This is a genomic window from Rhizobium sp. P43 (assembly GCF_056730705.1).
The window spans coordinates 3,575,082-3,689,479 of sequence record NZ_CM161539.1; the positions used below are offsets into that span (position 1 = coordinate 3,575,082).

Annotated in this window: 107 protein-coding genes and 2 pseudogenes (1 of these 109 only partly in view); 39 read left to right on the top strand and 70 right to left on the bottom strand. The window is 59.4% G+C overall.

From position 1 onward, the window contains the following. Positions 1-119 precede the first annotated feature (119 nt). Positions 120-1,121 carry a bile acid:sodium symporter family protein gene (locus AC1PUL_RS17900; protein ID WP_480465433.1) on the bottom strand — a complete coding sequence of 334 codons (1,002 nt, stop codon included), beginning with the start codon at positions 1,119-1,121 and terminating at the stop codon, positions 120-122. An 89-nt stretch (positions 1,122-1,210) separates the two neighbouring features. Between AC1PUL_RS17900 and AC1PUL_RS17905 the strand changes: the two genes are divergently transcribed. The 8 genes from AC1PUL_RS17905 (at position 1,211) to AC1PUL_RS17940 (ending at position 9,068) form a co-directional block, all read left to right on the top strand. Continuing rightward, complete coding sequence (locus AC1PUL_RS17905; protein ID WP_480465434.1) at positions 1,211-2,071, top strand: LysR family transcriptional regulator; 861 nt, start codon at positions 1,211-1,213, stop codon at positions 2,069-2,071. A gap of 88 nt (positions 2,072-2,159) precedes the next feature. Beyond that, the gene (locus AC1PUL_RS17910; protein ID WP_166599084.1) at positions 2,160-2,834 is read left to right on the top strand and encodes a GntR family transcriptional regulator; all 675 of its coding nucleotides are present in this window, start codon (positions 2,160-2,162) and stop codon (positions 2,832-2,834) included. A gap of 94 nt (positions 2,835-2,928) precedes the next feature. Further along, on the top strand, positions 2,929-3,780 hold the full coding sequence (locus AC1PUL_RS17915; RefSeq protein ID WP_480465435.1) for a transporter substrate-binding domain-containing protein: 852 nt from the start codon (positions 2,929-2,931) through the stop codon (positions 3,778-3,780). A 72-nt stretch (positions 3,781-3,852) separates the two neighbouring features. Beyond that, positions 3,853-4,566: an ABC transporter permease gene (locus AC1PUL_RS17920; RefSeq protein WP_480465436.1), complete on the top strand. Its 714-nt coding sequence runs from the start codon at positions 3,853-3,855 to the stop codon at positions 4,564-4,566. After that, the gene (locus tag AC1PUL_RS17925; RefSeq protein WP_166599087.1) at positions 4,563-5,255 is read left to right on the top strand and encodes an ABC transporter permease; all 693 of its coding nucleotides are present in this window, start codon (positions 4,563-4,565) and stop codon (positions 5,253-5,255) included. Before AC1PUL_RS17920 ends, AC1PUL_RS17925 begins: the two co-directional genes overlap by 4 nt. Before the next feature lie 37 nt (positions 5,256-5,292). After that, positions 5,293-6,888, top strand: coding sequence for a gamma-glutamyltransferase (ggt, locus tag AC1PUL_RS17930; protein ID WP_480465437.1), 1,596 nt, complete (start codon positions 5,293-5,295; stop codon positions 6,886-6,888). A gap of 116 nt (positions 6,889-7,004) precedes the next feature. After that, positions 7,005-8,051: a helix-turn-helix domain-containing protein gene (locus tag AC1PUL_RS17935; RefSeq protein ID WP_480465438.1), complete on the top strand. Its 1,047-nt coding sequence runs from the start codon at positions 7,005-7,007 to the stop codon at positions 8,049-8,051. 99 nt (positions 8,052-8,150) lie between these two features. Then, positions 8,151-9,068, top strand: a complete 918-nt coding sequence (locus tag AC1PUL_RS17940) for a SphA family protein (protein WP_480465439.1) — start codon at positions 8,151-8,153, stop codon at positions 9,066-9,068. 158 nt (positions 9,069-9,226) lie between these two features. Here AC1PUL_RS17940 and AC1PUL_RS17945 read toward each other — a convergent pair whose 3' ends face one another. From AC1PUL_RS17945 to AC1PUL_RS17990, 10 genes are all read right to left on the bottom strand, one after another. Next, the gene (locus tag AC1PUL_RS17945) at positions 9,227-10,216 is read right to left on the bottom strand and encodes a LysR family transcriptional regulator (RefSeq protein WP_480465440.1); all 990 of its coding nucleotides are present in this window, start codon (positions 10,214-10,216) and stop codon (positions 9,227-9,229) included. 14 nt (positions 10,217-10,230) lie between these two features. Continuing rightward, the gene (locus AC1PUL_RS17950) at positions 10,231-10,692 is read right to left on the bottom strand and encodes a DUF3237 domain-containing protein (RefSeq protein WP_480465441.1); all 462 of its coding nucleotides are present in this window, start codon (positions 10,690-10,692) and stop codon (positions 10,231-10,233) included. Positions 10,693-10,699: 7 nt separating this feature from the next. Continuing rightward, entirely contained in the window at positions 10,700-12,370 is a 1,671-nt protein-coding gene (locus AC1PUL_RS17955) for an amidohydrolase (RefSeq protein ID WP_480465442.1), read from the bottom strand. Between the two features lie 57 nt (positions 12,371-12,427). Next, positions 12,428-12,778, bottom strand: a complete 351-nt coding sequence (locus AC1PUL_RS17960) for a cupin domain-containing protein (protein ID WP_166599094.1) — start codon at positions 12,776-12,778, stop codon at positions 12,428-12,430. Between the two features lie 28 nt (positions 12,779-12,806). Beyond that, positions 12,807-14,294, bottom strand: a complete 1,488-nt coding sequence (locus AC1PUL_RS17965; protein WP_480465443.1) for an aldehyde dehydrogenase family protein — start codon at positions 14,292-14,294, stop codon at positions 12,807-12,809. After that, positions 14,294-15,682: an NAD(P)/FAD-dependent oxidoreductase gene (locus AC1PUL_RS17970; protein WP_480465444.1), complete on the bottom strand. Its 1,389-nt coding sequence runs from the start codon at positions 15,680-15,682 to the stop codon at positions 14,294-14,296. Before AC1PUL_RS17970 ends, AC1PUL_RS17965 begins: the two co-directional genes overlap by 1 nt. Then, positions 15,679-16,422: an ABC transporter permease gene (locus AC1PUL_RS17975; protein ID WP_480468624.1), complete on the bottom strand. Its 744-nt coding sequence runs from the start codon at positions 16,420-16,422 to the stop codon at positions 15,679-15,681. The genes AC1PUL_RS17970 and AC1PUL_RS17975 overlap by 4 nt, the downstream gene beginning before the upstream one ends. A gap of 47 nt (positions 16,423-16,469) precedes the next feature. Then, on the bottom strand, positions 16,470-17,324 hold the full coding sequence (locus tag AC1PUL_RS17980) for an ABC transporter permease (protein WP_480465445.1): 855 nt from the start codon (positions 17,322-17,324) through the stop codon (positions 16,470-16,472). Between the two features lie 3 nt (positions 17,325-17,327). Further along, positions 17,328-18,368: an ABC transporter ATP-binding protein gene (locus AC1PUL_RS17985; protein ID WP_480465446.1), complete on the bottom strand. Its 1,041-nt coding sequence runs from the start codon at positions 18,366-18,368 to the stop codon at positions 17,328-17,330. An 80-nt stretch (positions 18,369-18,448) separates the two neighbouring features. Beyond that, positions 18,449-19,555, bottom strand: coding sequence for an ABC transporter substrate-binding protein (locus tag AC1PUL_RS17990; RefSeq protein WP_480465447.1), 1,107 nt, complete (start codon positions 19,553-19,555; stop codon positions 18,449-18,451). Positions 19,556-19,719: 164 nt separating this feature from the next. On the opposite strand from AC1PUL_RS17990, the gene speB reads away from it, so the two are divergent. Both speB and AC1PUL_RS18000 read left to right on the top strand, forming a co-directional pair. Next, entirely contained in the window at positions 19,720-20,760 is a 1,041-nt protein-coding gene (gene speB / locus AC1PUL_RS17995) for an agmatinase (RefSeq protein WP_480465448.1), read from the top strand. Between the two features lie 111 nt (positions 20,761-20,871). Continuing rightward, complete coding sequence (locus tag AC1PUL_RS18000; RefSeq protein WP_480465449.1) at positions 20,872-21,426, top strand: cysteine hydrolase family protein; 555 nt, start codon at positions 20,872-20,874, stop codon at positions 21,424-21,426. Between the two features lie 51 nt (positions 21,427-21,477). On the opposite strand, the gene AC1PUL_RS18005 is transcribed toward AC1PUL_RS18000, so the two are convergent. The 5 genes from AC1PUL_RS18005 to AC1PUL_RS18025 all read right to left on the bottom strand — a co-directional run bounded on the left by AC1PUL_RS18005 (position 21,478) and on the right by AC1PUL_RS18025 (position 27,221). Then, positions 21,478-22,563 carry an ABC transporter ATP-binding protein gene (locus AC1PUL_RS18005; RefSeq protein ID WP_480465450.1) on the bottom strand — a complete coding sequence of 362 codons (1,086 nt, stop codon included), beginning with the start codon at positions 22,561-22,563 and terminating at the stop codon, positions 21,478-21,480. A gap of 61 nt (positions 22,564-22,624) precedes the next feature. Beyond that, the gene (melA, locus tag AC1PUL_RS18010; RefSeq protein WP_480465451.1) at positions 22,625-23,932 is read right to left on the bottom strand and encodes an alpha-galactosidase; all 1,308 of its coding nucleotides are present in this window, start codon (positions 23,930-23,932) and stop codon (positions 22,625-22,627) included. A 110-nt stretch (positions 23,933-24,042) separates the two neighbouring features. Further along, positions 24,043-25,356, bottom strand: a complete 1,314-nt coding sequence (locus tag AC1PUL_RS18015) for an ABC transporter substrate-binding protein (protein ID WP_480465452.1) — start codon at positions 25,354-25,356, stop codon at positions 24,043-24,045. A gap of 37 nt (positions 25,357-25,393) precedes the next feature. Then, the gene (locus AC1PUL_RS18020; protein WP_480465453.1) at positions 25,394-26,266 is read right to left on the bottom strand and encodes a carbohydrate ABC transporter permease; all 873 of its coding nucleotides are present in this window, start codon (positions 26,264-26,266) and stop codon (positions 25,394-25,396) included. Between the two features lie 10 nt (positions 26,267-26,276). Continuing rightward, positions 26,277-27,221 (bottom strand): carbohydrate ABC transporter permease, encoded by a 945-nt coding sequence (locus AC1PUL_RS18025; protein WP_480465454.1) that lies wholly within the window; start codon positions 27,219-27,221, stop codon positions 26,277-26,279. A gap of 164 nt (positions 27,222-27,385) precedes the next feature. On the opposite strand from AC1PUL_RS18025, the gene AC1PUL_RS18030 reads away from it, so the two are divergent. Beyond that, on the top strand, positions 27,386-28,420 hold the full coding sequence (locus AC1PUL_RS18030; RefSeq protein WP_480465455.1) for a LacI family DNA-binding transcriptional regulator: 1,035 nt from the start codon (positions 27,386-27,388) through the stop codon (positions 28,418-28,420). Positions 28,421-28,863: 443 nt separating this feature from the next. Here AC1PUL_RS18030 and AC1PUL_RS18035 read toward each other — a convergent pair whose 3' ends face one another. The 7 genes from AC1PUL_RS18035 to AC1PUL_RS18065 are packed head-to-tail and all read right to left on the bottom strand — an operon-like array spanning position 28,864 to position 37,509. Further along, positions 28,864-29,775, bottom strand: a complete 912-nt coding sequence (locus tag AC1PUL_RS18035; RefSeq protein WP_054149284.1) for an FAD:protein FMN transferase — start codon at positions 29,773-29,775, stop codon at positions 28,864-28,866. Between the two features lie 3 nt (positions 29,776-29,778). Continuing rightward, positions 29,779-30,378 (bottom strand): nitrous oxide reductase accessory protein NosL, encoded by a 600-nt coding sequence (locus tag AC1PUL_RS18040; protein WP_480465456.1) that lies wholly within the window; start codon positions 30,376-30,378, stop codon positions 29,779-29,781. Further along, complete coding sequence (locus AC1PUL_RS18045) at positions 30,375-31,196, bottom strand: ABC transporter permease (RefSeq protein WP_054149282.1); 822 nt, start codon at positions 31,194-31,196, stop codon at positions 30,375-30,377. The genes AC1PUL_RS18040 and AC1PUL_RS18045 overlap by 4 nt, the downstream gene beginning before the upstream one ends. Continuing rightward, complete coding sequence (locus tag AC1PUL_RS18050; protein ID WP_409748217.1) at positions 31,193-32,092, bottom strand: ABC transporter ATP-binding protein; 900 nt, start codon at positions 32,090-32,092, stop codon at positions 31,193-31,195. The genes AC1PUL_RS18045 and AC1PUL_RS18050 overlap by 4 nt, the downstream gene beginning before the upstream one ends. Beyond that, a complete protein-coding gene (locus AC1PUL_RS18055; RefSeq protein ID WP_054149280.1) occupies positions 32,058-33,386 on the bottom strand; it encodes a nitrous oxide reductase family maturation protein NosD in 1,329 nt (442 codons plus the stop codon). The genes AC1PUL_RS18050 and AC1PUL_RS18055 overlap by 35 nt, the downstream gene beginning before the upstream one ends. Before the next feature lie 3 nt (positions 33,387-33,389). Then, complete coding sequence (gene nosZ, locus AC1PUL_RS18060; protein ID WP_480465457.1) at positions 33,390-35,318, bottom strand: TAT-dependent nitrous-oxide reductase; 1,929 nt, start codon at positions 35,316-35,318, stop codon at positions 33,390-33,392. 19 nt (positions 35,319-35,337) lie between these two features. Then, positions 35,338-37,509, bottom strand: coding sequence for a 4Fe-4S binding protein (locus tag AC1PUL_RS18065; RefSeq protein ID WP_480465458.1), 2,172 nt, complete (start codon positions 37,507-37,509; stop codon positions 35,338-35,340). Between the two features lie 265 nt (positions 37,510-37,774). On the opposite strand from AC1PUL_RS18065, the gene AC1PUL_RS18070 reads away from it, so the two are divergent. After that, complete coding sequence (locus tag AC1PUL_RS18070) at positions 37,775-38,698, top strand: DMT family transporter (RefSeq protein ID WP_054149277.1); 924 nt, start codon at positions 37,775-37,777, stop codon at positions 38,696-38,698. Here AC1PUL_RS18070 and AC1PUL_RS18075 read toward each other — a convergent pair. The 4 genes from AC1PUL_RS18075 to AC1PUL_RS18090 all read right to left on the bottom strand — a co-directional run bounded on the left by AC1PUL_RS18075 (position 38,688) and on the right by AC1PUL_RS18090 (position 42,423). Then, positions 38,688-39,476, bottom strand: coding sequence for an ABC transporter ATP-binding protein (locus AC1PUL_RS18075; RefSeq protein ID WP_054149276.1), 789 nt, complete (start codon positions 39,474-39,476; stop codon positions 38,688-38,690). The two genes, AC1PUL_RS18070 and AC1PUL_RS18075, sit on opposite strands and share 11 nt — an antisense overlap. Next, complete coding sequence (locus AC1PUL_RS18080; RefSeq protein WP_480465459.1) at positions 39,473-40,540, bottom strand: FecCD family ABC transporter permease; 1,068 nt, start codon at positions 40,538-40,540, stop codon at positions 39,473-39,475. Before AC1PUL_RS18080 ends, AC1PUL_RS18075 begins: the two co-directional genes overlap by 4 nt. After that, on the bottom strand, positions 40,537-41,637 hold the full coding sequence (locus AC1PUL_RS18085) for an ABC transporter substrate-binding protein (protein WP_480465460.1): 1,101 nt from the start codon (positions 41,635-41,637) through the stop codon (positions 40,537-40,539). Before AC1PUL_RS18085 ends, AC1PUL_RS18080 begins: the two co-directional genes overlap by 4 nt. A 78-nt stretch (positions 41,638-41,715) precedes the next feature. Beyond that, positions 41,716-42,423, bottom strand: a complete 708-nt coding sequence (locus tag AC1PUL_RS18090; protein WP_480465461.1) for a Crp/Fnr family transcriptional regulator — start codon at positions 42,421-42,423, stop codon at positions 41,716-41,718. Positions 42,424-44,041: 1,618 nt separating this feature from the next. Here AC1PUL_RS18090 and AC1PUL_RS18095 point away from each other — a divergent pair. Together AC1PUL_RS18095 and AC1PUL_RS18100 are read left to right on the top strand one after the other, a co-directional pair. After that, on the top strand, positions 44,042-44,185 hold the full coding sequence (locus AC1PUL_RS18095; protein WP_480465462.1) for a hypothetical protein: 144 nt from the start codon (positions 44,042-44,044) through the stop codon (positions 44,183-44,185). After that, a complete protein-coding gene (locus AC1PUL_RS18100) occupies positions 44,182-44,577 on the top strand; it encodes a hypothetical protein (protein ID WP_480465463.1) in 396 nt (131 codons plus the stop codon). Before AC1PUL_RS18095 ends, AC1PUL_RS18100 begins: the two co-directional genes overlap by 4 nt. Before the next feature lie 76 nt (positions 44,578-44,653). Here AC1PUL_RS18100 and AC1PUL_RS18105 read toward each other — a convergent pair whose 3' ends face one another. After that, positions 44,654-46,486, bottom strand: a complete 1,833-nt coding sequence (locus AC1PUL_RS18105; RefSeq protein ID WP_480465464.1) for an FTR1 family iron permease — start codon at positions 46,484-46,486, stop codon at positions 44,654-44,656. Positions 46,487-46,543: 57 nt separating this feature from the next. Between AC1PUL_RS18105 and AC1PUL_RS18110 the strand changes: the two genes are divergently transcribed. After that, entirely contained in the window at positions 46,544-46,747 is a 204-nt protein-coding gene (locus tag AC1PUL_RS18110; protein ID WP_480465465.1) for a hypothetical protein, read from the top strand. A gap of 9 nt (positions 46,748-46,756) precedes the next feature. Here AC1PUL_RS18110 and AC1PUL_RS18115 read toward each other — a convergent pair whose 3' ends face one another. Genes AC1PUL_RS18115 through AC1PUL_RS18135 form a run of 5 tightly spaced genes read right to left on the bottom strand, consistent with a single transcriptional unit; the run spans position 46,757 to position 50,147 of the window. Next, entirely contained in the window at positions 46,757-46,963 is a 207-nt protein-coding gene (locus AC1PUL_RS18115) for a hypothetical protein (protein WP_480465466.1), read from the bottom strand. After that, complete coding sequence (locus AC1PUL_RS18120) at positions 46,960-48,465, bottom strand: multiheme c-type cytochrome (protein WP_480465467.1); 1,506 nt, start codon at positions 48,463-48,465, stop codon at positions 46,960-46,962. Before AC1PUL_RS18120 ends, AC1PUL_RS18115 begins: the two co-directional genes overlap by 4 nt. Positions 48,466-48,506: 41 nt before the next feature. Then, positions 48,507-49,034, bottom strand: a complete 528-nt coding sequence (locus tag AC1PUL_RS18125) for a DUF4405 domain-containing protein (protein WP_480465468.1) — start codon at positions 49,032-49,034, stop codon at positions 48,507-48,509. Positions 49,035-49,092: 58 nt separating this feature from the next. Beyond that, positions 49,093-49,338: a hypothetical protein gene (locus tag AC1PUL_RS18130; RefSeq protein ID WP_480465469.1), complete on the bottom strand. Its 246-nt coding sequence runs from the start codon at positions 49,336-49,338 to the stop codon at positions 49,093-49,095. A gap of 35 nt (positions 49,339-49,373) precedes the next feature. After that, positions 49,374-50,147, bottom strand: coding sequence for a hypothetical protein (locus tag AC1PUL_RS18135; RefSeq protein ID WP_480465470.1), 774 nt, complete (start codon positions 50,145-50,147; stop codon positions 49,374-49,376). Positions 50,148-50,983: 836 nt separating this feature from the next. Here AC1PUL_RS18135 and AC1PUL_RS18140 point away from each other — a divergent pair. The 4 genes from AC1PUL_RS18140 to AC1PUL_RS18155 all read left to right on the top strand — a co-directional run bounded on the left by AC1PUL_RS18140 (position 50,984) and on the right by AC1PUL_RS18155 (position 54,124). Beyond that, the gene (locus AC1PUL_RS18140; RefSeq protein WP_480465471.1) at positions 50,984-52,360 is read left to right on the top strand and encodes a PAS domain-containing sensor histidine kinase; all 1,377 of its coding nucleotides are present in this window, start codon (positions 50,984-50,986) and stop codon (positions 52,358-52,360) included. After that, complete coding sequence (gene fixJ / locus AC1PUL_RS18145) at positions 52,350-52,961, top strand: response regulator FixJ (RefSeq protein WP_480465472.1); 612 nt, start codon at positions 52,350-52,352, stop codon at positions 52,959-52,961. Before AC1PUL_RS18140 ends, fixJ begins: the two co-directional genes overlap by 11 nt. Positions 52,962-53,073: 112 nt before the next feature. Beyond that, a complete protein-coding gene (locus AC1PUL_RS18150; RefSeq protein WP_480465473.1) occupies positions 53,074-53,421 on the top strand; it encodes a hypothetical protein in 348 nt (115 codons plus the stop codon). A gap of 67 nt (positions 53,422-53,488) precedes the next feature. Continuing rightward, the gene (locus AC1PUL_RS18155; RefSeq protein ID WP_480465474.1) at positions 53,489-54,124 is read left to right on the top strand and encodes a helix-turn-helix domain-containing protein; all 636 of its coding nucleotides are present in this window, start codon (positions 53,489-53,491) and stop codon (positions 54,122-54,124) included. 136 nt (positions 54,125-54,260) lie between these two features. Here AC1PUL_RS18155 and mog read toward each other — a convergent pair whose 3' ends face one another. From mog to AC1PUL_RS18205, 10 genes and pseudogenes are all read right to left on the bottom strand, one after another. Next, on the bottom strand, positions 54,261-54,785 hold the full coding sequence (gene mog / locus AC1PUL_RS18160) for a molybdopterin adenylyltransferase (protein ID WP_480465475.1): 525 nt from the start codon (positions 54,783-54,785) through the stop codon (positions 54,261-54,263). Positions 54,786-54,909: 124 nt separating this feature from the next. Next, a complete protein-coding gene (locus tag AC1PUL_RS18165; RefSeq protein WP_480465476.1) occupies positions 54,910-55,440 on the bottom strand; it encodes a DUF2478 domain-containing protein in 531 nt (176 codons plus the stop codon). A gap of 11 nt (positions 55,441-55,451) precedes the next feature. Continuing rightward, the gene (locus tag AC1PUL_RS18170; RefSeq protein WP_480465477.1) at positions 55,452-56,732 is read right to left on the bottom strand and encodes a molybdopterin molybdotransferase MoeA; all 1,281 of its coding nucleotides are present in this window, start codon (positions 56,730-56,732) and stop codon (positions 55,452-55,454) included. 2 nt (positions 56,733-56,734) lie between these two features. Next, entirely contained in the window at positions 56,735-57,346 is a 612-nt protein-coding gene (locus AC1PUL_RS18175; RefSeq protein ID WP_480465478.1) for a carbonic anhydrase, read from the bottom strand. A 117-nt stretch (positions 57,347-57,463) separates the two neighbouring features. Next, on the bottom strand, positions 57,464-58,228 hold the full coding sequence (locus AC1PUL_RS18180) for a peptidylprolyl isomerase (RefSeq protein ID WP_480465479.1): 765 nt from the start codon (positions 58,226-58,228) through the stop codon (positions 57,464-57,466). Between the two features lie 98 nt (positions 58,229-58,326). Beyond that, on the bottom strand, positions 58,327-59,112 hold the full coding sequence (narI, locus tag AC1PUL_RS18185; protein ID WP_480465480.1) for a respiratory nitrate reductase subunit gamma: 786 nt from the start codon (positions 59,110-59,112) through the stop codon (positions 58,327-58,329). A gap of 1 nt (position 59,113) precedes the next feature. After that, positions 59,114-59,830, bottom strand: a complete 717-nt coding sequence (gene narJ / locus AC1PUL_RS18190) for a nitrate reductase molybdenum cofactor assembly chaperone (RefSeq protein ID WP_480465481.1) — start codon at positions 59,828-59,830, stop codon at positions 59,114-59,116. Continuing rightward, positions 59,830-61,356 (bottom strand): nitrate reductase subunit beta, encoded by a 1,527-nt coding sequence (narH, locus tag AC1PUL_RS18195; protein ID WP_480465482.1) that lies wholly within the window; start codon positions 61,354-61,356, stop codon positions 59,830-59,832. Before narH ends, narJ begins: the two co-directional genes overlap by 1 nt. Beyond that, a pseudogene (locus tag AC1PUL_RS18200) lies at positions 61,353-65,097 on the bottom strand (nitrate reductase subunit alpha). Before AC1PUL_RS18200 ends, narH begins: the two are co-directional and overlap by 4 nt. A 63-nt stretch (positions 65,098-65,160) precedes the next feature. Next, positions 65,161-67,884, bottom strand: a complete 2,724-nt coding sequence (locus AC1PUL_RS18205; RefSeq protein ID WP_480465483.1) for a nitrate/nitrite transporter — start codon at positions 67,882-67,884, stop codon at positions 65,161-65,163. 252 nt (positions 67,885-68,136) lie between these two features. Between AC1PUL_RS18205 and AC1PUL_RS18210 the strand changes: the two genes are divergently transcribed. Together AC1PUL_RS18210 and AC1PUL_RS18215 are read left to right on the top strand one after the other, a co-directional pair. Then, entirely contained in the window at positions 68,137-68,835 is a 699-nt protein-coding gene (locus tag AC1PUL_RS18210) for a cyclic nucleotide-binding domain-containing protein (RefSeq protein WP_480465484.1), read from the top strand. Positions 68,836-68,846: 11 nt separating this feature from the next. Next, complete coding sequence (locus tag AC1PUL_RS18215; RefSeq protein WP_480465485.1) at positions 68,847-69,191, top strand: carboxymuconolactone decarboxylase family protein; 345 nt, start codon at positions 68,847-68,849, stop codon at positions 69,189-69,191. 134 nt (positions 69,192-69,325) lie between these two features. On the opposite strand, the gene AC1PUL_RS18220 is transcribed toward AC1PUL_RS18215, so the two are convergent. The 4 genes and pseudogenes from AC1PUL_RS18220 to nirK all read right to left on the bottom strand — a co-directional run bounded on the left by AC1PUL_RS18220 (position 69,326) and on the right by nirK (position 72,776). Beyond that, the gene (locus tag AC1PUL_RS18220; RefSeq protein ID WP_370691535.1) at positions 69,326-69,766 is read right to left on the bottom strand and encodes a pseudoazurin; all 441 of its coding nucleotides are present in this window, start codon (positions 69,764-69,766) and stop codon (positions 69,326-69,328) included. 104 nt (positions 69,767-69,870) lie between these two features. After that, positions 69,871-70,572 (bottom strand): Crp/Fnr family transcriptional regulator, encoded by a 702-nt coding sequence (locus AC1PUL_RS18225; RefSeq protein WP_054149264.1) that lies wholly within the window; start codon positions 70,570-70,572, stop codon positions 69,871-69,873. A 97-nt stretch (positions 70,573-70,669) separates the two neighbouring features. Continuing rightward, positions 70,670-71,566 (bottom strand): SUMF1/EgtB/PvdO family nonheme iron enzyme, encoded by an 897-nt coding sequence (locus tag AC1PUL_RS18230; protein ID WP_480468625.1) that lies wholly within the window; start codon positions 71,564-71,566, stop codon positions 70,670-70,672. Between the two features lie 69 nt (positions 71,567-71,635). After that, positions 71,636-72,776, bottom strand: a pseudogene (gene nirK, locus AC1PUL_RS18235) (copper-containing nitrite reductase). A 229-nt stretch (positions 72,777-73,005) separates the two neighbouring features. Here nirK and AC1PUL_RS18240 point away from each other — a divergent pair. After that, entirely contained in the window at positions 73,006-74,250 is a 1,245-nt protein-coding gene (locus tag AC1PUL_RS18240; protein ID WP_480465486.1) for an NnrS family protein, read from the top strand. On the opposite strand, the gene AC1PUL_RS18245 is transcribed toward AC1PUL_RS18240, so the two are convergent. Both AC1PUL_RS18245 and AC1PUL_RS18250 read right to left on the bottom strand, forming a co-directional pair. After that, positions 74,214-74,738: a DUF2249 domain-containing protein gene (locus tag AC1PUL_RS18245; RefSeq protein WP_054149261.1), complete on the bottom strand. Its 525-nt coding sequence runs from the start codon at positions 74,736-74,738 to the stop codon at positions 74,214-74,216. The two genes, AC1PUL_RS18240 and AC1PUL_RS18245, sit on opposite strands and share 37 nt — an antisense overlap. An 87-nt stretch (positions 74,739-74,825) precedes the next feature. Further along, entirely contained in the window at positions 74,826-75,107 is a 282-nt protein-coding gene (locus AC1PUL_RS18250; protein WP_054149260.1) for a DUF2249 domain-containing protein, read from the bottom strand. Between the two features lie 195 nt (positions 75,108-75,302). Here AC1PUL_RS18250 and hemN point away from each other — a divergent pair, with 195 nt between their 5' ends. After that, positions 75,303-76,655: an oxygen-independent coproporphyrinogen III oxidase gene (gene hemN / locus AC1PUL_RS18255; RefSeq protein WP_480468626.1), complete on the top strand. Its 1,353-nt coding sequence runs from the start codon at positions 75,303-75,305 to the stop codon at positions 76,653-76,655. A gap of 73 nt (positions 76,656-76,728) precedes the next feature. Here hemN and AC1PUL_RS18260 read toward each other — a convergent pair whose 3' ends face one another. The 6 genes from AC1PUL_RS18260 to AC1PUL_RS18285 all read right to left on the bottom strand — a co-directional run bounded on the left by AC1PUL_RS18260 (position 76,729) and on the right by AC1PUL_RS18285 (position 82,313). Next, on the bottom strand, positions 76,729-78,627 hold the full coding sequence (locus AC1PUL_RS18260; RefSeq protein WP_480465487.1) for a nitric oxide reductase activation protein NorD: 1,899 nt from the start codon (positions 78,625-78,627) through the stop codon (positions 76,729-76,731). Between the two features lie 9 nt (positions 78,628-78,636). Beyond that, positions 78,637-79,440: an AAA family ATPase gene (locus tag AC1PUL_RS18265; RefSeq protein ID WP_480465488.1), complete on the bottom strand. Its 804-nt coding sequence runs from the start codon at positions 79,438-79,440 to the stop codon at positions 78,637-78,639. A gap of 61 nt (positions 79,441-79,501) precedes the next feature. Then, a complete protein-coding gene (locus tag AC1PUL_RS18270) occupies positions 79,502-80,848 on the bottom strand; it encodes a cbb3-type cytochrome c oxidase subunit I (protein ID WP_480465489.1) in 1,347 nt (448 codons plus the stop codon). Positions 80,849-80,875: 27 nt separating this feature from the next. Next, positions 80,876-81,328, bottom strand: coding sequence for a c-type cytochrome (locus AC1PUL_RS18275; RefSeq protein ID WP_480465490.1), 453 nt, complete (start codon positions 81,326-81,328; stop codon positions 80,876-80,878). A gap of 155 nt (positions 81,329-81,483) precedes the next feature. Next, positions 81,484-81,759, bottom strand: coding sequence for a cytochrome C oxidase subunit IV family protein (locus AC1PUL_RS18280; RefSeq protein ID WP_069041045.1), 276 nt, complete (start codon positions 81,757-81,759; stop codon positions 81,484-81,486). An 8-nt stretch (positions 81,760-81,767) separates the two neighbouring features. Further along, a complete protein-coding gene (locus AC1PUL_RS18285; RefSeq protein ID WP_480465491.1) occupies positions 81,768-82,313 on the bottom strand; it encodes a cytochrome c oxidase subunit 3 in 546 nt (181 codons plus the stop codon). Positions 82,314-82,437: 124 nt separating this feature from the next. On the opposite strand from AC1PUL_RS18285, the gene AC1PUL_RS18290 reads away from it, so the two are divergent. From AC1PUL_RS18290 to AC1PUL_RS18325, 8 genes are all read left to right on the top strand, one after another. Beyond that, complete coding sequence (locus tag AC1PUL_RS18290; RefSeq protein WP_480465492.1) at positions 82,438-82,593, top strand: hypothetical protein; 156 nt, start codon at positions 82,438-82,440, stop codon at positions 82,591-82,593. A 10-nt stretch (positions 82,594-82,603) separates the two neighbouring features. Next, positions 82,604-83,080, top strand: coding sequence for a hemerythrin domain-containing protein (locus tag AC1PUL_RS18295; RefSeq protein ID WP_480465493.1), 477 nt, complete (start codon positions 82,604-82,606; stop codon positions 83,078-83,080). Beyond that, positions 83,077-83,760: an NnrU family protein gene (locus tag AC1PUL_RS18300; RefSeq protein ID WP_112241177.1), complete on the top strand. Its 684-nt coding sequence runs from the start codon at positions 83,077-83,079 to the stop codon at positions 83,758-83,760. Before AC1PUL_RS18295 ends, AC1PUL_RS18300 begins: the two co-directional genes overlap by 4 nt. A 103-nt stretch (positions 83,761-83,863) precedes the next feature. Beyond that, positions 83,864-84,901: an ABC transporter substrate-binding protein gene (locus AC1PUL_RS18305; RefSeq protein ID WP_480465494.1), complete on the top strand. Its 1,038-nt coding sequence runs from the start codon at positions 83,864-83,866 to the stop codon at positions 84,899-84,901. 12 nt (positions 84,902-84,913) lie between these two features. Then, a complete protein-coding gene (locus tag AC1PUL_RS18310) occupies positions 84,914-85,720 on the top strand; it encodes an ABC transporter permease (RefSeq protein ID WP_480465495.1) in 807 nt (268 codons plus the stop codon). Beyond that, entirely contained in the window at positions 85,717-86,466 is a 750-nt protein-coding gene (locus AC1PUL_RS18315) for an ABC transporter ATP-binding protein (RefSeq protein ID WP_480465496.1), read from the top strand. The genes AC1PUL_RS18310 and AC1PUL_RS18315 overlap by 4 nt, the downstream gene beginning before the upstream one ends. Next, positions 86,463-87,683: an NnrS family protein gene (locus AC1PUL_RS18320; RefSeq protein WP_480465497.1), complete on the top strand. Its 1,221-nt coding sequence runs from the start codon at positions 86,463-86,465 to the stop codon at positions 87,681-87,683. Before AC1PUL_RS18315 ends, AC1PUL_RS18320 begins: the two co-directional genes overlap by 4 nt. 1 nt (position 87,684) lies before the next feature. Next, on the top strand, positions 87,685-88,875 hold the full coding sequence (locus AC1PUL_RS18325) for an NnrS family protein (protein ID WP_480465498.1): 1,191 nt from the start codon (positions 87,685-87,687) through the stop codon (positions 88,873-88,875). Positions 88,876-88,894: 19 nt separating this feature from the next. On the opposite strand, the gene AC1PUL_RS18330 is transcribed toward AC1PUL_RS18325, so the two are convergent. Next, positions 88,895-89,464: a UbiX family flavin prenyltransferase gene (locus AC1PUL_RS18330; RefSeq protein WP_156322792.1), complete on the bottom strand. Its 570-nt coding sequence runs from the start codon at positions 89,462-89,464 to the stop codon at positions 88,895-88,897. Further along, positions 89,461-90,984, bottom strand: a complete 1,524-nt coding sequence (locus AC1PUL_RS18335) for a UbiD family decarboxylase (RefSeq protein ID WP_480465499.1) — start codon at positions 90,982-90,984, stop codon at positions 89,461-89,463. The genes AC1PUL_RS18330 and AC1PUL_RS18335 overlap by 4 nt, the downstream gene beginning before the upstream one ends. Before the next feature lie 108 nt (positions 90,985-91,092). Between AC1PUL_RS18335 and ubiT the strand changes: the two genes are divergently transcribed. The 5 genes from ubiT (at position 91,093) to AC1PUL_RS18360 (ending at position 96,959) form a co-directional block, all read left to right on the top strand. Next, positions 91,093-91,596 carry a ubiquinone anaerobic biosynthesis accessory factor UbiT gene (gene ubiT, locus AC1PUL_RS18340; RefSeq protein WP_054149246.1) on the top strand — a complete coding sequence of 168 codons (504 nt, stop codon included), beginning with the start codon at positions 91,093-91,095 and terminating at the stop codon, positions 91,594-91,596. Then, positions 91,596-92,573: a ubiquinone anaerobic biosynthesis protein UbiU gene (gene ubiU / locus AC1PUL_RS18345; protein ID WP_480465500.1), complete on the top strand. Its 978-nt coding sequence runs from the start codon at positions 91,596-91,598 to the stop codon at positions 92,571-92,573. The genes ubiT and ubiU overlap by 1 nt, the downstream gene beginning before the upstream one ends. Beyond that, entirely contained in the window at positions 92,570-93,493 is a 924-nt protein-coding gene (gene ubiV, locus AC1PUL_RS18350) for a ubiquinone anaerobic biosynthesis protein UbiV (protein ID WP_480465501.1), read from the top strand. The genes ubiU and ubiV overlap by 4 nt, the downstream gene beginning before the upstream one ends. Before the next feature lie 108 nt (positions 93,494-93,601). Further along, positions 93,602-94,273: an iron-sulfur cluster repair di-iron protein gene (gene ric, locus AC1PUL_RS18355; protein WP_480465502.1), complete on the top strand. Its 672-nt coding sequence runs from the start codon at positions 93,602-93,604 to the stop codon at positions 94,271-94,273. A 493-nt stretch (positions 94,274-94,766) separates the two neighbouring features. Then, positions 94,767-96,959 (top strand): methyl-accepting chemotaxis protein, encoded by a 2,193-nt coding sequence (locus AC1PUL_RS18360; protein ID WP_480465503.1) that lies wholly within the window; start codon positions 94,767-94,769, stop codon positions 96,957-96,959. 108 nt (positions 96,960-97,067) lie between these two features. Here AC1PUL_RS18360 and AC1PUL_RS18365 read toward each other — a convergent pair whose 3' ends face one another. From AC1PUL_RS18365 to AC1PUL_RS18420, 12 genes are all read right to left on the bottom strand, one after another. Continuing rightward, positions 97,068-98,225, bottom strand: a complete 1,158-nt coding sequence (locus AC1PUL_RS18365; protein ID WP_480465504.1) for an HPP family protein — start codon at positions 98,223-98,225, stop codon at positions 97,068-97,070. Between the two features lie 354 nt (positions 98,226-98,579). Then, positions 98,580-99,278, bottom strand: a complete 699-nt coding sequence (locus AC1PUL_RS18370) for an ATP-binding cassette domain-containing protein (RefSeq protein ID WP_480465505.1) — start codon at positions 99,276-99,278, stop codon at positions 98,580-98,582. Positions 99,279-99,287: 9 nt separating this feature from the next. Further along, positions 99,288-100,460, bottom strand: a complete 1,173-nt coding sequence (locus tag AC1PUL_RS18375) for an FtsX-like permease family protein (protein ID WP_480465506.1) — start codon at positions 100,458-100,460, stop codon at positions 99,288-99,290. After that, positions 100,457-101,671 carry an HlyD family efflux transporter periplasmic adaptor subunit gene (locus AC1PUL_RS18380; RefSeq protein ID WP_166599159.1) on the bottom strand — a complete coding sequence of 405 codons (1,215 nt, stop codon included), beginning with the start codon at positions 101,669-101,671 and terminating at the stop codon, positions 100,457-100,459. The genes AC1PUL_RS18375 and AC1PUL_RS18380 overlap by 4 nt, the downstream gene beginning before the upstream one ends. Before the next feature lie 632 nt (positions 101,672-102,303). Further along, positions 102,304-102,948, bottom strand: a complete 645-nt coding sequence (locus AC1PUL_RS18385; protein ID WP_480465507.1) for a class I SAM-dependent methyltransferase — start codon at positions 102,946-102,948, stop codon at positions 102,304-102,306. Positions 102,949-103,432: 484 nt separating this feature from the next. Further along, positions 103,433-104,626, bottom strand: a complete 1,194-nt coding sequence (locus tag AC1PUL_RS18390) for an IS91 family transposase (protein ID WP_480465508.1) — start codon at positions 104,624-104,626, stop codon at positions 103,433-103,435. A 3-nt stretch (positions 104,627-104,629) separates the two neighbouring features. Continuing rightward, entirely contained in the window at positions 104,630-105,532 is a 903-nt protein-coding gene (locus AC1PUL_RS18395; RefSeq protein ID WP_298469940.1) for a site-specific integrase, read from the bottom strand. Between the two features lie 152 nt (positions 105,533-105,684). Beyond that, complete coding sequence (locus AC1PUL_RS18400; protein WP_480465509.1) at positions 105,685-106,431, bottom strand: ATP-dependent metallopeptidase FtsH/Yme1/Tma family protein; 747 nt, start codon at positions 106,429-106,431, stop codon at positions 105,685-105,687. Continuing rightward, the gene (locus AC1PUL_RS18405) at positions 106,428-108,332 is read right to left on the bottom strand and encodes an ATP-binding protein (RefSeq protein ID WP_480465510.1); all 1,905 of its coding nucleotides are present in this window, start codon (positions 108,330-108,332) and stop codon (positions 106,428-106,430) included. Before AC1PUL_RS18405 ends, AC1PUL_RS18400 begins: the two co-directional genes overlap by 4 nt. After that, on the bottom strand, positions 108,325-108,789 hold the full coding sequence (locus AC1PUL_RS18410; RefSeq protein ID WP_480465511.1) for a hypothetical protein: 465 nt from the start codon (positions 108,787-108,789) through the stop codon (positions 108,325-108,327). The genes AC1PUL_RS18405 and AC1PUL_RS18410 overlap by 8 nt, the downstream gene beginning before the upstream one ends. 121 nt (positions 108,790-108,910) lie before the next feature. Next, on the bottom strand, positions 108,911-110,038 hold the full coding sequence (locus tag AC1PUL_RS18415; RefSeq protein ID WP_480465512.1) for a hypothetical protein: 1,128 nt from the start codon (positions 110,036-110,038) through the stop codon (positions 108,911-108,913). A gap of 333 nt (positions 110,039-110,371) precedes the next feature. Then, a complete protein-coding gene (locus tag AC1PUL_RS18420; RefSeq protein ID WP_480465513.1) occupies positions 110,372-111,427 on the bottom strand; it encodes a hypothetical protein in 1,056 nt (351 codons plus the stop codon). 730 nt (positions 111,428-112,157) lie between these two features. On the opposite strand from AC1PUL_RS18420, the gene AC1PUL_RS18425 reads away from it, so the two are divergent. Continuing rightward, positions 112,158-112,982 (top strand): hypothetical protein, encoded by an 825-nt coding sequence (locus AC1PUL_RS18425; protein WP_480465514.1) that lies wholly within the window; start codon positions 112,158-112,160, stop codon positions 112,980-112,982. Positions 112,983-113,317: 335 nt separating this feature from the next. Further along, the gene (locus tag AC1PUL_RS18430) at positions 113,318-113,653 is read left to right on the top strand and encodes a hypothetical protein (protein WP_480465515.1); all 336 of its coding nucleotides are present in this window, start codon (positions 113,318-113,320) and stop codon (positions 113,651-113,653) included. Positions 113,654-113,902: 249 nt separating this feature from the next. Here the strand turns inward: AC1PUL_RS18430 and AC1PUL_RS18435 are convergent, their stop codons facing one another. Further along, the gene (locus AC1PUL_RS18435; RefSeq protein WP_480465516.1) at positions 113,903-114,178 is read right to left on the bottom strand and encodes a hypothetical protein; all 276 of its coding nucleotides are present in this window, start codon (positions 114,176-114,178) and stop codon (positions 113,903-113,905) included. Positions 114,179-114,308: 130 nt separating this feature from the next. Between AC1PUL_RS18435 and AC1PUL_RS18440 the strand changes: the two genes are divergently transcribed. After that, positions 114,309-114,398 carry the beginning of a hypothetical protein gene (locus AC1PUL_RS18440; RefSeq protein ID WP_480465517.1) on the top strand. Its footprint extends 150 nt past the window's final position, so only the first 90 of its 240 coding nucleotides appear in the window; the start codon lies at positions 114,309-114,311; its stop codon lies beyond the right edge, outside the window.

Below are 114,398 nucleotides of genomic sequence, written 5' to 3' on the forward strand. Positions count from 1 at the left end.
TCCAGCTCGAAGCCGCATTGAACTCAACTTGCAAACGCTCCTGTAGGCCTATGCCGAGGAGCTTTGACGCAATTTGGCGGAGTGCGAGAATGCATGTGTCCTTGGTTGCGGCATCAGAATCATGGAGCCTTTGTCTTTGTTTCGAGATGTGAGGCCGCCACGTCAGCCGCTCGTATGGCGTATTGGCGCGCAAGCCAGGCGCAAAGCATCAGCTGAATCTGATGGAAGAGCATCAACGGCAGCACGATTGCACCGACTGACTGGCCGGCAAAGATGACGCCGGCCATCGGCACACCGCTCGCCAGGCTCTTCTTCGACCCACAGAAGATCGCCGTGATCTGGTCCTCACGGCTGAAACCGAAGAGCTTTGATCCGAACGCCGTCATCAACAGCACCACGACAAGCAGGGCGATGTCGAGACCGATCACCAGGGCGAGGTCTGCGGTGGAGAATTTCGACCAGATCCCCTCGATGACGGCATTGGAAAAGGCAAGGTATACCACCATCAGGATCGAGCCGCGATCGACGGGCGCGAGCAGGGACTTGCGGGCCCGGATCCAGTTGCCGATGAAGGGCTGCAGAACCTGCCCAAGCACGAAGGGCAGGAAAAGCTGCAGCAGGATCTTCCAGATCATGTCCAGCGACACCCCGACATGACCGCCCGCCGAAAACAGGACTGCAACAAGCGCCGGCGTCAGGAACATGCCGAGAATGTTGGATGCAGAGGCCGCACAGATGGCGGCCGGCACATTTCCCCCGGCAATCGAGGTGAAGGCGATTGACGACTGTACCGTCGACGGCAGCACGCAAACATAGAGCAGACCAAGATAAAGCGCCGGCGGAATGAGCCACGGCGAAAGAAGGCCAATAAGCAGACCGAGCAGGGGAAAGACCACGAAGGTCACCGCGAGAATGAAGCTCTGCAGGCGCCAGTGCAGGAAACCGGCCACCACGACATCCGTCGAAAGGCGTGCGCCATGCAGGAAGAACAGCAGCGCAACCGCGAGGTTCGTCGCCAGCCCGAACCATTCCGCTGGCTCGCCGGAAATCGGCAGGAAGGTCGCAAGCACGACCATGGCCACGAGCAGCGTTGTGAAGGTGTCGGGAAGAAAGCGTTTCATCTGAGGGTTCCGGCAGCATCTGGACAGAATCTCGACACTAGTTATCGTAAAATCCGATGCAAGAAATAACAGTCATCGGAAACCGTGATATGCTCGATCTCGTTCACCTGCGCAGTTTCGTGTCGATTGCCCAGCTCAGCAGCTTCACCCTCGCCAGTCAGAAACTCGGTTTGCGACAGTCGACCGTCAGCCAGCACCTGCAGCGCCTCGAAGAGGTACTCGGGCGTCGGCTGCTTGACCGCGACACCCACGGCGTCCGCTTGACGGCTGACGGCGAAGCCCTTCTTCCGCATGCCCGCCAGCTTCTGTCACTGGAACGACAGACGGCCTCCCTTTTCGAGGCTGCCCAGCCTCGCGGCCGGTTGCGGCTCGGCATCTCGGAAGATCTGGTTTCGGGCCAGCTTCCGGCACTCCTGCAGGACTTCATCGCCGATTATCCCGCCGTCGAGCTCCACCTGACGGTGGCACTCTCCAGGGATCTGGCTGACATGCAGGACAAGGGCGACCTTGATCTGGTCTTTGCAAAGCGCCGCCTCGGCGATCGCCGGGGCGAGGCGATCCTGCGCGAACCACTGGTCTGGCTGGCCGCCGATCCGGACGCAGTTCTCGCAACACCAATCCTGCCGCTGATCGTCTTTCCGCCACCGAGCCTGACGAGAACACTGCTCATGGAAGCGCTGGAGCGCGCCGGAAACCCATGGCGGATCGTCTGTTCCTGCCAGAGCCTGAGCGGCCTAACCGCAGCGGCAAGAGCAGGCATGGGCGTCCTTGTCCAGCCGCGCAACCTCGCACCAGCAGGGCTTCGGGAACTGCCTCCTTCAGCCCTTCCGACGATCGAAGATGTCGAATTCATCCTCGTAGCATCGCCCGGCGCGGATCGGAACACGATCGCCGCCTTCACCCATCTCGTTCGGGAAAGGCTGGCAAACGGCCTCCGCCCTGTCCGCTGACACCCCACGCCGCGTTCGATCAAAAAGCGCTTGACGGCTCTCAAGCACGATGTTTGGATGAGTGGATACAAAAATCCAGTGAGCCAAAATGTCGATCTCGACCACCGCCACGGCGCATCTTGCCTCCACGGCCGAACAGGAGGCCTATCTCCACCTGCAGCGTGCCCTGCGGGTTGGCCGCTACAAGCCGGGTGAGCGGTTGATCCCGGAAGAAATCGCAGCCGAAATCGGCATGAGCCGCATGCCGGTCCGCGAAGCGTTCCGCAGGCTCGCGGCAGATGGGCTGGTGACGCTGCGTCCCAATCGCGGCTGCGTCGTCGCGGGCCTCACACTCGACGAGATCCATGAGACCTTCGAGATCCGTTCGGTGCTCGAGGGTCTGGCTGTCCGCCTCGCCACGCCGCAGATGAATTCTGAGACCTTCGAGGAACTAGAGCGGCTGCTGGAACGCATGGAACGCGCCGGACAATCGGGCAGCAGCGACTGGGTCATCCGCCACCAGGAGTTCCACGCCTTCATCTTTGGCCTGAGCAACCGCCCGAAGCTGATCCGACAGATCACGGCGCTGCATGTGGTGATCGAGCCCTACATGCGCATCTGGTTCGACTATGTCGACAAGCCGCTCTCTGCCCGCGAAGAGCATCAGAAACTGATTGACGTATTGAGGTCTGGTGATGCCCGCCAAGCCGAGGCCGTAATGCAGGAACACATCATCGAAACGGCATCCATGATTGCCGACTACGCCAGTCCCGAGCGCCCCTGAAGCTCGGTCTGATCATTTGTCCTGAACCGGGGATACATCCGGCATGGACGGGGAACCGCCGTCATCCACGGCACAACAAAGAAGAGGAAAAGTCATGACGATCAATCGCATGGCCGCGCTCGCGGCTGTCTTCACCACACTTGCATGCACCCAGCCGGTTCTGGCCCAGGATGCACCGAAGTCCATCAAGATCGCGACCGAAGGCGCCTATGCGCCCTGGAATTTCACCACGGCGGACGGCAAGCTCGACGGCCTCGAAATCGAGTTGGCAAATGATCTCTGCGCCCGCATGAAGGTCACCTGCGAAATCGTATCCCAGGATTGGGACGGCTTGATCCCCTCGCTCACCGTCGGCAAGTTCGACGTCATCATGGCGAGCATGTTCATCACCCCGAAGCGCTTGGAAACCATCGACTTCACCCAGCCTTACGCCGTCGACCCCTCCGGCTTCGCGGTCGCCAAGGACAGCGAGCTCGGCAAGCTCGGCATGTCCGTCGAGAAGTTCAAGCTGGAGGATGAAGCAGCCGCAGCTGCGGCGATCGACAAGTTGAAGCCGCTCCTTCAGGGCAAGATCGTCGGCGTACAGGCCGCGACCACCAACCTCGACTTCGTCAAGAAATACTTCGGCGACACCGTCGAGATCCGCGAATACAAGACCACCGAACAGCACGATCTTGACCTCGCCGCCGGCCGCATCGACGCACTCTTTGCCCAGCAGACGGCGCTTGCAGCCACACTCGCCAAGCCGGAATTCGCCGACTACACGATCGCAGGCCCGGGCTTTGTCGGTGGCGTCTTCGGCCTCGGCACGGGGGCTGGCCTGCGCAAGGAAGATACCAAACTCAAGGACATGCTGAACGCGGCGATCGACTCAGCCATCGCGGATGGCACGATCAAGCGCATTTCCGAAAAATGGGTCGGCACCGACGTCACCCCGGTCAAGTAACATCGGCGAACCATCTGCAGCCGGGATTCTCGCAATTCCGGCTGCAGGAATGCCACAAAGGGGTTCGCCCGCATGCTTGAAAAACTGCATCTGCTGGGTTTTGCCGAAGGCGGCTGGGGCATGGCCCTTCTCGGCGCAGCAGCCATGACTTTACTACTGTCTGTCCTGGGCTTCCTGCTCGGCGCAGTCTTCGGTGCCCTGGGCGCAAGCGGCGCCTTGTCGTCGAAACGTCTCCCCAGATCCCTCGCCTCAGCCTACGGCACCGTCTTTCGCGGCGTGCCGGACCTTTTGACCATCTACCTCTTCTACTATGGCGGCTCCGTCGCCCTCACCGCCATCTCCAAGAGCTTTGGTTCGGAGGGTTTCGTCGGTCTGCCATCGCTGGCAACAGGCGTCATCGCGCTTGGCATCATCTCCGGCGCCTACCAGGCCGAAGTCTATCGCGGCGCCTATCTCGCGGTCGAGCGCGGACAGTTCGACGCGGCGAAAGCCTTGGCCCTGTCGCGCCTGCAAATGCTGCGCCTCGTCATCATTCCCCAGCTGATGCGCCATGCAATCCCGGGTCTCAGCAATGTCTGGCAGCTGGTGCTGAAGGACTCCGCCCTGATCTCCGTGATCGGCCTCGTCGAATTGATGCGCCAGGCACAGATCGGTGCAGGCTCCACCCGCGAACCCTTCCTCTTTTACCTCGCTGCTGCGGGTCTCTATTTCGTCATCGCCGGCATCACCGGACAGGTCTTCCGCGTTGCCGAAACCCGCACATCCCGGGGGATCATGCATCGATGATCGACATCGGCTTCTTTCTCGAAATCATACCGAAGCTTCTATCCGGCGTGCCTTTGACGCTGCAATTGGCCGGCACCTCCATCCTGCTAGGTTTCGTCATCGCGCTCCTGCTGGCGCTCGCGCAGCAGGGCGAGCACAGGCTTGTCGTGTGGCCCATCAGAACCTTCGTCGCTGTCTTTCGCGGCACGCCCCTGCTCGTGCAGATCTTCCTGATCTATTACGGCCTTGGCCAGTTCCGCCCCTCCCTTCAGGCGATTGGCCTCTGGGGGCTGTTTCGCGAACCCTATTGGTGCGCGATCCTTGCACTGACCCTGAACACAGCCGCCTATGGCAGCGAGATCCTGCGGGGCGCGATCAAGAACGTCCCGCATGGCTTGGGTGAAGCAGCGAAGGCGCTCGGCATGTCCCGCGTCCTGACCCTTCGCCTCGTCATCCTGCCGATCGCCCTGCGCCAGGCGATCCCCTCCTATGGCAACGAGATCATCCTGATGGTGAAGGGCACCTCGCTGGCCTCGATCATCACCCTGATGGAGGTGACCGGCATCGCCCAGGGCCTCATTTCCCAGAGTTACCGGGCGATCGAAGTCTTCATCGCGGCGGGTGCAATCTATCTGTTCATCAACTTTCTGATCGTCCGGGCACTCGCCTACCTGGAGATCCGTATGACACCTTACAGATCCCATGGCTGACGCCGTGGCAAAAGAGAATACGAGGAGACTGACAAGGATGCGCAATTTCGAGAAGCCGACGCGCTCGGTGGCCGTGTCGGCCAAGGCCATGGCCGCGACCTCCCACCCCTATGCCACGCTGACGGCGATCAATATCCTGCAGGCCGGTGGCAATGCCATGGATGCAGCGATCGCCGCCTGCGCCGTGCAATGCGTCGTGGAACCGGGCTCGACGGGCATCGGCGGCGACTGCTTCGCACTCTATGCACCGAAGGGCGGCTCCGAAGTCATCGCCTATAACGGTTCGGGCCGCACGCCAAAGGCCTTGACGATCGAGTGGTTCGAAGAGCGCGGCCTGACCGAAGTCCCGCGCCAGTCTCCATCCGCCGTTACCATTCCCGGCGCCATCGACGCCTGGACCCGCCTGCATGCCGACCACGGGCGCCTGCCTTTGGTCGAGGTGCTCGCACCCGCCATTCGCTATGCCGAGGAAGGCTATGCCATCTCGCCGCGCGTCCACCGCGACTGGAAGAAGGAGGAGGAACTTCTCGCCGCAGACAAGGCGGCCGCCGACATCTTCCTGCCCGACGGTCGCGCACCGCGCATCGGCGAAACGCACCGCCAGCCGAAGCTTGCCGCAACGCTGCGCAAGATTGCCGCCGAAGGCCGCGACGGCTTCTACAAGGGGTCCGTCGCCGAAGACATGGTGGCGCATCTCAACGCCCATGGCGGTCTCCATACACTGGAGGATTTTGCAGAAGCGCAAGGCGAATACGTCACCCCGGTCACCACCGACTTCCGTGGCTACACCGTCCACGAATGCCCTCCCAACGGCCAGGGCATCATCGCGCTGCTGATCCTCAACATCCTCTCCAACTTCGACAACACGCTCGAACCGCAGTCTCCCGATCGCCTGCATCTGGAGATCGAGGCCACCCGCCTCGCCTATGCCGCCCGCGACGCCTGGGTTGCCGATCCGGCCAAGGCAAATGTTCCGATCGACGAGTTGTTATCCCCCGACTTCGCGCGGGGATTGGCCGAGAAGATCGACCTGACCCGTGCACTGACCGAACTGCCGGATTTCGAGATGCCGCTGCATCGTGACACGGTCTACATCTCCGTTGTCGACGAGGACCGAAACGCGGTGAGCTTCATCAACTCGATCTTCGACAGTTTCGGCACCGGTCTGGTCGCACCAAACTCGGGTGTGATCCTGCACAATCGCGGCCAGAGTTTCTCGCTGAAGCGCGGACACCCCAACATGATCGCGCCGGAAAAGCGCCCACTGCACACCATCATCCCCGGCATGGTCACCCGCAACGGCCGCACGGAAATGTCCTTCGGTGTCATGGGCGGCTATTACCAGGCCATGGGCCATGCGCATCTCATCTCCAAGGTCGTCGACTACGACATGGACATGCAGGATGCGATCGATCTGCCGCGCCTGATCCCCGTCGGGGGCAAGGCCCCGCGCGTCGAAGCCGAACATACGGTCCCGGTGGAAACCCTCGCTGAACTGACCCGCCGCGGCTTCGAGATCGTGCCTGCGGGAGACCCGATCGGTGGTGCGCAGGTGATCCGTATTGACTGGGAAAACGGCACGCTGACGGGCGCATCTGAATCGCGGAAGGATGGGATTGCATTTGGCTATTGAAGTGCGCGAGACCCAAGCCGGATGAAATGCAAGGACAGAAAAAGGGAGGGCCCGGAACGCATCCGGGCTTTCGCACCGACCACTTCCAACAGCGTTACCACGGTTGATTAACGTGAATGACCGGTATGCTAGGCTTGCTATCAGTACCATACAGAGAAGCGGCGACGCGTTACACGCACACGAGGCTGCGCGGCGCCTGTGAGTTTGGAGCATCTGTGCCCGAATGGCCACAGGAGCATATCCAGCTCTCTTCCGGTCTCTTCATCGGAGAGTGTGAAACAATCAGCCTGGACAACCTGCTGCTGATAAGGGAAGTCACCAACCAATCCCTGATCAAGAGCGGGTCTTGCTGGCCGGGCTCCGTGGTGCTGAGCCTACCCTTGCAGGCCTCTGGAAATGCCTGGACGGGTGGCCACAGGATTGACGCACCGTGCGGCTTGCTGTCGAGCGGGGCCAACCTCCCGGAAATTATCACACCGACCGCCCTTGATCTCATATCCGTTGTCTTCGACCAACACTGGTTCGCGCATTGCGCCCTGATGGCCGGACACCACGAACTCGGTCAACGGATATGGCGGCACGAGAGCATGGTGCTGGCACCCGCGCCACTCCTGAAGCTTCAACACATCTTCAAACGATCCTTCTGCACGATCGGAACCGCCCCCGGCATTCTCGACGATGGCCATGTTCGCACACAAATCGAACACGAGATTACCAGCGCCTTGATCGAGGCGTTTCAGAGCGCGAAAACAGTCGAACCGATGCGCGACACTCCACACAAGGCGACGGCAGACGCGGCCCGCAGTCTTATTCTGTCGTCTCAAGCCGCACAGATGGATATCGAAGAGATCTGCAAGGTTCTGCGCGTGAGCAGACGGCATCTGCAAAACTGTTTTCAGCGTTCATATGGCCAAAGCGCGATCCAGTTCGCAAAGGCCATCCGTCTGAACCGTGTGCGCAAGAGCATCATCAGCTTGGCCCGCCAAGACCCTTCCTGTACAATCGGAGACATCGCATCCGACCATGGCTTCTGGCACCTGAGCCGGTTTGCCGGCGAATATGCAAAACACTTTGGCGAACTCCCCTCCCAAACACTGATGAAGATTGCACCTCGGCAGGCGACGAGGGTCAATACAAAGGGTCGCGATCATAGGAACCCATAGTATCGACACTTGGTATAAGGCCGTGCCGAAATCGGATAACGGCTAGTGGACGGCTTCACTACGATCCCCCCGAACTCATCGTTTAGGGGGACAAACTCGATGAAAAACCTGAGTATTCTCAGACATGCTGCGGCTGCTTGCTGCTCTCTCCTACTTGTTTCAAATTCGGCACTCGCCGACGAACTCGGAATCACGATCACGCCGTTCGGCGTCGGTGACTTCGGAGCGGGACAGCTTCCGCCGCCGACACCGGTCGGGACCGTTGCCATCTCCACGTCCTACTACTCAGCCAGGGTGAACAAGAACGGAAACGGCGACGACGCAGGTGACAACTACCGGAACGATGTGAAGTCGGTTGCGCTCGCCTATATCCGGATGACGGAAACTGAGTTCCTGAATGCCAATTACGGCTTCGGTATCGTGATCCCCTTCATTGACATCAAGGGCTCCATCACTCCGGTTGGCGCCGGCACGACGCTGAGCAACGGCATGTCTGGCATCGGTGACGTGCAGTTTGTTCCGATCATCCTGCAATGGAATGTCAGCGAACAGTTCCAGATGAATGCGTCGCTGCAGGTCCAGGCTCCGACAGGGGAATACAACACGACCGACGCCTTCACGGTTGGCGTCAATCACTGGGCAATCGCACCGGTCGTCGCAGCAACCTACATTACCGAGACCGGGCTGGAGTTTTCGACACGAGTCGAGCTGAACTTCAACACGAAGAACATCGCGAATGATCATGTGAGCGGTGTCGGCTACAAGCAGGAATTCGCTGTCGGTCAGCACTTCGGGCCGTTTACCATCGGGCTCGGCGGCTACGGCTACGCCAACGTCACCGACGACTCCGGCAGTGCAACCAGCCCGAACAAGGGCCGCGTCTTCGCCCTCGGACCGGCAATCACCTACTTCCAGCCCGGCATGCCCTTGATCGGTTTTCACGCTTACAAGGAGTTTGGCGCACGCAACCGACCGGAAGGCTACAACGTGGCTCTCCGAGTGGGCATGACGTTCTAAGCCTCGGGATGAACCGGCCTCATCATCAGATGGGGCCGTTCTCATGGACCCGCAAACCAATCTTCAAAACACGACCTTTTGCCGAATTGCGAACCGATTCCGCCTGGAGGAACAAGTCGATGCGGCAAACCTGGGAAAAGGCCTGATTGGCGCTCGCCTTATCGGTTCAGGGAGCAGTCCTCCAGGATTTGCACAAACGTCTTGGTCAGCGGGCGATCCATCCAGTCCTCGGACGTGGCAATCTGAAACTTGGCCTTGTAAGAAAAAAGATCAGGTCTGATCGGCCTAATACGCCCGGCTTTCTGAAAGCTGTCTGCGTAATGGTCAGGCAGGTAGCCGAGATAGTTGCCGGAGAGGATCAGGAACGCCTCTGCTTCCATATTCGAGACTGTGGCATGGGGATTGGAGATCGCGAAGATCTTGATATCGCGCGCGGCCCAGTAACTGCGGCCGATGATACGGTGGACCCTGACCACATCGATCGTAATTTCATCGTCGGGAACATCAAAAAGAGGGTGCCCGCGCCCGCAATAGAAGTTCTGCAACTCGTCATAAAGGTCGATATAACTCAATCCGAGGGCCATCCTCGGAAAACTGCCGATGCCCAGATCGAGTTTGCGCGCCACGATATCACGAAGCAGTTCCCCCGGCGATCGGGTTTCGAGCACGAGGCTGACGGATGGCGCAGCATCGACAAGCTTGCCAACAGCATCGGCCAGGGCTGAACGGGGATCGGTTATGATGTTGTCCACCATGCCGACCGTCAGCGTTCCCGCCAAATTGGATCGCAGACCGGAGACCTTCCGGCCAAATTGATCGAGCGACCCGAATAGGCGCTGACATTCCTCGAAGACGAGGCGTCCATGCTCAGTCAGCACAAAGCCCCTGCGTCCCCGTTTGCAGAGGCTGACACCCAGCCGCTGTTCAAGGGCGGTGATCTTTTCGGAAATGGTCGACAGGGACAGGTTCAGATCGGATTGTGCGGCCGAGAGGCCACCGGCCTCCACCACCCGCATGAAGATCCGCATCAAGCGGATATCAACGGTATCTACGGAGAAGGACTGACGAGGATTACCGTCAAATTTCCGCAAATCGTGGTCTCCGCGCCGCGCATCGAGCTTGTCCGCGCCATCGGAAATCGAGCTCATGCTTTAGGAATTCATCACAAAACGGTATAGACGCGGATGGTCACTTCATCCAGGGAAAACCGGCAGGTCGAAATGAAAAGCCTGTCTGAAAGCCACCTGTGCGGGCCATCAGGAGCATCGAAGACCGGAGCGGCTCGAAAGTAGACCTCGTGGTCATCGACAGGCTCTCCTCGATCCATCCGGTTTATCGCGTCCTTGTTCGCGATGAAGAGGCCCTTGTTCTTCACATAGACACAGGTTCCATCGACGTTCTGGATCACATAATGCGCCTCGATGACCGTGACGCCGTCGGCGCGGACCAAGGCATAGTCCGCGCCGCCGGGGAGGATCCGGCCCTCAAACTTCGGGCCGGAAACGGAGCCGTCAATAATCCGGAATACCATCCTCGAGCCGTTTCGACCGGCGCCGAGTTCCAGAGGCTTGGAGACCTTCGCGCGGATTTCGAAGGCAAATTCCGAATTGATTGCGTCAACCATGTCTCGCTCAAGCCTGGTAGGTGATGCGGCCGGCGCAGATCGTGTAGGCAGGCGCGACCGTCTCGATCGCCTCCGGATCGACGGCGTCCAGAACGGTGTCCCAGACCACGATGTCGGCTGCGAAGCCCGGTTTCAACTTGCCTTTCCAGTCTTCGGCAAACTCGGTGAAGGCAGCCCTGACTGTATAGGCGTCCAGCGCTTCCATAAGTGTCTGCCTATTATCCGGCAGATCGTCTGCCCAGCGCTGACGCGTCATCGCGGAATGGATCGACCGCATCGGCGAGACGGGTGAAACCGGCCAGTCGGATGAGAAGATGAGGTCAACGCCCGCAGTCCTGATCGCACGCCAGGCATAGGCGCGCTTCCAGTTGCTACGGCCGATGCGTGTGAGCGTCGGCTCCAGAGGCAACCCCATCTGGCCCGGCGGATGCGGAGGTTGCATGGATGCGATGATCCGCATGTCCGCCATGCGCTGGATATCGATATCGCGCACGACTTCAATGTGCTCGATGCGATGACGGCTATCGCGCGCACCATTGGCGATCCTTGCCGCAACATAACCATCAATGACGCTGGCCACGGCTCCATCGCCGATCGAGTGGACGGCAATCTGCAGACCACGCTTGTCGGCCTCGGTGCAGATCCGATTGAAGGTTTCCTGATCGAAGCGCGGCTCGCCTTTCCAGCCCGGACGATCGGCATAATCGTCGTACATCAGCGCCGTATGGGAATCGAGAACACCGTCCATGAACACCTTGACGGTACCCGAGTTCAGCCACTCACCGTGGAAATCACCGCGCATCTGGGCGGCCTTGTCCATCTGCTCGACGATGTCGCCGCTGACGTAATGCAACGGCACTCGCCCGCGGCAAATCAGATTGCCTTCCGCCTGAATTTCGGACAGCAGTTCGAGCTGATAGCGATTGCCATCCATGTTCTGGAAGCTGGTGATACCGTGGCTGGCCAGATGATGAAGACCACGCTTGATCAGCTCCCGATCAAAGGCGCGATCTGCGGCGGTCGGTGCAATTTCAGGCTCATCGCCCGTGCTGAGGCCGAGGCGATCACGACCAGCGCTGGCACTGAGCGCCATGACGTCGTCGAATGCGTAGTGTTCACGCAACTCACCATTTGCCAGACCGTCATCGCCCATGACGATCTCGTTGCCTGACGGCAGCTGGCGGCCTTCCAGAATCCCGGCCTTGGTCAGGGCGATCGTGTTCGCCCAAACCGTGTGATGATCCGGCGACATCAGCGCCAGTGGCCGGTCGGCAAGGATGGAATCCAGAATGTGTCGATCGAGACCGCGACCATCGCCAAGAATGGTATAGTCGGCCGTATTTGCAATCAACAGCGGATCATTCGGCTTCGAGGCAGCATAGGCCTGGACGGCAACCTTCAAAGCTTCGTAGCCCTTGACGTTGTAAAGCGACAGCTGGTCGAGTTCGGCCGAACCGCCGAAGATATGGATATGGCTTTCGTTGATGCCGGGCGTGACCGTCTTGCCCTGGGCATCGATTACCTTGGTTTCGGGACCACGGTAAGCGGCGACATCGTCATAGCTGCCAACAGCCAGGATGCGGCCGCCGGCCACTGCGATGGCATCGGCCTGCGGCTGGTGTGCGTTCATGGTGATGACGCGGCCGTTCGTAATGATCAGGTCGGCACTTGTGGCCATGGGTTTTCCTCCAGAGATACGGCGTGGAAGTGCGGTCGAACCGCCTCCCTGTTTTGATTATTCGACTGTCAGGTAGTATTTCCGGCAGGTTTCCAGCACCTCGAACCGGCCGTTGAAACCCTTCTGCATGGCATAGGTGTCGCCGGCACCGAAGACCTGTGCTGCGCCGCCATCCGGCGTGATGCAAACCTTGCCAGAGATGATATGGGCCAGCTCGTTGAAGGGGTAATCGTCCATGCGTTCGGCATAGGGCGTTGCCTCCCAGATACCACAGGTCTGGGTACCCTCGGAGAAGATGACGGTGCCCTGCTCGGTCGGGGCAGGCGTCAGCAGGCTTTCGGCGGGAACAACCTGGCAGCTCTCCAGACCGTTCGGGCCATCTGGTGTCAGGGCGATAATCTTCGACATACGTTCAGTCCTGAATTCTAGCGATGGATCAGTTTTGGATGGTGACGTGCTTGACCGCGCAGTAGGCCGACAGGCCCCACGGACCGAGCTCGCGACCGATACCGCTGGCCTTGAAACCGCCCCAGGCTGTGTTCGGGAAGATGATCTGCGGCGTATTGATCCAGATGTGACCCGCATCAATCCGGTCTGCGATCTTGGCCGCGCGGTCGCCATCGCCCCCCACAACCGTGGCCGCCAGGCCGAAATCGGTATCGTTCGAAAGGAAGACGGCCTCATCATCCGTGCTGAAGCTGCGGATGGCGAGTACGGGACCGAAGATCTCATCCCGCCAGATCGCATGGTCCATCGGTACGTCGCGGAAGATTGTCGGCTGGACGAAGAAACCGGGACGATCCTGTTCGATGCTGCCGCCGGTCAGACACTGGAGAGCATCTGCCTTTGCCTGGGCGAGAAACTCACCGACCTTGGCCCATTGCGCCGCCGTCGTCAGAGGGCCCATTTCGCCATCGTCCCGGTCATGTCCGGCGACCACCAGGGCCTTCGCCTTGGCGACGAGCGCCTCCGTAAAGTCGCTGGCGATACGGTCTGCCACAAGCAGCCTGGATGTGGCGGAGCACATCTGACCGCAATTGAAGAAGATGCCGGCAGCAGCGATATCGGCGGCCTGGGAAATATCGGCATCGTCAAGGACGACGATCGGCGACTTGCCGCCGAGCTCCAGCGAGACCGGCACCGAGCGCCGTGCAGCAGCTGCCATGACCCGCGAACCGGTCGCATTGGAGCCGGTGAAGGAGATCTTGCGAAAGCGACGATCAGAACACAGGGCCGCCCCGACATCGCCACCACCGGGCACGATGTTCAAAACACCTGCCGGCAAACCTGCTTCCAGCGCGAGGTCGCCGTAGACGAGCTCCGCCAGCGTCGTGAATTCCGACGGCTTCAACACCGCCGTGCAACCGGCCGCCAGCGCCGGCGCGAGCTTCCAGGCCGTCGTGACCATGGGAAAGTTCCAAGGCACGATCAGCGCGACGGGCCCTAGCGGCTCGAAATGTGTTCGCCCTGAAAGACCGTCCTGCGCCAATAGAACGGCAGAGCCCTGGCGACCATCCAGTTCACACGCCAGATCGGCGTAATAGTCGAAGGTCGCGGCGGCGTCCTCGACATCGATTTCCGCTTCGAAGCGCGGCTTGCCGTTGTTGAGCCGCTGCAGAGCGATCAGTTCGTCCTTGCGGGCGCGAAGCCCGGCCGCGAAGGCACGCAGGTATTCGGCACGCTTGGAACCGCCCAGGCGTCGCCAGCCGTCAAAGGCATCCTGAGAGGCCTGCGCGGCGTCTGAAACCTGGTCAGCAGAGGCCGCCAGGAATTCGGCAAACACCCGACCGCTCGTCGGATCGATCGCCGGCAAGGCAGAGCCGGAACGCCCTGCATGCCAAGCGCCATTTATAAAGACAGTCTGAGACCTGTTGATCAGGGCAGACAGGTCGGGTCCACCGGCCACATGTGCGAAAGAGGTCATCATAGCGGGAAACCCATCCGGTGCACCATGTTGATCCAGAGCTTGCGCCAGCCGCCCTTCTGGTCGACTTCATCGAGCGCATACATGGTGAGCTTGGCTCCGATCCACCGGAAGGGTTCCGGCGGGATCCAGTTCGGCAGGGTCCGGGCAAAGTCCAGATCCAGATCCGGACCTGTCTTCCCGTCGAGGATATCGAGACCGATATTGGCGCCGAAACGGGTGGTGGTTACACCGAAACCGGAATAGCCACCCGCATAGATGCCCTTGCCGCCGTAGTAGCGCTGGAAGTGCACCGCCAGGCGCATGGTCAGATCGATCGGACCGGACCAGGCATGGGTGAACTTCACGTCATGCAGCTGCGGGAAGGTATTGAAGAAATAGCCGGCCAGCCGCTCATAGGTCTCGATCTGACGATCCTGGGCCGGATCCGTATTGTTGTTGAAGAAGTAGCCGACCCGGCCGCCAAAGATGATACGGTTGTCCGAAGTCAGGCGCGTGTAGTTCAGCTGTGTCCGCGTGTCGTAGACGCCCTGTCTGTTCTTCCAGCCAAGCCGCGCAAGCTGCTCTTCGGTCAGAGGCTCGGTCGCGATCACCCTGTCGCGAACGGCGACGATGCGGCTCTTGATCTTCTTGTGACCCGCATTCCAGGCATTCGTGGCAAACAGCACCTTGGGTGCCTTGACCCGACCATCATGGGTGATGATCGTCAGGGTCGAGCCATTGTCCTCGACGCCGGTCATCGGCGTGTGTTCGTAGATCCGCACACCCAGGCTCAAGGCGACACGCTTCAGGCCCCAGGCCAGCTTGGCCGGATGCACGATACCGCTGCGCTCGCGCGACCACATGGCCCCCTCGAAAATCGGAGACGCCAGTTCGGCCTGTGCCTGTTCGCGGTCCAGAAGCACAACATTGTGGCCATGCCGCTTGGCGAGCTCATATTCGTCCTGCAGCTCCTGAAGATGCGACTTGGCCACGGCCACGGTCATCTCGCCCGTCCATTCCAGGTCGGCATCGATGCCATGATCATCGATCGTCTTCTGCCATCCGTCCAGGTTGGCCTTGCCAAGGCGCTCCAGCGCGGCAAGGTCATTCGGGAAGATCCGGTTGGCGTTGTAGAGACCATGCATGACCGAGGTCGACACGATACCGCCCGGACGACCGGACGCGCCATGGCCGACCTTGCCGGCCTCGATGATCACGACGTCACGACCTGGGTTTTCCTGCTTGGCCAGAATGGCGGCCCACAGACCGGTGAACCCACCCCCGACAATCGCCAGATCAGCATCGGTCGGACCGACCAGGTGCATTTCCGAGCCTGGAGCCAGCTTGTTGTCCAGCCAGAAGGGGTAGAGCGTGGCGTCGGCCAGAGCTCTGCGAATTGCGATCATTTTGAATGTGCTCCGAGCAGTTTCGGGAGATCACCAAAGCGGGCGACCAGCGAGAAGATGATGACGGTGAGCGCGACAAAGAACACGGATGCGGAAGCCATGACCGGTGTGTAGCCATAGCGCAGCGAGTTGAAGATCTTCATCGGCAGTGTTTCGATGACGGCGCCGACGGTCATGTAGGCAACGAGATACTCGTTGAGCGAGACGACGAAGGCGAAGGCAAAGCCTGAAATAATGTAGGGGCGAACGAGCGGAAAGACGATCGTCTTGAGGATCACCGTGTTGTCGGCACCCATGGTTGCTGCCGCCTCCGGAAGACTGTCGTCAAGCGAGCCGAAGCCCAGTGACAGGGACACCAGCGGCAAGGAAACCAGAAAGATCCCGTGACTGATCACGACAGTCCATGTCTGGCCGTACAGTCCTACCTGCGTCCAGAAGGAAAGGAAGCCGAGCGCGGTGATCACGGGAGGCAGCAGGAAGGGCATCAGGCCGATCGCAAGAATGCCCTTCACCCAGCCGATGCGATAGCGCCAGTTGAACCAGGCAAGCGGAAAGGCGATGGCCACGGCAAGAGCCGCCGACAGGAAGGCAACGATCACGCTGTTGAGCAGCGCCCCCGACCAGTCCGGCAGCCGGAAGAGGTCCAGATACCAGGACAGATTGAAGCCCTGGGGCGGGAAGGTCAAAGACTTCCGCTCGTTCACCGACACGCCGAGAACGACAAGCAGCGGCGCACTCATCAGCAGTGCGAGAACGGAAAAGAAGATCCGGCGAACAGCGACCTGGCTCACGATGCATTCTCCTTGCGGCCAAACAGGACAACGGTGCCGACGATCAGCAGGGTTACGATGACGAGGAACACCGCAAGCGCCGCTGCAAAGGGGATGTTCGACTGCATCAGGGCCTGGTCGCTGATTGCAACCGACAAGGTCCAATGCTGCGGACGCCCGAGAATCTGCGGCATGAGATAGGTGCCCAAAGTAAAGACGAGGATCATCAGGAAGGTCGTCACGATGGTGTTCCGCTGCATCGGCAATACAACGATGAAGAACGTCCGCAATGGAGAAGTCCCGAGCGTGCGCGCAGCCTCTTCGATATGCGGATCCACCCGCGACAGGATCGGGTAGAGAACCAGAACGGCATAGGGAATGGCGGTATAGACCACGCCAGCGATCAAGGCGCCGAGCCCTGGCGCATAAGAGGCCGGCCGGTCGAGAAGCCCGAGAAAGACGAACAGATTACTGATGCCCGCAGTGCGCGAAAGGATCGTCGTCCAGGCGAAGCCGATGATCGACTCCGACAGCGACAGGATGGAGAGCATGAAGATCAGCCACACGACCTGCGTTGACCGGGGCGAATTCACCAGCAGATACGAAAAGGGAAAGGCAATCACGATGGAGATTGCCGCAACCGCCAGCGCCAGTCCGAACGACGCAATCAAGAGCCCCACGAAGAACGGGCTGATCAGCCGGCGATATTTGTCGAGATTGAGGATCTCTTCATAGAGACCGCCACCGAGATTCTTGTAAAAGGAAATCAGGATCATCGAGCCAAAAGGCACGACGAAGAACATCACCAGCACGACCGCCGGCAAGATCAGCGGGACATATCCGGTCAGATTCTGAGGTCTGCTCGTGTCCATGACTTACCTCAACACGACACAGGCCGAGCCTGGAACATGAACGTGCACCGTGTCGCCCAGATCGAAAGGCAAGTGCTCTCGCGGCGACATCACGACGATCAGGTCCTTGGCGAGGCCCGGCACGGAGACATTCACTTCCAAGCTTGAGCCAAGGTGCCGGATGAAGGCAACCGTGCCGGCCACTGTGCTGTCACCGGCAGCGGACTGCAACGTCAGGTCCTCGGGACGAACGGAGAAATTCACTTTGCCGCCCGCGGCAACGCCGTCGATCAGCACCTGGCCACCCGGGACCACGACACGGCCACCGGCTTTCGCATCCCCCTCGATGAGGTTTGCCACCCCGATGAAGTCTGCCACGAAGGCATTGGCCGGAGAGCGATAGATTTCAACAGGCGGCGCGATCTGTTGGATAACCCCACCGGACATGACAACGACCAGGTCCGCAGTGGTCATGGCTTCCCGCTGGTCATGCGTGACGAGGAAGGTGGTGATGCCGAGCTCCTGCTGCAGCCGCTTCACCTCGACCTGCATGGCCTCGCGCAGCTTTGCGTCGAGAGCTGACATCGGCTCGTCGAGAAGGAACAGCTTCGGCTTCAGTGCGAGCGCCCTGGCGATCGCGATGCGCTGTCTCTGACCGCCGGACAGCTGCGTGATCGCCCGATCCGCGACACCCGGAAGGTGCACGAGATCGAGAAGGCGCTGAACCTCGCGATCCTGGACCTCCTTTGACGCCCCCCGGATGCGCAGGGGATAGGCGATGTTTTCCCCGACCGTCAGGTGCGGGAAAAGGGCAAGCGACTGGAACACCATGCCGAAGTCGCGCAGATGCGCTGGCACTTCGGTGATATCCTTTCCGTCCAGCAAGACCTTGCCGCTGGTGGTCGCTTCGAGGCCTGCGATGATGCGCAGCAAAGTCGACTTCCCGCAGCCGGAAGGACCGAGCAGACAGACGAACTGACCATTGGCCACGCTCAACGAGATGTTGCTCAGGGCGTTGACGGGGCCATAGGCCTTGTTGAGTTGGTGGATAGCCAGTCCGGACATTCGGGCACCTCAATAGAGTGCGAATGGGCGCATGGCACCCATTTCGCTAAACGTTCATCAAATGGGATCGACGGGGCTGCTCAGCCCTGCTGCATCTCTGCCCAAACCTGGTTGATGAAGTCGGTCTTCATCGCCTGCATTTCGTAGTGAGGTGTGATCGGCTCGATATCCGACGAAACCGCATTGAACTCTTCATCGGTCAGGTCGAGCAGCGAACGATCGACAACAGGCGCGCTGCCCAGCTTGCGAGCCAGCTTGGCCTGTATGGCGGGCTGCGACATGTAGTCGATATACACATGGGCAAGGTCAAGGGACGGAGCCGCAGACTTGGTGATGGCCCAAGAGCCATAATCGAGCAGGCCGCCTTCGCTTGGCATGGTCGAGCGAACCGGGAAACCATCCAGGATCGCAAGACCGGTCACGTCATGATAGTACTGCCCCATCGGGATTTCACCCGACTTCAGCGCCTGCTCGAATTGAGCCTCGTCGCGATACCACAGACGAACATTCGGCTTGAGCTCGGCCACCTTGGCGGCACAGGCACGAATGCCTTCGTCGGTGTCGAGGTAGTTCAAGCCTCCGAAATAGACCTTGGCAACGATTTCGAGGAGATAGGAGTTGCCGACATTGGCGAGCAGGCCGAGTGTATCCTTGTACTTTGGATCCCACATGTCCTTCCAGGACGTCGGCGCCTCGGGAAACACCTCGGTGTTGGAAACCAGCGTGATGTACCAGCTTGTCGCCGCGACGGCCATGACCTCGCCGGCGGGGTTGGAACGCACGAGGTTCTGCTTCACATTGGTCATGTTCGGCATTTTCTTTGGGTCGAGGGGGGCCCAGAGGCCGGAATTCATCCCGCGGATAACGCCGACCTGGGCCATCATCGAGATGTCGACCGGCGACTTGCCGGCCTTCTCTGCCTGCTGCAGCTGGATGAGCCATGCTTCTCCCGTCGGCTCGGCGACACTCTCCACAGCTATGCCGGTCGCAGCGGTGAACTCCGGGAATACTTCAGCGTCGAAGGTATCCTTGAAATAGCCACCATACACACCGATCCGCAGCTTCTTGTCCTGCGCCCGAACAATGTTTGGGAAACCGGTGACGAGCGGCGCAACGCCCAGAGCCGAGATACCAGCAAGCACCTGGCGGCGATTGATGCGCGAAAGTCCGGACTGAGTCTTTTCCATTGAATTCCCCTTTTTTTGGCAGCGTAACTCGCTTCCAGAGAGGTTTGCCGATCCAGGATCGCGATTACATCAGGATATGACCCTCACTCACTTCGGCAAATTCCGAACTATATCCAAGCCAGCCTGTGTCTATTCTGGGCAAAACAAATTGAGAGATTTGAAGCATGGATGACCAGACGCATATCAGGATGCTCCGCGAGAAGTATGAGAACGCTTCGGGCGGCGATATCTTTGATCCGCATTTCAAGAAGGTGGCAGAGGCCCAGTTTACCGGTGGCGACAAGCGGAAATGGCCGTTCGCGGGCGTGCCGACGCTGCTCGATGCCCCTTACAACCCGGATTTCATCAATCTTCCGGACTTTGGCGGTATCGATGTTGCCCTGATCGGCGTTCCCATGGACCTCGCCGTCACCAACCGCAACGGCAGCCGCTTCGGACCGCGGGCTCTGCGCAGCGTCGAGCGCGTAGGCCCCTATGACCATGTGCTCCGGGTTTCGCCGATGAGCGAAATGAAGGTTGCCGATATCGGTGATGTGCCGATGCGCAGCCGTTACGATCTCGCGCAATGCCATGCCGATATCGAAGCCTTCTACCGCACCTTGGTGACCGCCGGCGTAAAGCCACTGAGCGTCGGTGGCGACCATTCGATCACCTCATCGATCCTGAAGGCGGTCGGCGCCAGGGAACCGGTGGGCATGATCCACATCGACGCCCACTGCGACACCGCCGGTCCCTACGAAGGCACAAAATTCCAGCATGGTGGCCCGTTTCGCCTGGCAGTTCTGGACGGCGTCCTGAACCCGCGCCGAACCATCCAGATCGGCATACGGGGTGCCGCCGAATATCTCTGGGAGTTCTCCTACGAGAGTGGCATGACGGTCATCCATGCCGAGGAAGTGGGAGAAGCAAGCATCCCGCGCCTGATTGAAAAGGCCCGGCAGATCGTCGGTGACGGACCAACCTATGTGTCGTTCGACATCGACAGCGTTGATCCAGGCTTTGCACCCGGGACCGGAACGCCGGAAGTCGGCGGTCTGCAGCCACGCGAAGTGCTGCAGATCCTCCGTGGGCTTGACGGCCTCAACATTATCGGTGGCGATGTCGTCGAAGTCGCGCCGCAATACGATTCGACCTCGAACACGGCCCATATCGCAGCGCAGGTCCTCCACACGATCCTGTGCCTGATGGCCAAGGCGCCGAAGTAAGGACGCAGGCGATCGGCAACGACCGCAGAACGTCCTTCGAAAAGACCCCAGGCCGCCGAACATCGGCGGCCTCGATCTCGTTGGGACTATACCGCCAGAAGGAAATGTATGATGGCCAAGACTGCCCTGCTGCTCATCGATTTTCAGAATGACTATTTCGAGAACGGTGCCTTCCCGCTGGTGGGCACGGAAGCTGCGGCCCAGAATGCCAAAGTGGCGCTCGACACGTTCCGCGGTCGGGCCGATCTGATCGTTCACGTTCGTCACCACGCACTGGAAAGCGACGCGCCCTTCTTTGTCCCGGGCAGCCATGGCGCCGAGATCCATGAACAGGTGGCGCCGGCAGGCGACGAGATCGTTGTCACGAAGTCCCAGATCAACGTCTTCCTGGATACCGATATCGACACGATCCTGCGCACCCACGGCGTCACTTCGGTGGTGGTTGTCGGCGCCATGAGCCACATGTGCGTCGATGCAGCTGTCCGCGCGGCATCGGACAAGGGCTATCGGGTAACGGTGCTGCATGACGCCGTCGCAACGCGTGACCTAGAGTTCGGTGATCAGCTCGTGCCCGCCAGTCAGGTTCACGCCGCCTTCATGTCTGCCCTCGCCTTCGCCTATGCCGAGCTGATCTCGGTCGACGAATACCTCATGCGGCAGTCATAGCGGACTGCATCCCGGAATGTGGGACGCCATGCCTTGGCGTCCCCGATCAACCTAGCGGATGCGCAGACCGCTGGATGCGTCGAACAGAAGAGCCCTGCTCGGGTCAATGCCAATCGTCACGCTGTCTCCCGCCTTCAAGTTCTTGGCTTCTCGGATTTCGATGGTCAAAGGCTCGTCGCGGCCATGTTGAACATAGGCGAATGACGAGGCACCGAGATTCTCCAGCACATCGAGGCGGACGGTCAGCCCTTCTGCCGAATTCAGCTTGAAGTGTTCCGGCCGAACGCCAAGCATCAACTTGTCTCCAAGCCCCGGAACGGCGCCTTTCAGGGACAGCGGAATGGTTGCAGTGGGAAAGTCATCCAGGCGGATCACGATCTCTGACGCGCTGCTTGAGACCAGTGTCACGGGCAGAAAATTCATCTTCGGTGAACCGATGAAACCCGCAACGAAGAGATTGTCGGGATCCTCATAGAGCTCCATTGGCGCACCGACCTGTTCAATGCGGCCGGCGCGCAGCACGACGATGCGATCCGCCAGCGTCATCGCCTCGACCTGGTCATGCGTCACATAGATCATGGTAGTGCCCAGCGACTGATGCAGCCTGGCAATTTCAAGCCGCATCTGGACCCTGAGTTCCGCGTCGAGATTGGACAAGGGCTCATCGAACAGGAAGACATCCGGCTCGCGCACGATCGCCCGCCCGATCGCCACGCGCTGCCGCTGACCACCGGAGAGCTGCCGAGGCCTACGTTGCAAAAGAGGTTCGAGCTGCAGCGTGCGCGCGGCAGCCAGTACCCGCTCCCGTACCTCTTGCTTCGAGAACCCGTTGATCTTCAGGCCGAAGCCCATGTTCTCCTCGACCGACATATGCGGATAAAGCGCATAGGACTGGAAGACCATGGCAACGCCGCGATCGGCAGGCGCCACCTTTGTCATCTTCTGATCGCCGATGGAGAGGGCGCCGGAGGATATGTCTTCGAGACCCGCGATCATTCTTAAGAGTGTCGACTTACCGCATCCCGAGGGACCGACGAACACGACGAACTCGCCATCGCGGATAGTCAGATCAACGCCATGCACGACATCGACCGCGCCATAGGATTTGCGGACCTGCTTCAGTTCCAGACCAGCCATGCTCTTCTCCTCCCTCGTCTCGTGATCGACCGGGCGCAGATTGCGCCCGGTCGGTTTGGCATCAGCGCAGGTTTTCGGGGATCCACTCACCGTGAGCCTTCAAGAGGTCGTCGGTGAGCGCCCAGATCTGATCGAGATCGAGCTCGGCAGAAGTGTGAGGGTCAAGCATTGCGGCATGATAGATGTGCTCGCGCTTGCCGGTCACGATCGCCTCGACGGTCAGGGCCTGAACATTGATGTTCGTCTGCATGAGTGCGGCGAGGTGCGGTGGGATCGCGCCGATCCGTGTCGGCTGGATGCCATTGCGATCAACGACACAGGGTACTTCGACGCAGCAGCCTTCCGGCAGGTTCGAGATGATCTGGTCGTTCGGCACGTTGCCATAAACAACGGCGGGTTTGCCGGTGACCATGGCGCGGATGATATGGGAACCATATTCCACGCTCCGCTCGATCGGGATCGTCTTGCTCGGATCCTGCAGATCCTTCGACATGGTCTTCCAGTCGGCGATCTGCTTTTCACAGCGGCGCGGATATTCGTCGAGCGGAATGTTGAAGCGCTCAATCAGGTCCTCACGACCCGACTTGATGTACCACGGCACATATTCTGCGAAATGTTCCGAACTCTCGGTGACGAAATAGCCGAGGCGCTTGAACATGTCGTAGCGAACCCGGTTGCCGTCAGGCACGCGGCCCTCTTCCATGACCTTGCGGATCAGCGGATAGAGATCCTCACCATTGCGCTCGAACTTGAGGTAGAACGCCATGTGGTTAATGCCGGCGACGAGGTAGTCGATTTCCTCGTAGGGCACCCCAATATCCTCTGCGAGTTCCTTGGCGGTATAGGGAACAGAGTGGCAGAGGCCGACGGTCTTGATCTTCGACAGGCGGCTGAGACCCCAGCAGTTCATCGCCATCGGGTTGGCATAGTTGATGTGTAGCGTATCCGGGCAGAGACGCTCCATGTCCTTGGACATTTCGGCAAGCACGGGAACCGTGCGCAGCGCCCGCATGATGCCACCGATCCCGAGCGTATCGGCAATCGTCTGGCGCAGGCCGTATTTCTTCGGGGTTTCGAAATCGACGACGGTGCCAGGCTTGTAGCCGGCAACCTGGATCATGTTGATGCAGAAGTCAGCGCCGTCCATGGCTTTGGATCGGTCCGTGGTCGCGGTGATGCGCGCCGGGACATTCAGCTGCTGCTTGATCTTGTTGCCGACGGCGAGCGACTCGTTCAGCCGCTCTTCGTTGATGTCGTAGAGCACGATATCGACATCCTGCAGATCCTCGAACGAGAGGATGTCGCCCATCAGGTGTTTTGCGAACACGGTGCTACCAGCACCGATGAAAGTGATCTTGGGGGGACGCATGGGGTTCTCCGGGGCGTAACCGGCGTCTTGGGCCACCGGTCTTGAAATAAGGTTGGTTAGGCCCGCGCCCACATCATGGGCGCGGCGCAAGGTCGTAGGGAGGGAAAGGCTCAGAAGAGGTTGTTCACCTCGTCATTTGCGGTCTTCAGGATCTCGGCCGGATCACCCTGGTCGAGCATGACCTTCGAAACGGCAGTCGCGAAGATCGTGGAAATCTCCCCGCCAAAATCCGAGATCGGGAAGGGGAAGGTCGTCTCGGGCGTCGCCAGCAGGGTGAAGGCCGACACATCCAGCCCCTTGGCCTTGTGCGCTTCCTCAGCCAGCTTGGTGGCCTCTGGCCGCGCCGGGAAGACGACACCCGCCTCGCCGACAATCGCCTGGCATTCGGCCGAGCCGAGATACTGCACCCATTTCCAGGCCTCATCCTGATGCCTGGAACCGCTCCAGATTGAGTCCGCCAGACCGTTGAACATCGAACGGCGACCCTCTGGTCCCTGGGCGAGCGGCGCAAAGCCGAATTCGAACGGCGTGTTGTCGCGGTACGAATTGATCATCCAGGAACCATCCGGAACCAGGGCGGCCTTACCGGCCGAGAAGAGACCGACGGCCTGAAGGTTGCCCGCCTGCTCCTGCGAAACGCTGAAGCCATGCTTCAACGAGAGATCGCGTAGCCAGGTCAGCGTCTCCGCCAGCTTCGGATCGTCATAGAGATACTTCGTGCCCCAGGGCTGATCGATGAACTTCACACCATAGGATGCAGCGAAGTGGCTCCACTGCGTCTGGCCATATCCATCGGCCGGATTGGTTGCCAGACCGTAGACCTCGATGTTTTTCGGATCGAAGCCTTCCTCGTTGCCACGCTTGCCGTTCTTGTCGATCGTCAGCTTGGCGAGGATCTGCTGGAATGTACCGCCATCCTTCGGGTTCCAGGTCATGTTGCGGAGGTCATCCTCCGTCACGCCTGCGTCGGCGAGCATCTTCTTGTTGTAGACATAGGCGATCGTATCCCAGTCCTTCGGCAGACCGAACTGCTGGCCATCCTTGTTCCAGGCCTCGGCGAGACCCGGCAGATAGGCCTTCATGTCGACCTTGTCGGCGGCAATCTTCTCGGTGAGGTCGACCATGACGCCATTGGCCAGGAATTCCGGGAACCGGCTCAGATGGTTGACGAAGACATCGGGCGCGGTGCCCGAGACGAAGCCCGTGGTCAGCGTCTGCCAGTAATTGTCCCAGCCATCCTGCTTGATGGAGATCTTGATCCCCGGATTGGCGGCTTCGAACTTGTCGGCGCATTTGCGATAGACCGGCGCCTGGTTGCCGTCCCACATCCAGTAGCTCAGCTCAACGTCAGCCGCCTGGGCAGAGGTTGCCAAGGCCCCCGCCAGCATGGTGGTCGACAACATGGTCGCGATTGCAGTTTTCATCATCACTCCTCCTGATTTCCCGATGATTGATTGCGGGTTACTTCATCCCTGTCGTCTGCAGGGATTCCACGATGCGCCGTCCGAAGAAGGCGAGTACGAACAGAACCGGTATGATCGAAAGGCTGACCGCAGCCATCAGCCCGGTCCAGTCGGGTGTGCCCTGCCCGGTCTGGCTGAGGAAGTCGGACAGCGCGACAGCCATGACGCGCACGCTTTCATCGCGACCGGTCAGGAACGGCCAGAAAAACTCGTTCCAGGCATTGATGGTCAGCAGGATGGCGAGCGTTGCGATAGGCCCCTTTTGCAGCGGCAGCGCGATCTTCCAGAAGATCTGGAATGCGGAGCATCCATCAAGCTTCGCAGCCTCTTCGAGTTCCTTAGGCGACGAGATGAAGAACTGCCGCAAGAAGAAGATGGCGAACGGAGACATCAGGATCGACGGCGCAACCATGCCCTGGAAGGTGTTGATCCAGCCGAGCTCCTTCACGAGAATGAAGTTCGGGATGAACAGAACCATGGCCGGGATCATGGTCGCCGCGACAAAGGCATAGAAAAGCACCGAGCTGCCGGGAAACTTCATCCGGGCAAAGGCGTAACCGGCCAGGGCCGAGAAGAAGAGCTGTCCGCCGACGACCAGCACCGTGTAGATGACGCTGTTGCGCAGGGCGACGAGGAAGTTGATCGGCGAGGCATTGACCGATGTCAGAACCACATCGGTCGGCAGGTCCATCACGCGGCTGAAATTTCCTAGGATCGCGTCCGGCGGCAGAAGTGCCGTGGATGTCTGGAAGATTTCCTGCGGATGGGTCAGCGCAGTTTTCAGCGCCATCCAGAGCGGCAGCAGCGAAATGAAGGCAAACACGCCAAGGACCGCGTAGCCGAGGATCGCCCAGGGGGAAAGTCTGTTCATGACCGCCTCCTCACGCCAGGTCTGACTGCCCGCCACGCAAGACCCGCATCTGCAGGAGCGTGACGAGAATGAGGATCGTGAACAGGACCATCGACGCGGCGGAGGCAAAGCCCATCCGATTGAACCGGAATGCCTGTTCGTAGATGTACCAGAGGACGACGCGGGTCGATTCCGCGGGGCCACCGCCCTTGGTCGCGACCGCGACAACGTCGAAGATCTGGAAGGAGCCAATCACCGAGGTGACGAGGATGAAGGCGAGAACCGGCCGCAGCAGCGGCAGCGTGATGTGCCGGAACATCGTGAACTCGGAAGCGCCTTCCAGACGCGCTGCCTCGTAGAGATCCTTCGGGATCGCCTGCAGACCAGCATAGAAGAGCAGTGCCGTCAGCCCCACATGCCGCCAGATCGATATGCCAGCGACAGAGATGAGTGCCTGGTCCGGGGAACTCAGGAAACCCTGACGGGCCACGCCGATAAACTCCAGCCAGTGGTTTGTCAGGCCAAGCAGCGGATCAAGCATCATCAGCCAGATCAGGGCCGCAACGACATTGGAGAGAAGATAGGGTGCGATGATGATCGCCCGCACGGTGACGCCACGCGCAAGTCGATCCGCCAGCACGGCAATCAGGAGACCGAGCGCTGTCTGTACCGGGATGTTGTAGACCACATAGAGCAGGGTCAGACGCAGCGAATCCCAGAATTTCGGATCTGAAAAGAGACGGACATAATTGTCTAGACCTATGAAGCGGGGCGCGCGCAGCATGTTCCAGTCGGTGAGACTGATCTCCATCGCCCTGACGGTGGGGAGAAGATAGAAGAGAACAAAGCCGATCAGCGCCGGCAGGATGAAGAGATAGCCGACAGCCCATTCGGGCAGCCGCCGCTTGCGCCGACCTTCGCGATCTCGACGCGGTTTTCCAGATTCCGAAACGGCGACCATCAGTCCTCCCTCCATAATCAGCCCTCCAGCTGACACGTGTTATCCTCACTTAACGAGATTACTAACACGTGTTAGTATGAGTACGAGACGTTTGGATGATTGTCAATCGCCAACAGGGGTGCATAACGATCCGCGACAGGCGCTTTCGCGCGTGAATCGATCAGGGAGGCAAAACATTCATGGTGGCCAAGGTAACCAGTTGGGACGTTGCGCGCATGGCAGGCGTCTCGCGCACGACGGTCTCGATGGTTCTCAACAAGTCGGAAACGGTCAGCCTTTCGGACGAGACCCGCCGTCGCGTACTGCAGGCCGCCAGCGATCTCGGCTACAAGCCGAACTCCGCCGCCCGCATGCTCGTGCGCGGCGATACGGAAACCATCGGGCTCATCATCTCGGACCCCGCCATCCTGCCGATTGACGCCTTCATCCCCCAGCTCATGCACGGGATCAGCCAATGCAATCGCGAACACGGCTATCATGTCCTCCTCGAGGGGATCACGGCCGGGAACAGTGCAAACCCTTACGAAAGCATGGTGGAATCCCGCCGGATAGACGGCATGATCGTGCTCAATCCCCGCAGTGACGATCCCAATCTGCGCGATCTGATCGACCGAGGATATCCGGTGGTGCTCGTCGGCTCCGTCCGGCATCCGGACGAACTGTCCGTGAACTTCACCACAAGCGAAGGCATATCCGCAGCGGTCGAGAACCTTGTCGGGCTAGGCCACCGGAAGATCGGAACCGTGCCCTTCTCCAGAGCGGGTCTGATCGGAACGGACGTGCGACTGGCCGTATTGCGACGAGAACTCGCCAATCACGGGATCGAGCTGCCGGACAGCCACGTCGAGCACGCAAATTTCAGCGCCGAAAGCGGTCATCACGCCACACGCCGCCTGCTGGAGCGTCATCCGGACATCACGGCGATCATGGCCGGCAACGATACCATCGCCATCGGCTGCATCAGCGCGGCCCATGCTCTCGGTAGATCGGTGCCCGAGCACCTGTCGCTCGTCGGTTTCGACAACCTCCCATTCTCGCCCTGGCTGACGCCCGCATTGACGACGATCAATGTCGACGCAGCCCTGCAGGGCAAGATTGCGGCAGAGCTTCTGATCAAGCGCCTGCGCGGCGAGCCCATCACGGAACGCCAGATCAAGCTGCCGACAAGCCTCGTGCTGCGGGATTCGACCGGTCCTTCGACGATGACGCGTTAAGCATCGGCAAATGCAGTGATCCAGAAGCGGAGCGCCGGGAGCCCCCTTCGGGTCGCATTGGCAGCCCAACAGGCCGCAGTTGCACCACAGGAGCACCTTCAGAGTCGCGGACAGATTCGGCCCTGGTCCGTAGCATCGGGTAAGATCTCGTTACGCAGATTGCTGCTGATAACAGCGCAGTAGTTCCCGGACACCGCGATCTTCGGGATGTTTCATCGTTTCAGGTCACGAGCGGCGTCGGCCGCGATTCGCAGTGAGGCCAAAAAGCAAAAGCTCCTCGCGGGTTACGCTGAGGAGCTTTTGAGGAAACGACTTGATTTGGAGGATTTGCAAGTTTCTTTGGTTGCGGGGGCCTGATTGCACAGAGACTTGCATAAAAGCCGTTCCAACAGTGCCCAACCGGATTCTTGCGCGACATCTAAATTATGGGACAACGAAGGCTATCATGCTACGAATTCCAATCGACAATCCGGGAAACTTTTTACAAGAAGCTTCATTTGAGTAACTTCGTTCAAAAGGCAAGCGGTCGTTGAGAGCGCATCTGCAATTGCCGCAGTGGGTGCTGAGATCGACACAGCGCGCCAAATCGCCGGTGCCGGTGTTCCGCTGACGGGATCGAGAATGTGGCCCTGCCGTCCGGCACCATCGAATGTTGTACCAAGAGGAGAAGATGTGGCGAGAGCGCGTTGTCGTAAGCCGACAAACTCACCGCCTTCTAGACGAACCGGCCAGTCGCCACCAATAGGCCTGCCGCCAAGGGCGCGCAATTCGCCAGTGTCGATCAGAATGTCCGATAGCCCTTCGGCTTCCAGCAACGAAGCCACACGGTCGGCGACGTAGCCTTGGCCAATACCGTTTAAGGTTAGTGCCATTCCCGGTCGAAGACTGATCCTTGCTGAATCCATTTCGACCTTCTCCCAGCCGACAAACCCTTTCGCGGCAGCGATCGCTCCCGCGTCCGGTTGCGTGCCCCGAGCCGCTGCTTCGGCCCAGACTACCCAAAGCGGCTGCACAGTCGGATCAAACCTTCTGCCGCTGGCACGGTTCACGGCGCTGGCAAGCGACAGGCATTCAAGAAGTTCGAAGGGCGGATTGTCGAGATGGCCCAGCCTGTTCAGCCGAGCTAGCGCACTATTTGCACGATAAAGGCTGAGAATGTCCTCCAGCCGATCGATTTCGGCCATGACGCGAGCGGCAATCGCTTCCCCGTCTGGATGGTCGATCCGGAGCGATGCGCGGGCGCCAAGCGCTTGTCCGGTCCACAGTTTCGAATTGTGCTGTCTTGCACGTGCGGCGGTCGGCAAAAGCGCAAGCGCGGCGGAAATCGCAATTAGTCGGCGACGTGTTGTCAGCATAGCTCAGCCTCCAGCATTGTTGGGCAGGGCACGCAAGCGGTTCTGGAATTCGGCATCACCGTCCCCCGAGTTCGAATTGGGTTCGATGTCGACCGGGGTCAGCACCATGTCGTCGGTAATCTCGTCAAAGGAGAGTACTTTGCCGCCTTCGGCACGGGCAAACAGCAAGGCCTTCTCGCGGCTCGAAAACGGCACGGCCTCCGGCGCTCCCATGCCGCCTTGCCGGACCGAACCGATCACATAGACGGCCTTCTCGACGGCGATCCAGTTGCCGTCACCTGGATTATCCCAGGTCGCGCCTGTGGCTCCCATATCGTTGACGTAGACGGCAACGATTGGCGCCATCTGCTCTGGCCCCCGCATATAGGCGATGGCATCACGCACCTGGCTGAAGAATAAGGGGGCAGGCATGCCCTCAAGAAACACCTGGCCCTTTGGGCCGGGATGCTCCAGCAGATTCATCTGGCAGTAATGACCTAGAGTCTCGACGGTCATATCCTGCGGTGTCGTATCCTGAGCAGTTTTTTCCTGACAGGCCACCAGCAGCGAGAGCGAGCTAAGGATAATGATGGAACGTAGCAAAGATCGCATGCGCAAACTCATGGCGTCACCTTTCTGAAAGCGGCAAGCGCCAGTGTGATAGCCAGCAGTGGCCAGACAAATAGTGAAGCTGCGGATTGCCAGAGTGGGATAGCCCCTGCAGCGCCGCCTATACCGCCTGCAACCGCGACCGCCTGCCCAGCCGACAGGTTGAAGACGCGAAAGGCATCCGCCGGATTGGCAAGCAGAGCAACTGGCAAAGCCCGCGTGGTAAAGACGCCACCGCCATCGGTGACAATCAGAGCCAAAAGCGCGAGATCATAAAGCACAACGGCGACCAGCCAGAGTGCGACCGCAAGACCCGCTGCCCCAGAGGGGCGCTGTGCTAGGGCAGACAGCGCATACCCCGCGCCAAGGAAGGTCGCGCCCAGCAAAACCGAAGACCAGATCAGTCGGACCATGGAGCCGATGCCCTGAATCGCACCCGGATCGGACCAGACCGCCATCACCAGCGCTGCGCCATAGCCGAGCGTTACCGCGAGCGCGAGGATCGCCAGGTGCGCCAAAAGTTTGCCAAGCAGGATCTGAAGGCGCGAGACCGGATAGGTGAGCAGCAGTGGCAAAGTACCGCGCTCCACCTCGCCAGCCACCGCATCGAAGCTCATTAGCAGCGCCAGAAGCGGAACAAGGTAGACGGCAAGCGAAGTCAGCGAGGCGACCGTCACCGAGAGCCGGTCAACGTCGACATCACCCGTGGGCGCTGACCCCGCAGCCGCCAGTACGAGCGCGAAAAGCACCATCATGCCGGTCGCGATCAGCACCCAACGATTGCGAAACGCGATGCGGAACTCGCTTGCCGCGGTGGCGAGGATACAGCTCATTGCCCGTCCCTCCGGCTGAAATGGCTATAAATGTCCTCAAGGCTGGGTGGGATCACATCAAGGTCCGCAACTTCCGGGCCGAGCGCGGTGATGCTGGCGAGAAGCGGCAGCTTGTCCGCCTGCGGGCAGGAGAAGCGCAGCATGCCGTCTGAGCCGATGGTGGCTTCCGGAAATACCGCAGCGAGCGAAATGGCACGCCCTTCCGCCGGACGAACGAGGAGCGTGATCGGCAGGGCAGCCTGTGCACGCAAATCGGCAAGCGTACCTTCCGCCACCAATTGCCCTCCCGACAGGATGAGAATGCTGTCGGTGCGCGCCTCGACCTCGGTCAAGACATGCGAGGAGAGCAGGATCGCCGTGCCATCGGCCGAGAGGCCATCGAGCAGGTCGTAGAAATCCCGCCGCGAGACCGGATCAAGGCCCGAGGTCGGCTCATCGAGCACCAGAAGACGCGGGCGGCCGATCAGGGACTGGGCGAGTCCCACGCGCTGGCGCATGCCCTTGGAATAGGTGCCGATCCGCCGGCGCGCCGCATGGGCGAGGCCGACTCGGGCCAGAAGCTGCGGCGCGATACGCGGATTTTCGCCGCGCAGCGAAAGATAGTGGCTAATCTGCTCCTCGCCCGTGAGCGCCGGATGGAATGCGACATTTTCCGGCAGATAGGCAACCTGCATGCGGGCTGCGGCCGACCCCGGCGCTTCGCCACAAACAGAGACCTCGCCGCTGTCGAACGGGATCAGCCCGAGGATGATCTTCATCATCGTCGACTTGCCGGCTCCGTTGTGGCCGAGCAACGCGGCGCGTTTTCCCGGCTGAAGAGCCAGCGAGACCTGCTTCAGTGCCTCGACAGACTGGAAGCACTTAGTGAGCCGAGAGATTGTCAGGGTCGGTGTCATCATAATGTCCTGTCGCCCAGCGGCCGGCGGCCTCGGCTTCGTAAACGAGAATTTCGGGGGGCACGGTGATTATCAGCGGGCGCATCAACGGGGCGCTGTCGCGCACGCCGCCCGGCAGCGTGGCAGGGAAATCTCGCTGGCTCCAGCGCACAAGTTGCACAGCGGGCGAGCCGATCAAAAGGCTGGCGGCGGGCTGCGACCAGAGGATCTGGTCCATCACGTCGTTCGGTCGGAAAAACCCGTCGGCGATGCCGTCGCCATTGAGGTCGAAGGCCGGATGGTCGGACCAGAAATTGCCCCGCCCCTCATGGCTCCATTCCATGTTGCGGGTGCCGACATATTTCACCTGCTCGCGATTGGCGATGAAGGCGTTGCCGGTCAGCGCGTTCTTTTCGGAACCAGCGGTGAAGTGAATGCCGATACCGCAGCCCTCAAATCGGTTATCCCAGATCAGGTTCTTGTGGGCATTGTAGATGAACAGGCACTTCTTCGTGCCGCCACGCACCAGATTGCCGGTGACATCGGCATTGTTGGCATAGTTCAGCATCAGCCCATGGTCACGGTCGCCGAGGCTGATATTGCTCAGTATCTTTGCCTGGTTTGAGAACATGATGGCAAAGCCGAGATGGTTGCCAATCGAAATATTGCCGGAAACCTCGGTGTTGCGAGTGTACATGAAATGTACGGCAAAACGCAGGTCGCGCATAACATTGCCGCGATAGATGCTGTTGGAACTGGCATTTGAGAAGATGCCGTCGCGGCCAAAGCGTATGAAATTGTTCTCGAGGAGTGTGCCGGGGCTGTTCCAGACATAGATGCCATTGCCCCTCTCGTTCATGCGCGGACTGTCGGTGCCGATGATCTCGTTGCCGGTCACCACCGTGTCGCGGCCGCCATGCACGTCGATGCCATGCATGTTGCCGGTGACGAGCAGTTTTTCGACACGGGCGCGGTCCGCGCCTTTTTCGATCTTCACGCCGGCGTCGAGGTCCTGGTTGACCCGTCCCGAACCCGTCACCGTGAACCCGGCCAAGCGGACATCGGGCGCAGTTATCTCAATCACGCTACCTGAACCTTGGCCATCAACAACCGCGCCGCGCGGGCCTACGATGGCAAGGGACCGATCGATCACGACGGGGCCAAGGTAGGTCCCGTCGGTCAGTGTCAAAACATCACCTGGTGCTGCCTCGGCGATGGCTGTCGCTAGACTGCCCGCGCCCGGCGCGACCGAGCGCTCCCCGGCCGCAAGCGGCGAGACGAGAACAAGACCGAGCAGGAGAACGAGCAGCCTCATGGCTCAAGCGCCCTTTGGCTCGACGAACATGCGTCCGCGCATTTCCATATGCAGAGCATGGCAGAACCACTGGCAATAGTACCAGTAGACGCCGGCATTGGCCGCAACGAACGTGACCGAACTCGTCTGCTGAGGGCCGATCTCGATCGCCACGCCATGATTGCCCATGGTGAACCCATGTGTCAGATCGTCAATGTCGTCGAGATTGGTAACGATGACAGTCACCTCGTCCCCCTCCTTGACCGTGAAGCTCTCCTGGCTGAAAGCTGGCGCGACCGAGGTCATGTAGACGCGCACCTTATTGCCATCACGGATAACGGCATCGGTCCACTCGTCGATGTTGACGCCATCAGCTTCGGCCTGCTTGCGGGTTTCGGCCCACATCAGGTCGTTGCGGTCCCATGTCGAGCGGATGTTGGGCAGGATCGACGGTGCGACCGCGATCGCGTCGTGCGGCTCGGCGAATGTCGGGCCATCATGCACGAGCTTCATCTTGTCGCCGGAAATGTCGATCAACTGATCGTTCTCGGGCTTCAACGGCCCGACGTTCAGGAAACGGTCCTTGGAGAACTTGCACAGGCAAACCATCCAGTCATTTGAAGCGTCGAGCGTTTCACCCATGACCGTCTTCAAGTGACCCGGCTGGTACTGGACGTCGATTTTGTCCTTGATCGGATTGATCTTCTCGCCGGCATAGGCCTTGATGGCGTCCTCGATGTTCCACTTGGCCACCTGGCTGTCGAGGAATAGTGAAGTGTAGGCATTACCGCGACCATCGAAGGCGGTGTGCAAGGGCCCAAGGCCCAGTTCCGGTTCGGCGACGACGGCGCTACGCGGCTCGGCGTTGTCATAGAACAGCGCGTCGAACTTGATCACGTCAAGCACAGTGACGGTGGGCGAAAGCTTGCCGCCGATGCACAGGTGCTTCTTGTCCGGTGCCATGTTGCAGCCATGTGGATTGTTGGCGATCGGGATGTATCGCGTGAAGAGCGACTTGGCTTCCTTGCGGCCGTCGACAACTTTAACGCCGTTGACTTCCTCATACTGACCAGCGGCGATCGCCTTTTCGATTTCGGCCAGGTTAAAGACAACAACATGGTCCATCTCGGACTTGGTCATCTCCTCCAGGTTCATGCCCATTTCGGAATTGTAGCTGGTCGAGAAGGCCCATTTGCCTTCGTAGTCGGCATCGCAATTGTCGAGATTGCCCGACACCTTGACCTGCCAGGCGACATCCCACTTTTCGGCATCGACTGCGGTAAAGATGTTCACATAGGTCGAAACATCCGTCATGGTCGAGCCGTCGTTGTTGAGCGGCGCTTCGTCTTCGCCGTTGCAGAAGACGTAGTTTGTCTTCGGCCACTTCTGCGGGCGCATGCCGTGGATACCCTTGGCATTCGGGATTTCCAGAATGGCGTCGGTCTTCATCACGTCGCAGCGAACGCGGGCAACGCGCGTATTGGCCTTGTCGTTCATGAACAGGAAGCGACCGTCATACTTGCCTTCAGTGAAGGACATGTGGACGTGATGCAGATCGCCATTGTCATGGATCTTCTTGCCGTTGGCGGCGAGCTGCTTCTTTGTCTTCTCGGACATGGTCCGCTGATGGATGCGGATCGATTCATTGGTCTGCCCCCAGCCAGTGGCCGAGCAGCGGTTGAACACCGGGACACGCATCAGTTCGCGCATTGAAGGGATGCCGAGAATGCGCATTTCGCCCGTTTGCCCTGAGGACCAGAAGCCGTAATAGTCGTCGAGCTTGCCAGGCGAGACGGAGCCATCGCCTTCGGCAGCAGCGAGCGCCGGTGTTGACAGAACAGCGGCGCTTAAGCCCAGTGCGCCTGCTCCCATGCTTCCCGCCAGAACGGCAGTGCCGGCCGTCGCGCTGAACAGCTCTCGCCGGCTCAGGCCTTTGGTTTCTTTCGTTTCCATCGTCGATGTCCTTCTTCAGTTAGATCTGGCTTCGGTTAGACTTTGCTGCGGATTGGCTGATCGGCGCACCGCCCGGACTTGCCGCAAGCTTTGCCCGTGACTTCATTTTTTTAATCACGACGGGGCAGACGGTTTCTGACTGGTAGAGCACCTGACAGTGGAGGCAGTTGATGCACTCGTTCGGATTGATTTCGCCGGTCTTGTGAATGGCCTGTACCGGACACTGGTTGGAGCAGGTCTGACAGGGGTTGCCGCATTCGTGGTAGCGCTTCAACCAGTCGAACATGCGCATGCGCGCCGGGATCGCGAGTGCGGCACCAAGCGGGCAGAGATAGCGGCAGTAGAAGCGCTCGACGAACAGGCCGGCGACCAGAAGCGCTACCGCATAGGCGACGAATGGCCAGGCCCGGATGAACTTGAGGATGATCGCCGTCTTGAAGGGCTCGATCTCGGCCAGGTGCTCGGCCTGCTCGACGCTCATCAGAGAGACCCCGAACAGGCCGAGGAAAATCATGTATTTCAGCGGCCACAGCCGCTCATGCAGTCCCCAGGGCAGCGTCCATTGGGGGATGTGCAATTTTCGGGCGATCTGGTTCGTCAGCTCCTGCAGAGCGCCAAACGGGCAAAGCCACCCGCAATACGCACCGCGGCCCCAGAACAGCAGCGCAGCCGCCACCGAGAACCAGAGGATAAAGGTCAACGGATCGAGCAGGAAAGCCTGCCAGGAAAAGCCGGTGACCAGGCTGCCAAACAGGGCCATCAGGTTGACCACCGAGAGCTGTGCATTGGCATACCAGCCGAGGAAAACCAATGTCACCATGAGGAAGGCGATACGGAAGATGGAAAAGGCTCTCGCATTCCTCACGGCATAGGTCTGGAAGAAGAACACTGCCGTCAGCACGAACAGCATGGCGCCGAGAACGGTGATCTCCAGCGTTTTGTCGCGCCAGATGCGCTTCCACAGGTCCGCTTGGGCAGAGCCCTCGTCACGATCCGCGACGCTAGCGACCTCGACCGCCGGCTGGGCGACGGCCTTCAGGTATTTCTGCGGCAGTTGGTAGCCGAGGTCGAAGGTATGGAAAACCTTTTCGATCGGTCCGACCTCGCGATGCGCCAGAAGCTGGATGCGGAAAGGCTTGGTCGGATCGAAGCCGACATTGGCGGGAATCCGAAAGACGTCCATCTCAGTGAATTCGGGCGTACCGGAAAGCGCAATCCCTCCCAGTCGACGGTGATCACGATCGCGAAAGCGAACCGATACGTCGTCCTGGATCAGAACGATGCGGTCGAAAATTCCGCCGCGCACATAACCCGATCCTTTGAAGGAGTAGAGCCCTCTGCCGGCGATGGCGATGGCGTTTTCGCCCTCCTTCAGCCAAGTCCCCAGATTGGCCTGCTCGGCTTGCCCGAGCAGGGCCTTGCCGATCGATGGCACTGAGACCAGCGCCACATGCATGTCGATAAATGCGGTTTCCGGCGGCTCAGTCAGGGCCCGCTCGCGCGCCCGCGCATCTGCATGCTCGGCGAAGGCTGCATTGACCTGCGCCACATCGAGGGACAATCGGCGGATGGTGCCGTCACCCTCGGCCTCGATCCAGTCGGACGGTGAGGCGGCATCAAGATCAACGGTGAGGCGCGGGCCGGACTGTTCGCTTTCCGGTGCCAGACCTCCAAGCCCAAGCGCGCGCGCCACCTTCAAGCCAGACCGGACGATGGAATCGTCGATCACCATCACGGTGACGGTGGCGCCGGAGATGATGTCCACATCATGTGCGGTACCGCCGGATTTCGCCTCCGCGACGAGGTCCAGTCCAGTATATGCGGAAACCAGTGCCTTGACCTTGGCCTCGGGAATACCGATCAGAACGATGGGTTCGGAATGCTTGACCAGTTGCACGCCGATGATCTTGGCGTCGAGACCAACTGCTACCAGCGTGTGGATCGGCTTGCCAGAATAGCCAGTCGTACCGACGAAATCAGAGGTGGCAAACACCCAGCCTACAGTCTCGCCGCCCTTCAACACGGGCGCGGCTGCCAGGTCCGCGCGGATGGGACCGAAACCGTCTGCGTCCGGCACGAGATCAGAGACCTTGGCCGCAGGCAGATACTGTTGCAGCACCGATGCCGCGCTGGCTGAGTAAGCCAGGCATAGGGAGGCGCAGAGCAGCATGACCAGACGGAAGAGTTTCATTCCAGATTTCCCGCAAATCGTTGCAGGAGCATTGGCGTCTTCCGGGCGCAGGATCGTTGCGCTAGATCAAGCATCCAGGCAATTCGCGAATGATTGCATGCGACTGACAAACGTCGGTCAAGTGCGCAACGAGACAGCGGCAGACTGCTACTGCCGGACCGCCGCTCAACCTCTCGACTTCCCCGGCGAACAGTGACATTGCACGCTTTGGCGACGACCAGAGCCGGGTCCCATACAGCGTTTAGACAGTCAGTGGTGGTGGCACATGAAGAATGAGAGCAGCGTGAACCAAGAGCAGTTAGACCGCCCTGCCGTCGGCATCATTCTGCGCATTCTCTCAGGTGCGCTGTTTGCGGCCATGGCTGTATTTGTCAAAGCGGTGTCTGCCGATGTCCCGGTAGGACAGATCGTGTTCTTTCGGTCAGCGTTTGCGCTCATTCCGCTCGTCGTTTTCCTCTGGATGAGAGGGGAGTTTCCTGGCGGGCTAGCGACAAGGCGGCCGCTCGATCACCTGCTGCGATCGGCACTCGGCGCAGCGGCCATGTTTGCATCCTTCGCCTCGATTGCCCGCCTGCCACTCGCGGAGGCAACCTTGCTTGGGTACCTCTCTCCGATTTTCACAGCGATTGCGGGCGTAGTCATCCTTTCAGAACGGGCCACGGCCTGGCGGGCAGCAGGGGTGATACTGGGAACTCTTGGCGTGGTGGCACTCGTATGGCCCGAACTTGGTCAATCAACGGCGCACGAAACCCGCCTGATCGGTTTCGGCTTTGGTCTCCTAATGGGTCTGCTCACCGCATTCGCCTTGATCATGGTTCGCAGCCTAAGTCGGACAGAAAGTCCAGGCGCCATCGCATTCTATTTTGTCGTGGCCTCCATGATCGGCGGCATCGCGACGCTGCCATTCGGCTGGGCGGCGCCGAGCCTATCTCAATTTCTCTACCTGGTAGGTGCCGGAATTTTCGGGGGCTTTGCACATATCTGCATGACGCTGGCCTTTCGCTATACTGAAGCCTCGCGTCTTGCCCCTTTCGAGTATCTGGCAATCCTGTGGCCGATTCTGGCCGATCTCATCCTGTTTGGTGAGCCACTGACACATCCCTTTCTCCTTGCCCTGCCACTGGTTCTGGCAGGTGCCGTCGTTGCGGCGCTCGAGGCAAGTCGGCGCGCCTCGAGCCTCAAGGACTAAGCCGAATTGGAGCCACTGACCCTTCGCGCACCCGCGCCAGCGGGACGATGACCGAGCCGGTCCTGCAGGAGGTTAGCACCTCCGCTTCGACACCGTAGACTGAACGAAGCACTTGGGGCGTTACCACGTCATCAAATCGGCCTGAGCCAGCCAGTCCGCCATTGCGCAGCAACATGATGCCATCGGCGTGACGGGCAGCCAGGTTGAGATCATGAATTGCAATCATCACCAGAGCACCCGTGCGCTCGACATAGGCTCTGAGTATTTCGAAGACCCGCAATTGATGCGCCAGATCAAGCGCACTCGTCGCTTCGTCTAGCAACAGCAATCTCGGCGCACGCAGCAGTCGTTGCGCCAGTAGCACCAGTTGCTGCTGTCCACCCGAAAGCGCGTGGATAGGACGCGATGCCAGATCCTCGATACCAAAGGAGCCGAGAATACCATAAGCCGCCTCCAGCACATCGGCGCTCACTCTCCATCCGAGCTGCTCATGCCGCCCGAGCAACACAACCTCAAGCACCGAAAGGCTGGCGCGGATCTGGCTGTGTTGCGGCATGTAACCAAGATTTTGAGCATCGACACCACGGCCGTTGAAAGTAATCTCGCCGCGATGAGACAATAGTCCCGCGACCGCACCGAGCAGGCTGGATTTGCCACAGCCATTGGGTCCAACAAGACCGATGATCTGACCGGGAGCAAACTGGGCTTCAACATCGCTCAAGACGATGCGGCTTCCGAACTGGACACCGACCCGATCAAAGATAAGACCTTCACTCACTTGACACCTCCCTCAGCGCCGCGAGACAGGATCACGGCAAACAGCATAGGAATGCCTGCGATCGCAGTGACGATACCGACCGGGATGACCGCGGCCGGTGAAATGAATTTTCCAAACACGGATGCACCCACGAGGATCACTGCACCGATAACTGCAGACAATGGCAGGGCAAAACGATGATCTTCACCGGCGATGAGTCGGCAGACATGCGGCGCAATCAGACCGACGAATCCGATGGTGCCAACAAAGGAAACAGCCGCTGCAGTGAGCAACGCCACGAGAAGAAAGGTTTCCCGCCTCACTTTTTCGACAGATAGGCCAAGACTGCGAGCATTGCCGTCGCCAAGTTTCAGCACGGTCAGTGCCCAGCAGTTGCGGGCGACAAACGGCAGGCAGAACAGCAGGATTGCACCACTGACCGACACGCTCGTCCATGTCGCCTTCAGCAGGCTGCCAAAAAGCCAGAAGACGATCTGCTGCAGCACCTCCGGCGAGGCGAGAAACTGCAACAGCGACTGGATCGATTGAAAGAAAAAGGAAACGGCAATCCCGCCCAGCACAAGGATTTCAGGCGATGCGCCGCGCAAGGTAGCAATGAGGTAAACCAAGCCGCAGGCCACAAGCGTCATGGCAAAGGCTGAGATTGGAACGACGAAATAGTCCGGAATGGCGAGAGCCCCGCCGAACATGATGGCAAGTGCGGCACCAAACCCTGCTGCGGCCGAAAAGCCGAGCGTGAACGGGCTAGCCAACGGATTGTCGAGGATTGTCTGCATCTGAAGGCCGGCAAGCCCCAGACATGCTCCAACCACGAGCCCCATCACCGTCTGCGGCATTCTCAACTGCCATAGAATAGTTGCTGTCATCCTATCCTCACCGGCTGGCCCTGCAATAAGGCCCTTCAGCACATCGTTGAGAGGCATCCCGGATGGACCCGTCGTCAAATCTAGCAGCATCAGAGCGATCAAAGCCAAGACGGACAGGGCCAGGCCCAACTGACGATGCCGGGAGGCGCGGCGATAGTCGCCGCGCACGAAGTCAACCTTGCTGAGAGCAGTGGTCATTGGCCGACAGCCTGATACGGCAAGACGAAGGTGCCATCAGCTTCGATAGGCAGCCAGGCTTTGTAGTAGTCCTTGAGGTTCTGCTCCGGATTGACATCCTTGAAGGCGTCGGGGTGCAACTGCTTAGCGATGTATTGCGCAAAGACATAGTCGGACAAGGTGCGCGCGCCACCATGATAGATGGCATGAACGTCACCATTTTTCACCGCAGGAAGCTCTGCCCAGCCGGGGCGTCCCAGATAGGCTTTCATCCGTTCGCGGGCGAGTTCGTTGGACGCGCCAAAACCGACTGACACCGACTGTGGCTTGTTCAACCACTCCGAACCGGCCAGAAAGATGAGATCCGGCTTCTGCGCGAGAACATATTCGGGGCTCAGCGGACCCCAATTCCCGACCTGACCCTTAGCGATGTTGTCGCCACCAAGCTTGTCGACCAGCGCTCCCCACATTGTATCACCATAGGAGTTTCCAACCTCCGAAGGCCCCTTTTGAGCGAGTTCCACATAGACCTTCTTGTTTGACGGGCCCGCAGCCTCGACGCGGGCTGCGATATCCGCCATGGCATCCTGGTAATTATCCGCCAGCTCCTGCGCCCTGTCCTGTGTGCCCATCAGCGTGCCGAGCGCCAGCGTCGACGCAACATGCTTCTCCACGGACTGGGCATTGTAGTCGAGGGTCACAACCGGGATCCCGGCGTCGTCGAACTGTTTGACGCTTTCGCCGAGCGCGTCGTAGGACCAAGCAGCGAGGATGACGAGATCGGGCCGCGCCGCGATCACCTTTTCAATCGAGAAGGTATTGTCTTCCGTGTTTCCAACATCGGGAATGGAGGCGAGTTTCGGAAGTGCCTTTTCATAGGCAGCAAATTGGCTCGGCCTCCAATCCTTCCAGGTCGACAGCGACAAGGCCACCACCTTGTCGATTGCGTTCGGACCGACGATGGCCAGATAGTCTTCATAATAGAAGCCAAGGACGACTCGATCGGGTGTCTTGGGAACCGTGACGCTCCGCCCCTTCACGTCGGTTACGGTGATATCGGCCATGGCCTGCCCCGCAAGAGCGATCAGGGCGCATGTGCAAAGCAACAGGTTTTTCATAAGACTTTCCTTTTGGTTATAACGGGTCGACCTTATTGACCCGCAGGGGGATGGAAAAACGGGGTGACGACGTCCCGCTCAGGCAGATGCGGCGCCGTCTGCAATCGCTTGGAGTGCCGGAGTATTCAGCAGGGTGACGATTTCGGGCTCATCGAAATCGATCAGCCCAGCGCGTTTGAACCGGGTAAAGCAGCGGCTTACCGTCTCAAGTGACAAGCCCAACCAATCAGCCAGATCACCTCGCCCGAGATAGAGGTTGAAGACACGGCTCTCGAAATGCGCGCGCTGCGGTCGTGAAAAACGTTCTGAAAGATCGAGGATCGCGCTCGCCACTCGTTCAGGCGCTGTCTTCCGCCCCAGGAGCACGGTGTGCGCTTCGATCCGCTTCATGGCCTCGCAAATCGCGCTGTAGGTTTTATCGACATGGTCGCCATTTTGTCGCTCGATGTGACAATAACTCAGCGTTTCAGCGGTCATCCGGTTCTTGTCGCCGAGAACAATGCCAACCAACGCGCCGGGTCCGACGATGTCGACGATCTGGCGACGTCCGTCTGCAAGGGTCTGGGAAAGCGCGATACAACCTTCAGACAGTCGAAACTGGGGAACTGTCGGATGACCCTGTTTGAACAAGACAGTGCCAGGGGGTACAAAGTCACGTCCCTTGAAGAACCTGGCTTTTGATGAACAGGGGGCGGGAATGCTGGAATGCGAACTTAGTGAAGTGCTGACAGGGACAACGTGCAACATGACGGTACCGGGAGTTGGCCGATCACGATGCAACGACATCCATCGGCGCCAAAACGAGATCGGTCCGGACGGTTGACGTCAATTTCGGACCGGATTCAGACGGAATCCGGTACCGGGGGCGCCCGCGGCGCAGTGCTCGCGGAAAAAAGACGGCGATAGCATCTGTCGCCTAGCGAAGGGGCCGCCACGTCGACAGCAATAACCATGCGGCGACCGACGACATCGACCGGAGTCGGGAGCAGGGCTGATGATGCAATCAAGCAGGCTTCACAGGTAGTCGCCGCGCCGTAGTGGTGAGCGCCACCATCCTCAGTCGAAATGCACAGTTCGGGTATCGTGCCATCGGGCAGAACATACGCGGACAAGTCGCGCGTCCCGATATCAACTACGCCCGGCAGAGGCTGGTGTGAGAGCCCAGCCATGACGAGCAGCAGTGCGAGGATTACCCTGACTATTCTATGCACGACGCCAGTGGCCCGATCTGAATTAAACTCTGTTAAACTAACTAGCATGGCAAAAGCCGGTCGTAATTGATCTGGAACAAGCTGTTGCCACAATGGAAAACTGCGACCACGGGTAGATGCAAGCACTCTACCCCGCAAGTCCAAACAAGAATCTGCGCGAGCAGAGCCTCGGGGGACGGAATGCGGTGGAAGCAAGACTGCATCCATGGTGTTAGGGAGTTCGCGGAACCAATTGCGCCAATCCAAGGGCCGCCATCTGCAGTCAACAAAAGCCGTTGCTCACGGTCGCGATATGCGATCGTGCAAGAATCCGGTAGCTGCGCCGCATGGTTGGTGTGACCTTGCAGCTGACTTCGCGATTTCGTAAAGCCATCCTCTCATGTTGACGATGACGAACCGGTGATGCGGCACCAATCAGAGGGCGGCGCCTGCATGGCCACGGCCTGATATGTCACACCCCTCCAACGCGAGGCCTGCCACTACCTCAGTTATCGCACAAGGCTCAGAGCAATTGACTTCCTATCCAAGGATCGTTAGTGGTCATTAATTAACTTGGGGAAGGCGTGATTGGACGCGAATCGGCAGAAGATCGGAAGGCCGAGCTACTTGCGATTTGGCGACGGGCGTGGCAATAACCGGCTAGCGACCTCTGATTTCGCCGGCGCAATCGGCCTGATATGTGCAGGGATCTTTCGCCAATTTCCTATCAAGCATGCGATGGCCACCGACATCCGCTTGGGAAAGCGGTGGCACGGCTTCACGGCGTGAGCGACGCAGTCAGCATCACCTCCCAGAAAGTGAGCCTCGTTCGCCAGCCCGATCGCTGCGGCTCTATATCATCGGATATGGGCGCGGCCACTGCCGTCGGTCCGGCAGTGATAGTCGAGGGACATGGAATAACGCAGAGCCACTACGAAGCGGTCGCCGCCCGCAAGTCACGGCCTTCTCATCCGTGACCGCGTGGTCCTTGGTCGAACCCGGTTCAAGATCGTCGGATTTATCGAAGATGTGATGAACACAGGGGGCGATCCAGATCTCTACACCACGCTGACCGATACGCAGACCCCGCGATTGCAACTTGCAAATCAGGCGGCCTGGGTTCAGCAGACGCGTGGTGAAATAGGCGACTCGACAAAGGGGCATTTGTTGCTCGACGGAGAGTCGGTTTACGAGAATCGCGGGCTGGGATCGTCATGGATCTGCTGCGCAAACTGACCGCCGAGCAGGATGCCTGCATTGTCGCCGTGCCCCATGACGAAAAGATCTATGACCGTTTCGGTCGGCTTTTCCATCTGCGTGATGGTCGGCTGGAAGACCAGAGGGGAAGCTGTACATGAGAACGACCAGACAAAGCGGCAGGGGATTGACGGCGGCGGGCGCCATCGGCCTTGCCTTTGGGCTATTGACGGTCCTGTCGGGAGGCATGGCGCTATTCGGCACGGAGGCAACGCGGGCGGTGGTCGGAAACGCGGTCCCATTTGTCCTATGGTTCAATTTTCTCGCGGGCTTTGCCTATATCCTGGCAGGCCTCGGCCTTCTCCGGCAACGACGGGCGGCGGCATGGCTGTCTGCGGCGATCGCGGTCTCGACGGTGGTCGTTCTGGCTGCCTTCGCCGCTCATGTCGCAAACGGAGGACTTTATGAAATGCGTACGGTCGCTGCGATGCTGCTGCGTTCAACCGTATGGGCGTGCATCGCAGTTATCGCCCTGCGATCGCTAAGGACATAACGTGGCGCCCCTTGCCGGATCCGTCTCTCCGGCCAGCGTCAGAAACGCTCACGGCGAGTTTTGGCGCGAAGACTAATCACCTGGCGGATGCCGTGCGTGAGCGAAAACCCAGCAGCCAGACGACGGACAGCATGAGAAGCAGGGCGATCCACAACTGCGCGAACAGGGCCTCGGCGACGGGATAAAGGCCGAAATAAAGCTGCAGCCAGGGCTGGTCGGGAAACCAGGAAACCGGTGTCGCGGGCACAAGCGCCGCCGTTTGCAGTCCACGAATGCCGTTGCCGACAAGCGTGATGCACAAGAGCGCCAATAGTCCGCCGGTCACCCTGAAAAATGCCGCCACCGGCAACCTCGCCTCCAGGCCAAGCATGAGATAGGCGACCGTCACGGCCAGAACGGTACCGGCCACAAGGCCCGCAAGGACCGGCATGGCCGGGGCGTCGGTCATCAGGGCTTCGTAGAACAGCACCGTCTCGAAGCCTTCGCGGAAGACCACAAGAAAGGCCAGCCCGAAGACCGTCAGCCCGCCAAACATGGTCGCGGTTTCGCCCGATCCGCTAACGGCATTGCTCTTTCGCCGGATGTGCGCCACCCAGTCCCCGACATAGGCCTTGCGGAACATCCAGTGGGTCACATAGAGCAGCACGCCCGCTGCGACGAGGGCGGTCGCACCCTCGAGGAGTTCGCGCTGCAGCGTGCTCATGTCGAACAGTTTGCCTACCGCCAACCAAAGCGCGAACGAAGCGAGCAGGGCGATCGCGACGCCACCCGACACCGCCAGGCGCCAGCCTCTTGGACCACCGGCGGGTGTTCCGCCTGCCTTCAGGGCGCCGATCATGCAGCTGAGGACCAGGACCGCCTCTAAGCCTTCACGCACGAGAATGGCAAGGGATTGCAGAAAAGCTCCGATCGAGGAAAGCCGGGTGTCGAGGATCTGCCCCGCCTGCACCGTGGCAGCCTTCATGTCCAGGACGACCTGTTTCAGACCCTCTTCCGGGCCTTTTTCCGCGATGAGGCGGCCAAAGCCGGGCTCGTATGCGCTGCCTTCCCAGAAGCCCGCCTCCATCTTCAAGGCCAGCGCCGGCGCCCGTGGCATCAGGCGTTGCTCGATATCGGGATCGAAAAGAGCATAGGCCTCAAGCCGCTTCAGTTCAGCCTCCTCCCAGTCGCCGGCCTGGGCTACCAGCAGGATTTCGTCGAAAAGGTCCGGCAGCATGCTTAGCGAAAGTTTGTATCCCCCCTCCGAAGAGGCACCATAGAGATCCGCGATCATCCGCGCGGCCTCCTCGGACAACGACCGGATCCGCTGTTCGTCGCCCTTGCTGGCAATGACCGTATCCATCTCGGCCAGGAGGAAGCCGAGCCGCTCGAAGGCCTGAGGTGAGCGCGCCGCAAGATCGGAACCAAGATCGCCAAACAACATCGCCGCGCGGTCGCGAAACAGGCCGGCCTCGAAATATTCAAACGGGATGGTGACCTCTCCGTCTCGCACACCCTTCTCGTATTCCACCGGAACCAGGAGAATGAACCGTGACAGCAGTCTCACCCGCCGCTCACGATCCTCGGACGACAGACTGAACGGCGAATAAGTCGCCAGGTTCGTCTCAAGATTGGCTAGAACCGGCTCCACCGCGTCGGCTGAGAGAGAACCTGCCTCGGCGAAGGCAGACCGGATGGCCTCGGCCCGCTGGTGCCCGATCCGGGCGGCGATATTGTGGGACAGAAGGTCGTGCAGCCCTCTCGCCCGCGCCAAGGCATGGGCAAACTGCACCTGGTAGCCCGAGGCGAGATGTGAACGGGCTTCGGCAATCGACCGTCGCAACTCACCCGCATACACACCAAGAAGTTCGGCCTCAATGACCTCCCGTGCCAGTGCCGGTTCAAGACGCCCATCGATGACTTCACGCATAGCGATGGTGGCGGCGGTGTCGCGCGAGGTGCGCGCATATTCCCGGATGGTCAGCCATTGTGCGGCATCATCGGATCGCCCCTCGTCCAGCGCCCGCAGCGTGGCCTCGAATGCGCCGTGAAGCAGACCCGTCCAGATCCGCGCGCGCGCCGTCGCGGCCTGGCCGGCGTCCCATTCGGCAAGGGCAACCGCGAATTCGTCAACTGCGTCGCCAATCGGCGTGACGGCGTCTGGCGCGCCAAGCCGATAGGCGCTCTCTAACCGGCCTTTTCACAGGTGGCGCACCTGCTCGATCCGCGTCGCCATGTCCCGCCGCAAGCCCTCGTCCGGCGCGCGGAACAAGAGGCGCTGGATTGCCGCGCTCTCGCCGCGAAGCGCTTCCGCATCCTGCCATGGCACCTCGGCGGCGGCCGGCGCCATAAAGCCGCAGATCAACGTCAGCAGCATGATCAAGAGTGCGGAGCGGCGGATGTTCACGGACGAACCTCTTTTGTCGCGGGCAAAACGAACCGTTCCGCCGCCAGTTCGAATGGAGGGATGACCAGGTTGGTCTTGAGCGTATTGTAGGCAAACTCCTGCGTGGCCACGCGGTACCACAGCCGGGCCTCCAGGATGAATGGGCCTTCGACCCCGGGAGGGAGCTTTGCCTCGTAGGTGACGACATCCTCGCCCCTTGCCGGGACACCCGGACGGACATGCGATATGGCGGCGGTGATGAAGGTCAGGTGGTCGGGGATGCGTTTGCCTTCGACGTCGATGAAGTCCTCCCGCCAGATCACGGCGTCGGGGTCGGTTTCGCCGCGCACGGCATCGAAGGCACCGGAATGATAGATCTCCGTCCCCTTACCGTCCCGGAGCACCACCTCCAGCCACATGTATTTCTGGTCGATCACCCCGGTCGGCAGATTGTGGCCAGCCCCCAGATTTTGCACGGCAACGGCAAAAAGCACAAGATCCTCCTCGACCGTGCTCTGCCGGAGCGAAAGACCAGCGGCCGAACGCAACAGCGCCCGGGTCGCCTCCCCTTGTCGGGCGATCAATTCCGTATTTTTCGCGTCCGACAAACCTGGCACGATCCCGCCGCGCAGGAAGGTGAGATTCGTGCCGAGGCTGGTATCAAACATCAGGTAGTTGGCGCCGACGAAGTTGTGCGAATAGCGTTCGGGCTTAGCCAGGTCGCCTTGCCTGATTTGTCTCACATAGGCGGCCGGATCCGGGGCCATATGGCAATCCTGGCAGGTGACGTCGTTGCGACCGTACCAGCTCTCCTTCCATTCGCTGAAGGTCGTCTGGACATGCTGCCGACTTTCCGCCTTCGACATTGACGCGTCATAGCCCTCGGTGTGGCAGGCGCCGCAGAAATCACCGCTTGCGATCAACGCATTCGTCGCCGCCTCGCCATAGGCTCGGGCATGGTCACGCGGCGCGGCGAGGATCATGGCATTGGAGAGCTGGTCAACTCCGGTATTGACCGCCAGCGTCAGTGCGCCATTGCCCTCTTCAGGATCGGCATGCGTCGCCGTATGGCACATGACGCAGGTGATGCCTTCGGTTTCAGCCGCCGACGGCATGACCGACTTGAAGCGATTGGTCCGCCCGGCCAGCACCTCGCCCGGCGCATGGCAGCCCTCGCAGAAGCGTGCTTTCTCGATGCCGTCCTTGTGCAGGTCTTCGTTAGCCTCGACCGCCCGCTCGTACACTGTGTCGCGCCCGGCGATGGCGTGCAAGGATGGCGCCCATTCCTCGAATTCGCGCTGGTGACAGGTGGCGCATTCCGCAGCCGAGGGAATGACGGCGGGATCGATCATCCTGCCGTTCCCTGTTTGCAGCCGGGAGGGCCAGAACGGTCTCGGCTGGCCGGCATCGTCCGGACCGAACGGCAGTTGGTAAAAGGGAATGTCCGCGAGCGGCACTCCCGGCTCCGCGTTTTTCGGCCGCAGCAGTTCAGCGCCGACGATCACCAGCAGTCCGCTCAGCATGCCAAGGGCCAGAAATGGCATATGGGTCTTGAACTGGTACTTCATGAAGAAGCTCCTCCCGTCACGGAGGCCGGCTTGTGCCAGTGCCGCAGATAGAGATGCGCGATGAGACCGGCGGTAGCGGCCAGTGCGCTCCAGAGATGGACCAGGGTGAGGAGATGCGTCGTCTCGAACCGCCAGAACCAGCTCCAGCCGGCGAAAAACATTGCCGACGGAATGATCATAACCACCCCGGTGACAACGACGAGGGCGTAGGTAGCCAGGAGCATCCAACTGAGCCATGTGAACAGAGGACGCTGGCTTTTCGGCAGTCCCCGCCGCACATGCGCGCCGATCCAGAACAGGAACATAGCGGCGAAGACGAGCCCCAGAACGATGTGAAGCAGGAGGACCGCCTCCCCGGCGTTCCAGTTCCAGCCGGCGAGGAATTCGATGTACACGCCCGTGCCCAACAGAACCGCGAACATCAGGCTCAACAGCGACGCATGGCGAACGACAGGCAGTTTGTCGCCGCGCACCATTGCGGATCGCGGCCAGTCTGCTTTCATCGAGGTTTCGAGGCTTGTCATCGACATCCAGTCCCGGCGGCCTGCACATCCGGCCGGCCGCGCATTGCCCATTCCGTGGTCAGCCGTTGATATTGACGCCGGATTTCGCGGCAGCCTGCAGGATCATGGCGACAATCCGGTCGGCGATGTCCTGCGCCTCGTTGCCCAGCGCGTCGGCCTCCTCGACCCCAAACTTGGTGCCGGACGCCTCCCGCGCATGCGTGTCGTCGACCAGCGTCAGCAGTTCCTCGAAACCTGCCTTGATCCGCGCGTCGAGATCACCGTCGCCGGCGGCAACCACCGGCGAAATCGCCTCGGAATACATTTTGCGGCAACCATTCATGATGCCCTGCACATCCGTCAGGCGGCTTTGGCGACGAAAGCGCCGATCTCACCGGTGATGAACTGCGATTCCTTCCACTCGCCGAAATAGTCACCCACCGTCGGGGTCATGACGACGACGGAGGTGAAGGCATCCTCGCGATTGGGAGTCCAGGCGGCCATGTCTGTCTCGAGCGCCTTGGCCCAATGGACGAGTGCTTGACCCGCACCCTGGCCGAGATTGGCATCAAACAGCATTTCGCCGCGGGTGATCTTACCATCACCGTCAAGATCCGCCGGAAGCTTGATGTCCGCTTCGTTCATACCCCAGAACAGTGGCTCGGTGATCCCGTGGAACAGGTTGCCGGGGCGCTGAAGCACGGTCCCGTCGGGCAGCTTGAGATCGTATTCGGCGACGTCCTCGGCTTCCGAACCCGGATTACCGGCGTCGAGGATCAGGTCATACTTTGCCGTCGAGGGAATGCCCGCGACAATGCCCTCGACCGTCTCATACTGGTTCGATGCCTCAAGCCACAGGGTTCGAATGGCAGCGACCTGCTTGGCGAGACGCGCACCCTCGGCCGCCCAGGCGGCCGCGTAATCACCGCTATGACCGGCGATCACGCCGGCATAGTCTGCCAGCGCGGCGTCCAGCAACTCCGCCTGAGCCACCAGCCGGCGATTGTGATCGAGCGTGAACTGCTTGACATTCGCAAGACCGCGGCTCTCAGCATCCTCCGCCGCACTGACCGCGCAGGGCGCCACAAGGGCCGAGGAAAGCATAAGGGCGAGGACCGGCTGGCGCATGTTCATGGCGGAATCCTTTTGATTGAATGGCGTGAACTGAGAAACGAACTTCCGTGACGCGCAAAGCGCGGAACGTCAATTGCGAATGCTTATCAACTGCAGTGGTCGAGATCTTTGCGCCAGCGCAAATCTGGACAATTATTTGAAGGTATTCCTGATTCCACCACACCAGCGCCGCTGTGAGCAATCAAATATGCCGCGGACCCCGGGTCGGAGGCACGCGGCAGCATCATCCAAAGCCCAGAATACTTGGGAATCCGCAGTTTAGTGCGTGTGTCAGAAGGCGATGCGCGCCGACACGTTGATGCTGAGACCGTAGCCGGGCGCACAGCGAACGAAAGACGATACTCGTCTTTAAGAGGGCTATTGAAGCGAACGGCATAGGCAACATCATTGTCATCGCCAAGGTTTCCGCGAAAAGCGAATTTGGCGCTCTCCAGACGGGAAGCGTTTCCGTAACCAAGCTCGTTCCGGTCTGATAGGTCATCTTGTTTTCGGCGGACAAAGAGATCCGCCCGGTAGCTTCGCCACATTATGGGGGCAGCGTTCTGACCCAGGGCAACCCCTATTGCCATGAGGTGATGGAGAATACTCTCGAGGATTAAATTTTTGACTTCTATCAATCGGATACAAGGGCTAGGGTCCCGGGCAGATATGCCGAATCGAACGGAATTGGTGCGGATGACTGCACCGCACAAATCGCGCTTGGCGGAGTGAGTTCAAAAAACACGGTCGAAATGGTAAACTCTCAAACAAGGAAAAACCGATCGCTCCCCAATGCTTTGGGGTATGTCTTTGCGGTCCTTGGAACAGCCGCCGCCGCTGGAGCAGCGATCTCGGCTATGGGCGACGCCGCTTCAGAAACACTCTCCTTACTTGTTCCTATTTTGGTCGCCGCCACAGCTCTGATCGGTGGCGCGGGCCCGGCCCTACTCGCAGCCGTCTTTGGCCTGGTCCTTTGGCTTCTTTCTGGTCATTTTCTGCTCTCAGGAACAGCTACCATTCAAGCAGGCGCGCTTGTCGTCTTGACGGCACTCATTGTCTGGATTGCTAGGCGAACAGACAAAAATCGAGAGAAGTTGGCGGAGCTAAGTGAAGCACTGGAGGACCGTGAGGCGCGTCTGGGATCGATCCTCGACACCGTTCTCGACGCCACCATTGTCAGCGACGAGAATGGAATCATAATCTCGTTCAACTCCGCTGCTGTCCGCCAGTTTGGCTATTCGGAAGACGAAGCAATCGGGCAAAACCTGAGACTGCTGATGCCTCAGCCCTATCGCGTCGAGCACGATGGCTACATGCGCCGCTACATGGAAACGGGCGAAAAGAGGATCATCGGCGTCGACCGCGTCGTGGTCGGCCAGCGTAAGGACGGCTCTACTTTTCCGATGAAGCTCGCGGTCGGCGAGATCAAACGTGGCGGAAAGCGGTTCTTCACCGGGTTCGTTCGCGACCTCACGGAGCGAGAGGAATCCGCCGCCCGCCTGCAGGAGATCCAGACCGAGCTCGCAAGGCTCGGCCGATTAAACGAGATGGGAGAGATGGCGTCGACGCTGGCGCACGAGTTGAACCAGCCATTGTCGGCCATCGCCAACTACGTACATGGCTGCGCGCGCCTCCTGCAGAACGCAGTTGGCGATCGCGACATCCAGGTTCGTGACGCATTGCTGGAAGCGGGCGAACAGAGCATTCGCGCCGGGCAGATCATTCGACACTTGCGCGAGTTCGTCACCAAAGGCGAGACGGAAAAGCGGACGGAGAGCCTGCGCCAACTCGTCGAAGAGGCCGGAGCGCTTGCTCTCGTCGGCTCGCGGGAAAAGGGCGTGCGCACCGTGTTCGATTTCACCTCGGACAACGACCAGGTCTTCGTCGACAGGATCCAGATTCAGCAGGTGCTGACCAACCTCATGCGCAACGCGATCGAGGCGATGAAGCAAACCGAGAAAAAGGAAATCCGCGTCAGCGTTTGTTCCGGCAAGATGGGGCTCCTAACCGTGACCGTCGAGGATTCCGGTCCCGGAATTTCTCCGGAAGTCGCCCAGGATATCTTCAAGCCATTTACCACGACAAAGGCAGGAGGCATGGGGATCGGGTTGTCGATCTCCAGGCGCATCGTCGAGGCCCATGGCGGAGACATGACCGTCTCCAAAAGTGAACTCGGCGGCGCCTCCTTCTGTTTCACCCTTATACAGCATGACGAGGACCAAAATGCAGCCTGATGACTTCACCGTCCATATCGTTGACGACGAAGAGGCACTTCGCAAATCGCTGGGATTCATGCTCACAGTGAACGGTTTCGCCGTGCGGCTTCATCCATCCGCAACAACCTTTTCGGAAATTGCCCCGAGCCTTCGCAACGCCGTCCTGGTCACCGACATGCGCATGCCGGACATGAGCGGCCTCGATCTGGTGCGCAAAATCTCGAGCATTTCGCCCCCGATACCCTCGATCATCGTGACGGGGCATGGCGATATTCCCATGGCCGTCGAAGCGATGAAGGCGGGTGCCGTGGACTTTATCGAGAAGCCGTTTGAGGAGGCCGTCATCATCGAGGCGGTGCGGCGCGCGGCCGAGAGGCTGGCAGACTCGTCGGCGGGCACGCTCAGCGTCGATGACATCCGCTCGCGCATTGGCAGCTTGAGCGAACGCGAGCGGCAAATTCTGGCGGCCGTCGTCGCCGGCCAGCCAAACAAGGCCATCGCGTTCAATCTCGACATCAGCCCGCGAACCGTCGAAGTCCATCGCGCAAATGTCATGACGAAGATGAGGGCGCGCAGCCTACCCGAACTGGTGCGCATGTCACTGACCGTCAGCGTCTAGCCAATATGTCGCGCAATCCGACGTAACGCTTGATCCATGACAAGGTGGCGCGTCGGCCAGGATGCGATCTGAAAGCTTGGTGAAAGATCACGACCGAGCTTCTGGGATCCCATTGTCCACGCTGTCTGCCATTGTTGCTGTTGTCAAAGACCCGGCTTTGCTGCGGTCGATCAGCTTTGCGCTCAACACGCATGGCCAGCCGGTGGAACAATTCAACGACTGGACCAGGGCCGCTGAGGCGATCAGCCGAGCGGAATGCGTCATCCTCGACACCTGCCTGCCGCCCGCCGATCTTGCGGCCGGCCTCAACCTGGCAAGCAGAGGCATAAAGCTCGTTGTCCTGGCGGAGGACGACAGGGATTACGGCCGGGGAAACGGGCAGGACATTTGCGTACTGTCCAAACCGCTCGACGGGCCTGATATCGCCAACGCAGTATCAGCCCTACGTAGAAATCCGTAGTGGAAGAACTCAATAGCGGCAAAGCCTCTCATCCAACATGATCCCTCCAACCAAAGGGGACATGCCGATGCAAACCGCAGCTTCCATCACGCAAAATTCGCATCTCTCGCCCATACCGCGTGCACGCAGCCAGACGCATATCAGGCCGGTGACCTTTCACGCGCCGGATTGCGTGATCTATGCCCAGGGCCAGCGCTCGCGATCACTCTACCAGATCGAATACGGGGCTGTGCGGATCTATCGCCTCCTGGCCGACGGCCGCAGGCAAATCGTCGCCTTTCATCTTGTTGGAGAAACTTTTGGCTTCGAGATCAACGAGACCCACGGCTTCTATGCCGAGGCCATGGTGAACACAGGCCTGACCACCGTCGAACGCGCAGCCGGCGGCCAGCTCAACGACCGCCTGGTTGGCGTCGCATTGAAGGCGATGGTTCGAGCTCAGGAGCACCTGCTTGTCGTCGGCCGTCAAAGTTCACTGGAAAAGATAGCCGTTTTCCTGGTCGATCTGGCTGATCGCCAAGATGGCACTGACTTAATCGACCTGCCCATGAGCCGTATCGACATAGGCGATTATCTCGGCATCACCATCGAAACAGTCTCGCGCACGATTTCGAAACTGCGCGACATGGGCATCGTCAAGCTTCACAATGCGCGCAGCATAGAAATCATCAAGCCTGAAAAGCTTCGCATGCTGAGTAACTAGGCCAGCCGGATGGCCCAAGTTCAATCGCCCTCGTTGTTGCGGCTGTCGATAAAGAAGCAAGCGTCCATCTGGACCATAGCGGTGAAGGGTCCATTGGTACACAAGTCGGCCGGTGCAAAAACGAAGGCGAGCCAAGTTACACTTTTTGGGGCCGGAATGATATGAGCCGCTCCGGATTGGTCTCAATCCGACCAGCGCCGATGAGATCCAGACAATAGGGTACAGCGGCGAATATGGCATCCAGGCAGACACTGATCGCCGAAGGCTTGCCGGGTAGGCTTATGATCAGCGTGCGGTTGCGGATACCTGCGGATTGGCGTGATAGGATTGCTGTTGGAGTTTGAGCGAGGCTCGCACGTCGCATTTCTTCGCCAAAGCCCGGAAGTTCCTTCACCAAGATCCTCCTAAGAGCCTCCGGTGTCACGTCACGTGGCGAAGGCCCGGTTCCACCGGTCAGCAACACCATATCTACCGGGCGCTCATCACAGAATTCCAGCAGTTGACGCTCTATACGAGCCGCATCATCTGGTATAACAGCACGCGTTGTTTCGTAGGGCGAAGACACGACGTCTCGAAGCCATTTTTCAATTGATGGTCCGCCCAAATCTTCATATTCACCACGGCTTGCACGATCTGAGACTGTAAGAATAGCGATATGCATTCATCGCCCTCCTGTAACTTGGCTGCTATTCAAGATTTCGGCGAGACAAACATCGCCCGCTACTAACAGTAAAGTAGCCTGTGAACAGGGATCTGGCCGTTTGACGGATCTTTGTCGGCAACAGCTAGCCCACCACGTTGCGTTGGCTGAATTTTGCTGAAAGTCGTGTCGCCCAACTGTCTAGTGCTGCCAGTTCAGGTCGCAGCTTTAGCGCCATGCCACCTGCAAAGGTCTCAAACGCTTCGAGGTTGAGCGAGTTGACACCAACAAGGACCGGAACATCCATTGCAATAGCTTCCGCAATAATCGGTCGAAATCCACGTCCCTCGGCTTCGTGCTTGCCAAATTTATTGATGATCAGCAAATCCGTATCTTGTGTCAGGCTTTGTGAAACCAGTTCCACAGCCGTTTCCAAGGCAGCTGGGTCAAGACGACACCCACGTGCAATGAGACCGAGGTCTTGGCTAATTCGTAGCACGGGCCCGTTAGGTAGAACGCACACGTCCATGTCACATGGACGATAGTCTTCGCGCTGAGTGTTAATCTGAACAGTGCCACAACATCTCATGCCGCGCGCGTTAAGGGCTCGAGCCAATTTTTCCAAGATCAGATCCGTATCACCGCGGCCCGGTGCCATTGTGTAAGCGAGATTCATAGTTTTGCTCCTCAGGAATGGCAAAAGGGCTCGAACGTGACAAGCGAACCGGTCGTCAGGGTTTCGGCATCAGCGGGCAGAAAAATGAGCCCGTCGGCTAGCGGAAGGCGTGCGACACATGCGGATTGGATTGCGTCCTCGAAAGTCACGATCTCTCGACCATATTCATCAAAGCCGGCGATCGTGGCCGGCCTGAATTCGCATCGCCCAGGCTTACGACTGATTGCCTTGGCAGTTACGACTTGGCGGTAGGCGATTCCATGGGGCGCCTCTCCCATCAATCTATGGACAAGTGCCCTGCCAAAGACGTGCCAGGTGACGAACGCGGAGAGCGGGTTGCCGGGCAGGCCAAGCCAGAAGGCTGATCCCAGATGTCCAAAGGAGACAGGCTTGCCTGGCTTTATGGCCACACCGCTGAACACAAGCTCTCCGCCCAATGCCGCCAGAGCCGGTCGGACATGGTCCTCCTCTCCGACAGAGATCCCACCGGTGGTGATGACCAGATCCGCAATGGCGGCCATGTCGCGCAACTGCCCGGTCAATCCCGCAAGGTTATCTGCGCCATGGACGCAAGCTACGAGCTCAACGCCTGCAAGTGCCAATCCAGCGGTTAGCATAGGCGTGTTCACGTCCCAGATTTGTGCTGCCTCACGGATTTCGCCGATTGTGCGGACTTCATCGCCGGTCACAAGGAGTGCAACGCGCAACGGTTTGCGGACAACAACGCTCTCTTGACCCGCCATCACACATGCCGCTAATTCGCGCGCGCCCAGCCTAACACCTTTGTTCAAAACCAAGGCACCCTTGCAAAGATCACTCCCCGCCCGACGGATATTGAGCGCAAGTCCTGGTCGATCGTCTAGCTGAATGAAATCCCCTATCCGCGTGACATGTTCCTGCATGACGACAGCATCTGCTCCCTTGGGAATGGGAGCACCAGTGAAGATACGAAGTGCGGAGTTGGCGGAGCTGAGATCGGTGGCTTCCTGCCCGGCTGCAACGCGCCCCATCACGTTTAGTCGCCATGGACCGTTGCCGGTCAAAGAAGCAGCGGAGATTGCATAGCCATCCATTGCGGCATTATCGAAACTCGGAGCCGTAGAACGGGACAGGACAGGTTGAGCCAGGACACGACCAAGGCCTTTTGCAATCGGGACGGTTTCCGTCTCACCTGCAGGCGCTGCCATCCTCTTGATAAGCGTGAGGGCTTCATCAACACTTATCAGATGCTTCGGTGTCACCGGCCTGTGTGAATCGCGTGCCCTCACCGCACGAAGCTGATCAGCCAACATCATCAAGTCTCCGATTGGAAATGGCCGGGACCGATACTGCAATCGAGATCGCGCAGGAGCCCATCCTTCAAACCGTAAATCAGCCCGTGAACCCGAATATTCGCTCCGCGTCGCCATGCCCGCTGCAGGATCGGCGTCTCGCACACACGTCGCACCCCCTCGATCACGTTGAACTCCGCCAGCTTGTCGCGTCGCGCCTCCATGTCTGGCTGGCATCCGAGGTCAACGGCATAGCTTCGGGCAAGACGCCGGATGGGTTCCAGCCAGTGATCGACAAGACCATGCGGCAGATCTTCCGTTGCAGCCTTGACGCCACCGCAACCGTAGTGACCACAGACGATGACCTCCCGCACATTCAAGGCCTCGACCGCAAACTCGAGCGCCGACAAGAGGTTCAAATCCGAGGAATGAACAATATTGGCGACGTTTCGGTGAACAAAGACTTCGCCCGGATCAAGTCCGGCCACGACGTTTGCCGGTACGCGGCTGTCCGAGCAACCGATCCAGAAAAACTCAGGCGCCTGTTGCCCCGCAAGGCGGGTGAAATAGTCCGGCTCTGTTGCCTGGCGCTTCTGCGACCATGTCCTGTTTCGTTCAAACAGGTCTTCAAGCATGATTTTTTTCCTATGCAGATCCTGACCCGCGACGCAAGTACTTCGGTCAGTCCATGGATGGAAGGCCGGCCTGCGGGCGCCGGTTATGAGCAACGCACCCCAGGCCCTCTCGCCGCCTCAGATGGGCGCCAGACTTGCGCCCGAGATTTGCGCCCTGCTTGCCAAGGTCTCGACAAACTCGCGCGAAGCCTTCGTCCAGGCAGCCTTTTCCAGCGCCTGGGCGATCTTCGGACGAACGGTCTCATAGGGCAGAACCTGCCCTGGTGCCTTAGCATTCAGGCGGATGATGTGCCAGCCATGGCGCGACAGAACAGGGGCAGAGGTGATGTCGCCCTCGCCGAGCGTCCGCAAAGCCGCCTCGAATTCAGGGACCGTGTCACCCGGACCAAGTTGTCCGAGATGGCCGCCAGCGCTTTTCGAACCGCAATCGCTTTCGCGCGCGGCTGCGGCGAATGCCTTGGCGTCGCCATCCAGCCTTGCCAACAACGCCGTAGCTCGCGCCTGCGCGGCTTCACTTGCCTGATCGTCGCGCGGGTCGCAGGCGCACAGAATATGCGAGACATCCCAGAGCGGCGCCGAGCGGTAGCGACCGGGATCCCTCGCCCATTCCGAGCTAACGGCCTCCTCGGTGATGGGTTCAATGGCTAGCGCGTCATCAAGGACAGCCCGGATAAGTGCCTCTTCTTCTGTTTCGACACGCCCGGGTGCAAGCTCCAGCACTTCGATTTGCAACTGGCGTGCGCGCGCCTCCTGAAGAAGAAGAGCGCGTATCGCCAGCGCCTGGGCTGCCTTGCGCCAGGCAATGCCGGGTTTGTGCTTTGGAGAGACATGGTTCTGGGTTTCTTCCGCAATCTTTTTCGGGTCGATCCGTTCACCGTTCACAACCACTTCCGTTTCGATTGCAGCCTGAACACTCTCAATACCCGCGATTGGTTGGCCCCTGAATGAGATAACGGTTTTTGTGTTAGCGTTCATCTGCCTTACTCCGCCGGGGTTGTGATGGACGGGCCTGGCTTGGCCTGTCGCTGATCGAAGGTTCTGCGCCGTTCCTCAAGCGTACGACGCCGCCGCGAGCGCACAATCTGGTATCCGCTACGGCCAAGGAGATAGCGGAACGGGGCTGCAAAACCGGACCAGATGTGAACCAGTCGCGTGAACGGGAAGATCATGGTGATGATCAAGCCGAGGAAGATATGCGCCTTGTAGAGCCAATGGACATCGACCACGGTGGTCCAGGCATTGATGTTCCAGGTGACAACGCTTTGCGACCAGGTCATGAAGCGGATCATTTCGGCGCCGTCCATATGCTGCAGGGTCTGCGTAATGGTCAGCAGACCGATGGCAAGCTGTACCCAGATCAGGACCATGATCAGAATATCCGGAACCGTAGAGGTGACGCGGATACGCGGATCGGCAAGACGCCGATGCAGAAGCATGGTGGAACCGATCAATGCAGCAAAGCCCGCCGGACCGCCGATCAGGACAGCCATCCATTGCTTGAGCCCATGGGGCACCCCAAGACTATCCAGCAGCCAGACAGGGGTGAACAATCCGACAAAGTGCCCGAAGAACACGGTCAGGATGCCAACATGGAACAGGATTGAGCCCCATATCAACTGCTTCCGTCGCAGCAACTGGCTCGATGAACTCTTCCAGGTGAACGGATCGCGCTCGTAGCGCGCAATCGATCCGAACAGGAAGACCGTGAGAGCGACATAGGGCATGACGCCGAAAATGATGAAATTGATATCGAAGGATCCGAACATGTCATGCACTCCTGGTAAGGGCTGGCGAGACGGTGAGATCGGTTGGCTTGTCCATCAGCGCCAGCATATCGCGGACCTGCGGACAGCCCGCACTCGGGTCCGGGCCGAACGTCACCTCGGTTTCTTCCCAGACCGCATCGAGCGCGGCCAGGTCGGAGGGATTATCATCGGGTTGCGCAAGCATGCCGGCCACCGCTTCGGGATCGGCTTTTCGGCCGGTAAGCTCCAGAAGAGCGGCAAAGGCGCCGACATATGCGCTTTCTCGCCGCGCAAGCCGCCCGCCTAGCGCCTCAAGTATATGAGCGGCATCTGAAAGCGTATCCTGAAACTCGGCGCGTGACCGGGTAGACAGGAATTCCAGGAGCAAAGGCAAATGATCGGGCAGCTCAGACGTCGCGGGCTCGAAACCACCCTCACGATAGGTCTCGATCAGACTGACCATGGCGCCGCCTCTCTCGCGGCTCTCGCCATGGACATGCTCGAAAAGGTTCAGCGACAGCGTGCGCGAGCGGTCAAACAGCATCACGTAGCTTTCCTGGAGATCGTAGATATCCCCCTCTCCCAGCCGGTGAACAAGGATCGCCAATCCGGCCCTGGTGTCGGCATCAAGACGGTCGTCTTGGGCAAACACCTCGACAATTGCCGGCATGGCAGCCTGTAGTTCTTCTGTCGGATAGCTCAGAATCAGCGACAGTGCCTTCAAGGTCCGGTCCATCATCAGAAGACCTCCCTGTTCAGCGCCAGCGGCTTTTTCTTGCCGCCGAACAAGGTCGTCTTTCCTGTATCGCCGCTGGAGCAGCCGTTGCCGTCGGTAAACCCACAACCACCGCGGATCTCGGCACCGTCTTCATGCTGTTCACGATGCGCCGTGGGTATCGCGAAGCGATCCTCGTAGTCGGCAATGGCCATGATCTTGTACATGTCCTCGATCATGCGTCCTGTCATGCCGACGCGGGCGGCTATGCCCTCGTCGCGCACGCCATCCACGCTCAGCGCACGCATATAGAGGCGCATGGCAGACATCCGCTCCAGCGCATGCACGATCGGCTCTTCGTCGCCAGCCGTCAGCATGTTGGCAAGATACTGGACAGGAATGCGCAAGGAACGCACATCCGGCATCTGATCGCTCATGGCAATCTGACCGGCCTGGGCTGCATTCTGAATAGGCGAAAGCGGCGGAATGTACCAGACCATTGGCAGTGTCCGGTATTCCGGATGCAGCGGGAAGGCGACCTTCCATTCCATCGCCATCTTCCAGATCGGGCTGACCTTTGCCGCCTCAATCCAGTCTTCAGGCACGCCATCACGCCGGGCAGCCGCGATGACCTCCGGGTCGTTCGGATCGAGGAAGACATCGAGTTGCGCACCATAAAGATCGGTCTCGCGCTCGGCACTGGCCGCCGCCTCGATCTTGTCGGCGTCATAAAGGATCACGCCCAGATAGCGAATGCGGCCCACGCAGGTTTCCGAACAGACCGTCGGCTGGCCGGATTCGATGCGCGGATAGCAGAATGTGCACTTTTCAGATTTGCCAGATTCCCAGTTGTAATAGATCTTCTTGTAGGGACAACCGGAGATGCACATGCGCCAGCCGCGGCATTTTTCCTGATCGATGAGGACGATGCCGTCTTCCTCACGCTTGTAGATCGCGCCGGAAGGACAGGAGGCAGAGCATGTCGGGTTGAGGCAATGTTCGCACAGGCGCGGAAGATACATCATGAAGGTATTTTCATACTCTCCATAGATCGCCTTCTGGACATTCTCGAAGTTATAGTCCTGCGAACGCTTGGCAAATTCGCCGCCAAGGATCTCTTCCCAGTTCGGGCCCTTCTCGATCTTTTCCATCCGCTCGCCGGTAATCTTCGAACGCGGCCGGGCGGTCGGAAACGCATTCATGTCCGGGGCAGATTTCAGGTGATCGTAATCGAAATCGAACGGCTCATAGTAGTCGTCGATTTCCGGCATGGACGGGTTGGCAAAGATGTTGGCGAGAATCCGCCACTTGGCACCTTGCTTGGGATGCAGCTTGCCTGATTTGGAACGGGTCCAGCCGCCATTCCAACGCTTCTGGTTTTCCCAGTCGGTCGGATAGCCTGTTCCGGGCTTGGTTTCGACATTGTTGAACCAAGCGTACTCCACGCCTTCCCGTGTGGTCCAGACATTCTTGCAGGTGACGGAGCAGGTGTGGCACCCGATGCATTTATCGAGGTTCAGAACCTTGCCGATTTGCGCGCGAACTTTCATTCTGCGGCCTCCACGTTGACGGTTGCAGGCTGATCCAGCCAATCGATGTTCTTCATTTTGCGCACGACGACGAATTCGTCGCGGTTACTGCCAACGGTGCCGTAGTAGTTGAAGCCGTAGGACAGCTGCGCATAGCCGCCGATCATGTGGGTCGGCTTAAGTGTCGCGCGGGTGACCGAGTTGTGAATGCCGCCGCGATGCCCGGTCTTCTCCGAGCCTGGCGTGTTCACGATCTTTTCCTGAGCATGGTACATGAACAGGGTGCCCTGCTTGATACGCTGGCTAACCACGACACGCGCTGTGAGCGCACCGTTGATGTTGTAGGCTTCGATCCAGTCGTTATCGACGAGCCCGGCCTTCTGCGCATCGACCTCGGACATCCACACGACCGGCCCGCCCCGGTTGAGCGTGAGCATCAAGAGGTTGTCCGTATAGGTCGAGTGGATGCCCCATTTCTGGTGCGGCGTGATAAAATTCAGAACCACATGAGGACTGCCCTCGGCCGCATCGTTGTTGATCGCCTTGGTAACCGTCTTGAGGTCCACCGGCGGGCGGTAACCGACGAAGCCTTCACCAAAGGCCCGCATCCACAGGTGATCCTGGTAGAGCTGCTGGCGACCTGTCAGCGTACGCCAAGGGATAAGTTCGTGAACATTGGTGTAGCCTGCGTTGTAACAGACTTCCTCGCTTTCAATCCCCGACCAGGTGGGCGAGGAGATGATCTTGCGCGGCTGCGCGGCAATGTCACGGAAACGGATCTTGGTATGGTGTGCGCCTTCCGCCAGATGGGCATGATGGCGACCGGTGGGCTTTTCAAGCTCCTCCCATGCCTTGACGGCGACCGCACCATTGGTTTCCGGCGCAAGCATCAGGATCATTTCGGCAGCATCGATGGCAGTTTCGAGCTTTGCGTGCCCCTTGGACACGCCTTCGTCCTGCACGACGCCATTGAGATCCCGCAGATGCCCGACCTCGACCTTGGTGTCCCAGTTTATGCCCTTGCCACCATTGCCAAGCTTTTCAAGCAGCGGCCCGACCGATGTGAACTTCTTGTAGAGGTTCGGATAATCCCGCTCCACCGCAATGTAATTCGGTGCGGTCTTGCCGGGGATCAGATCGCATTCGCCCTTCTTCCAGTCCTTCACATGCGCCTGAGCAAGTTCCCCCGGAGTATCGTGAAGCAGCGGAAGCTGAACAATGTCGGTCTCCACCCCCAGTACTTCAGGCGCAACTTCGGAGAACTTTTTGGCGATCGACTTGAAGATTTCCCAATCGGACTTGCTCTCGTAAGCAGGATCTACGGCCGCCTGGAGCGGATGGATGAAGGGATGCATGTCGGATGTGTTGAGATCATCCTTTTCATACCAGGAAGCAGTGGGCAGCACGATGTCGGAATAGACGCACGTGGTAGACATGCGAAAGTCGATGGCCACCAGAAGGTCGAGTTTCCCCTTTGGCGCTTCGTCGTGCCACACCGCTTCCTTGGGCATTACGCCGCCTTCTTCTCCAAGGTCCTTGCCCATGACGCCGTGATCAGTGCCCAGCAGATGCTTCAGGAAGTATTCGTGGCCCTTGCCAGACGATCCCAGCAGGTTCGAGCGCCAGACAAAGAGGTTACGCGGCCAGTTTTCAGGCGCATCCGGATCCTCACAGGACATCTGCAAGGCCCCGGACTTCAACTGCTCGGCAACGTAATCCTTGATCTCCTTGCCGGCTTTCTTTGCCGCTTTCGAAACCTCCAGCGGATTGGTCTTCAGTTGTGGAGCGGAGGGAAGCCAGCCCATGCGCTCGGCACGGATATTGTAGTCGATCAGGCTGATATCCCAGTCGCCCTTTGGCGCCGTAGGAGAGAGAATCTCCGGCACGAAGCGTCTCGTACCGCCATTGGTCTGTGTGGGCGTACCAACAGGAGGTGGAGTTCATATGACGTGGCGGGCGGTTCCAATCGAGCGCGAACGCCAGCGGTTGCCAGCCGGTTTGGGGACGCAGTTTCTCCTGGCCCACATAATGCGACCAACCACCTCCCTCCTGGCCGATACAGCCGCACATAACCAACATATTGATGATGCCACGGTAGTTCATGTCCATGTGGTACCAGTGGTTCAGACCCGCTCCGAGGATCACCATAGACTTGCCACAGGTCTTTTCCGCGTTCGCGGCAAACTCGCGTGCGACCGCAATGATTTTCTCGCGCTCCACGCCAGTGATCTTTTCTGCCCAGGCAGGCGTGTAAGGCATGTCATCGTTGAAGTTGCGCGAAACCCACCGACCGCCAAGTCCTCGGTCAAGCCCGTAATTCGCACAGAACAAGTCAAAAACGGTAGCGACCAGCACTTTTCGGCCATTTGCAAGCTCGACATATTTTGCCGGTACATTGCGGGTGAGCACTTCCGGATGGTCGCACTTGACGAAGTCACCCGTCGCCACGCCACCAAAATACGGAAAGTCAACGCCGACAACTTCGTCATGCTCGCCGTCCACGATCTGGCTCAATCGCAGTTGTGCGTCAGCACCCTTTGCCCGTTGCTCCAGGTTCCATTTGCCTTCTTCACCCCATCGGAAGCCAATGGAGCCATTTGGCACCACGATCTGACCACTCACTTCGTCATAAGCGACCGTTTTCCAGTCAGGGTTATTGGCTTCTCCGAGATTGCCCTTGAAGTCGTCTGCGCGCAGCATTCGACCAGGAACCAGGTGGCCATCCTTTTCATCGAGTTGCACCAACATTGGCATATCGGTGTATTTGCGGGCGTAATCCTCAAAATACTCAGCCTGACGATCAAGGTGGAACTCGCGTAGGATCACGTGGCCCATGGCCATAGCGAGCGCCGCATCGGTTCCGGCCTGGGGATTCAACCAGATGTCGCCGAACTTGGCGGCTTCCGAATAGTCCGGGCTGACGACTGCCGATTTTGTGCCGCGATAGCGGACCTCGGTATAAAAATGTGCGTCGGGCGTGCGCGTTTGCGGCACGTTGGAGCCCCACAACATCAGGAAGCCGGCATTATACCAGTCAGCGGATTCCGGCACGTCAGTCTGTTCGCCCCAAGTCTGGGGTGAGGCAGGCGGCAGGTCGCAATACCAGTCGTAGAAAGACATGCAGGTGCCGCCCAGCAGGCTCAGATAACGCGAGCCGGCGGCATAGCTTACCATCGACATCGCCGGGATCGGCGAGAAACCGAACACCCGGTCCGGTCCCCAGGTCTTGGCCGTATGAGCGTTGGCCGCCGCAATAATCTCGGTCGCCTCATCCCAGGTGGCGCGCACGAAGCCACCCTTGCCGCGCGTTTTTGTGTAGCTGGCACGCAGGACGGCATCGTTCTGGATCGCCGCCCAGGCCGCCACCGGCGTCAATGTCTGGCGCATCTTGCGCCAGGCACGCATCAGGCTGCCGCGGATGAGCGGGTTCTTCACCCGGTTTGCCGAATAGAGATACCAGCTGTAGGAAGCACCTCGCGCACAGCCGCGCGGCTCATGGTTGGGCAGTCCTGCGCGTGTACGCGGATAGTCAGTCTGCTGCGTCTCCCAGGTGACAATGCCGGATTTGACATAGATCTTCCAGGAGCATGAGCCGGTACAGTTCACCCCATGGGTCGAACGCACGATCTTGTCGTGGCGCCAGCGGTTTCTGTAGGTGTCCTCCCAGTCACGGTTTTCCTTGGTTGTCTGGCCCCAACCATCCGAGAATGTTTCCAGTGTCGTACTCTGGAGGAAGTTCAGTCTGTCGAGCAGATGGCTCATCGAGCTTTCCTTTCATAGGTCTGATTTTGGCCGAGGCCTTGGCATTTCGAGTATCGGGATGGCTTATTGGGCAGGCTGGCTTGCGGCATTGGAAAGGCCGCCTTTGTGTTCGATGTCGTGCAGCAGGCCACCGGGTCGCGTGTAGACCGCCCATGTGATGGCAAGGCAGAGCACGTAGAAGCCGAGGAAAAGCCAGAGCGCACCAATCGGGCTACCGGTCATGGCAAGTGACGAGCCGTAGGCCTTGGGGATGAAGAAGCCGCCATAAGCCCCGATTGCGCTAGTGAAGGCGACGATCCCACCCGATTCCATGGCAATCTGCCGTGCCCGGTCCGCACTGGTCAGCTGGGGCATCAGGCGCGGTACTTCTTTCGCCATAATCACCGGGATCATCTGGAACGTCGAGGCATTGCCGACGCCGGTAAAGAAGAACAGCGCCATGAAGCCTGCAAAGAAGCCTGCAAAGCTGCCCGCCTGGAGCGACAGGATCACGGCAAGCACGCTGGCGATCATGCCGACGAAGACCCAGAAGGTGACACGCCCGCCACCGAACTTGTCGGCGACCCAGCCTGTACCGGCGCGGCTGAGCGCCCCAACCAACGGACCAAGGAAGACATATTGCAGTGCATTCACCTCGGGGAAGGCGATCCGGCTGAGCAGCGGGAAGCCGGCCGAGTAGCCGATGAAGCTGCCGAAAGTGCCAATGTAGAGAATGCACATCAGCCAGTTATGGGTACGTCCGAAGATGACCGATTGCTGGGCAAAGCTGGCCTTGGCATCAGCAATGTCGTTCATGCCGAACCAGGCAGCAATGGTAGCCATCAGGATGAAGGGCACCCAGATGAAGCCGGCATTTTGCATCCAAAGTTGGTTGCCATCGCCCAGCTGCTGTGGGGAGCCTCCCATGGCACCGAACACGCCAACGGTGATGACCAGCGGCACAAGGAACTGCATGACGCTGACACCGAGATTGCCAAGACCCGCATTCAGCGCAAGCGCATTGCCTTTTTCGGCCTTCGGGAAGAAGTAGCCGATATTGGCCATGGAGGAGGCGAAGTTTGCACCGCCGAGGCCACAGAGCAGCGCCAGGACCAGGAAGATGAAATAGGGCGTTTCAGGGTTCTGCACCGCATAGCCGATCCCGATGGCCGGGATCATCAAGGACGCCGTCGATACGGTCGTCCAGAGGCGTCCACCGAAGATGGGCACCATGAAGCCATAGAAGATACGCAGTGTGGCGCCAGACAGTGCCGGCAACGCCGCAAGCCAGAACAGCTGTTCGGGCGCAAAGGCAAAGCCGATAGCGGGCAAGCGTGCGACAACGATGGACCACACCATCCAGACCGAGAAGGCCAGCAGCAGCGCCGGGATCGAGATCCAGAGATTGCGACGCGCGACAGCACGTCCCTTCTGCGCCCAGAATTGCGCATCCTCCGGGCGCCAGTCTTCCAGCACACGCGGCATGGCCGTGCGTTCTGGATGATGGATGCCCTGCATCTCCGGCAATTGCGGCAGACTGTCGAGCACCTCGCCGTGCGCGGCCCGTTCCATGGCGCGGATCGACAGGTGCATCCAGGCCAGCGCAATAGCAACCAGCACAAACAGAAGGGCAAAGCAGGAGGTGTAGATGCCGGTAAGATCCAGCAAGGCGCCAAAGGCGATGGGCAGGGCAAAACCACCCAATCCGCCGATCATGCCCACCAGCCCACCGACTGCGCCGACGTGATTGGGGTAATAGACCGGGATATGCTTGAAGACCGCCGCTTTTCCAAGGCTCATGAAGAAGCCGAGAGCAAAGAGCGTACCGATGAAGGGCCACAGTCCCATGCTGGTCGAAAAGGCGATAGAGCCGTCCTTGCCTTGGATCACATAGGATGTGGGGGGATAGGACAACATGAACAGGAACAGCAGCGAGAAGCCGAAGGTCCAGTACATGACCGAACGTGCGCCGAACTTGTCGGAGAGCATGCCGCCATAGGCTCTGAACAGCGAAGCCGACAGGCTGAAAGAAGCCGCTGCCATGCCCGCAAAGCGCACGTCGATGCCATAGACATCAATCAGGTAGTGCGGCAGCCAGAGCGCCAGTGCAACGAAAGCACCGAAGACAAAGAAGTAATAGAGCGAGAAGCGCCAGACCTGCAGGTTCTTCAGCGGTGCAAACTGCTGCGCCATGGAGGGCGGCTTGGTACCGGTCCTGCGCCTCTCAACCAGCGCCGGATCATCCTTGGCCAGCACGAAGAATAGGACACCCATGATAGCCAATCCGGCTGCCCAAACATAGGCCACGCCATGCCAGCCATAGGCGACCATGACGAAGGGGGCGACGAATTTCGTCACCGCCGCGCCCACATTGCCAGCTCCAAAGATACCTAGCGCCGTTCCCTGGTGACCAGCGTCATACCAACGGCTGACATAGGCAACGCCTATGATGAACGAGCCGCCGGCAAGTCCGATGCCAAGCGCCGCGATAAGATACATGATGTAGCTGTCGGCCAGCGTCAACGCCCCGGTTGCAGCGGCCGTGAGAAGCATCTGCGCGGAAAAAACCAGCCTTCCCCCGTATTTCTCGGTCCATACACCAAGGAACAAACGACTGATGGACCCGGTCAAGATCGGCGTGGCGACCAGTAGGCCGAACTGCGTGTCGGTGAGACCAAGCTCTGCCTTGATGGCGACACCGATAATGGAAAAGATCGTCCAGACCGCAAAACAGGCGGTAAAAGCGATCGTACTCAGGCTTAGCGCGCGTGTTTGATCGACAGGCGAAGCTGCAACGACGGTCTGCATAGCAGGTCTCCAGCATAGTTGACGCAAGCGCCCCTCACGGGGCTTGCCCAATATCTGCTGGAAGACCCTGCTGTTGGAGTTGATCTAAATCATAAACAGAGAAAAATGCCGAAAAAATAGTGATTTACAGAATTATGTTATGCCATTACCTTAAAAATATCAAGCCTTCAATAAGGCAAGATCACCGCATACGCTTGACGCTTGTTAAGGGGCGTGTTGATATATATCAATTGACTTAGTGGAGCGGTATGCGTGCCCATCTTCGAATACGATGATATACGTCAACTCACCCTGTTCTCTGCGATGGCAGAGGAACATTTCGCCTCATTAATGCGTGCGGCCTATGTTCAAAATTTCCCGCCACACATGGAACTCATCACTGAAGGCGAGCCGAGCAACTTCTTGCACATTGTACTGTCTGGTTCCGTCGATCTCTTCTCTGAGTGGAATGGCAGGGATGCAAGCATGGCAACCGTCGGCCCAGTTTCGACCTTTATCCTTGCCGCAACAATCAGGGACGCACCCTACCTGATGTCTGCACGGACGCTGGAAAAATGTCGTATCGTGATGGTTCCAAGTCAGGATGTACGGGCCGTTTTCGAACTCGACGTTCAGTTTGCGCGTGCCATCGTAACAGAGCTTGCGCAGTGTTATCGGTCGGTGATCAAGGCACAGAAAGATCTCAAGCTCAGGACCTCACTGGAACGGCTGGCAAACTATTTGTTGCGACAACAACGATATGCTGGTGGCAACGATCGTTTCCGTCTCGTTTCCGAGAAACGTCGTCTTGCTTCAGTACTAGGCATGACGCCGGAAAACCTGAGCCGTGCCTTCAAGGGACTGAAGCCGTATGGTGTCTCGGTAGACGGCTCGCAGATTCATATTCACAACAAGGCGGTTCTTGAGAGCTTTGCAAAACCGAACCCCTTGATCGACAGTGATGGAACATAAAGGATGGATATATGACGAAAACTCTACCCGGTGCAGCCGGAGATCTTGCGGAGGAACACCCAGATGTCTGGAAGGCTTATGCTGCTTTGGGCAAGGCGACCGCCGAGTGTGGGCCTCTGACGCCGCGAGAAAGACGACTCGTTAAGCTGGCACTGGCGATCGGTGCTGGTTCCGAGGGTGCAGTGCATTCTCACGCCCGACGCGCACGATCAGAGGGGATAGAGCACGCGGCGGCGATTCAGGTCGCGATGTTGGCTATCGGACCACTGGGCCTGCCACGCGCTGTGGCCGCAAAAACCTGGATTGAAGATATCACCGCACCTGACAATGAAGGTTGCGAGGGGAGCGGGGCCTAACACAGCCCCCGGCTTCGGGCGGAAACTGAGCAGGCAGATAATCGACTACCGCCTGCACAAATCAATCGATGCCGCCTGGGGCAGTAACCCAGGCGACATCGAGCATAACAGAGCCCAGTCGAAGTCCCACAGCTCTACTGGGCCGCAGCGACGGCTGCATCAATCCGCTCACGGGCCTTTTTCGGTAGCTTGGCAGCATTGAAGGCGTCGAGGTTGGTGGCTGGAGCATCACCAACAAGGATCGCGGCGACCATACCCATGCCGACATGTGGTGCGCATTTTACGCCGTAGAGCCCCGGCACGTCGAACGTCACCTTGATTTCTTCGTTCATTTTGCCTTTGAACTCTGCGGCACCGTCCGGGATCATGCCCTTGATGATTTCGGCATTGTGGCCCTTGTCGGTCGGGATGAAGGTAACGGTGTCACCGGGGGCAATCTTCAAGCCGGCAGGCTCGAACACCATGGCACCCTCTGCACCTTTGTTCAGCATCTTGACTTCGAAATCGGCAGCGATTGAGAGCGCCGGGGCCGAAAGCAAGAGAACGGCTGCCATGGTTACACTACGCAGTTTCATTTTCATCTCCTTGGACAGGAACACCTCGTTCCGTTGGAGAAGTGATAGGCCAGGATGAACAGCCCTTCTTTGCGCAATATCAAGTACGGGAACGCTTCACCTGATTATCGACGCTCCGGAAGAGAATCCGCCAGCGACGCAAGTTCAACCATATCGCGCACCAGGAGTTTTTGCCGACCACCTTCGATCAGCCCCCTGCTCTCCCATGCACTAAAAATGCGCGAGACCGTATGAATTGTCGTGCCGGTCATCTCGGCAATGTCCTGCCTTGAGATCGGGAAATCGATCCGTATTCCCGCCGCCTCCGAACGACCAGCCTTTTGCGCCAACCTCAAGACGGTATGCGCAACTCTCTTCTCCACTTCTTGCGTGGACATTTCGCGAATGCGAACATGGGCTTCTTCAAGCCTTTGACCGATCGTCTCCATCGCGCTGACGGCGAGTCTTGGATTTCTTTCCACGAATTTCGGCCATAACTCTGTTGGCCACGACAGAACTAAGCTTTCGGCAGCGGCAAGCGCAGTGCCTGGATAGTCTTGTCGTTGAAGCGCCTTGGCGAACCCGAACAGGTCACCAGGATGCACGACACGCACGATAATCTGTTGACCGGAACTCGTCACCTGGGTGACCTTGAGTCGACCATGCAAAAGTAGAAAGAAGTATGAGGCGGGCTGACCTTGTTCAAACACGGACTCGCCGATGGGCAGTCGCCTTGTCTGCGCAGGAACGAGCAGTGCGTCCAATTCGTCATCGGTCATTTTGTCGAATAATGACAATGACTTGATGATCGTCCGATCAAGCTTCAAAATATATCCCTCTCCCGCCAACAACGCGCACGCTTAAGGGCTCAGAAAGCCCATAGTGGGTGTCATGGCGAGTGTCCAAATCGAGGGATAACCTACCTCACAAGGCACCGATCGAAAAGAGCAAAGGCGCGTACCAGCGACGATCTTCGACCAGCCGGAAGCCGACATGATCAGGGGGAACTCCGACAGAGCAGCCTCCGCTTTTCGGGTCGCGTATAAACGAGCTTAACGGCGATCTGTGTTTTCCGGCGGCGATGTAGACACCGCAGGCTTCGGTTGTGACTTGCTGTCCTTGCTTGACGAGGTCTACACGTCGATTGCAGGTCGTGGTCCACTCCCAGACACTGCCGCCAAAGTCGGCAAGGCCATGCTCACTTTCTCCGAAGCTGCCATACGGAAGTGGTTCCGGTTGCCTCGATCTCTTGCGGGCGGCTTCACGCTCATAGTCGGCTAGCCAACGCAAGGCTGGATTCGGATTGTCCGGATCTATGCCGAGAGCGTCGTCAGGAAACTTTGTGCCAGCGGTAAAGGCCAATTCTGCATCACTTGGTAGGCGCCAGACTCCACCGCTCTTTTCCGAGAACCACCGGGCATAGACTGTTGCGTCATCGTGACTGACACCAGTGGCGGGCATGTCAGACCGAGATGGGGTTACCGATTCCCGGGCCGGGCAAGCTCCGTCAGCCACGCAGGCATCGTAGTCCTGAGTGCTGACCTGATACTTCATGATCGTGACAGGAGCCGTCATCACGTATTCGGCCTTCGGCCCATCGACGGCATATCCAGCGCGGTAAAATTCGCCGGGCTGACGATAGACGAAACTGCCCGGCGCCACCGAGATGGTTTGAGGCGGCGGCAGATCGGCGCCACCATTCAGCCGGACGATGCCGGATTGAAATACGACAGCAGTGGACAAAGCACTGATGAGCAAAAGTGGCAGCAGCACCGAGCCGATAGAGTTGGGCTGCCTGGGAGTGAGAACGACGCCGGACATGGCGATTACCAACGAGTTAGAGAGGAAGTCCACGGGGTGCTCATCAAGCACCCCGTGCATTCACAAGGGTCAGCTTTCCGGCTTGACAACGGCGGTCATCAGATCGTCATTCCAGTCGCCGGTGACCTTGAAGTGGGCGGCCGCCCCCTTCTCGAAGGCTTCGATCAGGTTGTGGTTGACATAGGCGTAGATGCCCGGCTGCTGGAAGGTGTAGTAGGCAGCGCCCGCAGCGCCTCCAGGGATGAACCAGGTTTCCTGGTCGAGCTCCGGCGGGTTGGCAAACTTGCCCGTCGCCCAGACATAATCACCATGGCCACCGATCAGGTGAGGACGGGTGTCACGATTGGCCTGCGAATGCAGGATCAAGACCCGGTCGCCGACTTCTGCCGTCATAGCATTGTCGCCTGTCAGAGCTTCCGACAGCACCATTGAAGACGATGTGGCTCGGGGTCAGCGTGTTCATCACTTCGAGCACGTCCGAATAGGCATCGCCGGCACTCTCATACTTCTTGTAGTTGCCGTCAGCATCCTTGGGGACATAAAAGTCCTGCTCGCCGACATAGTATACCTTGTCATAAGGCAGTTCATTGCCCTTGTGGTCTTTCAGGCCTTCACGCGGCAGGACCATGATCGCGCCGTTCATGCCCGAGGTGACGTGCCACGGCACCATGCCGGGAGGTGCACAATGGTAGACGAAGACGCCGGCCTTTGTGGCCTTGAAGCGCAGTACCGCCGTTTCGCCCGGATTGACCAGTGTCAGCGCGCCGCCGCCAAGCGCACCGGTTGCCGAATGGAAATCGATGTTGTGCTGCAGGCTGTTGGTGTCGGGGTTGATCAGCGTAAGCTCAACATAGTCGCCTTCATGAACGACCATCATCGGGCCGGGGACCGAGCCATTGAAAGTCATGGCATGGACTTCGGTGCCAGCGTCATCGATGACGATCTTCTTTTCCTCGATGGTGAGCGTGAACTCGACGACCTTGGGCCCGCCTTCGGCCTTCTGAGCATGCGCATGGACGAAAGGAGGCGCGATAAGATCGACCTTCACCCGCTCCAGCTTAGCGATGTCAGCCGCCACGGCTGCGGCATTGGTCTTGATGTCGCCGCCTTCGGCGCGTGCCACTGTTCCTGTCAAAACGGGCACAAGCGCGCTTGCAAACACTGCTCCCGCTAGCATTGTTCTTCTGGTCAGATTGAGGCACTGTGTCATGATCTTCTCTCCTTGTCGTGCAGTAAGCGTTTCGCTCGAACTGTTGACATTGTTTTACTTCATCACGTGCCGTTCTATTTGACTTGGAACAATGAGCTGCGGAATAAGAAGTGCGTCATTCAGCCGCCGACCAAACAATATTTTAGCCGAGGCTCTTTGATCGAGATCAATTACTTTGCCTGGAAATCTCTGAGTCAGCGTCGAACGAGTATTTTTGAAAGCGATTTCCATGAAGGAAAAGGAACGAATAACCAGTGGCAGGATCCCGCGGGGCCTGGGACGCGACGGCCTCGTCCTGCTGTCTTATGGGTTCCGGCCATTTTATCTCGGTGCGCCTTTGTGGGCCATCACGACGATCGCAATCTGGATTTGCGCGGTGAACGGCTCGCTTGAGGTGGCGAAAGTCTACGGCCCATCCGCCTGGCACGCGCATGAACTGCTGTTCGGCTTCATGCCGGCCGTTCTGGTCGGATACTTAATGACAACAGTTCCAAACTGGACCGGTCGCTTTCCGCTTTCAGGCAAACCGCTTGGCATTTTCGTGCTCATCTGGATTGCCGGCCGCATCTCCATGCTGATGGTCGGAGAAACAACGGCCCTCACCACCCTCCTGATCGACTGGATCTTCCTCCCGCTCTTCGCCTACTTCTGCGTGAGGGAGGTTTTGGTTGCGCGAAGGATCGCAGATGCGAAGCCGATCCTTTCTGTTGTGTCGCTTGCCTTGATCAATGGCGGGTTTCACATGGCGGCGATGAACGGAGGAGACGTGGATGCTTGGGCACGGGCAGGTCTTTCTGTCTATATCCTGCTGATCACTGCGACCGCGAGCAAGCTCATCCCTAGCTTCACCAACAACTGGCTTGCCCAGGCGGGCAGATCACGCCTCGCCCCCGCAAATCACTTCATCGATCGTTTCGTGCTTGTTGCCACTCTCCTTGCCGCAACGGCTTGGACCTTTGAACCGTCCGGCCCACTCGCGGCAATCGTGGCACTAGTGGCAGCCGGTTCGCATTTTGCCCGCGCAATAAGATGGTTCAGGCCAATCATCCTGAAATCGTCCATGATCGCAGCGATGCAGGTTTCGTACGCCTTCATCCCCCTGGGCCTGTTGGGAATTACAGCAACCGCGCTCGATACACTCGGCCTGCTCACTGCAATGCATCTTCTTGCTATTGGAGCCGTCACAGGAATGATGATTGCGATCATGAATCGTTCGATCCGCCTTCACACCGGTCGGAACGAGCAGTTTTCCTTGCGCCAGCGGCTGTCCGTCCCGTGCGTACTGCTCGCAGCAAGCGGCCGCATCGCAGCCGACATCGTTCCGGGATACTATGGGGCGCTTGTCGCAACCTCTGGCTTTTTCTGGATTGCCGCCTTTGTCTTCTTTCTAAGCGACAATGCGGGTCTCCTATGTCACGTTCAGCGGCAACCCGGTCGTCAACCTTCACCGCCCACTCGGATCAACATGCGATAGGCACGCTTTGAAGCATCGAGATTGCCGACCCATTGGTGACCGCGCTTTTCCAGCTCCGCACCGAGAAAGCGCGATTCTTCTGAAAACACCGCGAAAAGTACTTCGCCTGGCTCCATGAGCTCAATCAGCGAGAGAACTTTCTCCATGGGCGCCGGTGGCTGCTGCTCGGTGAGGTCGACCCTCCACAACGGGTCCGGCCAAGCCGCCGCTTCCTCTGCACCGATTGAGTGGAGAACTTCTGCAGAAGTGTCTGGGGTTGGGATAAACAGAACCTCCCACTCGCCGCCATCCAACTCCTTGAGCTCGGCCGAATAACCACGGCGCGCCATGACGCTTAACAGCGGCACAGGGCGAAAGGTCGCAAGCAGACGCAAGCCTTCCCCTGGCTTTAACGACTGAACTGCATCCATGATTGCGGGAAATGGCTCACCTCCGTCACGAAGGATGGGCCGGACGTCGAGTTCTTTGAAACTGGCTGTTGTCGACACTTGACCTCCCAATTTTCAACTTCACCTGTCTGATCACGATGAACCGGCATGGGAGCGACCGCTATCGCCCGATCGCTCCCATGCAGTTCAATGACCACCACCGCAGTTGCAGTTGCAGCCTTCGTGCTTCTTCCGGCGAATGCGGACTTCCCATATCTCCGGACCACGGGAAAGGTATTCCCACCCGAACATCCCATCATAATGCATCTCGAGATGGTAGTAGAGCGGAACCGGATCATGATCGACGGTCAGGATCAACTGGTAATCCGGAAGCAGTGAATTCAACATTCCGAATATACGGGGATGCCTTTCCACGCGCGGAATCTCGCGCACGTCGAGCTTGAGAATATGATCTTCAACAACAGTCATTCGCTGGCTTTCTTCAATGCAAGTTGCGGGAGTCGCATGCAGCGTAAGCTGCACCGCAGGATACTGAAGCACCGGCGCCTAGGCTTCGTTGTGCTGTAACAAGCAAAACCAGGAAAGCAGTGTTCCTGTTTGCCTTTCGACAACGAAGCGATGGCACCTGGCACTATCGTTAGGGCACCGAACCGGAGCGATACAATGAACACAGAGATTATCCGCCGTTATGGCGAAAGCCGCCTGCCCCGTTACACAAGTTATCCGACGGCGCCCCGCTTCTCGCCCAGTATTGGAGCAGGCACCTATCGTGATTGGCTGGCGAACATCCCCAAAAGCGAACCGGTGTCGCTTTACCTTCACGTGCCCTTCTGTCGATCCATGTGCTGGTATTGCGGCTGCCACACCACGATCACCCAGAAGGACGCACCGATCCTCGACTATCTGACCGTGCTGAAACAGGAAATCAGGCTGGTAGCAAAAGCCATCGGGCGGCGACAGGATGTCAGCGACATTCACTTCGGCGGCGGCACACCCACGATCATGACGCCGGAGGAGTTCCTCGATCTGACTACCACGCTCACAGCGGCCTTTGGTATTGGCGGCGCGACCGAACTGGCGGTGGAAATCGATCCGAGAACGCTTAGCCCCGAAATGTCAGAAGCACTCGGAGAAGCGGGAATGACCCGTGCGAGCCTTGGCGTGCAGAGTTTCGACCCCAAGGTGCAGAAAGCGATCAATCGCATACAGTCGGCAGAGCAGACGGCAACGGCCCTGTCGAACCTGCGCAGGGCTGGAGCCAGAAGCGTCAACTTCGACCTGATCTATGGCTTGCCCCATCAAACCGTAGACTCTGCAATTGAAACTGCGCGCATGGCTGCTGCCATGCGCCCTGAACGCTTCGCCGTCTTCGGTTACGCCCATGTCCCGGCCTTCAAGAAGCACCAGCGCCTGATCGACACGGCAGCGCTCGGCGACGCACATGATCGACACGCCCAGGCGGAAGCCATCGCGGCGACGCTGTGCGAAGCCGGGTACCGACGGATCGGTCTCGACCATTTTGCGCTTCCTGGGGATCAGCTTTCGATCGCCGCCAATCGTAAGGCGCTGCACCGCAACTTCCAGGGTTATACGACCGACACTGCCTCAACACTGATCGGGTTCGGCTCGTCGGCGATCGGACGTCTTGCCGAAGGCTATGCGCAGAACGATGTCGCCATCGGCCGATATGCCAGCCTCATTTCTTCCGGGAACTTTGCCACATCGAAAGGCTACCGCCTCACACAGGAGGACCGCGTCCGCGCCTGGATCATCGAGCGGTTGATGTGTGACTTCCAAGTGGATTTCACAGCCAAGCCGGATGGCTTTGAACTTCCGGAGGAGAGCTTTGGAAAAGCCAATCTGCTGCTCAAGACCTTGTTGGACGAAGGGATTGTGACCTTGCGTGGCGATGTGCTGAGCGTGGACACGGAACACAGATTCCTCGTTCGAACGGTGGCGTCGTGCTTTGATGCCTATCTCGGCGAAACGGGCAGAACACACGCCACCGCGGCCTGAGACAAAACGGCGAAAAACGAGAAAGCCCGGTCCGATCTCTCGGTCCGGGCTTTCCCCTTTGCGCGTTCGCGGATCAGCGGACGAGCGCGCGGTAGATCTGTGGCAAGGTCGCCGGAAGGCGGCGAATGTCGGGAACGACGGCATAGCCATGGTGGCCAAAGACAGCCGGTACATAGGTTTTGGCATCCTGATCGACCGTGACGCCGAAGACATGGATGCCACGCCGCCTTGCTTCGCTCACGGCCCGACGTGTGTCTTCAAGCGCAAAACGTCCCTCATAGTGATCGACATCATTCGGTTTTCCATCGGTCAGGACAAGAAGCAAGTGCTTGCGATTGGGACGCTCGGCAAGTTTGGCCGTCGCGTGGCGTAGGGCTGCTCCCATGCGGGTATAGTAACCGGGCTTCAGCGCGGCGATGCGATGGCGCACCAAGGCACCCATCGGCTCGTCAAAGTCCTTGATCGTCTCGACGCGCACCCAGTCCCGCCGTCTCGACGTGAAGCTCAAGATAGAATGCATGTCGCCGCAGGCTGCCAGCCCTTCGGCCAGAACCAGAAGCGCCTCCTTCTCGACATCGAGTACCCGGCGGTCGTTGAACCAGGCGTCGGTCGACAGCGAGACGTCGACCAGCAGGGTCACCGCAAGATCATGGGCCTGCGGCCGGCTTGCCAGGTGGATGCGGTCGGAGCATTCACCGCTCGCAGCAAGCTCGGTGCGGCTACGCACGACCGCATCGAGATCGAGATCGGCACCGTCGACCTGTGCACGCAGCAGCTCATGGCGCGGACGCATCGCTTCGAACTGCCGCCGCACCCGGCGAATCATCGCTTTCATCTCGGATGACTGGACCGGCGCCTTGTCCTGTTCGCAGGCCGGACCGGCAAAGACCCGGCAGTGGTCCTTCAGATAGACCCCGTGTCTGTAGTCCCATTCCGGATAGGTCAGTTCCGCTTCGATCGCGGAATGGATGAGCGCCTCGGGCGGCAGATCCAGGTCGAACCGAAATTTCGCGGCTGGCCGGCCCTTGCGTTCTCCAAGCACCATCTCATCGAGTTCGTCAGCGGCCGACGCATCGTGATCGTCACTGTCGTCGGCGGGACGGTCGACATTGACCATCTCGGCCATGGCGAGGATCTTCTCGAAGCGATTCAGGATGAAGGGGCTGCGCTCGCCCTTGGCGGCGGAATCCTTCTCGCGAATTGCCACATGGCGTCCGGCCGCCTGCGCATCCGCCTCGCTGGAGCCAACTGGCTGATCGATTTCCTGGCGGCCGACCCATTCTTCTCTAACGACCGCCTGCGGCCACAGTGGCACGGGCAACATCGGCAGATAGCCCGCAGGTGCCTGCGTCGGCATATCATTACCTGCAGAGAGCGGGGCAAGCCCCGCGCCACGGCGCAGGAGATCAATGATGCAGTCCTCCAGCAGCCCCTCAACCCGAGGCAGCGAGCCGCGGCGGCGCTCCGACAGAAGGGCGCGGCAAAGCCGACTATAACGATCGACCAGACCGGGGAAGGTCTCCAGGACCTGCGCTTCAAGTGCCGACGCCGCGTCCAAAAGTGCAAGATCTGCCTTGAGGGGATCAGTCTCGGTCATCGGTTGAAGCGGCATCACGGCCATGGCGGCGGCCAGCCAGACATAAAGGTCAAGATTGAGTGACTGCTCCGGCATGAGATCCAAGACTGGGGGCAACATCACGCTAGCTTCGTCCCGCGCCGGATGAATGAGCTTTTCTTCGCCCAGCCCCATGCGTTGCCGGAACTTCAGCCGGTGTTGCGAGGTCCTGCCCCGCGCCGGCACCAGTTGAACCGTCCGTTCACCGCCGAAGCCACGAAAGCAGACAGAGAGTACTGGAAGCACGTCCTCCAGCAGGACAGCCGCTTCGGGGTAACGCGGCCAGGTGCGGGTATCCCCTGCCAGCCTGTGCCAGGCGCGCCCGACCGTCTCCTCAAGCTCCAGAAAGTCCAGCATGACATTCTCCTAGCGGATGACCGCCTGTGCCAGTTCGAGGAGTGCGGTACGCACGTCAGGTTCGTCGGTCATCGGCTCGATCATGGAGGCACGAACGGCGTCCCGTGGCGCAAGACCGGCATCGATGAGGCTCGCGCAGTAAACCAGCAGACGCGTCGAGACGCCCTCCTCCAGGTCATGACCTTTCAATGCCCGCAGCCGCCGCGCCAGTTCGACCAATGGCTCTACAGCCGTGGCAGGCAGTCCACTTTCTGCCGAGACAACCTCGATCTCCCTCGCCTTGGGCAGGAAGTCGAACTCGATGGCGACAAAACGCTGGCGAGTCGAGGGCTTCAACGCTTTGAGGAGGCTTTGATAGCCAGGATTGTAGGAGACAACGAGCATGAAGGCCGGCGGCGCTTCAAGCTCTTCGCCTGTCCGCTCCAATGGCAGGATGCGCCGGTCGTCGGTGAGCGGGTGGAGCACGACGGCGACATCCTTGCGCGCCTCGACCACCTCGTCGAGATAGCACACACCGCCCTCACGGACTGCCCGGGTCAGCGGTCCGTCGACCCAGACCGTCTCACCTCCCTTCAAAAGAAAACGGCCGGTGAGATCGGCGGCCGCCAGATCGTCGTGGCAGGAGACGGTGGTCAGCGGCAAGCCAAGCCTTTGCGCCATATGACTGACGAACCGGGTCTTTCCGCAGCCTGTCGGTCCTTTGAGGAGAAGCGGCAACTGCCGCGTCCAGGCTGTCTCGAAGAGAGTGCATTCGTTGCCGGCTGGAGAATAGGCCGGGATATCCGGCTGAATGTTGCGGGCGATGATATTCATGTTGCTGATCCTCAAAATTGGGGAGAGCCCCGCCGCTTTTTGAAACAGCGGGGCCGCTGTTTCACTCTGCAGGCTCGACATAGCCGCCAAAGGCAGGCTCTTTCTCCTTGCCCGGCATCAACACGGCCCAGACGAACATCAGGGCGGACACAAGCACGACGGCACCAGAGCCAAGACGCACCCAGTAGAAAAGAGCCAACTGGTCCTGGACGGCCATATAGCTCTCACCCAGCACGCGCTGCAGATGCACCTGCAGAACCCCGGCAAAGGTGAGCGCGAAGGTCATCACCGACATCGCCGTGCACATCATCCAGAAGCTCGCGATCGACAGCCACTGGTTATAGGGCTGGCGGCCGCGCATTTCCGGAATGGCATAGGCCATGATCGCAAGGTTGAGCATGACATAGGCGCCGAAGAAGGCGAGATGCCCGTGGGCGGCTGTCACCTGTGTGCCATGGGTGTAGTAGTTCACCGAAGACAGCGTGTGCAGGAAGCCCCAGACGCCGGCACCGAAGAAGGCCATCACCGAGCAGCCGATCGACCACAGCAGTGCTGCCTTGTTCGGGTGCTTGCGGCCAGCCTTCCAGGTCATCACGAAGGTGAAGATGACCATCGTGAAGAAGGGTGCGACTTCCAGCGTCGAGAAGAGCGAGCCGATCCACTGCCAGTAGCCGGGGGCACCGATCCAGTAATAGTGATGGCCAGTGCCGAGAATGCCGGAGAACAGCGCCAGCCCGATTATGACATAGAGCCACTTCTCGACCACTTCGCGGTCGATGCCGTTGAGCTTGATCATCAGGAAGGCGAGCACCGAGGCCATGATCAGCTCCCATACGCCTTCGACCCAGAGGTGGACGACATACCACCAGTACATCTTGTCGAGTGCCAGGTTCGTTGGGTTGTAGAAGGCAAAGAGGAAGAAGATCGCCACACCCCACAGACCGAAGATCAGGATGTTGGTGACGACAGTCTTGCGACCCTTCAGCGATGTCATGGTGACGTTGAACAGCAGCATCAATGCGACAATGACAATGCCGATCTTGATGATGAAGGGCTGCTCGAGAAACTCGCGCCCCTCATGAATGCCGAAGAGATAACCGACGACCGCGGCGGCAGCGGCAATGAGGAAGATCCAGAACTGCGCAACAGCAAGCTTCGGGCTGTAAAGCTCGGTTTCCGCTTCTTCCGGCAGCAGATAATAGGTCGCGCCCATGAAGCCCATCAACAACCAGACGATCAGGGCGTTGGTGTGGATCATACGGACGATGTTAAAAGGGAGGAGCTCGGAGAGCGTATTGGGCAGAACGTAGATCGTACCCGCGACGACCCCGAACAGGACCTGGGCGATAAAGAGGCCGAGCGCACCGTAAAAATACAGCATCGCGACCTTCTGGCTTTGATATTTCATTTTTTGTCTCCTTGGGTCACGAAGGGCTCAGCCAGCCTCGTTCGGCGGCCAGTTCTGCGTCTTGATTTTGCTGGTCCATTCGAGGAAGTCTGCGAGATCGTTGATCTCTTCGTCGGTCAGATTGAATTGCGGCATCTGGCGGCGACCTTCGACACCAGAGGGCTGTGCCGCCATCCAGGAACGAAGCGTCTCGCGTGCACCGTCGCGATCGCCATCACCACCCCAGCGCGTCCAGACATTGCCGAGCTCGGGCGCGAAATAGGCGCCCTCACCCAGGATCGAGTGGCAGTTGATACAGGAGTGCTTTTCCCAGATATGCTTGCCGCGCGCGACGCTGTCAGTCAGAGTCGTTTCGTCGGTCGATACCGTGCGGATGTAGTAATGGCTGTGGGCGGTGAGCCCCACGAAGATCGCAAAAAAGAAAATGGAGCCGCCATAGAAGACGTTGCGCGCTCCGGTCTTGGTCAGGCGCTCTGCCATGCCCTTGTCCTTCCGTCTGCCGGGCTGAAAAGGCCCGACCTGGTTTCCCCGCCTCGAAGGCTCCAGCGATCCCCTCGCCGGCTCTGCGGGATGTTCTTTTCATAGAGAGTGAGCGGGGTTGTTCTTTGCGCTTTGGCAAGCAACGGCGCGAATGTTCATCCCAACAGAAGGACCACCAGCGACCGAGAGAGTGCGGCGATCAGAATGATGCTTAACCAGCAGATGAGCGCGATCCGCATGGGGTGATGCCCGCCCCTGAGTTCGAGGAAGTCGAGAACCACAAGCCGTCCCTTAGCAAAGGCAATCCCAAGAACGGCGGCAATCGGTACGATCGTTGGACCAGCGAGCGCCGTAACAATTGCGCCGCCAATCGCGAAGGTCATCAGCATGGCGAGCACACCCACCAATTCCTCGTGTTGTCTGCGGGTCATGAGAAGCCTCACGCAAGATAGAGAATGGGAAAGATGACCAACCAGACGAGGTCAATCACATGCCAGAGTGTGGCGATCAGAACCAGGTTTTCCCGTGCCGGGCGCCAGGCGACAAGAAGAAGAGCAATAGCGCCGAAAAAGACATGCAGCAGATGGAAGCCGGTGATGATGAAATATAGCTCGAAGAAGGTGTCGAGCGTTGCATCCTGAGCGTAGCGAACCTCACCCCAGTATTCGAAGAGCTTAACCGCCACGAAGCAGAAGCCGAGCAGGGCTGCAATCGTCAACGGCCGTTTCACCGCCTCAAGATCAAGCCGACTTCGCATCGCCACGGCGACAAAGTAACCGCTGATCAGCAGGATAAGCGTGTTCGCGCCGGCGATCCCCGGCCTTAAATGCAGACGCGCCAGTTCGAAGGCCTGGGCATCAAAGGTCGACACGACGAGGAAGCCAAGGATCAGGATGCCGAAAGCGATCAGCTCGCTCCACACCAGGATCCAGAGCAGCAGGTGGTCGTCCTTTGCCTCGTCCTGGAGGCTCGTTTGCATAGCCATGGTCAGATCTCCCGTTGGTCGGGATCGGTTCTAAAGAAAAATCCGAAGCGCTCTTTGTGGGAGCGCAAAGAAGACTGACGAAAGACCAGGCAGAGTGCTTCCACAACAGAAGGGAATGACTGAAATGACGGATGCACAAATCGGCCTTGTCGTTGCGACACCTGTCATCATGGGCTTTGCCCTGATGCTGAAGCGCATGGGGGTACTCCAGGGCGGAGGCACTCTAGCCGCCGTTATGACTTCGCTTGCCATCGGCGTCATCCTGTTCATCGGCCAATAAGGGAAAAACCATGGAAACGACTGGATCCAGCCTGACGGCCTCCGAGGTCAGGGCGCTTGAGGACAAGCACCGCGATCTTCTCATTCTCTGCTTGAGGCTGGAGGAACTGGCCACGGACTTCGACGCCGGCGAAATTCCGCGCGGCATCCAGAAGGTTGCCAAGCACATCGAACCGCTGGTCGCCGCCGCCCATACTCTGGAAGAGCAAAAGTTCTACCCCGACCTCGAGTTGCATGCCGGCTCCTGTTTCGGCTCCCTTCTTCTCGATCAGGTAAAGTCCGAACATCGCGTCGACCGTCGCGCGGCCCGTGAGCTATCTCTCACTTTGGCCGCTGTCGCTCGCAAACGATGCAGACTGAGCCTGGAAACGGTGGCCCATATGGTTCGCGGTTTTCAGGAAGCTGTCCGGCGCCATATCACTGCGGAGCAGATGCTGCTGCAGCAGCTTCTAAACGTGGAACCCGAAACGCAGGTGTTCCCAACATGACCCAGATCGTTCTTGCGCTTGCAGCATTCTTGTTGTTGCATTCGGTGCCTGCCTTACCAACCATCCGCGGCAGGCTAACCGCAGCGCTTGGATTACGGCTCTACCTTCTAGTCTATTCGACAACATCCGTAGCACTCCTGATATGGGTCCTGCATGCCGCCTGGAACACCGAGTATGTAGAGATCTGGCGGCCGGATTCCCGGAGCATCCTCGCCAATCTCGTGTTGTCGCCACTCGGGCTCTTTCTGGTCACGGCAGGCCTAATCAGTCCCAATCCCGCATCTATCAGCTTCATGACAGGCACTACACCTGGCGCGATTACAACTCTCACCCGCCATCCGGTCTTGTGGGGATTTTTCCTCTGGTCTCTCGGCCACCTCGCAGCAAACGGTGATACCAGATCGCTCCTTGTCTTCGGTGGCCTCGGTCTGTTTTCTGCTGTCGGTATCCTTGTCGCGGAAAAGCGCGCGAGACGCAGGATGGGAGAAGACTGGTTACCAGTCGAGAGATCAACATCCATATTTCCGTTGATCGCCCTGCTCTCCGGACGCGCCAAGCTGCGTCTGGATGGACATCTGGTAGCCGGGCTCGCCGTGACGCTGCTTATCACACTCTGGCTGCTCGCGGGAGGCCATGCCGCCCTGTTTGGCGCAGACCCGATTCTCGCGCTCGACATCTGAGAACGATTCCAGCCGGTAATTCCACAAACTACTTGCTCTACGTCAAACATCCGTACGCGGACGGCTATAACATGAGTAAATAAATCAATTTTCGGAGAGCGGGATGCCAAACACCCTGAAACAGGTCAGCAAGGCGAATATCATTGAGGCAGACGCGGCAGGCTATGCAAAAACCCGTCGCACTTTATGCGCTGGCATCGCAGCGACCCTTGCCCTTCCCTTCCTCAACACACGGGCACGCGCATCCTCCCTCGACCAACTCGTCCTCTTCGGCCCTCCTGCCGGACCATCGATCACGCTGGCCTATGCTGTTGGCAAAGGCCTGCTGCGCAACGTCGCAGATAAGGTGGAGTTTAGGGTCTGGCGCACGCCCGATGAAATGCGGGCGGGCCTGTCGTCCGGATCCATGAGAGCCGTGGTGATGCCGACAACGGCGGCGGCAAATCTCCATACGCGCGGTCTTGGCCTGAAACTGGCCAGCGTAATGACCAATGGCCTTCTCTATATGGTATCGCGCAACGATAAGATCGCGGCTTTCGCCGATCTCGAAGGTCAAAGCGTAACCGTGCCATTTCCCAATGACACGCCGGAACTTGTCTTCGATGCGGCGCTTGCCCACCATCGAATGACCGGCAAGGTCAAGGTAGAGCGGGCCGGCACGCCAATCGAAGCCGTTCAGATGCTGCTCGCAGGGCGTATCGACACGGCGCTACTACCCGAACCGGCAGTCTCTGCCGCCCTCTTCAAGGCCAGTACAGGTGGTCAGGCGCTTCACCGCGTCATCGACATGCAGAAGGAATGGGGTATGGTCACCGCAAGTACGCCGGTCATGCCCCAGGCAGGTCTCGCCCTGACGCAAAACTTCTTGGACGATCATCCGGAACAGGCGACCGCGCTTCTTGCGGGACTTGCACGGGCAGCAGTCGAGGTGAACGCCAATCCGGCAGCGGCTGCGAGCCAGGCCGCGTCGGCACTTGAACTCCCATGGCCTGTGCTGGAGGCGTCGATCCCCTATTCGAACCTCGTCGCCATTGCCGCGCGTGATGCGCACGGACCGATCGAGACCCTGCTCAAAGCCGTGGCAGAGAGGCATCCCGAGATGGTGGGCGGTCGCATGCCGGACGCGTCACTTTATCTATAGGGCTGGATCATCATGGGCCTAGCTTATCGTGCGGGAAGGGTGGCGCGCTTCCTCTGGTCCGGCTGGGCGGGTTTCAGCGGCCTTGCCGTCTTTGCAGCCGTTTGGCAGCTCGGAGCCGAAGCCTATGGCAGCTTCGTGTTGCCAGCACCGGCCAAGACGATCCAGACCCTGTTCAAGCTAGCAGCAGACCCCGACAATCAGATGTTGGTGGTGTCGACGAGCCTGAGGGCGCTCGCCGGCTTTTCACTCGCCGCCGTGTTTGGGGCGATGGCAGGCGTGGTGGCCGGATACCATCCGGCGATCATGAGGCTTGCGCGTCCGCAGGTAACCTTGCTGATCGGCGTCCCGCCAATTGCCTGGATCGTCCTTCTGATGATCTGGTTTGGCATGGGGGCCGGAACGGTCATTGCCACCGCGGCTATCGCCGCCTTGCCGCTTGTCTTTGTTGGTGCAGCCGAGGGCATCCGGACACGAGACCGGGGATTGGAAGAGATGGCCCGTATGGCCGGCCTGTCGTGGCTGGCCCGCCTGTTTCAGATATCCCTACGGCAAATGCTTCATGCGGTATTTCCTGCTTTGGTCATGGCACTGGGCACGGCTTTCAAGGCAGCAGTCATGGCCGAGTTGCTGGCCAATGCCGGCGGTATAGGAGGCGCGCTCGCCAATGCCCGTTCCGCACTCGATGTGGAAGCAGCTCTTGCGTGGATCCTCCTGTCGGTCATTGCGCTGATCAGTGTCGAATATGGAATTGTTCAGCCACTGCGCGCCGAAGCCGAGGCATGGCGGGAAGCCGCCCAACCCTGGGGCGTACGCCGATGACCCTCCTCCAGCTCAAAGCCGTGGGGCACGTCTATCTCGGCCGCCCCGTTCTCGAACAGGTCACTCTGCAGGTCAGCCAGGGGGAACTGGTCGCGCTGGTCGGACCGTCCGGTTGCGGCAAGAGCACGCTTGCCCAGATCGCCGCCGGGCTGATTATCCCCCGCCACGGCCAAGTCGAGCGAGGCTATGCGCGCTGCGCTTTCGTCTTTCAGGAACCGCGCCTCCTCCCATGGGCGACGGTCGAAGCCAACGTGGCACTCAGCCTATCTGGCCTCCCCGTGGCGCGGTCCGAGCGAAGGGCAAGAATTGCAGCGGCCTGTGATCGCGTATCGCTGGAAGAGAGCGACTGGCAAAAGATTCCATCGCAGTTGTCGGGTGGCATGCGCCAGCGCACGGCGCTTGCCCGTGCTCTCGTCGCCGACCCCGATTTCCTCTACTTCGACGAGCCCTTCACCGCACTCGATGCCGCCTTGCGAAGGCGGATGCAGGATCTCGTCGTCGCCACGGCCTCAGACAGCGGCAAGGGCGGGCTCTTCATCACCCATGACATCCATGAAGCGCTGCGGATCTGCCACCGGATCGCGGTTCTCGACCGCTACGGCCATGGAATTCTCGACTGCGTCTCTGTTCCCGAGACACCGGGGCATCGCAGTGAGGAAATGATTTTCGAGACGGCACGAAGGCTCATTTCCGATCATCCGCTGTTTGCCGTCGTTGAAGAACATGACGAGCGGAGGCTGGCATGAGTGTGCTTCCAGCCATACGCATGCTTCCCTCGGCCGATCTTGCCAGGGCCATGTCCGCCGAAGGCCTCAGACTGATGTTTCCACTTGCCGCCTTGCATGCGGCGCTGTGGCCCTTTCTTTGGGTCGTGGTTTGGTCTCTCGATCTACCTTTTGCCGTTTCCTCCCTTCCCCGCCACTGGCACGCCCAGGAAATGCTGGTCGGCTCCTTCGGAGGCGCGCTTTTTGGCTTCCTGACCTCTGCCCTACCGGAATGGACGGACACGCAACGCCTCAGTGGACGCCCCCTGTTCTTGGCTGCAGGTCTTTGGGCCGGTGCCCGCTTGCTGGGCTTCTTCGCCATCGAGAACGGGTGGCTGCTTGGCCTCGTGTTCGATCAGGCCTGGATACTGTTCCTGCTTACCTATGCGCTACGCCTGTCCTGGATCAAGAAAAGCACCGGTCTCCTGGGTTTCATCCTGTTCGTCACCGCCTTTGCTGCGGCTGCGGCCTTGCTGCGGATCACAATGGCCATGGACGCCTACGACCTGTCAGACCGCGCAATCAGAATTCTTGGGCTCTCGCTTCTAGGCCTGCTGGGTCTCGCCCTTGCCCGCATCACCGTCCCAGTGACCAACCTGATCCTTGATCCGACGGAAAGGACCTCCCCTTACAGACCGCATCCGGGCCGGGTCCATCTCTCAGCGGGTTTGACCATGCTGGTGATTGTGGCAGAGGCAGCCACGCTCTCGGACGCCGTGCGCGGCTATCTAATGTTGGCTGCCGGTGCGGCCTTTCTCGATCGGGTCGCCGAGGGGTTTGTGGGGCGCGAAGGCTTTTCCTTCGAACTTGGCGGTCTTTGGCTGTCGAGTGCGCTGGCTGGCACCGGCCTTCTTGTCTGCGGACTTTCCCTGATTGGCCTGGACCTGCCGTGGCTGGGCGGACTGCATCTGGCATTAATGGGGGGCTTGGGTCTCGGCGTCCTGCAGGTTCTCTCGATTGCAGGCCTGCTGCATACCGGTCAACCGCTGCTTTTTTCGAAGACAACCCGGATGGCGATCCTGCTTCTGGTCCTGTCGGTTCTTTTGCGGATCCTCTCGGAGTTCGCGCCGTCGCTCACCCTGCCCTTCAGCGCTTACGGTTTCTCCTCTGCGCTGTTTTCGCTTTCCTTCCTCCTCTGGGCCAAGGCCTATATTCCTCTGCTCTGGTCGCCGGCAACGGTGGATCAGGAAAGGTGCTGACATGACCACAATTCCCGGCCCCTCCATCCCGCAGCGTCTTCTGTCTGGCGGGTTCCGTCTGTTCTTCCCGGGCAGCGCGCTTTTGGCCACCGTCTCAATCGCTATCTGGGTCCCGTGGTTCCTCGGCTTCATGCATGTTCCGACCCTCTTGCCCCCGGTTGCCTGGCACCAGCACGAGCTTCTCTTCGGCTTTGTCCCGGCCGTGATAGCAGGGTTTCTTCTCACCGCCGTGCCGAACTGGACCGGCAGGCCCGGTTTGAAGGGCATGCCACTTCTGGCACTGTTTCTTCTCTGGATCGCCGGGCGGCTTGCCATCAGTCTCTCTGAATGGACGGGCATGCTCGGCGCGACACTCGTTGCGCTGGCCTTCCTGCCAGTGCTCGCCATCTTTGTTCTGAAAGAACTTGTTGCTGCCTCGAACCGACGCAACTACAAGATAATCGCCGTTCTCGCGCTCCTGAGCGCCGCTCAGATGTTTTTCCATCATGAGCTCGATCGCTACGGTCGCGTCGAAATGGCCGACCGTCTGGCTCTGTCTGCGATCCTCATCCTCATCTCTCTGGTTGCGGGGCGCATTATTCCGGCATTTACCGGCAACTGGCTGAAGGCGAACAATCCAGGGCGGCTGCCGCAGAATTTCGCCCGTTTCGATCTCGCCGTCATGATCCTTGGGAGCCTTTCACTGGCGATGTGGATCGCTGTCGGCGGCGGTCTTGAAAGCCTCCAGTTTCCCACGGGGCTGCTGATGCTTGTCGCCAGCCTTGCTCATCTCGTGCGACAGGCAAGATGGTGCCCCGAGCGCACGCTTGGGGAGCCCCTCGTGACGATCCTGCATGTCGGCTATCTCTTCATTCCCGTAGGCTTTTTGCTGACCGGCCTGTCGATGCTGTTGGACCACTCCGGCTTCGCCTCGGCAGGCATCCATGCCTGGACGACAGGTGGGGTCGGGGTCGTGACGTTGGCGGTGATGACCCGCGCCACGAGAGGCCATACGGGCCAGGCTTTGACGTCCCCGCACTCGACAACCTGGCTCATCTATGCACCAATCATCCTCTCGGCACTGCTGAGGATTTCGGTCGCAATTTGGCCGCAGCACACCATGCTGCTATTGCCGATCGCAGGTCTTGCCTGGATCGTGGCATTCTTGGGTTACGTGGTCTTTTACATGCCGTTGATAGCGCGAAAGGGATAGGAGGGAGCCATGAGCGCCCTTACCCTCTCCACTCCGGTATCAAGGGTGCGTCCGTCAACCCGAGCAGATCCACGGCACGAGCCGCAATATGAGCGACGAGATCCTCTACGCTCGCTGGATTGCGGTAGAATGAGGGGACCGGCGGCATCACCACGGCCCCCATCTCGGTCACCGCCGCCATGTTGCGCAGGTGCCCGAGGTGAAGCGGCGTTTCGCGGGCAAGGAGAACCAGCCTGCGACGCTCCTTGAGCTGCACATCGGCGGCGCGAGTGAGAAGATTGTCTGTGATCCCGGTCGAGATCGCTGCAAGAGACCGCATCGAACAAGGGGCGACGATCATACCGGCCGTGCGGAACGATCCACTGGCAATCGATGCACCGATATCGCTTTCCGAATGGAAATGAGCGGCGAGCCCGATTAGCCGGCCCAGCGCCTCGTTGCCCGCCTCATGTGCGATTGTCCGGCGCGCTGCTGACGTGACGACGAGATGCAGTTCAACATCATCCATGGCCGCCAGGAGCCGGCCGACCTGAAGACCGATCGCCGCCCCCGAAGCACCGGACATGCCGAGAATGACACGCCTCATCATGGCTCAACTTCCCTTGTCTTGAGGGATCCAAGTCCAAGTTCGCGCCAGATCGCATCGACGCGCGCCGAGACCTCCGGCGTCATTTGCAGCACGCGGCCCCATTCCCGATCGGTTTCTGCGCCAAGCTTGTTGGTGGCATCGAGACCGAGCTTTCCACCGAGCCCAGGCTTAGGAGAGGCAAAATCGAGGTAGTCGATGGGTGTGTTATCCACAACTACCAGATCGCGGGAGGCGTCGAACCGCGTGGAAAGCGCCCAGATAACATCGCTCCAGTTTCTGACGTCAACATCGGCATCGACTACGATGATGAGCTTGGTGTAGCTGAACTGCGGCAGCATCGACCAAAGCCCGAGCATGATCCGGCGGGCTTGCCCCGGATAGCGCTTGTCGAGCGAGACGACGATCGCCCGGTAGGAACACGCTTCTGGAGGCAGATAGAGATCGACAATCTCTGGAAATTGGCGCTTCACGAGGGGAAGGAAGAGAGCATTCATTGCCTCTCCGAGCACAGAAGGTTCATCCGGGGGGCGGCCGGTGAAGGTCGAGAGGTAAACCGGATTCTGCCGCATCGTCATCGCACTCAAGTTCATGATGGGAAACGGCTCGACAGAATTGTAGTAGCCCGTGTGGTCGCCATAAGGCCCCTCGAGCGCAGTCTCCGCGATAGAAACAGTCCCTTCCAGCACGATTTCCGCAGTGGCCGGAATATCTAGGGGTTGGGTGAGCGCCCGCACCACGCGGCTGCGCTTTCCTCGAAGCACACCGGCGAATGACAGCTCGCTCATGGTCTCTGGCAGCGGCATAACGGCTGCGAGGATTGTCTGAGGATCAGCGCCGATCACGACCGCAATGGGCATATGCCGTCCCACGGCCTGCCACTGCCGGAAGTGTTTCGCAGCACCACGATGGGCAAGCCAGCGCGTGATCAGTCGCCTGCGATCCAGCGCTTGCAGCCGGTAGACGCCGACATTGACATCCCTAGGGTCGGAGGGCGATGCGGTGACGACAAGCCCCCAGGTGATCAGCGGTGCCGGTTCGCCGGGCCAGCACCACTGGATCGGCAGTCGGTTGAGATCAACGCCCTCGCCTTCGAACACGATATCCTGGCATTCGGCGTGAGACACCCTCCGGCATCCCAGCGCCATGGCGGAGCGAAGCACAGGCAGCTTCTTCAGGGCATCCCGGAGCGACGCCGGCGGCCTCGGTTCGCGCAATTCGGCCAGAAGGTCCGCGAGATCGCCAATCTTGCCGCCAGGGATGCCATAGCCAAGTTCGATCCGCTCGCGCGTGCCGAACAGATTGGCAAGCAGCGGTATCTCTGACACTGCACCGTCCGACCGGACCGGGCGCTCAAAGAGCAAGGCCGGGCCTCCCTCTGCCAGGACGCGCCTGTGGATTTCGGTTACCTCATGAACAAGGCTCACCGGCTGCGCGACGCGGAGAAGCCGTCCCTGCCTTTCCAGTTCGGTCATGAAAGCTTGAAGACCGTCGTAGCGACGAGGCGGTGCGTTCTGTGTCATGCGAACCGCTATGACCTGTGAATTCGGTTGCGTCTTTGCGCTGGAGCAATCTGGATTGTCGGCCGTTCCCATAGGCTTGCGACGGTTCAAACCATCAAAATTGGCGCAATGCAGATAACATCCATTCTGGCTCTCCCGCTGAAAGCTGTGCCGCTCATGCCGCTCGTATCAATTGAGCTCGTGGCAAGTCGCCTCTTCAAGCTCCTGCTCCTAGCTCATGGCGATATGTTCGAGCGCCTTGGCACATACAAAAGCTGCCGCTTTTCGTTTGCCCCGACTGATCTGCCCTTAGTCTTCCTGATCGAGCCCGACCTGCCTCGTCTCAAGGTGGTGCGCAAAGACGAGACCTTCACGGCGGATGCAGGTGTCGAGGCCCCGCTGGTCATGCTGCTGGCGCTCCTTGAGGGGCGCTGCGATGCCGATGCGCTGTTCTTTTCCCGCGACCTGAAGGTGATCGGGGACATGGAGGCCATGCTTGCGATGAGAAACGCACTCGATGACTGCGATATCGACCTTCCGCGTGATCTCGCGCGCATCGGGGGACCGGCCGCCCCCATCGTTCACAGGCTGGCCGTGGAAATCCGAAGCCGGTCGCTGAGGGAGATCCAGTGATGGAACTGATCTGTCCGGCGGGAACGCCAGCCGCCTTTCGTGAAGCCGTCGATGCAGGCGCTGATGCGGTCTATTGCGGCTTCCGCGACGAGACCAATGCCCGCAATTTTCCCGGCCTCAATTTCAGCCGGGACGAACTGCACGACGCAATTATCTATGCCCGCAAGAAAGGATGCATGACATTTGTCGCCCTCAACACCTTCATGCGGGCTGGCGACGAAGAGATCTGGTATAGTGCGGCGGCCGACGCGGTAAGGCTCGGTGCCGATGCGCTGATCCTGGCCGATTTCGGCCTCATGGCCCATGTCAGGGAACACTATCCAGAGCAGCGCTTGCATGTTTCGGTCCAGGCGTCTGCTTCCAATCCCGAAGCCATCAATTTTCTCGTCGAAGCCTTCGACGCAAAACGGGTCGTCTTGCCGAGAACGCTGACGATCGGCGACATTGCCCGCATTGGTCGCAAGGTCAAATGCGAGATCGAGGTCTTTGTTTTCGGCGGGCTTTGCGTCATGGCCGAGGGACGCTGCTCGCTCTCCTCCTACGCCACCGGCAAATCACCCAATATAAACGGCGTCTGCTCCCCGGCGAGCCATGTGCGGTACCGACAGGACGGCTCCGACATGGTGTCGGAACTCGGCACTTATACGATCAACCGGTTCAGCCATGGCGAGGCCGCCGGCTATCCCACACTGTGCAAGGGACGCTTCGACATCGGCGATGCCCGTGGCTACGCCTTCGAAGACCCCGTGTCCCTCGACGTCATGGGCGAAATCGAAGCCTTGAAGGATGCCGGCGTCTCCGCCTTGAAAATCGAAGGACGCCAGCGCGGCAAAGCCTATGTGGCCGAAGTCGTATCGACGCTGCGCCAGGTACTCGCAACCGCCCCCTCGGGGCGTGGCCCCTTGTTGGCCCGGCTGAGAGCGCTGAGCGAAGGGCAGAAGACCACGGTCGGCGCCTATGAGAAGCGCTGGAGATGAGCATGACCGAACTGACACTGGGCCCCGTCTACTATCTCTGGGACGGCCCGAAATGGCGGGATTTCTATTATCAGATCGCAGACGAAGCGCCCGTGGATCACATTATCCTCGGCGAGACTGTCTGCTCCAAACGGCAGCATTTCATCGAGCCATACTTGGCAGACGTGATGGAACGCCTGGAACGGGCGGGAAAGTCGGTGGCCTTTTCCTCGCTGGCGCTCGTCACCTTAGAGCGAGAAAGTCGGATCATGAAAGAGCTGATCGAGACGTCGGACTACCCCATCGAGGTAAACGACCTCTCCGCCATCGGCCTGATCAAGGGCCGCCGGCACCTCGTCGGACCCTTGGTCAATGTCTATAATGGCCCAACCGCGCGCTTGCTGGCACAACGCGGGGCAGACCGTATCTGTCTTCCGCCGGAACTTCCCTTTAGCTCGATCGCCAGGATCGCCGCCGACGCGCCGGATGTGGCTCTCGAAGTGATGGTATTCGGTCGCATGCCGCTTGCCATATCGGCTCGCTGCGCCCATGCCCGTTCCAAGGGCAGGATCAAGGACAATTGCCAGTTCGTCTGTGGCGACGAGCCGGACGGCCTGTCAATCAGGACACTCGATCGCCAGTCATTCCTGGTGCTCAATGGCGTGCAGACAATGTCGCATACGTGCCAACTCCTGCTCAGCGAACTGAAGGACTTGCAAGAGGCCGGGGTAAATGCCTTCCGTCTCTCACCACAGGACTGCGACATGGCACGCATCGCCGCCATCTTCCAGGAAACGCTGTCGGGCAGCATGGAACCCCGAGAGGCCGTCGAACTGATCGGGCATACTTATCCCAAAGCCAAGTTCTCCAACGGCTTTCATCACGGGCGAGAGGGAGCTGCCTGGGTATCGCGGGCGAAAAACAATGCCCATGCGCCATAACGCGCGGGGGAGTACGAGCGCATCTTGTTTGCGAAAGCGCAACGACCGGATCGGCATTCCTCACCACAGTCGGCACCACAGCGATAACGCATTGAAGCGCAAAACAAGGTGAACTCGATGGAACTTGACGCAAGCCAGACGGTCGAAAAGATCGCGACCTCCCTTCCCGGTGCAGCCGCACTTTTCCGCCGTCACGGCATCAGTTTCTGCTGCGGTGGCTCAGATAGCATCAAGGCTGCGGCTGAAGCCGCAGGACTCTCGCCGGAAACCCTGCTGGACGAATTGCAGGGCCTTGTCGACGCCGCGTCGACAGAAGCACCGGATGGAACCGCCGATCTGATCAAGCACCTCAGGACACGCTATCACGACACCCACCGCGCAGAACTCATATCACTGATCCCCCTTGCGGCAAAGGTCGAGCAGGTGCATGGCGACCACCCCGATGCACCGATCGGCCTGGCAAATCTGCTCGAGCGCATCCAGAGCGACCTACACAGCCACATGCAACGCGAGGAGCTCATGCTCTTCCCACTCATGGAGCGCGGTGACCATCAAGCTCTGGCGAGACCCATCGAACAGATGCGCCACGAACATGACGTCGAGGCACAGCATCTGGCAGAACTTGAGCACGTGACAGGCGGATTTCATCTGCCGGACGGCGCATGCAATTCATGGCGCGCGCTTTACGCAGGCGCAAAGAAATTCGCCGACGATCTGGTCCAGCACATGCATCTGGAAAATGAAGTCCTCTTTCCGCGCTTCACCGGCGAGACGGTCTAGGGCGGTGGCATCAAGGCAGACAAGAATATGATGAAGTATCTGAGGCCGCTCGGGGCCAAGGAACGCGGCAGGCTTGCGCCTCCGGTCGTTTCGAGATCGCGGCGCGAACAAGCCTGTGACACCATCTGCGACATGCATGAATGTGTGATCAGTGGCTGTACCGGAGCCGATAATGTCGGCTACCTTATGGACAGGATGCTATCGCTTGAACCACGACACGGCGACAGGCGATGATCCGCCCATCAATATCGACCCACGCCCTCGCATCTGGAGTTTGCGCGTCAGACGTGCAGTTTTTGACTGAAGCTTTGTCCAGATACACGGTGGATTGACGCAAGCTGAGGTTTATTTGTTCGAAGCTTGGCATTCGTCAAACCGCGCTGGATCCATTAGATAAGTGCTTACTGAATCACACAAATAATCACTAAAATTCACATCGTATCATGATGTTACGATACTCGGCATGATGCCTCAACTCAGGACATACTGAAAGATGCGCATCACCGACTTTTCGATCAGCAAACGCCTCTGGCTTGCGATCATGATCCCCCTGGTTGCAGCACTCACCCTTGCCTCGATGGAGTCTTTCAGCTCGTGGCGCTCCTACCAGCAGATGCAAACCGTCGTCAAAGTGGGCGAGAACATTTCGGCGATGGGCGAGATGATCCACGCGCTTCAGGGAGAGCGGGGGCAGAGCGCTGGATATATCGGATCAAAGGGCAGCACGGACAAGCAACCGCTGCTCACAGCGCGCCAATTGACGGATGAGGCTCTGGCAAAATTACCAGATCTCACTGATGCCTTGGCGGACGTCGACGACGCGGAGCTTAACCGTCGCTGGACCTTCGCACAGGATACATTGAAAAGCCTCGCCGACATCAGGCGATCCATCGACAATCTTTCCTTCACCGGAAAACAGTCCTTCGACTTCTACAGCGGCCTGATTGGCGAGCTTTCGGGCATCGCCTCGGAACTATCCCTCCAGGGTGTCGGCTCGAGGATCGCCGCCGAAATGATTGCCTATAACCTGCTCATGCAGGCAAAGGAGATTGCAGGCCAGGAACGCGCTACCGGCAACACCTTCATCACTTCAGGCAAGATTGACCCCGAGCGCATCGCTCCCTTTGCCCGCATGGCTGGCGCGCAAAATGTGCTGATCGACAATTTCCTCGCCCTGCAACGGAAGGAACGGCAATCCGCCTACGCTTCGCAGCTATCCATTCCCGCCTCGAAGGAGATCGAAACCACGCGATCGACCTTGATTGGAATGGGTTCAACAGCGGCCGGTGCTTTGAGTGCTGATCGCTGGTTTGCAGCCGCTAGTCAGCGCATTGACGCAATGAAGGCTCTGGAAACGGCAAGCCTTGAACGCCTCGGCAGCGAGGCTCGCGCCATCGCCGCAGGCGCATTCACTCGCCTCGGAACGGTTCTGCTCCTTTGTGTCGCTGGAGCAATTCTGGTCATCGCCTTGTCGGTATTTCTGGCAGGGACCATCAGTCGTCCGCTGAAGGCGCTCGTCAATTCGATGCGCAGATTGGCGGAGGGCTACCTTGAACCTACCGGGCAATCCGCCGACCGCAAGGACGAAGTCGGAGATATGGTCAAAGCGGTAGAAGTCTTCCGCCTTTCCGCGATCCGAAATCGCGAACTGGAACTGGAGGCAGAGCGTGCGCGCGATCAGGCCGAACGCAACCGAGCTAACATGCAAATCGCAGCGGAGGCGGAGGCCAAAGCACGCATGAACAAGGCAACCGGCACACTGGCGCAGGCCTTGAGGAAGCTTGCTGCCGGCGACCTTCTTTGCGAGGTGAACGAGGCCTTTGCACCGCAGTTCGAAGACCTTCGCCACGACTTCAATCGCTCGGTGGTGCAGTTGCGGCAAGCGCTGGTTGGTGTTGGCCAATCGGTCACGACCGTCACCGGCGGAGCATCCGAAGTTTCTTCAGCATCGGATGACCTGTCGAAGCGCACCGAGCAGCAGGCCGCCTCGCTTGAAGAGACGGCCGCTGCACTGGAACAGATCACAGCCAATGTCACGGCAACTTCAAAACGCTCGGATTTGGCCCGAAGCATAACGAAGAGCGCACGCGAAAGAGCAAGTCGATCCGGTGAAGTGGTACGAAACGCCGTGGCGGCGATGGATAAGATCGAGCAGGCATCGAGCCAGATAAGTCAAATAATTGGTGTGATCGACCAGATTGCCTTCCAGACAAACCTGCTCGCTCTCAATGCTGGCGTCGAGGCAGCCCGCGCCGGCGAAGCCGGCAAGGGGTTTGCTGTGGTTGCCCAGGAAGTCCGGGAGCTGGCCCAGCGTTCGGCGCAGGCAGCTCGGGAAATCTCGGGACTCATTGGAAATTCTGAATTAGCTGTTCGCCAAGGCGTCGACCTGGTCTCCGAGACCGGCACCGGACTGGCCGAAATTGGCGAGCTCGTGCAGGAAGCCGCAAGCCATGTGGACGCCATCGCGATTGCAGCGCAGGAACAGGCAGTCGGTCTTTCGCAGGTCAATGTCGCGGTGAACCATCTGGACCAATCGACACAACAGAACGCGGCCATGGTGGAACAATTGAACGCTGCTGGCGCAGCCTTGGCCAGCGAAAGCGCCACCCTTCAGAGCCTGCTTCTTGGCTTCCGTTTGACCTCACCTGCCGATAGCAACATTGTCCCAGAAAGGATGAGGGCCTGAACCGACTTAGATTAAGATGTCCTCAAGCAGCACGGACGACAGAGCGGTCCGCAGCCGATGCTCATGCCATTCGCAGTTTCGAGTACGGGCCCCTTCTTGCTGACGCCATCAAACGTCTGCTCGAGCTATGCCTCGGGCCATCGCGGCGATTAAGTCAGTTCTCGTGATGATACCGATGAGCTTCCCATATTCCAGGATGGGAACCGCATCGACATCTGTATCGCCCAACAAAGGCAACAACGCTCCGAGTGGCGTTGTTGCAATAGCGCGAGGGACCGTGACGCTCATGATGTCGATTGCTCGTATTGGCTTGTCCCTTTCCGGGTCGATCAGTCTGCGCAAAGCGGGCATAAGGCCTCGATCAAGGCGAAGTGCATCTTCCCTTGCTCGGCTTATGAGATGCACCTGGAAGATGATGCCTAGGAACCGCTGCTTCTCGTCGACCACGGGTAGCGATGTAAAACGATGGCGCCGGAAGAGATCCGCAACTGTGCCCAAATCGGTGTTTGCCTTCACCGTGATCAGGTTCGAGGACATGATGGCGGCCGCAGTTGGAGTGCCGGTCTGGTGTGCTGCCGCCTGGAGCTCCGCTGCACCGATAAGACGTGCCAGATCTTCAATGCCGAGATTGAATGACTGTCGATACCTTTGAAGGATGTCGCTTAGCTCAGCTTCGGAAAGGCCCAGCCGTTCAACAGCGATCCTGTCAGATGTCCCATGCCTGTTCTGCTGGTCGAATTGACGAAATGGATAGCGACGCCCTGTCACCCTGGCATAGGCGATCGCAATCAGGACAAGGCTGGCCGTGCCCGTGGCAATTGGCGCAAGCGCGAACCAGAAGCCAAGATGCTCCACAGCTTCCGGGCTCATGGCAGCCGTCATGGCGACGGCTCCCGCCGGCGGATGTACCGCTCGCAGCATGAACGTCACGATGATCGCAAGAGCGACAGCAACGGCGATCCGTAACGCTGGCTCGTAGATGAACATCGAGATTGCCACGCCGACAAGAGCTGCGACAGTATTGCCGATGACTGCAGACCATGGCTGAGCAAGCGGGCTGTTGGGAACGGCAAACAGGAGAACGGCACTCGCGCCGAGCGATGCGACAAGGTAGAGGCCATATTCGAGATCGACGCCGGGAGACAGCAAGAAATAGCCGGTCAGCCAAAGCCCGATGAAAGCTCCAAGTCCCGCGCGCAGAGCCTCCATTGGAGCCGTGCCAGTCACTGCCGGCCCAAATGAACGTAAGAACTGCAATTGAATCATTCCGATCGATCGAAAGCATAAACTTTCAGCAAATGATCGAAATTTCAATCGTCAGCCAGTGTGCCGAGGGACATCATTCAACAAGATGCGAGCGGATCGACACTAAGAATCGCATTTTCAATGGTATTTTCACATCTCGGAAGCGCTGTAGACCGTGCTCGTCGTAGGTGCAACTAGGTGGACACCTGGTGTCCGTAGTGCCCGATCCCGACGCACTGGAGCGATCCAACCCGCTAACCCTCCAAATCACTCATCCAGGTCACTGAAAGACGGTACTGCTGCATCAGGCGGACTTGTGGAACCACAGGACCTGACTTCATGATATGTCGGCTCGTCTGGCGCATACGCTAGTAGCTACGTTGATCTGTCATCTGTTTTGACGATGCGACCATCCTCCAGGGTCAGGATACGGTCAGCACGGTCGAGGATCCGGTTGTCGTGGGTAACGAGCAATGTCGTCGTGCCCCGTGCTTCACCCATGCGTTTCAGAAGGTCGACGACATCCGCCGCACTATCTTTATCCAAGGCGGCTGTGGGCTCGTCGGCTAGCACGAGCGCCGGGCTTGAGACCAGAGCTCGGGCCACGGCCACGCGCTGCTTCTGACCGCCTGACAGGTTTGCGGGCAGATACGTGATACGGTCGCTCAAGCCGACCAGGCCAAGCGCATGCTCAGCCGCGCTCTGCGCCGCGCTATCGGCCACTTCGCCATGCACCTGTACGCCCATCATCACGTTCTGCAGTGCCGTCAGGCTTTCATGCAGATTGTGTGCCTGAAAAATGAAGCCCAGGCGGCGGCGCAGGTTGACAAGTTGTGCCTGCGATGCGCCATTCAACTCGCTCTCCAGAAGCCGCACCGATCCATCCTGCACAGCTCTGAGACAGCCGACAAGCGTAAGGACCGTCGTCTTACCAGACCCGGAAGGCCCCATCAGCACGGTAAAGCTGCCCCGCTTCAACGTCAGGTTCACATCAAACAGCGCCTGTTTGCGAACGTTGCCACTGCCGAACCAATGGTTCAATCCACGCACCTCGACGATTGTCTCGCTGTCCATCGCAGCCTCCTAGAACAGATCGGCAGGGTCGGCAGCGCCAAGCCGACGGGTCGCAATGGCGCCGGAAAGGGCGGAAAAGACAATGGTGCCGAGAAAAAGGGTCATTGCCATCGAAGGTGTCATCCCCAGAGGCAGGGTCGTGATCTTTCCCATCAGCGTCAGGATGGTCGTCCCGACAATTAGTCCTGGAATGAAGCCCATGATCCCGAGCACCAGCGCTTCTTCGAAGACGATGCCGAGGAAGAAACGCGGGCCATAGCCCATGGCCTTGAAGGTTGCGTATTCGCGCAGGTGGTCGGCCACGTCGGTTGACAGCACCTGATAGACGATGACAATGCCGACGAGAACGCCGATCAGCACGCCGAACCCGAAGATGATGCCCGTCGGACGCTTCGTCTGCTGATAGCGCAGATCCTCCTGCGCTGCATCCTTGTAGCTGCGTATGCGAAGGGACGGGTCGGAAATCAGGGTTTTCAGGCGCGCGATTACAACGTCTGTCTGCGCGCTGGAGCGCAGGCTCAGGAGAATATGGTCGGGTGCCGAGGAACTACGCGTCGGGAACAGCGACAGGAATGTCTGGTCCGAAACCAGCATATAGCCATCGCCACCGAAGCCCCCTCCGCCGGAGAACGTGGCATAGGCGGTGATGGTGCGGCCTTGCGTTTCAAAGGACAGAGGCGTTTGCGGACGGATTGAAGCGGCTTCGTCCTTGGCGAGGCCTCGGGCCAACCGATCGAGTATTGCCGCGTCTCGCACCTGCAGGAGATTGAGATCGCCTGCAATATCCTGAGACAGAAACTCGGTCTTGATCGGATCCACGCCGAAGGTCGTCAGACTGATGTCCTTTTCGCCACGGTCCCAGGGAACATTGGCGATGAAAAGACCCATTCCAGCGGCGACATCCGGATCCCCCAGCGCTTGCAGCAACCATTGCCGAGCCACATTGCCACCGTCGGTCAGGGTACTCGCATCGCCAGCCGAGATCATGATATCCGCATGGAAGAATTCATAGGGTCGCAAGGTTGCGGCACCCATCGAGTTCATGATCCCAAGCTGGACGAAGACCAGCACATTGGCAAAGGCCACCCCGGCGAGTGCCGCCGCAAAGCGGGTCCGGTTGTGGGTCAATTGCAGCCAGCCGATGGGCAGTCGCCCGAACAGGCGTTGCAGCAGGTAGCTCATGGATTGGCCCGTACCGTGGTGTCAATACGGGCGATGACCTCGAGATTTGTGAAGCGGGCGGCGACATCCGAGGAGGCTTCGTCCAGTACCACCAAGACCTGGATGACGCGCGCATCCTTGTTTTCCGCTGCATCGTCAGAAATCAGGCCCTGCCGTCCCACGGTCAGTCCGATCCTATCCACCCGGCCTTGCAACGTGACACCGAGAGCCGGAGTTACCAGTTCCACCGGCTGGCCGACCATGACTGCACTGATGCGATCCTGCCAGATCTCAACCTCGGCCATCATCTGATCCGTGTCCCCCATATCCATGATCCCGTCGGTGGGAGGCCGCTGTCCGGGCGTGACATGGATGTCGAGGATCGTGCCGGTGATGGGCGCCACGACTTCGGCGCGTGCAAGGTCGAGCCGAGCACGGGCCAGTTCGGATCGGGCGGCATCGACATTGCGGCTGGCGACGATCACATCGGGCTGTTCGTCCAGCGTGACTGCGTCATAGCGCGTGAGCGTTGCCTCAGCGCGGACAACGGAAAGTTTCGCGCCTTCTGCTGCAGCACGGGCCGCATCGAGTGCAGCCTGCGTGCTGACGGCGCTCGAGGCGAGCGCTTCCGTTCGCGCCAGCGTAGATGCAGCTTCTGCGGCCGTGGACACGGCTTGATCGAGTGCTGCCTTTGCTTCGTTGCGGCTTGCCTCTACCGCCGCTCGCGTCTGGATGAGGTTTGCTTCGCGCACGGCGAGATTTGCCTCTGCGGTAAGAACGGCCCCAGCGAGAGCAGTGTGATTGTCGAGCCGCGCCAACACGGTGCCCTTTTCCACGCGATCGCCCACGGAAACGAGAATGTCCGCGATGCGCGCATCCCCAGCCCCATATGGTGCTGCGACAACCGAAACATCGCCACGGGGCATCACCCGCGCCAATCCGACAACATCCGACGGCAGCAAGGTTTCTGCCATTTTAGGCGGTAGCTCGATGTCAGGCGGCAAGGCAATGGGTGCGTCTGAGCCGCCGCCGGGTTGAAGTCCCGTCAGCGCGTAAAACTTCTGCAAACCAGTCGGCTGAAAATACATCCCCAGCACAGCGCCCGAGAACATGAAGACTGGGACCAGCAACACCAGCAGGTACCGCTTGCGGAACCAGCGGCGCTGCCGGGGTGTTTTTGGCTCGGACAGATTCAGATTGATCGGGAGGCTTTTTTCATCCGTGGCTGACATTGCAGGTCACTCGTTCCTGTCGATCTTTGAATGGGATGTTGACTTCAATACCTTCGTCACGGTCTTGCCAACCGGCAAGGATGCGTAGGTGATTAGGCTGCAACGAAACACATATCACAGAACATATATTTCTGTGTTCGATATCGTGCATTTGTAAGCCTGACCAGACATCCAAGCGCATGTCCGCTCAGGAAAGATGCGACAAAGCTACGCAAGCTCAGCGTTTAGCGACCGAAATCAGCCCTGGTCACGACGCCGTCTGTATAGCGGTCCAGAATAGCCATGCTTTACAAGCTTCGGCAGATCGAAACGGAAAACCGTGTAGTTCAACGGCTTCTCGCTTTTGGAGCCTTGAACCTCCTGCAGTCAAAAATAATATGCCGACCATTGCCTCAAGACGGAAGCATGATCCGCTTGTCGCTTGGTCAGCGATCAATCGGTATCGCCACCATCGAGCAAGCTGAATGACGGTTTTCAGGGAGCGCCAGTCTGAAACATGAACACCCGAATTGGAGGCAATGGGACCGCCAGAGGGAGGCGCTCCGATCTTTGGTGACTTCCGCCGATGGTCGAAATTCGCGCTTCTCGTAATGTTGCCCGAGTTCGGCCCATAGCGGACTGTCGTTGTGGGATCACAACTGGTGGCGGGACGCTTGGCCTCCGACCATCTCAAAAGTGCTGAACTGGAATTTCTGCACCGTCCCCCATGGGGTTGTGTGTTCATGCCGCCGCGTCGTAGCCAGCCTAAACTGTTCGCCGAGAACAGCTTGCAAGCTCTCCGGATCGTAACGGGTAACAGGCAGGCCGCTGCATTTATCTGGCCCATCCATTGCGAAGGTGCCAATCACGGCCTTGCCACCGACTTTGAGTGCCCGTGCCAGCACGCGAATATAGGCTTGCTGATCGACGGCTGTTGTCAGGAAATGGAAGGCGGCCCGGTCATGCCAGAGATCATACTCGCGGTCAGGCGTCCATACGGTCACGTCCGATACAACCCATTGCACATGAGCCGTGTCTGCCAGTCGGGACTGGGCTGCCACGAGAGCCGCGCCAGAAAGATCAAGAACGCTAACGTGGGCCTGACCGGCATCCACCAGCGCATCTACCAACCGGGACGCACCACCACCAATGTCGATTACTGACATTCCCGGTATCAGTCCCGCTTCATGCAGCAGCGTCAGTGATAGGTCCGGGGCCTCCTCATACCAACTGACCTCGGTGTCAGACTTGGTAGTGTATACCCCTTGCCAGTGCGCCTGTCGGTCTTGAATTGCCATAAAGTCGTTCCTGTTCGGAATGCGAGTCTACCAGATATCGGTCCATCCAGTCGTAAAGTTTTTACGAAGCCGCCGTTCCCCAGGGAAATCAACCGGCTGCTTTTGGTGCGGAAGCGACGCGGCACGACAGCCGGCGCGGTGTATGCTTCTATGGAAGCGCGACGGCGGCCTCTATGACCGGGTTGGTGGAGGGTTTCGGGTGCAGTCAGGCGTACGAAAGCCTTTCATGCAGGAACCCGCGGTCTGCACTTGCTGAGCTATGGGGTTTTCTGGATTGGAGCCTCTGGCGGTCTGGCGATCGCCACGACCATTGTCAGTCCGGGCGGGTCCCGAGTGATGGTTTCCAGTGGAGTTGCGAAGGCTTTCCAGGTGAGTGGAAACATGTTCGTCGTGCTGGACGCCCTCATCATGGGTGCTGGCGCAGGCCGTCCCGTTGGCCTGCTCTGCTGTGAGTAGACCATATGAATGGATCGGCCATGCCGGGTCATGACGCACTCTCCCGGTTCGTTGTTGCCTCGTCTGGTGGTCCACGCGGTTGCCGCCAGCGCTTGAGCACTTCGATGACGACCATGCGTCCACCGCAGCATGGGCATGGCGGCCGGATGTCGGTCGGTTCGTCGTCCGCCTCGTCAGGGGGCGGCGGGGCAGCGTTGAGGAGCTCGCGCGCACGAGCGATGCTCGTCCTTCGAGAACTGCCGGCGAGCAGGCCGTAATGCCGGATGCGGTGGAAGCCACGCGGCAAGACATGGAGCAGGAAACGGCGGATGAACTCGTCGACCGCGAGCGTCATGACCTGCTGCCGATCGCAGCCGTCACGGCGGTAATCCTTGTAGCGGAAGGTGACGTCCGTTTCGTCGAACGCGATCAGGCGACTGTTCGAGATGGCGACCCGGTGCGTGTAGCGCGACAGATAGGCAAGCACGGCTTCCGGCCCCGCAAAGGGCGGCTTGGCATAGACGATCCAGCGCTTCCTGCGGACTGGCGACAGGTATCTTACAAATGCACCGCGATCAGCCAGAGGCGCAGCCGAACCGAAGACGGTGAGCTGCCCGGCATCGTGGAATTGGAGCAGCCGTGTCAGGAACAAGCGTCGGAATAGCTTGGCGAGCACACGAACCTGCAGGAGGAATGCCGGACGTGAGGATATCCAGCATGATCCATCGAGCGCGATGCCACCACCTGGCACGATCATGTGAACATGGGGATGATGGGTCATGGCCGATCCCCATGTGTGCAGGACGGCAGTGATGCCGACGCGCGCGCCGAGATGCTTCGGGTCGGCAGCGATTGTCAGCATCGTCTCGGATGCAGCCTTAAAGAGCAGATCGTAAACCAGCGCCTTGTTGTGGAAGGCAATGGCGGCGACTTCGGCTGGCAATGTGAAGACGACGTGGAAGTATCCGACAGGCAGGAGATCGGCCTCCCGTTCGGCAAGCCATGTGCGTGCCGCGGCGCCCTGGCACTTCGGGCAGTGCCGGTTGCGGCAGGAATTGTAGGCGATGCGCCACACTCCACAATCCTGGCAGGCCTCGATATGTCCGCCCAGTGCCGCTGTGCGGCAGCGCTCGACCGCCGACATAACCTTGAGCTGGCTCAAGCTGAGATGTCCCGTATGGACTTTGCGATAGTTCGGCCCTGCAGCACGGAAGATATCGGCGACCTCGATCGAGGTACGCATGGTTCAGCCGTCGGGCGTTTTGCCTTCCATCAGCGCCATCAGCCGATCAAGAGGTCCGGCGACCGCGTGAATGGTTCGGGTGGAGACCTTCGCATAGAGAGCTGTCGTCTCCAGCTTGCTATGACCGAGCAGAACCTGGATGACACGGATATCGGTGCCATCCTCCAGAAGATGGGTGGCAAAGCTGTGCCTCAAGGTATGGGGGCTGACGCGCTTGTGGATGCCGGCAACATCGGCAGCTTCCTGAACCGCCCGATGAAGTTGCCGCGACGAGATCGGATCGGTGCGGCTACGCCCCGGAAACAGCCAGCCGTGAGGCAGCATCACGCCGCGCCGCTTTCCTTCGCGCCACCAAAGCCGCAGCAGTTCGAGGAGCTGCGGAGAAAGCATGGCATTGCGATCCTTGCGTCCCTTGCCTTGTTCAACCCGGATCAGCATGCGTTTGGAGTCGATGTCATCGACCTTGAGATGGGCGACCTCGGAGACGCGCAAGCCCGCACCATAGGCCACACCGAGGGCGGCCTTGTATTTGATGCCAGGTGCCGCTTCCAGTAAGCGGGCAGCTTCCTCAATACTGAGCACATCAGGCAGCTTGCGCGGATTGCGCGTTATAACCAGGGCTCGCGCCAGATCCCGCCGCTTCAGCGTCACCGTAAACAGAAAGCGTAGCGCCGAAACCGTGCTGTTTATCGTCGCAGGACCTACGCCGTTCTCATGCTGATGCAACTGGAAACGTCGTATGTCCTCGACCGTCGCGGTGTCGGGGGCACGCCCAAGAAACGTAGCGAAGCGCCGGACGTGACGGATGTAGTCCTGCCGAGTGTGGGATCCTAACCCTCGCATCAGCATGTCTTCCTGCATGCGCTGGCGGAGCGGTGTGGTCGGGGCGTGTTGAAAGCTGGCCATTGAACGTTCCTCTCGTTGAAGGGAACGTCATGGTCAGGCAACAACAACAGCCTGCCTAGAACCTCAGATAATCATGCGAAACTAGCCGCGCACTCCCTCCCGCGAAGCGGGTTCGTGCATGAAGGCGCAAACCAGCCACTCCCACTGTGACGTCACTCGCCATCGAGAATGCCCCTCACCGCCTCTCCGTCGAGCACCTGCTGTTCGAACAGCACCGCAGTCAGCCGATCAAGCTTTTCCCGATTCCCATTGAGCAGATCCAGCGCCTTCGCCAACGCCTTCTCAAGCCGAGCATGAATGCGGGCAGCAAGATCCGGCTGCGCATCGAGCACTGACGTCGGATCCTTGTCGTCGCGGTAGAGGAGCGGCTGCACTGCCCCAAAGCCGAGACTGCGCTCCAGGGCAAGAGCAAGCCTGGTCGCACGGGCGAGATCACTGTCTTCTGATCCGGCCGAGCCAACAGAGACGGAGCAGAAGACAATCTGCTCGGCCGCCCGCCCGGCCAACAACATCGCCAGCAGGTCCTCGCGATAGCCCAGCGTGTCACTGCCGGACCTGTGGAAGGCAAGAAGACTGTACCCGCCATCGGACATATCAACGGTGATCCCTTGGATCGGACCGAGCTTGAGAACGTGGTGTACCACCGCGTGGCCCGCCTCATGCGCGGCGAAGCGCCAACGCAGATCATGCGGAAGCTGTGGCCTGTTCATGCGGATGCCATCTTCTAGGTCCTGGTAGCGGATCGGACGCTTCTGCCGGCGAGCGACCTGGCGCGCCTCGCGAACAACGCGCTCGACATCAGCCCCGGTAAGCCCCATCGCACGGGTCCCCAGACGCTTCAGAACCGATTGAACATCGCTCTCGGTCGATCCGGTATTGCTCTTGGCTTGCTCGGTCATTGGCTTCCTCCATTCAGCGCCGCCTGTTGACTTAGGCTGTCCTCCGCATCCGGGGACGGCTCGGCGATCTCGGGTTTCTCCTTGGTTGGCACCTGCCCCTCGGCGACCAGCACTTTCAGATCCTCGCCGAGATGATGCCGGAAGATCTCGGCCAGTGTCGCGGTGTCAGGCCTGGGGATTTCGATCTGGGTTTCCAGCCGCCCGGAACGTTTTAAGGCCTCGTCGATCTGCTCCGGTCGGTTGGTGGCACCGACGACGATGAGGCCTTCACCCTTCACCGCTCCATCCAGCAGTTCAAGCGCTTTGTTGACGACACCATTCCAGTAGTCCGCGTATTCCCTCTCCGCTGGCTGACGTTTTCCGATGCCATCGATCTCGTCGATGAATAGGATCGCGGGTGCCACGGCGCGCGCCTCGGCAAAGGTCCGGGTCATGCGATTGAGGACCTCGCTTAGATGCGCGCCCTGGAGCCAGGTCGAGACCGAGCTTACGACCAACGGCACCTGCAGACTATTGCAGAGCGCCCGCGCAAATGTCGTCTTGCCGGTCCCCGGCGGTCCTGAGAGAAGCAGCTTGCTGCTCATATCAGACCAAGTGAGGATCGAGGCTCGGTAGTCATCAAGGTCGGCTTTGAGATCGAGCGCCCAGGTCTTCGCCGTGCCGTATCCAGGCAACGTCTCGATCGCGAGGCTCGGCGGGCTGCCGTCTTCGCTCCAAGGCTCCGGCTGGATCACCTCGGCACCAGAAGGCTTGTCGCGTCGCCATCCTCCGCTGCTGCTGTCTTGCCCCGCAGCAGAGGTGTCGTGGTTTGCCTTGCCAGGCTTCTGTCTCGACGTCTTGGAGCCAGTTGAGGAGCCGTCGCCCTCATCCTCGTCACTGTCGCCATCGCGCGCAGCGATGCGATTACGCTCGGTGAGCGACGCAAGAATCGCCACGACTTCGGGGGCACTGCGGCCCGGTCGAAAGGCCAACACCACGTCATCAATGGTGAGGTAATGAACATCATACGCGTTGGTCCACCGATCGAGCGCTGACCTTCCGTTTGAGCCGTAGATGGCTTCGAGCATTAGGACCAGGAATGGGTAGTCGAGCCTCCCGCCGATGAGATTGATGTCGGCCGCGATACTGACCTCGTCCGGAACACCTTTCGCATCTTCACAGATTGCCACGACCGGATAGTCACGCCGCAAGGCGTTCAGCAGCCGACGCTGCAGATTGCCGCCAGCCACGCGGCGCAAGAGGTGACCGAGAAGCAGAACGTAGGTCCTTCCGGGGCCTTCGTCTCCGGCAATGGTCATGTCGTCATAGACATACTCGCCATCGATCCCCTTGAGATCGCCGCCGGGGGCAAAGCCTGGCACTTCGATCAGCCGTCGGATTGCCTGTTCAAACCCGATGATCGGCGCATGGAGTGCGATCACCGGAGCCGGCATCGCCGCCGCGCGTGTCACAGCAGCTAGGGTCACACGGGCTCTCTCGATCGTCCTCGCAAGGACGATCGCCGCGATGATGTTGCTGACGAGCGGAGCTTTGCCTGCCTGACCGATGAGGCTCAGGGCGTAGGCGCGGTTTGCATGATCAGCGTCAGACAGGCGCTCACCCTTGGAACCGGACTTCCGCCGGGACACCGACTGCGGCCCCAAGGGTGCGGGGGTAGCTTCGAACGATCCAGCCGCTGGCTGCAGATAGTCGCCGAAGTGCCGCCGCACCCAGGCGAGATCCTTGTCGCGATCGCCGGTGAGGGACGAGGTGTCGAACACGGGCGTGTAGCGCCGGGTCATGTGACCGTCGATCTCGATGGCTTTCACGTCGAGCAAACCGTTGCGCAGCGCGTTGCGCCTCGCCTCGCGTCGAGCAAGCTGTTCGAGGCGGTGGACAAACAGACGGGCAATCTTACTCATCGCTTTCGCCCTCCTCAGTCTCGGCAATAATTGCCAAACCGGACCCGCCCGGCTCCTGCGCCTGCAATGCACGTTTCCTCAGACTGCCCGGTTCCGGCCGGGGACGCTCGCGAACCTTGCGACGCTGGATTTGCATGGCGGCGTTGCGGCTGCGCTTGGCCAGCCAGTCCATGACCACTTCGCAGGCTGGATCGCCACGCTCGATATGGACTAGCAGGTGGGCCATCACGCGAGGCGGCACGGCGCCAGTCAGTCCGTCTTGGGTTCGAACGTGACCAAGTGCGAGGCCGATCGCGACGGCAGGATCATCAGTAGGCGATTGATCGGTGGAGGCACTCCGGGTGCGGAGCAAGACGTCATGAGGACGGTGGCAGTCGAGTGTCGTCGGTCGGTTAGTCGAGGTGACCGCTTCGCAACGCATGCGAGGCAGCCCCTCCGAATGGATGTCGGAAGACATGGAATCTCCTTCGCCGGACCGCATCGGGGTCCAGCGCCAACAGGGAATGGGAATGGTGAGGAAAGCCACGGGCGCAAAGCCGTCGCGGCCTAAGCCAACTTAGATCATCGAACTGATCGGGTCAGTGCGCCCTAGGGCGTCGGGCATAGCCGACGCGGAAGAAGACGGGACGCGGCTCCTCGTGGTCTATAGTGTCGACCCGCTCGAAGCGCTCATCGTCCCATGGGTCGCGAAGCAGATCCTCGTCGAACGCCTGGTCCGCCATCTCTTCCTCGAACGTTCGGCTCGGTCCGTTGAGATTGATCCGTGGTGGCTTCGGCGCCGTCAACGGCGCCACGGCATCGCCCGCGGTCGTGACGAACCGCTCATCAACCCCAATTGCCTTCCGCGCTTCGACCTCGAGAAGCTGCTGGACCCGGGCACCGAAGCGGCGGCGCAGTTCGGCCATACAGTCGGCTGCACCGTCGATCTCGAGCAAGTCGTCGATTTCGGAGAGTGCCCAGATGCCGATAGCGTGATCACTCGGACGGCTGGCTCCATCGACAATTGCGACTTCGACCGCATCGACCATCAGGCGCTTCTGGTTTTTGTAAAGCCAGTCGGGCAGGACCATCGCCGTGGCCATCATCTTGGCCTTCAGCTCCTCGAGCCGGCTCGTGTCGCCATAGGAAGCGAGCGATCGCTTGAGGTCGAGGATGTATGCCGTGTGTCGCGCGCGGTTAACGACGATCAAGTCGGGCGTGTAACTGCCCTTCGCCGGTGACTCGCAATCGAGCTTGATGCCGTCGAGGCTCGACCAGTCATTGCCCGCAACCGCTTCCAGCGCGGCTTTGACCAATGGCAGTTTGAGCGACTGCGTGAGCACCAGCACATTCGGGTTGGCTCGAGCCACCCGTTCAACCGCATACTCAAGAAGCTTCCCTTCGCGGAATGACACCGCACGGACGAGCGACGCGATGTGAACATAGTGGCCCAAGATCTCGTCTTCTGCCGGTTCGCCATCCATGATCGCGTTGATGGCGCGATCGATGAGCATATCAAGATCGGCCTCAACGTCGGTAAAGCGGACGAGGTGGGGGTGCCGGCGCAGCACGGCTGGCTCGCGGCTCGGGGCTGTAACTGCGTTGCGACCGAAGCCAAACTGGCGCGGGCGGGAGCCTGAACGGCCGAGGCTGGCATCAGGGTTGATCAGATTGGTGGTCGAACGGAGAACTTCCCCCTGAGGGGATTGAGAAGTAAACGTGGTCATAGCCCGATTCCTTTTAGCGAAGGCTTGAGGGTCAGGCCCTTGTCGATGTTAGCGCATCGGCTTGGGCCGCTTGTTCCGGTGATCGGAACGCCCTTAACCTGGCAGGACCCGAGATCGGGCTCAAGGACCCCGAACTTAAAAATGAGAACGAAGCCGGTACAAGGTTAACGGCGGGCTCACGACCTCCCGCGAGACGCCCCTGCCCGTCCCCGAGTGTGGGTGGCGCAGTTCGCTTTCAGCCGGTCAGGCACCCAAACAAAAAAAGGCCGACAAGCGGCCCCAGGTAAGGTTTGGGGGAAGGCAATGTTGCCGCCTTCCCGATCTCGATGCCGGTCACATCGACAGCACTGGCGAGACCATCTCGTCGAGGTTTTCGTCTTCGACGTCAGCTTCGTCCTCAAAGCCGACCTCGACCTCGACCATCTCGGACGTGTCGAGCGGCGGAACCGCCTCTAGCCTGTGACGGCCTTCGACATCGTCATTGCCGTCGACAGCGTCCGTAACGTCGGGGCCGGTCAGCTTTGCTTTTCGATCCTTCGAGATCACCCAGGACAGGACCGGCACGGCTTCGGTCTCGAGCCATTTGCGCAAATCGACCATTTTCGGCCAGCGCTCCTTGTCGGAAAGTCGCGTCAGCACAGCCTCGGCCCGCGCCCACTGGCTGCCATACGGGAACATCACAAGGCTTCTATTTCCGGTCCCGATTTCGGCCGACGATACGAACTGCGTCAGATTGCGAAGCTCGTTTCGAGCGGTACCTGCCGACAGCATGAGTGCATCCTGCAGCTTCTCTTTATAGAGCCGCTTGCCCTTCAAAGCCGCATCCATGACCCCAACGATCGCCTGAAGCCGGGCCAGGAAGATTTTCTGCCCTTCACGGGATTTGAGAGCAATCAGCGCCTGAAGCCCGCTGACACCGCCGATGTCATATGGATTGACGCGCGGCTTCTCCTGACCTTCAGACAGGATGGCCTTGGCATCAGAGACCCGGACCTGACCGTGCTCCTCGGCATGCTTCAGAACCTCGCGGATTTTGTCCGGCTCCGCATGAGCGATCGTAAACAGGACGGTCGAGCTGACATTGAGATCGATCATCTCGTCGCGGAACGGCTCGAGGTTCCGCGAGACGGCCATGAAGCCGGTCGCCGTGCGCGGGGCAATCCCGCAACGGCTGTGCGCCCATTTTCCGAACGTCGGGCCCTCCAGCACATCAGCGGCTTCATTGAGAATGTCGCCGATCAGGAAGGTCTGCTCCGTCGAGCGGCGTCCGAGCTCGAAGATGCGCTCGGCTTTGTTCTCGAGAAGGCCCTGAAGCGCTGGATCGATCTTCAGCTTTTCATATGTGAGGGATGGGGTGGTGGGGGCCTTGGGTTTGGTCTTGGTGGTCATCTGACACTCCATTTACGCGTTACTATCATCCGACACAAGAAGGCATCGGATGAAGCTATTATTTCCAACATCATCAAACGATGCAAATCGTACCCAAAATCAAACCAAGCAAAACCCATGTAACCATACCCAAATTTGCACCCAAAGACCCAATTACTACTATCGAATAAATCTGACATTAACCATACTAATCGATAGTTCAGACAACCTTGATTCCATTTTTGGCGTCATTACATATCTCACAAAACAGAGGCAGGTACATTTTCGTAGGTAGGCCTGCGTCCCGCTCGCTCGACGGCCGCCTCCTGTGGGTACGCAGAACGCATTTTTTCCCCACAGAGGCTGCTTGAAGTATTTTCTCGATCATCCAAGGTAAAGCCGCTAAGGGCTGTGGCGACGGCTGGGATGGCTCGTTTCGAGCCTCATAAGGCATCACGCGTTTTCTCAAAGCGCCCGTGCATCGAGACAAATTGCGCTTATCTGATTCCGAACTCTGGACATTCGATTCAGAACATTGGAACGGCGTTTCGGCAAACGCCGTTTGCGCTGAGCCCGGCACTACGCCGCGCCTCGCCTCCCCGACCCGTTCAGCCAGACGTGTTGAAGTGATCGAACTGTGGACACCAACAGCATTGGCCTCCGGTCGCTCCCATCATTCATCAGCGCTTAAACTCTCGCCGATACCCGTGATGATTGACGCATTCGTTCCGCTTGGGGATCAGGAGTTCCGATGAGTAAAAAAAGCCGTGTTGCCGCCGACCGGGCCGAGGCCCTGGAGTCCGCGCTCAGAACCATCGCGGCGATCGACCAAACCGCTCCAATGGCGCTCCTCGACATCGGGATTGCGCTTTCGGAAGTTTTTGACGAGAAGCCATCATCGAAGGTGGTGTCGTCAATCGTAGAACGAACCGGTATCAAACGCTCCGTTATAGAGCGGGCTTTGTACGCCGAGTTCGTGCTTACTCCTCATCGCCCGAACCTGGAACGCTTGGGCGTGTCCGCGGAAGTGGTCGCCGCTCTGGCTGAAGGGGAGGAGCAGGACGTTGACCGCGGCGCGCAGGCACTTCAAACCTATGACGGGATCTCTCTGGCCGACCTGCAGATCCTGATGAACTGGAGCGTCGAACTACGCGCCTATCAACCGCCACACCATGCAATCCTCCGGTTCGATATGGCGAGCATGGAGGAGCTGGCAGTCATGAAGACACGCAGCGGGTTTCGTATCTTCCGGGAGATGCTCAGCCGCATTATTCATTTGATCGACCGTCTCGAAGAGGTCGGCTTTAACCACGACGAATCCGGGGCCATCCGGAGCCAATTGCATATCGGCCGAGAGCACCTGGAGACGATGATCGGCAACCTGATCCTGCTGCCGCATCCGCTCGCCTCAAGCCCCAGCCACATGTTCCCGGCCTGGCCGCCCCAAGCGTCTCCGTGGAACCGACTTCTTGATAGTCTAGGGGAGCTCTATGACGTTCGTGAGAGTTCCATGCCTGACGTTGTCAAAGTGCGCGCGATGATGCAGCAGCTTCTGGGGTCGCCGCAGCAGCCTTGATCCTGCCGGTAGAACCAGAGCGCACAAGTCGTCTTGATCTGCAGACAAGGTATCCTGCCGGTATCTCACATCGAGATAAATTGCGCATCAGCGATTCCGAACTCTGGAGATCCGATTCAGAACAGTGGAACGGCGTTTCCTCAAACGCCGTTTGTACGGTTCAAGGTATCTCGACCTATCGCACATTGCCCGCAACCTGCCTCAAATTGCGCATTCCTGATTCAGGGTTGAGGATTTTCGATTCATAAACCGGGATTTTCGATTCAACCGCGAGCGAGGTTGCTGCGCTCATGCCGGTCTGGCATGCGGGCCACCTGTCGAAGTGAGAGGACTGCATGGCACGCAAATCGGAGGAGATCCGCAATCGCGAACAGCGCGAGCGTCAGCAACGACTGCGCGATGCTGACCGCAAGGCAAGGCGGCCCAACCGCGACGATGTCGCCCGCACAGCTCTCTTCATGATCATATCGGCAATGGCGGCACGCCGGGCAGAGGCCGAGCTCGACGAGTTGCAGGATCGTGTGGTCGCTCTTCTGGTTCGTCAGGGCTTCGATGAGCGAGCATCGGATGCTGTATTCGATGAGCTAGCTGACAAGTACCGCACGGGCGAGTGGCCGTTTCGTCGGAAGCTTCACCTGGGCGACGCAGACGGTGACGAGCCTGAGGATTGATCAGGTTTCTCGCCTGCCTCCAGTCGGTGCCCGCTGGACGCGCTTTCGCGCATCGCCTGTCACAAACCGCGTTTGCAAGATCTGACACATTCCCCCCGTTACTTTACAAAACGGCGTTTGATTCTGAATCGGATTTCCAGAGAGGGGAGCGCGCACGCCGAAGCAGGATCTCGAATGTTAAAATTTGAAAGAATCGATCTGGGTTTCGTTCAACATGATCGAGTTACGTCGGACAAAAGGTTAATGCCATCATTGACCGACATCGCTGCGCTGGCGATAAACGCGCCAGCTACGGTAAGCGCCGTAGCCGGAATGCGCCTCAATGGAACCCACTTGCAAGGGTGAAGTTGAGTAAATGAGATAGATGATCGACACCGTCTGGGACAGACCCTGCAAGAAGAACTCCCGGCGCCACTCCTCAACCCGTAGTGAGGTAGCGGTGAACCTTTGGAAAGTATGTGCGCCGCCGCGGTATCGGGCAACGACCGGCAGCAATCTAAATTGAGAGATCGAAGCAGCCTGCATCACCTGACTCCGTGTGGTGAGCTTTCTAGCAGGTACGACAAGGTCGGATCGAGGGGCGAGCGGACGCCTGAGGGATCCTAAGTGGCAAGCGCATTCCTTCAAATCCACTCAGGACCCGAAGGACAGTTCCGTGCATACACCGTTTCAGAAGATCCATTCCCTCTGGACGCATCAGACCCGCAATCCCTGCTATGTTGCAAGGGATATCTACGAACGGGTC

Bases quoted from the DNA above. Each gene is read 5' to 3' on its own strand.
- AC1PUL_RS18240 (WP_480465486.1), top strand. From the start codon at position 73,006: ATGAAGGAAAAGGAACGAATAACCAGTGGCAGGATCCCGCGGGGCCTG.
- AC1PUL_RS18430 (WP_480465515.1), top strand. From the start codon at position 113,318: ATGGCACGCAAATCGGAGGAGATCCGCAATCGCGAACAGCGCGAGCGT.
- ubiV (WP_480465501.1), top strand. From the start codon at position 92,570: ATGAGCATGACCGAACTGACACTGGGCCCCGTCTACTATCTCTGGGAC.
- AC1PUL_RS18070 (WP_054149277.1), top strand. From the start codon at position 37,775: ATGAAGAATGAGAGCAGCGTGAACCAAGAGCAGTTAGACCGCCCTGCC.
- mog (WP_480465475.1), bottom strand. From the start codon at position 54,785: ATGCATATCGCTATTCTTACAGTCTCAGATCGTGCAAGCCGTGGTGAA.
- AC1PUL_RS18140 (WP_480465471.1), top strand. From the start codon at position 50,984: ATGGGCGACGCCGCTTCAGAAACACTCTCCTTACTTGTTCCTATTTTG.
- AC1PUL_RS18005 (WP_480465450.1), bottom strand. From the start codon at position 22,563: ATGGCTGGTCTGGAACTGAAGCAGGTCCGCAAATCCTATGGCGCGGTC.
- AC1PUL_RS18290 (WP_480465492.1), top strand. From the start codon at position 82,438: ATGACGGATGCACAAATCGGCCTTGTCGTTGCGACACCTGTCATCATG.
- AC1PUL_RS18400 (WP_480465509.1), bottom strand. From the start codon at position 106,431: ATGACCGAGCAAGCCAAGAGCAATACCGGATCGACCGAGAGCGATGTT.
- AC1PUL_RS18040 (WP_480465456.1), bottom strand. From the start codon at position 30,378: ATGAGTTTGCGCATGCGATCTTTGCTACGTTCCATCATTATCCTTAGC.
- AC1PUL_RS18415 (WP_480465512.1), bottom strand. From the start codon at position 110,038: ATGACCACGTTTACTTCTCAATCCCCTCAGGGGGAAGTTCTCCGTTCG.
- AC1PUL_RS18270 (WP_480465489.1), bottom strand. From the start codon at position 80,848: ATGAAATATCAAAGCCAGAAGGTCGCGATGCTGTATTTTTACGGTGCG.
- AC1PUL_RS18305 (WP_480465494.1), top strand. From the start codon at position 83,864: ATGCCAAACACCCTGAAACAGGTCAGCAAGGCGAATATCATTGAGGCA.
- AC1PUL_RS18230 (WP_480468625.1), bottom strand. From the start codon at position 71,566: ATGTCCGGCGTCGTTCTCACTCCCAGGCAGCCCAACTCTATCGGCTCG.
- AC1PUL_RS18135 (WP_480465470.1), bottom strand. From the start codon at position 50,147: ATGAACATGCGCCAGCCGGTCCTCGCCCTTATGCTTTCCTCGGCCCTT.
- nosZ (WP_480465457.1), bottom strand. From the start codon at position 35,318: ATGGAAACGAAAGAAACCAAAGGCCTGAGCCGGCGAGAGCTGTTCAGC.
- AC1PUL_RS18395 (WP_298469940.1), bottom strand. From the start codon at position 105,532: ATGGCCAGCTTTCAACACGCCCCGACCACACCGCTCCGCCAGCGCATG.
- AC1PUL_RS18170 (WP_480465477.1), bottom strand. From the start codon at position 56,732: ATGTTGGCTGATCAGCTTCGTGCGGTGAGGGCACGCGATTCACACAGG.
- AC1PUL_RS17985 (WP_480465446.1), bottom strand. From the start codon at position 18,368: ATGTCCGGACTGGCTATCCACCAACTCAACAAGGCCTATGGCCCCGTC.
- AC1PUL_RS18105 (WP_480465464.1), bottom strand. From the start codon at position 46,486: ATGCGTGAAGTCATCGATGGGCGTCTTGAACCGGCACTGGCACGGGAG.
- AC1PUL_RS17910 (WP_166599084.1), top strand. From the start codon at position 2,160: ATGTCGATCTCGACCACCGCCACGGCGCATCTTGCCTCCACGGCCGAA.
- AC1PUL_RS18315 (WP_480465496.1), top strand. From the start codon at position 85,717: ATGACCCTCCTCCAGCTCAAAGCCGTGGGGCACGTCTATCTCGGCCGC.
- AC1PUL_RS18065 (WP_480465458.1), bottom strand. From the start codon at position 37,509: ATGAAACTCTTCCGTCTGGTCATGCTGCTCTGCGCCTCCCTATGCCTG.
- speB (WP_480465448.1), top strand. From the start codon at position 19,720: ATGGATGACCAGACGCATATCAGGATGCTCCGCGAGAAGTATGAGAAC.
- AC1PUL_RS18370 (WP_480465505.1), bottom strand. From the start codon at position 99,278: ATGGACAGCGAGACAATCGTCGAGGTGCGTGGATTGAACCATTGGTTC.
- AC1PUL_RS18420 (WP_480465513.1), bottom strand. From the start codon at position 111,427: ATGACCACCAAGACCAAACCCAAGGCCCCCACCACCCCATCCCTCACA.
- AC1PUL_RS18155 (WP_480465474.1), top strand. From the start codon at position 53,489: ATGCAAACCGCAGCTTCCATCACGCAAAATTCGCATCTCTCGCCCATA.
- AC1PUL_RS18260 (WP_480465487.1), bottom strand. From the start codon at position 78,627: ATGCTGGACTTTCTGGAGCTTGAGGAGACGGTCGGGCGCGCCTGGCAC.
- AC1PUL_RS17940 (WP_480465439.1), top strand. From the start codon at position 8,151: ATGAAAAACCTGAGTATTCTCAGACATGCTGCGGCTGCTTGCTGCTCT.
- AC1PUL_RS18365 (WP_480465504.1), bottom strand. From the start codon at position 98,225: ATGATTCAATTGCAGTTCTTACGTTCATTTGGGCCGGCAGTGACTGGC.
- AC1PUL_RS18080 (WP_480465459.1), bottom strand. From the start codon at position 40,540: ATGACCACTGCTCTCAGCAAGGTTGACTTCGTGCGCGGCGACTATCGC.
- AC1PUL_RS18000 (WP_480465449.1), top strand. From the start codon at position 20,872: ATGGCCAAGACTGCCCTGCTGCTCATCGATTTTCAGAATGACTATTTC.
- AC1PUL_RS17900 (WP_480465433.1), bottom strand. From the start codon at position 1,121: ATGAAACGCTTTCTTCCCGACACCTTCACAACGCTGCTCGTGGCCATG.
- AC1PUL_RS18100 (WP_480465463.1), top strand. From the start codon at position 44,182: ATGAGAACGACCAGACAAAGCGGCAGGGGATTGACGGCGGCGGGCGCC.
- AC1PUL_RS18410 (WP_480465511.1), bottom strand. From the start codon at position 108,789: ATGTCTTCCGACATCCATTCGGAGGGGCTGCCTCGCATGCGTTGCGAA.
- AC1PUL_RS18175 (WP_480465478.1), bottom strand. From the start codon at position 57,346: ATGCTTGAAGACCTGTTTGAACGAAACAGGACATGGTCGCAGAAGCGC.
- AC1PUL_RS18015 (WP_480465452.1), bottom strand. From the start codon at position 25,356: ATGAAAACTGCAATCGCGACCATGTTGTCGACCACCATGCTGGCGGGG.
- ubiT (WP_054149246.1), top strand. From the start codon at position 91,093: ATGCAGATAACATCCATTCTGGCTCTCCCGCTGAAAGCTGTGCCGCTC.
- AC1PUL_RS18275 (WP_480465490.1), bottom strand. From the start codon at position 81,328: ATGGCAGAGCGCCTGACCAAGACCGGAGCGCGCAACGTCTTCTATGGC.
- narJ (WP_480465481.1), bottom strand. From the start codon at position 59,830: ATGATGGACCGGACCTTGAAGGCACTGTCGCTGATTCTGAGCTATCCG.
- AC1PUL_RS17990 (WP_480465447.1), bottom strand. From the start codon at position 19,555: ATGGAAAAGACTCAGTCCGGACTTTCGCGCATCAATCGCCGCCAGGTG.
- AC1PUL_RS18335 (WP_480465499.1), bottom strand. From the start codon at position 90,984: ATGACACAGAACGCACCGCCTCGTCGCTACGACGGTCTTCAAGCTTTC.
- AC1PUL_RS18405 (WP_480465510.1), bottom strand. From the start codon at position 108,332: ATGAGTAAGATTGCCCGTCTGTTTGTCCACCGCCTCGAACAGCTTGCT.
- AC1PUL_RS17945 (WP_480465440.1), bottom strand. From the start codon at position 10,216: ATGAGCTCGATTTCCGATGGCGCGGACAAGCTCGATGCGCGGCGCGGA.
- AC1PUL_RS18325 (WP_480465498.1), top strand. From the start codon at position 87,685: ATGACCACAATTCCCGGCCCCTCCATCCCGCAGCGTCTTCTGTCTGGC.
- AC1PUL_RS18025 (WP_480465454.1), bottom strand. From the start codon at position 27,221: ATGGAGGGAGGACTGATGGTCGCCGTTTCGGAATCTGGAAAACCGCGT.
- AC1PUL_RS18030 (WP_480465455.1), top strand. From the start codon at position 27,386: ATGGTGGCCAAGGTAACCAGTTGGGACGTTGCGCGCATGGCAGGCGTC.
- AC1PUL_RS17975 (WP_480468624.1), bottom strand. From the start codon at position 16,422: ATGAGTGCGCCGCTGCTTGTCGTTCTCGGCGTGTCGGTGAACGAGCGG.
- AC1PUL_RS18085 (WP_480465460.1), bottom strand. From the start codon at position 41,637: ATGAAAAACCTGTTGCTTTGCACATGCGCCCTGATCGCTCTTGCGGGG.
- AC1PUL_RS18300 (WP_112241177.1), top strand. From the start codon at position 83,077: ATGACCCAGATCGTTCTTGCGCTTGCAGCATTCTTGTTGTTGCATTCG.
- AC1PUL_RS17955 (WP_480465442.1), bottom strand. From the start codon at position 12,370: ATGGCCACAAGTGCCGACCTGATCATTACGAACGGCCGCGTCATCACC.
- AC1PUL_RS17960 (WP_166599094.1), bottom strand. From the start codon at position 12,778: ATGTCGAAGATTATCGCCCTGACACCAGATGGCCCGAACGGTCTGGAG.
- AC1PUL_RS17915 (WP_480465435.1), top strand. From the start codon at position 2,929: ATGACGATCAATCGCATGGCCGCGCTCGCGGCTGTCTTCACCACACTT.
- AC1PUL_RS17950 (WP_480465441.1), bottom strand. From the start codon at position 10,692: ATGGTTGACGCAATCAATTCGGAATTTGCCTTCGAAATCCGCGCGAAG.
- AC1PUL_RS17970 (WP_480465444.1), bottom strand. From the start codon at position 15,682: ATGATCGCAATTCGCAGAGCTCTGGCCGACGCCACGCTCTACCCCTTC.
- AC1PUL_RS18425 (WP_480465514.1), top strand. From the start codon at position 112,158: ATGAGTAAAAAAAGCCGTGTTGCCGCCGACCGGGCCGAGGCCCTGGAG.
- AC1PUL_RS17925 (WP_166599087.1), top strand. From the start codon at position 4,563: ATGATCGACATCGGCTTCTTTCTCGAAATCATACCGAAGCTTCTATCC.
- AC1PUL_RS18020 (WP_480465453.1), bottom strand. From the start codon at position 26,266: ATGAACAGACTTTCCCCCTGGGCGATCCTCGGCTACGCGGTCCTTGGC.
- AC1PUL_RS18095 (WP_480465462.1), top strand. From the start codon at position 44,042: ATGGATCTGCTGCGCAAACTGACCGCCGAGCAGGATGCCTGCATTGTC.
- AC1PUL_RS18265 (WP_480465488.1), bottom strand. From the start codon at position 79,440: ATGAATATCATCGCCCGCAACATTCAGCCGGATATCCCGGCCTATTCT.
- AC1PUL_RS18285 (WP_480465491.1), bottom strand. From the start codon at position 82,313: ATGGCTATGCAAACGAGCCTCCAGGACGAGGCAAAGGACGACCACCTG.
- AC1PUL_RS18125 (WP_480465468.1), bottom strand. From the start codon at position 49,034: ATGACAAGCCTCGAAACCTCGATGAAAGCAGACTGGCCGCGATCCGCA.
- AC1PUL_RS18390 (WP_480465508.1), bottom strand. From the start codon at position 104,626: ATGCGTACCTCGATCGAGGTCGCCGATATCTTCCGTGCTGCAGGGCCG.
- fixJ (WP_480465472.1), top strand. From the start codon at position 52,350: ATGCAGCCTGATGACTTCACCGTCCATATCGTTGACGACGAAGAGGCA.
- melA (WP_480465451.1), bottom strand. From the start codon at position 23,932: ATGCGTCCCCCCAAGATCACTTTCATCGGTGCTGGTAGCACCGTGTTC.
- AC1PUL_RS18360 (WP_480465503.1), top strand. From the start codon at position 94,767: ATGCGCATCACCGACTTTTCGATCAGCAAACGCCTCTGGCTTGCGATC.
- ubiU (WP_480465500.1), top strand. From the start codon at position 91,596: ATGGAACTGATCTGTCCGGCGGGAACGCCAGCCGCCTTTCGTGAAGCC.
- AC1PUL_RS18050 (WP_409748217.1), bottom strand. From the start codon at position 32,092: ATGACACCGACCCTGACAATCTCTCGGCTCACTAAGTGCTTCCAGTCT.
- AC1PUL_RS18280 (WP_069041045.1), bottom strand. From the start codon at position 81,759: ATGACCCGCAGACAACACGAGGAATTGGTGGGTGTGCTCGCCATGCTG.
- AC1PUL_RS18090 (WP_480465461.1), bottom strand. From the start codon at position 42,423: ATGTCGTTGCATCGTGATCGGCCAACTCCCGGTACCGTCATGTTGCAC.
- AC1PUL_RS18165 (WP_480465476.1), bottom strand. From the start codon at position 55,440: ATGAATCTCGCTTACACAATGGCACCGGGCCGCGGTGATACGGATCTG.
- narH (WP_480465482.1), bottom strand. From the start codon at position 61,356: ATGAAAGTTCGCGCGCAAATCGGCAAGGTTCTGAACCTCGATAAATGC.
- AC1PUL_RS18120 (WP_480465467.1), bottom strand. From the start codon at position 48,465: ATGCTGAGCGGACTGCTGGTGATCGTCGGCGCTGAACTGCTGCGGCCG.
- AC1PUL_RS18215 (WP_480465485.1), top strand. From the start codon at position 68,847: ATGACGAAAACTCTACCCGGTGCAGCCGGAGATCTTGCGGAGGAACAC.
- AC1PUL_RS18250 (WP_054149260.1), bottom strand. From the start codon at position 75,107: ATGACTGTTGTTGAAGATCATATTCTCAAGCTCGACGTGCGCGAGATT.
- AC1PUL_RS18380 (WP_166599159.1), bottom strand. From the start codon at position 101,671: ATGTCAGCCACGGATGAAAAAAGCCTCCCGATCAATCTGAATCTGTCC.
- AC1PUL_RS18205 (WP_480465483.1), bottom strand. From the start codon at position 67,884: ATGCAGACCGTCGTTGCAGCTTCGCCTGTCGATCAAACACGCGCGCTA.
- AC1PUL_RS18435 (WP_480465516.1), bottom strand. From the start codon at position 114,178: ATGCAGGCTGCTTCGATCTCTCAATTTAGATTGCTGCCGGTCGTTGCC.
- narI (WP_480465480.1), bottom strand. From the start codon at position 59,112: ATGTTCGGATCCTTCGATATCAATTTCATCATTTTCGGCGTCATGCCC.
- AC1PUL_RS18330 (WP_156322792.1), bottom strand. From the start codon at position 89,464: ATGATGAGGCGTGTCATTCTCGGCATGTCCGGTGCTTCGGGGGCGGCG.
- AC1PUL_RS18035 (WP_054149284.1), bottom strand. From the start codon at position 29,775: ATGCTGACAACACGTCGCCGACTAATTGCGATTTCCGCCGCGCTTGCG.
- AC1PUL_RS17920 (WP_480465436.1), top strand. From the start codon at position 3,853: ATGCTTGAAAAACTGCATCTGCTGGGTTTTGCCGAAGGCGGCTGGGGC.
- AC1PUL_RS18295 (WP_480465493.1), top strand. From the start codon at position 82,604: ATGGAAACGACTGGATCCAGCCTGACGGCCTCCGAGGTCAGGGCGCTT.
- AC1PUL_RS18375 (WP_480465506.1), bottom strand. From the start codon at position 100,460: ATGAGCTACCTGCTGCAACGCCTGTTCGGGCGACTGCCCATCGGCTGG.
- AC1PUL_RS18055 (WP_054149280.1), bottom strand. From the start codon at position 33,386: ATGAGGCTGCTCGTTCTCCTGCTCGGTCTTGTTCTCGTCTCGCCGCTT.
- AC1PUL_RS18310 (WP_480465495.1), top strand. From the start codon at position 84,914: ATGGGCCTAGCTTATCGTGCGGGAAGGGTGGCGCGCTTCCTCTGGTCC.
- AC1PUL_RS18045 (WP_054149282.1), bottom strand. From the start codon at position 31,196: ATGAGCTGTATCCTCGCCACCGCGGCAAGCGAGTTCCGCATCGCGTTT.
- AC1PUL_RS17980 (WP_480465445.1), bottom strand. From the start codon at position 17,324: ATGGACACGAGCAGACCTCAGAATCTGACCGGATATGTCCCGCTGATC.
- ggt (WP_480465437.1), top strand. From the start codon at position 5,293: ATGCGCAATTTCGAGAAGCCGACGCGCTCGGTGGCCGTGTCGGCCAAG.
- AC1PUL_RS17965 (WP_480465443.1), bottom strand. From the start codon at position 14,294: ATGACCTCTTTCGCACATGTGGCCGGTGGACCCGACCTGTCTGCCCTG.
- hemN (WP_480468626.1), top strand. From the start codon at position 75,303: ATGAACACAGAGATTATCCGCCGTTATGGCGAAAGCCGCCTGCCCCGT.
- AC1PUL_RS18130 (WP_480465469.1), bottom strand. From the start codon at position 49,338: ATGTATTCCGAGGCGATTTCGCCGGTGGTTGCCGCCGGCGACGGTGAT.
- AC1PUL_RS17905 (WP_480465434.1), top strand. From the start codon at position 1,211: ATGCTCGATCTCGTTCACCTGCGCAGTTTCGTGTCGATTGCCCAGCTC.
- AC1PUL_RS18220 (WP_370691535.1), bottom strand. From the start codon at position 69,766: ATGAAACTGCGTAGTGTAACCATGGCAGCCGTTCTCTTGCTTTCGGCC.
- AC1PUL_RS18385 (WP_480465507.1), bottom strand. From the start codon at position 102,948: ATGGCAATTCAAGACCGACAGGCGCACTGGCAAGGGGTATACACTACC.
- AC1PUL_RS18320 (WP_480465497.1), top strand. From the start codon at position 86,463: ATGAGTGTGCTTCCAGCCATACGCATGCTTCCCTCGGCCGATCTTGCC.
- AC1PUL_RS17935 (WP_480465438.1), top strand. From the start codon at position 7,005: ATGACCGGTATGCTAGGCTTGCTATCAGTACCATACAGAGAAGCGGCG.